This is a genomic window from Idiomarina sp. Sol25, from assembly GCF_033052775.1.
Classification (GTDB): Bacteria; Pseudomonadota; Gammaproteobacteria; order Enterobacterales; family Alteromonadaceae; genus Idiomarina.
The window spans coordinates 1-115,343 of the sequence record NZ_JAUPEW010000005.1; the positions used below are offsets into that span (position 1 = coordinate 1).

Below are 115,343 nucleotides of genomic sequence, written 5' to 3' on the forward strand. Positions count from 1 at the left end.
GTCAGCATATTCCCGTATCTGGTACCCCGCAGCATTACCCTGTGGGAAGCCGCAGCACCGGACAACAGCCTGAAGTTCTTACTCGTGGGCGCTGTGTTCCTGTTGCCTATGATCTTCGCTTACACCGGTTATACCTACTGGGTGTTCCGCGGCAAAGTTGACCCTGACAGCGGATACCACGACTGATGAAGCCTGTACTTAAAAAATGGCTGTGGTTTGTGGGGTTATGGTGCCTGGGCGTACTGGCGGTCACCTTAGTGGGGGGGCTCATTCGCTGGGCTTTACTGTAAGAGACGAGTCACTAGCGAAGGCACCCTCTGACGGGTGCCTTTTAATAAGAGGACTGGTGTTGCTTATTGTCCTAACTGATGAACCCACTCAGTTAACAAGCGTACACCAAATCCGGTTGGTCCTGCCGGATGAATACCGGTATCAGAACTGACCATAGCGTCGGCAGCCATATCAATATGGATCCACGGGGTGTCGCCAGCAAAGTGCTTCAGAAACGCTGCGCCCGCCTGTGTGCCCGGAGAACCAATGTTACGAATATCGGCCAGCGGACTGTCGATAATGCCGTCATAGCCTTCTAAAGGCAGCTCCCAGACTTTTTCACCAGTGAGATTCCCGGCTTCAATGATCGTGCTGCGTAAGTCGTCCTCAGACGCAAATAAAGCTGCGTAGCCCGTACCCAATGCACCAACTTTGGAGCCGGTTAAGGTCGCAATATTGGCAATGGCACGAGGTTTGAACTTGTCGTTGGCATACCAGTTGGCGTCACCAAGAATCAGTCGGCCTTCTGCGTCAGTGTTAGCAATTTCTACTAAGGTGCCGTCACCCGCTTTAATTACGTCTCCTGGTAATGTCGCTGAACCAGAAATGAGGTTATGCGACAGTGGTGCTACAGCAACCACATTGACCGGTGCTTCTTGTGCTGCCAGTGCCATAACGGCACCAATGACCGCTCCTGCGCCAGCTTTGTCGGTCTGCATGCGCAAAATAGAAGAGGAGCTGGTTTTTAAGTTATAGCCACCAGTGTCAAAGGTATTGCCTTTACCGACCAATGCGATTGGGTCAGCGTTACTGCCTTTATAGTGTGCGGCCAGCAGGTAAGAACCGTGTTGGCTGCCTTTACTTACGCCGTGAAGCAAGCCCATGCCCATTTCTTCAACTTGCTCAGGCGTGACGATAGTCAGTTCGATATTCATATCTTTCATGGCTTCCTGAGCTAACTTCACAATGGCTTCAGGGTAGCCGTCGCTGCCGGGCAGAGCGGTAATGTCGCGGGCAACAAACACGCCTTCAGCAATTGCGCGAGAGGCAAGGTATTTTTTCTCAGCCATGTCAGGGCTTTTCACTAACCAGTGATAGGCTGTTTGCGGGCGCTCTTTAGGCTCGGACTGATAACGGTCAAAGCGATAGTTACGTAAGTCGATGCCATGAGCAATGTGCGAACTCAGTTCAGCAGCAATACCCGGATTGCTAATGAGGCGAGTGTCGAAAACAACGTTTTCTAACTCAGGCTTTAAAGCAGCAGCAATAGAGGCGCCTAGCTTCTCAGCTTCAAAACGTGAAAGTTCAGCCGGGTTACCCACACCAGCCAGAAGCAGGTGATTGGCTTTGGTGCCCTCAGGTGCAATAACGGTGGTTAACTGCGATGCTTCGCCTTCAAATTCTTCAATATCGGCAGCGCGGCTAACGGCGTTTACATCAGAGCCTGACCATTCCGGTAGCTCAACTGCAGTACCTTCAGGTACAAAAATAACGCGCGTTTTAGTGTTTTTGTTTTCATCTGAGAAGCTCGTTGACGTATCTAAGTAGTCACTGGCCACTGTGGGCAGCGACAAAACTGAAGAGACGGTCAACGCACTCATAATTTGTTTTAACGACATAGTGTTTTCCTTGAATTAGGTTTTCTTGAGTTGTCTGCGTTTACTATAAAACCATAACCTACTGACAGGCAAAGCGATTAAGGCCAACTCCGCTAAAAGCACGATGAATTAGGAGGCGGCAATAAGAGCAAGCTTACGGAAAAGTGAAATTAAAAAGACTTGTGGTAGTCTTTACAAAAAATAAAAAGGAATTGCCATGAAAAACCTAGCCAAAGTTCTGTTTTTAAGTCTTGCCGCAAGTACCTTACTGGCTTGCTCAGAACAAGCGTCCGCAGATAAAAAAGATGGTATATCTCTAGAGAAGAAAATTCGTCAAACCGCTGAACAGTCGCTGGATGCTTTTAATATTCCGGGTTTGGCGGTTGTTGCGGTTAAAGACGGCGAAGTGATTTTAGCCGAGGGCTTCGGCGTTCGGGATATTGAGTCGCAGCAACCGGTTACGCCAACCACTTTGTTTGGTATAGCCTCGCATACTAAGGCTTTTACCGCTGCCGCTATGGCTACCTTGGTTGAGCAGGGAAAAGTGGAGTGGGACGATAAAGTCGTTGAGCATTTGCCGGGCTTTAAACTGGCTGACCCTTATATTACCCGAGAGCTAACTATTCGTGACTTGTTGAGTCATCGTTCTGGCCTGGGGTTGGGTGCCGGTGATTTGATGATTTGGCCGAACACCGACAAAACCACTGACGAAGTGATTGCCGGCTTAGCCAATGTGCCCATTGAGCATGGCTTTCGTGAACGCTTTGACTACAACAACCTGATGTTCGTCACCGCGGGCGAAGTGATTAGTCGAGTGACGAATATGCCTTACCAGCAGTATGTGGAACAAACATTCTTTGAGCATATGCAGATGGATGAGAGCACTATCGGCTTCTCGCGCATTGATGAGGGTTACGACAATGTGGCGGTAGGTACCATTGAAATGGATGGCGAACTGCATCGTTTTCCGCTCGACTTTCTTGAAGACTTTTCGGCGGCTGGCGCAACAGCGGCAAGCGCAGATGACATGAGCCGTTGGTTGCTGACCCTGCTGAATGAAGGCGAGACACCCACAGGAGAGCGTTTGTTTACCGAAGCGTCGTTGCATAACATGTGGCAACTGACCACGCCATTGCCGGTATCAGGCGATGCGGCAGAGCAGGGCACCTATTTCAGAGGTTATGGTTTAGGTTGGTTCGTGAAAGATTATTACGGCGTTAAGCATGTGTCTCATAGTGGCGGTATTTTGGGAATGTTGTCCTTTACAACGGTCATTCCTGAGGAAGAATTCGCCATTACAGTTATGAGTAACCAGCAGGCGTTCGGTGCCTTAACCGCTATAGTGCAAGAGTCTCTGGAAGAAATTCTGGGTGTGCCGGACGAGGACTGGGTGGCAAAGGAAAGCAAAAAATATCATGAGTTCATTCAGAAAAAGGCCGACTTTAAGGTAGAAGCAGTTGATGATCCGCAGCCTGCGTTGGCGCTATCGGAATATGTCGGAACCTATAAAGACGCCTGGTATGGTGAGGTCGTTATTTCTGAGAAGGGCGACGCTCTGAACATAGACTTCACCCATACCGATATGCTGAAAGGTTCGCTGGAGCACTATAACGGCAATACCTTTATTGTGCGCTGGGACGAGCCGCTATTAGAAGCGGATGCTTTTATCGAGTTTGATGTGAGTCAGAGCAATCGGGTCGAAAGTGCAACCATGCAAGCCGTGGCTGACTTTACCGACTTTAGTTTTGATTTTCATAATCTAAAACTGGAAAAGCAGTAGGCGGATAAATGTCGAATAACCGACAGGCAGCCAGAGCCTTCTGGCTGCTTATTTTCATTTGTCTTCTAAGTCTGAATCAACTCGTCATCGAACGCATAGCGTGGGTATCATGCAGCATTATTGTATGAACGTTGACGACGGCGACTAAAGCGAGCCGGTTTCGCATCAGACAGTGTGTAGTTCATCAACGACAACTCGCCTTCATGGCTTTCGAACAGCGCCGTGCAGTTCTCAACCCAGTCACCGGTATTGGCGTAAAGCAGCTTATCGGACTCGACCAGCTCGGGATGGTGAATGTGCCCGCAGACTATGCCGTCCAGACCGCGTTTACTGGTTTCACGAAGCGCCGCTGCACGATAATGGCCAATGACTTCCTCTGCTTTTCCAATTTGGCTTTTTACGTAAGCTGACAAAGACCAGTAGTTATGGCCAAACAGATTGCGCACGCGGTGTGTCTGGCGATTTAGCCATAGCAAAAAGTCGTAAAGGTGATCGCCAACAAAAGAGAGTAGCTTGCTGTGGCACGTTTCTGCGTCAAACACGTCGCCATGCAAAACCAGCAAGCGTTTTTTGTCGGCGGTGGTATGAATAGCCTGGCGCTGAATGCGAATACTGGCCACGTCGGGGTGGCGGTACTTGCGCATCACCTCATCATGATTGCCGGGAATATAAATAACCTCCACGCCATTGCGCGCCATAGAGAGTATTTGTTGAATGACTTGGTGATGCGGTGCGGGCCAGAAAATCTGCCGTTTCATTGCCCAGAAGTCGACGATATCACCAACCAGATACAGCTTTTTGACATCGACGCGTTTGAGTAAATGAAGTAGAAACTCGGCTTTGCAGTCTTTCGAACCAAGATGAATATCGGAAATAAACAACGTGCGGGCATCCAGACGAGCTTGGGGCATAGCGATCTCCCATGGTGGGTTTCGTCTATACTCCGCAACCAAGATGAACCGCCGTTGACAGTTCATTTAAGCTTTTGTGACACTTGCAGTGCTGGACATTCTAGCCGATATTCCCTAAAATCCACGCCTGCTCTGAGTACTCCTAACGACGCACCCGTAGCTCAGCTGGATAGAGCGCTGCCCTCCGGAGGCAGAGGTCATAGGTTCGACTCCTATCGGGTGCGCCATCGCTGTGCGACTTTCCTTGATAGTAATCACTTACTAAAAGTTTAATGTGTCCAAATTGTGTCCAGAATGTGGCCAACATTTTCGGACTAACTTTGCATTAGCCAAATTTTGACCTTTACCTACAATTTTTAAATCAGAGCCAGAAAAACCTGAGTTTAGGTGTTGAAAATATTCGACGTTATACTTTGGAATTCGTAGTGACCCCAGCAACTTATATTGAGAGTCGAATAGGCCATGGAGATTAGTCGGAAGCCCGTTAATTTTGTGTTTACTTCCGCTTTGTGCCAGGAGCGGACGTTAACGCCCGCAACACGAGCAAAACTGAAGTGCGCCGTAAACTTTGTTCTAGTGCCTGCGTTTGTTAAATTTATTTATGTGGGACCGCCATATGAACTTCCATATGGCGCATGTTAATCACGTTGAGTTTCTCGGTTTTGTACTTTTTCCGGAGATAACTCAATACTTCATCCGGCTTGCTACGATCCACTTCGCCATCGACTATAAATGCACAGCCGTCCCTTTCTTCATGTATTGGATCTCTAACACCAACTGGCATAGATTGGACTAGTGCCGATGCGTTTAATTTCTCATAACGAGGCGAATGATTGTTTATGCAGAGAGTCGCCTCGCCTTTGCGGCCCGTGACCATTACACCATCTATTGAATCCCGATACTTAAAGAACTGACTAAAGCCAAAGTAATAGCAGGTTCCAGCAAAAGCATCATCGGAGCTAAAGTCTACAACGGTTTCACTACCATAAAGCCCCACAATTATTTGCTCTAGTGTTACGTCATAAGCAAGGCCAGTACAATGAATCCAAACTATCCTAAAAGTTGATTCGTCAGTAACATGCGCTTTAATTTGTCTGCGGCCGTCTCGCACTACATTTTGAAGTACACTTTTCGTTGCAAGCGATTCAGATACTTCGAAAATTTCCCCTCTGGAAAATGCCCCTTCTCTTGCTTCACCAAATGCTGGATTTGCCTCTTTCTCTTTAACCTCTATCAAGTATTCGTTTGTGTCGTCGCGCACAAGGAAATCCGGCGTTCTTGCGTCCGACTCAGGTATTTTCTCGACATTGAGCTTAAAGTGCTCTTCCAGTGTTCGTTTTACTAATGTCTCAGTGTCCATCGGTACCTTATAAAATGTAACGCTTTTGTTCAACGGCGACCTTTTTGCAGCGAAGTGGAGAAAAGGGCGTCCGTTAGAGGGGTTCAGGCCCGGAACGAACTGGAGCTATTGATTATACCTGTCCCAGGAATGAACTAAGAGCGCATTTCATCGCCAATCCTTTTCTGTAGGTTCCGAGCACGGCGAATAAGTCTATCTGCTGGCTCGCGTTCCCAATATCGATTAGCCAGCGCGGAGTTGGCCTCTCTGAGAAATTCGTGAAGTTCAGCACCGTTTAATCCGTGCTTTTTACACTTTGAGGCAATGTTGTCGATTGTCGCCACATTCAAGACATGCTCTCGTATCAGTGTGCCGTAATCACAACGGCCTGCGATACGCGCAACCTCAATGGATGCAACTCTCCCCACTTGGCCTTCCACTGAAGCCAACTCCTCGACCTTTTGAGACCGACTGCTATGCAAACTGAGCCGGTAAGACAGCAAGCCGAGAATTATTGCTGCGGGTACGGATATAAAATTTAACACCAAAGACCAGTTCATAGGGTTTTATCCTTATAACGCTCCGCTTTGCGGAAATTTCGCCCACCAGCAGCGCCTAGCTAACTCATTCTGCCATGACTTTTCTCGGTTATACTGACAATAACTGCAATTTCCTTCATTGTACTGCTCATCTTAGACTTCTCAGGCTTTTCCTACAGCTATTATCATTTCTTTAGGAATTGTTGTTTCAGTGGACTGCGAACCCTAAAACACAAAAAAGCTCTAAATCCGAACCAGGCAGAGCAACAGTACTGCATAAATTATCAACCGGTGGTTAGTTTTTCTCGACCACTAAAACTCATTAATTTTATAAAAGTTGCTATTTAAAAGAGGAGATTACAGAAAAATGCTCATATACTATCGCTCTCGCTGAAGAATTGAACATTAACACTTCTCGGACCAACTTTAGTTACTAACATTTCTACTTCTTTGAAGATAAACCTTTCGTTTAGAGGAAGTTCATACAATTCTTTAGCTAACTGAGTATTGCTTGCTGAATCATATTTTGAGTACTCCACTGAGATTGAGTTATCCAAAACATTTTTTAGTAACAAAGTAGAAGTCACATCACTTTTAGTCTCATCGATGATAATGTCCACCCGCTTGCCCTTTACGGAGCTAGGGTTAACACTAAATGTATTTGGAAGAACTTCATTAAGATTTGCAATAAAGACGCGCTTCAACAATTTTCCATCTGAACCCACCAATAGTGTATTATCCTCTTTGGCAAATTCTGTTTTGTCTAACTTTGAAGCACTTCTTCGATCTATGCTAACAACGTCATAAATTTCATCATTTAATTGAATTCGTCTTAATACCTCATACTTTCTATCAGCCGGGACATAGTACGAGCAATTACTAACAATCGACAAACAAACATCACGCTTTACAGAAAAGTCTGAAGAAAAAACTATTGCAGCATCAGAGTAAGCTTTGGCTTTAAATTTATTTATGGAGAATACATGATCGCCAACAAAAAAATCTTTGCTTTGTGTATTTTCTATTGTCGATGTCACCCGATGAATATTTTCAACTTCTTGTTTTAAATAAATGTTATCTGCGGTGCTAGAGCAACCTGATAGTAATATTGTGAGAGAAGTTAGTGATAAAGCACTCTGTAAAGTTTTCTTAAAAAGCACTCTGTGTAAGACTTTCAACATATCTTTACCCCCCTAAATTTTTATATATTTTTAGCGATTAAATCTGCTTTCAGCAGTCCGCCCTTAGTGAACAGTTTGGCCGAGAATTTAGGGTTTCTGCGGGACTTATATGCCTCTAATATCTTTTTCAAACCTGCAGCCTCAAGCAGCGAAATGTTCACTTCGGTATCCATCTCTGCAGATTCAACAAAGTCGTTGGAGAAACTAGGGGCAATAATGAGTACTTGAGCAACCCGCTTACCTGTGGCTTCACAGCGCGTAACGTAAGCTTTTACCTGTCGAGATGTCGTGGAATATTTCGCAAAATCTCCCTTCTTAGAAGTCTTGGCTTCGCCGATAATGATATCGTCTTCACTTAACGAGAGCAGAATGTCAGCTTTGTCTTTGGCTGTATTGATGTCACGCCGTAAATCCTCGTCCACAGTAAGGCCCAGCTCTTCGAATATTGCTTTGGTGACCTCTTCAAATTTAACACCAATATCAGCTTCCGGTATCTCAATACCTTTTTGCTTTAACGCGGCCAAATCTCGTTTTGCCAGCGCTTCGTAATTTTCAACAAGCTTATCGGTCGCGTCGGCAAAACTCTCTAGAATGACCTGTCTTGCGTCACCTCGACGCGTGATACCCATATCTGATTTCAAGTTCTTTATTTGCTCATTAGATAGCATAAATAGGATGTCATAAGGCGTTATGGCAAGTGCACGTAACTTCTCTATATCGATGTCCTGGTTCGGCTCAAGCTCAAACTCGTCTTTCAGCATTTTCGGTAGCTCCGGCATATGCTGACTTAGTGTTGTAAACAGTGACTTGTACCCCGTCGCCGATAAGATATTGAACTCATAATCTGCAGACGAGTTAAGAGCGCCAATAATCAACCCGCAGCGCTCGTCCAGGGTTGTTCCAAGCTTGTCGACAGACAGTTGCAAGTCATCAATTAGTGATTTCAGGCGTTCCTTCTTCTCATTGACGCTCGATTGTTCACCGTGCATATCCTCACCAAGAATCTGACTTACCGATAAGCCCATTTTAAAGACGGTTTCGATTTTCTCATTACGGCTGACACCACGAATGCGCTTGTCATGGTTTTTCAAAATATTAGATAGCTCGGCATCAGAGAAGGTCCGCAGAATTCTTAAAAGGTGCTTATCTGCGAGCTCCTTAGCTTGAATACGATGCAGCAATGCGACAATTTCATCAGGAACATAGACGGTTTGATGCTTTTTAGAAACGAAGACAATGCCTATTTCCCGGAGTTGATTTAAACAGTCTGAAACGCCGGTTTTAGGGATCGGGTCAATTAAATGTTCAATGGCAACTCGGTTATCAGCGGTGACATCAAGCTTATGAGCAAGTACGTTCAGTATGCCCCGCTCTTCATCTGTAATTTTTGCTTCCCGATTTGAGCGCTCATCATTATGAAGTGCCTCATGCAGACAAGCGTAATAAATACCTAACCGTTTAGGCTCATTATAAATTTCCGTTTGCTCGGCTTCTCCGAAAAGCGATTTAAGGCTCTTAGCCTGAGCATCAATTTCTTTCCATTCCTCTGCGTACAGCTGCTCAATCCAGGACACGCGAGCAACACAGTTTCCATCACGACTCAGAATATTGACCAATAGAGCTGCCTGCGCTCCACTGAGTGCTAGTTGAGACTTTACTTCTTTTTGGAATAACGGCTCGGCAAGCTTGAATAATTGGGTAACTTCGCCACTGGAAGCATTTTTGATTTGACCATCGACATTCTTGAACTGTTTAGCCACTTGCTTATCGTGCGAGCTGGCTTCAGTGCATATGCGATCAAGGAAGTTAATGAATTTAGACTTCTCAAACTGGTTAACGGTAGATAGAACGTTGGATAGTTTCATTTGACGCCATTCCCTGGTTAGATTGTTTTTCCACCAATTAAATTACTCCTTTATAACAACTTTGCAACCTTGCACCGCGCCAAGAAGTGTTTGAGTAGGATTAAACTTATACTCATGAATTCAGCTTCAAGGCGGCAAGATCAGTTTTCATCATAAAGTTATAAAGATTAGTGAGTCACTTATGTCCGTTCTTCGCTCGTAGCAGACGTCACTATTAAAATTACAGTCATACTCCCATGGCTTTGGAATAATGATAAAGTGGATAGTATTTAATATATAGAACTCAAGGGAGAACTTAAGATGCGAGATGAAGAGTTAGAAGGCATCCTAAGCTTTCTTCGGGCAACCGAGGAGCTGAAAAATACGCTTCGTTCGTCAAGAACATCTAATGGTAGGCATGAAAGTACGGCTGAGCACACCTGGCGCTTGTGCCTGATAGTCTTACTGTTTGAAAAGGAATATCCCGAGCTAAACATTCTAAAACTTTTGAAAATATGCGTTATTCACGATTTAGGCGAGGCGATAAGCGGTGATATAGCAGCAGTCGATCAAGTTGAAGGAGTAGATAAGGGAGCTAACGAACGAAGAGATCTTCAAGTACTTATTCAGCCACTGCCGGAACGTCTTCGCTTAGAAGTCCTCGAACTGTGGGATGAGTATGAGAATGCCTCATCCGAGGAGGCTAAACTGGCTAAGGCCTTTGATAAGATCGAGACGATTTTGCAACATACACAGGGTAAAAATCCAGAAGACTTTAATTATAAATTCAACCTTACGTATGGCAAAAAGTACACCGATTACGATGCACTTACGTTAGCAATAAGGGCGTTAATTGATAAAGATACGAAAGCATTGGCAGACGGCAATATTACAATGTAATAGTAACTGCTTAGCGGCTGCTATGAGCGAACAGCGGAAGTTCGATTTATCCTCCGCTTAAAGAATTCAGTTGGGTTCTACCCAAGTTTTACGGACACATCCAAAAACTTCTCGATTTTTATCGACCGGGATAGCAGATACCGCTTAACTCCGCTTTACTATATATTGTCAGCGTTTCCAGCCACTGCTAAAGAGGTTGGTTTTGACCAGGACTCAATGAATGAGATCCTAGACGATATGGCTGAACGGACTGAGCATGTCATAGAGTATTTCTTTTATACGAACTTATGAAGCATCTTCAAGGGCCTGCTGATTCCACACGTGATCGTGAGACTTTCATGGGGGCACAGATGCTTTTCTTTCTATTAGGCACGACGAGGCAACCTAAGTTTGCTTCTTAGAAACTCTGATCCGTTTGAGATGACGCAGCGTAATTATGCTTGCTAATTAAACACTAGGTAGATCATGCGCCAAGCGACTGATCCAGCTGCCAAACAGCGATAATAACGATACTGCTTGACACAAAAAAACGTTTCCTAATGAATAATCATTAAGATGATAGCCGGTGCGGCCGATAGCTGAGATAAGATAAATTTAACCGATAACAGAAGAGTGGTTAAAGGTTTAAAATGTAACTTCAAATAACATCCCACAGAGGTTTAAATGTTTTTTAGAAAACAAAAACAACGCCGTCAACTAGCCGAAGCGATGGCAAGCAGTGTTTTTGCAGTCGTCAATATTGACGAGAGTAATTTGATTACATTCTTCAATGATTCAGCAGAAAGTTTGTGGGGCTACACTGCCGATGAAGTGCTCGGTAAAAATGTTGCTATTTTAATGCATGACGATGTCGCAGCAGGCCATGACGGTTATGTTAACCGACATCGGAATACGGATCAGGATCGCATCGTTAACTCAACACGCGAAGTTCCAATAAAAAAGAAAGACGGTAGCACGGTTTATGCGGAGCTTTCACTGAGCAAGGTTATTATAGACGGTAAAAAGCACTATACCGCGTTTGCTCGTGATGTTAGTAAGGATCGCCAAAACCGAGCAATCTTAAATCAGTCGTTTGAGCAAACGTTAGACGCTGTAGTTATTATTGATGAGCACAATAACGTTATTACCTTCAATAAGGCAGCTGAAAATTTATGGGGCTATTCCCGAGAAAAAGTGCTCGGCAATAATGTCAAAATGCTGGTTCCTCGCAGCGAGCAGGGTAATCACGACGACTATGTCAACCGAAACCGAAGAACCGGAGAAAACCGTTTAGTAGGGCGTCCCGTCGAGATCGAAGTACCCAGAGCTGATGGTTCTACCGTATGGACGTCAGTGACTATTTCTAAGGTTGATTTAGGTGAAGACAAATTATTTTACGTCGCGTTCTTCCGCGATATTGATGAAGAGGTTAAGCGCCGCAAAGAAGTCGAAATGCTGTCACTGGTAGCCAATGAGACCGATAATGCGGTTGTGATTACCGATAGCCGAGGAGCAATAGAGTACGTAAACAGAGGGTTTACGAAAATGACCGGCTATGAAATGGATGAAGTGAAAGGTAGAAAGCCGGGTGATTTTCTTCAAGGTAAAAATACCGATCCCGATACGGTTAGTCGCCTCGCTCAAGCGATCGCCGCAAACGAGGTGATCTATGAAGAAGTTCTTAACTACGATAAACACGGCAATGCTTATTGGATAAGCTTGTCAATCAGCCCTGTATTTGAGGGTGGAAAAATCAGCCGTTATATTTCGATACAAACTGATATTACAGAAAATAAGCTTGCTCGCGATGAGTACTACGCTAAAACCGATGCGATGGCGTCTGCGCTTGTCACTATAGAGTTCTCATCAGACGGACAACCCACAGAAATTAACGAACTGTTTAAACAGTCTTGTTCAAATGACCCGGAAAGAGCTGCCAAAAGTCTATGGTCCGGGCTTACTGATGATGTGGTAAAACTGAGTATCGAAAATGGTCTTGCTGAACAAAAAGTCCAATTCACTGAAGCCGGAGGGGTACAAAGATCAATTGATGGGCGCTTATGCCGCATCAACGACCGAGATGGCAACATTTCTAAGCTGGTATTTTTTGGTGTTGATATCACGGAACGGCAACGCGCTCAGGAAAAGACAAAAGAAACTTCAACGCAGTTAGTGGACTCAACCCAGCGTATTACGAAGTTTGTGACCACTATCAACGGCCTTTCAGACCAAACAAACCTATTAGCTCTGAATGCTGCTATAGAGGCTGCAAGAGCAGGCGAAGCAGGCAGAGGATTCAGCGTCGTTGCAGACGAGGTGAGGGCGCTCGCGAACAGCTCGTCACAAGCCGCATCTGAAATTAATAACGTCATTCAGGAAAGCGATAGGCTAATTGATGAGCTTGTCAGAGCTTTGTCGAGACTTGATTAGTCTTAAAGTGATGTAATCAAGTTTATTAAGTTACACAAAAAAGGTGAGCTCTTCTGCAGAGCTCACCTTTTATTTATCTACTCAGCGACTAGTCTAAAGGGTCTTTAACAACTCTTCGACAGCACGTTCTAACTGTGGATCCACGTTTTTGGCTTTATAAGCCGGTGGATTAAATACCTCAATGTCTGGCTGAGCTGGGGTAAAATCCATATTGGCATCGGATTCTTTAACCCACCAGCCTCTAAATGGCATTCTGATAATTGAGCCATCAACAAGGCGTTCAGCCCCTGTACTGATGACGGCCCCAAATGTGGGGCGACCCACCAACTTGCCAATACCTAACGATTTATAGGCATGCGAGAAGATTTCAGCATTTGAATAGCTGTTTTCGTTACTCATGGCAATAGATGGCTTAGTCCAGGCCGATAGCGGTAAACGCTCAGAGTAGGGGTACTTGTCTCTGAATTCTTTCTGGTCTTTGTCCAGGTTGTCTGTAGCACCGCGAGGAATCGTGTAAGCATGCTGTTCAACGTTTAACACTGCCATCAAATAGTCAGTTGTCCAGCCTCCACCGTTATAACGTACGTCAATGACAATACCGTCTTTGCCGTAACCCGCAGCCATCAGTTCCCGCTCAAAACGCTCAAAGCTGGTCCAGTTCATACCGCGAATATGCAAGTAACCCAAGCGTCCGTTTGAATACTTTTCGGTCATTGCTCTGCGCGTTTCGACCCAGTTGTCGTATTTTTCGTTACTTAAACGCGTTGTTGGCCACAACACCACTTCGGTGTTCTCATTGGCACGCTTTATGTCAAGCAATACCCGTTGATTTGCGTATCCATTCAGTAACTCATAGAAGTTGGCGTCTTCGACCGACTGTTGATTGACCTGTGTAATCACATCACCGACTCGTAGACGGCTGTCGTCGCGGGCGGCAGGGCTTTTGTTAAGAACTGAGGTAACCTTCAGCCCTTCATCGGTTGGTACAACCTCAATACCGACCAAGCCGGTTTGAGTCTTTTGGGTTTCTTTTTGGTTTTCACCGCGGTATAAGCCCATATGACTGGCATTGACCTGACCCAACATCAAGTTGAAGATATACTGAAAATCTTCTTTGGTTGACGCTTTTAATGCTAAAGGACGGTATTTGTCTTTTAGCTCCTGCCAGTCATTGTTATGAAATTCAGGATCGTAAAATCCGGCATTAAGTGCTTGCCAGGCTTCATCAAAGATCTGCTCACGCTCGGCCATATGCTCGATGTTTTGTTGCGATACGGTCGATAAGATTTCAGGCTCGTCTTTTTTTGTGTCTATTTTGACTAACTGCCCTTTACCGGTTAACGCAAACAAGTGCTTGCCGTCGCTGCTCAGTGATAAGCTACGTGGTCTTTTGTTACCCTCAATGACCTGCTTTTTGTCCTCACCGTTCCACTTAATTTTGAACAGGTCTTGGTCCATTTTAAAGTTCTGACGACCAGCACCACCAATGGTGTAATAAACATGCTCGCCTTCCTTATCGAATGCTAAGCCAGATTCATTACCGGCAAAGCGCGTGACTTGAACCAGGCGTTCATAGATGCGCTCTAAGTCAATTTGCATCGGCTCGACTGCTTTCACAGAAGCTTCCGAGTCGTCTTCATCTTTTTTGGCATCAGCCGTTTCTTCTACAAATTCATCGCGCTTCCACTCTTCTTTAGAGCGCTGCCAGTCGCCTTCTGTTAACCAGGCAAACCAAATGTCGTAGTCGCCGTTATTACGCATGGACGTAAAGCCGAGCTTGCTGCCATCGGGTGACCAAACCGGGCTGTAATCGCCTTTCGGGTGCATACTGACATTAACGGGCTTTTGCGAGTTATCTGCAGCATGAATAAAGATTTCACTATTAAAGGATAAATCAGATTTAGCATAAGCTAGCCAGTTACTGTCTGGCGACCAACTCACGCCACTGGGTGTTGCCCAGCCGTCTAACAAGGTAACAGTGTTGGTTAGTGAATTGCCTTCGGTAACGTCAGCAACAATTAACTTACCGCGCCCTTCACGATAGACCACTTTGTTGCCATCAGGAGAAACCAGGGGTTCGCGTTCTTGCGCGTCGGTGCGTGTGACGGGTGTTATGGAATGCTTGAGCGACTTAAACACGTTCGGCTCGTCAGAGTCCGCCGATGTCACCGCAAAGATATCGTTTTGGCCGTCTCGATCAGACACAAACAGCAGAGTGTTGTCATCAAGCCAGGTAACATCTCTGTCTCGTGCTGCGCCTGTTGTGAGCCTGACTGACCGTTTATCGTCTTTATCGTTGCGCTTGACAAATAAATCGCCACGTACGACATAAGAAATTAACTTACCGTTAGGGGACACACTGTATTCGTCAAGTGAGTCCGTGGTTGACTTTTTCGTGACAGGGTCAAAACGAAAATCCGTAGGAATCGATAGGTCGAGCGATTTGCTTTGGTCACCAGTAATAAGCTGAACTTTATCGGCAGCTTGATAAACAAGATGGTTTGCTCGCTTATCAATACTAAAGTGCTCAACACCAAACTCACGTTCATCGGTAACTTGTGTTGCTCGTTTCGATCCTAGCTGCTGCTTGAATACATTGTATTTACCTGCACGAGCAGAGATAAAATATAACTCGTTATTGCTCGACCATTGAGGCATAAAGTCATTACCATCAAAGTCGGTTAACTGTTCGTACTCGTCAGTTTCAGTATCATAAACCCAGATATTACGGTTGGCCGGGCCACGGTAATCTTCACGCGATACTCTGGCGGTACTGCGCACAAAGGCAATCTTTGTGCCGTCCGGAGAAACCACGGCATCAAAGCCCAGGGCATCCATATAGCGAGACTCTGTTGCGTTACCCGTTGGTGCCACACTGTACACTTCCCACTCTCGTTCAACTTCAGCGTACAAACGGCGAGTGTTAAAGAGTACTTGGTTGTCGTTATTAAAGCCTAACACTTGGTCCGAGGCGCTATGATAGGTCAAACGATCGGGGCGGCCGCCCTTGCTTGGCATAATAAACACGTCATCATTACCAAACCGGTCGCTGCTAAAAGCGATGGATTTACCGTCTTTTGACCATTTAGGTGAGCTTTCATAGCCTTCGTGGATGGTTAAACGGTTTGGATTGGTGCCCGATGTCGACATTGTCCAAATGTCACCTTGGTAACTAAAGGCGATTTGAGTCCCGTCAGGACTGATTTCGGGCTGCATGATTAAGGGTCGCTCTGACATAGCTTCAGATGCAGATACGCCAAATGCTGCAGAAACAAGTAGGCTTGTGACCAAACGCTTCATAGTAAGTTGCCTGTTTTAGTTAGTATTATTAGTTGTGTTCTGATGTTAGCAAATATATTGGGGTGAGGTGTTGAGGTTGAGTGTATTACTCGGCAAGTCGCGCATTTAGCGCGACAATTAGAATACTAAAGGGGGGAGATCCGGATTATAAGTTCAGAGCGTAAACAATGAATTCTGCTTAACCAAAAGAATCATTAAAACGGGGATTATTCTACTTGGATTTGTACAGGTTTGTGACAAAATAACCATGTAGTCAATAAGGATAAAGCATATGTTACTAACTCACAGAAAGGCTCAAGCCTACCTGGAAGCTTTCAGTCGTGGTGAACTCTCTGCAAATGACGCACCAGATTGGATGTCGCCACTATTTACATCGCAAAAACCATCGACGGACATTTATGGTATTGCGGATAGTAGCATCGACTCGATTCGTAATATTGTTCGCTTCGGGCGTGAGGGGTTAACATTTCAAGAGCAGATTAATCGCATTGAGGCGGATGCCGAACAATTAGCTACGGCAGTAGAAGAAATGTCGTCTTCAGCAACACAGGTTGCTTCCTATGCTGAGCAAGTTTTGTCTGCTGCACAGCAATCGGCCAGCGATGCAGATGACGGACTCAAAAAGCTGAAAACACTGGTGAAACACATGAGTGATGTGGAGACATCAATTGCACAGGTGACTGAGCACACTCGCACTTTTGTAAATCAGACCGAGCGGATCACGCATTTAACCCAGACGGTTAATGACATCGCCGATCAAACTAACCTCTTAGCGCTCAATGCCGCTATTGAGGCGGCCCGTGCAGGTGAGGCCGGTCGTGGTTTTTCTGTCGTCGCTGACGCAGTACGGGAGCTTGCCAACCGCAGTTCCGAGGCCGCCACTGAAATTGATACCATTGTCAATGACGTCGTAAATGGAGCCCGCGAGATTGAATCAGTGATTGAAAGGAGTAACGATGCTTTAACCGAGTCTCGTGAGGATCGCCTTCAAGTTTGCGATATTCTAGAGCGTGCGCGTGATTCAGCCGAACAGAACCTCTCTGCTACTACAGAGGTTTCCACAGCAACTCGGGAGCAATCGAGTGTTGCCACTGATATGTCACAGCGCCTGCAGCATGTGTCTGACTCAGTTAAAACTGCGAGCTCGTCTTTTAATGATATAGCTAAAGTGATGCGCCACTTGCGCGAAAACCAGCTGGAAGAACTTCAACTTCTCCCGAGCGACGAACCTCAAATGTTACTGCGACTCGCTAAATCAGACCATATTGTCTGGGTTGATAAAGTCGTTCGCTATGCGATGTTCGGTCAAACGTCACTCAGTGAAGGAGAGCTGAAAGATCACACTCAATGCCGCCTCGGTAAGTTTCTTGATTCGGATCGCGGACAGTCGTTGTTGGCGAATAAGCCGAGTTTTCCTGAGCTTTATAGCAATATACACCCTAAGGTGCATCAATTGGGGCGTGAAATCTTTGCTAAAGCTAAAAGTGGCGCTAGCCACGATGAATTAGAGCCGATGGTAGAAGAGCTTATTGCGACGTCCGATCGGGTCGTTGGTTTATTAGACGAATTTATTTCAGATTAACCAATCGGTGGTTTGAATGTTAATTTGATGAAATGCGATGGACAGGTTGGTGAGATAATTTTTCGAATAGAAAAACGCTTACTCTAGTAACGCATCAATCAACCAGGCCGATAGTTGGTTGCGACCACTCAAACCAGACTTAGCATAGACTGATGATGCCTGCTGGCGGACGGTCTTTTCCTTGGTGCTACGAACTTCGGCTATTTCGTTAAAGCTCAACCCTTTGATTAATAACACTGCAACCTCTTGCTCACTGGGAGACAGCTTCCATTGTTTGAACCAGGACTGTACGGCGGTATAAGAATCTGGCGATTTATCACGTTCTTTTTCCGACTCATGGTTCGCTGTGCTTTCCTTTTCACGCTGCTGGTGTCTCGATAGCGCAACTTTTACCTGCTTCAGTTCTTGATTGCGCAGCAATACCCGCTTCCACAGCACAATAAATGCCGTAATCGAAATGACCACAGTAATTCCCTCAATGGCCAAATGCCAAGTTGCCACTTGCATATGGTAATCGGCTACCACGTCAGAGACGTTAGCAAACGCAATTAATAAAAATATCACCATTAACAGTCGGTCAATTGTCATAAATTCCTCATAAATTAGTGCGCTTAGGGCATCCGCCCGATGCATCGACGCCTTAAAAACCTTAATGTTAATAATGATATTAACCGATGGAGGCTTTGATGTCTTTGCTCCGCGCTACCTCTGGTAAATTATTTTTCAGCCTATTGGCAAGTACATTTTTTTTGCTAAGCCCTTTGGCTAAGGGCGATAACCTATCGCAGCAAACATTGCTGGAATCCGTTGTTGAACGGCTCAAAACAGATGGTCTTCTTATCGATACCGATTTTAGCCAGCGCCAATGGTTGTCTGCGACGCCACGGTTATCCCTCATGCATTGGCAGACTAACGATGATGCTATTGGCTCAAACGAAACAGAGCTGGTATTAGAGCTGGAATTTTTATCCCCCGCGCAGCGCAAATTAATTAACAACTCTGAAAAACTCGTTGAACGCTACCAACAGCTTCAACAACGTCAGCTAGAATTAACCGCCAGCGGCGTCATACGAGAGCTTTTCTGGCAAGCTAAGCGCCTGCAGGCTGAACTCGCTTATGCTGAAAAAGTTACCACTCAATTACATCAGCTTCAGCGCCAGACTCAGTCGTTAGTGGAAGCCGGTGAACGTCCAGCTTATGCCGGTATTATAGTGAAGCAACAACACCAACGTGCGCTTAGCCAAGTTGCAGAAAAGCAAATAGCCTTGCAGCAGCTCGAGCGCGTATGGCAGCAACTGACCGGCGTTAATAACGTGCCACAGTCGCTACAGGAATCTGTTCGTCCACACGCCTCAAAGGCAGCGCATCCAGCATTACAAACCCTTCAGTTGCAATGGCAATTGGCGCTAAATGCTACGCAACAGACCGTTGCTGTGGAAAAAAGCTGGGGCATTAACGCGGGCTATAAATACATTGACGCGCCCAGCCAAAGTGAAAATCAATGGGGACTAGGCTTTAGTCTTCCGCTCGATTTTTCACAGTCACTGAATGCTAGTGAACTTGTTGCGTTGCAACAGCAACAAAGCGAGCTTAACCAGTCACTCCGGCAGACTCAAATCCGCCTTGAACTCAACATAGCTAACGCGCAAAGCCAGTTAGAGCAGTTGAAGCAAAAACATCAAACTGACCGCCAAAACGCCGAGTTAAGCGACAACGCCATCGAGCAGCTCGACAACCTATATCAACAAGGTCAAATTGACACTCGCTTGTATATCGAGAGATTACTCGAGCAGTTGTCCTATCAGCAAGCGGCGCAGCTAAGCCAGATAGAGCTACAACTGGCAAATGCCTTATTAAACCAAGCACAGGGAATGACTTTATGAAACGCTGTAACCTATCTCGTCTCGCCGCTACTCTTAGTCCCATAGTTAGTGTCATAGCACTTGCTCTGTCAGGGCTTGCGACAACAACGACTGTGTTAGCGGCGCAATCAATTTCTGTCGAGCAGGTAAGTAACTACGATTTACGCCCGCAAGCGGCAGTGAAAGCAGATAACGTAGCTTTTGCACCGGTCACGGGAAGTTACCAGACGACCCCAGGCAGTGTTTTAACTTTGCCCAACCCGTTTGAAAACGCGGCAGTAGACTATCAAGTTGTTGATGGGCAGGCGGTGGAATCCGGTACCCTTATTGCGCAACTACATGGTCCCTCGGTAGAACACTTTTTTCACCGTGTTGAAACACTACAAGAGCAGTACGATGTTGCCGCTAAGCAGTATCAGAGCAAAAAGAAGTTATACCAAAACAATGCCATTGCCGCCGATGAGTGGCAGCAGTTTCTAACGCAATACATTAGCCTGAATGACACCCTGCATGAAATTAACGTTGTCCTGCGGCGGGTAAAACAAACCGCTGCGCAGTCTGCACAATTGATCGCAACAGAGCCAGGAGTGTGGCGAACCAGCAGTAATGGGCAACAGCTGGGTACGCTAACCGCTCATGCGCGTTTAGCCATCGTTGCCGAGGTACCGATAGAACAGGCAAAACGTATCTCGAGTCTAAACATTAACGGTCAAAAGCTGCGGGTAAGCCAACGCGAACAAACGGTGCGTAATGGCTTTGTACGAATTTGGAGCGAGCCACCAGAAAATATCAACTGGACCATCGGTCAACGCGTTAACGTTGTACCCCAGGCAACAATTGAAAATGCCTATCTTTTGCCGGCCAGTGCTATTGCCACACTGCAGGATAAACCCGTTATCTTTAGCATAGAAAATGCGACAATTAACGCTGAGCCTATCGAACTATTAAGCTTAAGCGGCGAGCATTACTTTGTACGATCAACGACACCTCTGAACATCATCGCAACGCATTCTGTCGCAGCACTTAAGGTTATAGCAGAAGACGAGGGGGCGCAGTAATGGTTAGCCGCATACTGAGCTTTTCGCTAAAAAATCGTCTGTTTGTTTTTATTACTTTTCTGCTGTTAATAGCGACCGGTATCCAGTCGCTTCGCCAACTACCGGTGGATGCTTTTCCAGAGATTTCACCGACTCAGGTTAACGTCATCTTACGCGCCCCCGGTATGGCTGCCGAACGGGTAGAAAACCAGGTAACTCACCCGTTAGAAACCGAATTATTGGGTATACCAAATCAAACCATTCTGCGGTCAACCACCAAGTACGGTATTACCTCGATAACCCTCGACTTTGAAGAAGACACCGATATTTATTGGGCGCGCCAACAAGTTGCGGAAAAACTCGCTGCCGTCAGTAAAGACCTGCCGGGCGGTATTCAAGGCGGTATGGCACCGATGAGCACGCCATTAAGCGAAATGTTCATGTTCACGGTAGAAAACCCCGGCATGAACCTGGAGCAAAAGCGTCACCTGCTAGATTGGGTGATTCGACCGACATTACGCACGGTTGAAGGGGTAGCAGATGTCACTAATTTAGGCGGGAAAGTCAGAACCTTTCAGTTTACACCGTCGGCGTCAAAATTAAGTGATGCTGGCATTTCGCTACAAGCTATTAAGAATGCTTTGGCTGATGCCAACCAAGTCGGTAATTTAGGTCGCATCACCCAAGGTACCGAAACGTTTAGCGCACGGGTTACCGGACGTATTGTCGCGCTTGACGATCTGGCGGCCATTAGTGTGACGAACCAATACCAGCAAGTGTATCGACTAGACCAACTGGGTGATGTTGCGCTTAGTTATCTACCGCGCTTTGGCGCGATTACCAAGGATGGAGAAGAAGCTGTCGAAGGCCTGATAGTCGGCTTAAAAGGGGCTAATGCCGCGGCGGTGGTTGAAGCGGTTGAGCAAAAACTGGCACAAATAAAGCCTAGCCTGCCAAAAGACACTGACATAAACGTGTTCTATAACCGTAAAGGCCTTATTGAAACTGCCATAGCTGGAATCTCTGATGCTCTGATGCAGTCCATCGTGTTAGTTATAGCGGTACTGGTTTTCTTTTTACGTAATGTTCGTGCGTCTATTTTGGTCTCGTTATCGATCCCGGTGGCGGCTCTGATCACCTTTATTTGCCTGCAATTACTCGGCTTATCGGCGAACTTGATGAGTTTAGGTGGGTTAGTTATTGCTATCGGTATGATCGTCGACTCGTCGGTAGTGATCACCGAAAAAATCGAGACCGAGTTAAACTCACAAAAAAAATTGCCCTTGTTGCACAAAATTTACCGCGCCAGCCTCTCCGTGGCCCCGTCTGTGGTTAGCGGCACTGTGATCATTATTTTGGTGTTTTTACCTCTACTCACTCTGACTGGCCTGGAAGGTAAGTTATTTTCACCGGTCGCTTTGACCATTGTTATCGCAATCACTGCCGCCTTAGTGACTTCGCTGACGCTAATCCCTGCTCTAGGTTCGCTGCTAATGCGACCCAAAGCTCGCCGTAATAAATCGCTTGAGCTTATGCAGGCGCGCTATCAACGTATATTATCCGGCGCAATTAAACGCCGAAGTGCCACGCTAATGGGGTTTGCCGCAGTGCTCGCCTTAAGTGTAATCAGCTTTATCATGGTCGGAAAAATCTTTATGCCTACCATGGATGAAGGCGACATTATCGTGCAACTGGAAAAGTCACCGACCATTTCTTTACAGGAGTCGATAGAGCTGGATACACAGGTTGAGCGTGAACTACTTGCTAAGATCCCGGAGATAAAGCAAATCGTTGCCCGAACTGGCTCAGATGAACTCGGTTTAGACCCCATGGGTTTAAACGAAACCGATGTGTTCATGGAGCTTAACCCTAAAGACAGCTGGCGTTTTGATAGCAAACAAGAATTGATTGATGCCATTCGAGAAGTGGTTTCAGGCTATCCCGGCATGAACGTTAACGTTACCCAACCCATTCAAATGCGTATTTCTGAGATGCTAACCGGCAGTAGTGGCGACGTCTCTATTAAAGTGTTTGGTGATGACATGAACACCCTTGCCAAGGTCACCGGAAGGGTGGTTGAACAAGCCAGGCAAGTGCAAGGGGCGGTCGACGTTCAGGCAAGCGTTATTACTGGCGCACGCTTTTTAAGTATTGTCCCCAATATGCAGCAACTGCGCTTTTATGGCGTTACGAAACAAAACCTTAGTGAATTTATTCTTTCACAACTCAGCGGCTTTCCGGTCAGCGAAGCGGTGGATGGACGTATCCGCACACCAATTGTGATGGGCTCGCAAAAACCTGCGGGTAATTATCACTCGGTCAGCAACATCGAGTCCTTGCCAATTGTCACCGACAACGGCGAAACGGTTGCACTGCAGCAACTTGCTGACATCACTTTCGAGCATGGCCCAGCCATTATCGAGCGCGAAAACTCTAACCGTTACGCGTTAATCACCAGCAATGTTGAAAACCGCGATGTCGTTGGTTTTGTTAACGAGCTACAGCAACGTGTCAGCGCCAATGTAAACCTTGACCCCGGCTATTTCATTGAGTACGGCGGTGAGTTCGAAAATCAGGCGCGGGCTAGTGCCAATTTGCTAATGGTTATTCCTGTTGCTTTGCTGTTAATTGTTATCTTACTGTTTAGCTCGATGGGATCGGTTGGCCTGACAACGATTGTGCTGACGAATATTCCGTTTGCCCTGAGTGGCGGGGCAATTTCGCTCTGGCTAAGCGGTGAGTACATGTCTGTTCCGGCATCGGTCGGTTTTATTGCTTTGATGGGCGTTGCCATACTTAACGGTATCGTCATGGTAAGCCACTTCGAGCAGACTCGAGTTCATTTCTCCGACTTTAAAACCTTAGTCATTGAAGGAGCTAAAGACCGTCTGCGGCCGGTCTTAATTACAGCCATTACCGCTATTTTTGGCCTGATTCCGCTGTTAATGTCCAGTGGTCCCGGCTCAGAAGTGCAAAAGCCTCTGGCGGTTGTGGTTATAGGTGGGCTGATAACGGCAACGCTGGCCACCCTGCTGTTGCTGCCTATTTTATACTTACTCGTAAACAGGAAAGCTCGTGATGTCCAATAAGTTGTTAAAACTCTATTTTAGCCGCGAACAAAAAGCCGATTTGGTCGACTGCCTGATTCAACTCGACTATTTAAGCGGCTTTAGCCTTTATGACATTGACGGTTTTAGTCGCAATCACGAACGTTTTGATATCGGCGAGCAAATTCGTGGCGCACGCCGGATGATGATGGCTGAAGTAATTTGTGCTGCTGATGATGTAACCCGTATTCGTGAGGCTTTATCGCAGCTAAACTTCAAAGAGCCAGTCCGCTACGTGATGCAGTCAGTAGAGGATGTTGGACATAGTGATTATATCTAACCTATTTCGTTGGAACAGGGGGGGGATCTCTCCCCTGATGTTTCTGCGATGCTTTTCAAATTAAGGGTAAGTTATCGCGCGATTTATGTTGGGCTTGTTAAGCCGCTACTAAAACTCATGAGTATCTTATTTACCCCAAATGTCCTGTCTTAACCCAAATTATGGTTTCTCTATCAACAAAGGGATGGTGCACGCTCATGTGTGCTAAATGATGCACCTGGCTTATACTCAACGATGCTGGTCGCACGACCGCGCTCAGCCTCTTCACGCTCCAATAATTTACGACGCACACCAGAAGCCGGGCTGTCGACCCACTCCTGTTTCGCCGTTTCAATAATGACTCGTTTAGCAAAATCTAAATTTAACATTACCTAAGTCTTACATCCGTCAAAAACCGTATTACACTTACGTAAATTAACACCTTAATAGTTCACGCTGAACGAAAGACAAAAGGAAAACAGCAGAATGGCTGAAAAAATGATTGTTGCATGTCCTTCATGCCACAAGAAAAACCGAATTGTGGTCGATAAAAGAAACGAGAACGCTGTTTGCGGTCATTGTCGGTCATTACTTTTTAGCGGGAAAATTATTGTCATAAATAGTGATGAATTTCGAGCTCATCAGAGTGCTGATATGCCTCTCATTGTAGACTTTTGGGCGAGTTGGTGTGGGCCTTGCCAGCAGTATGGTCCTCATTTCGAACAGGCGGCTACAAATATGCGATATGACGCTCAATTTTTAAAGATAAGTACGGAAAAAGAGCCCCATTTAGCGCAACAATATGCTGTGCGAAGTATTCCGACAACTCTGTTTGTTAAAAATGGTCAGGAAGTGGCTCGACAAGCTGGTGTCATGTCGGCGTCACAGATTCAGCAGTGGGTAGCTCGGTATTAATACGCTCAATTATCCTCTGGTACGGGGTTTGCTCACCTGAGCACCTGGCTTCTCCGGAAACTTATGTTTAAAACAACTGCGTAATACCCAGCAAAATAGCGTAGCGGCCAGCTTTACTAATGAAAACCAGAATCAAAAATTGCCAGAAGGTTAATCGCAGCATACCGGCTATAAACGTAAGAGGATCGCCAATGAAGGGAGCCCAGGCCATCAGCAGCGACCACTTACCAAAGCGTTCAAACCAGCGATGACCACGGGCAAGAGATTTTGGTTTGAACGGGAACCAGCGGCGATCCTGATACCGTACCAAAAAACGACCCAGAACATAGTTGACCACTGACCCCAGCGTATTACCGATTGAGGCTAGCCACCAGATTATCCAGACATCGTAATCCATGCGCTGGGCTGCCACGACCACAAACTCAGACTGAGCTGGCAGTATTGTGGCGGCCAGAAACGCTGTCAGAAATATACTTAAGTACATAAAACCCTATTACGCGGCACAGCTTATAACGGATGTCATCAGCGTACTGGAAATAATGTGTTAATAATTGGATTTCACCTATTATTGGCTATAGAAATTTAAAATCTACCGTAAACTGATGTACTTAGTCGGTTCGTTTACTGAAGGTAATGATTATGGTTATTGATCTGCTATTACTGCTTTTAGGTGTGGTGCTGTTAACTTTCGGTGGTGAAGCGCTCATTCGTGGTTCGTTGGCTGCGGCCAAGCGCTTTGGCATTTCGCCGTTGCTCAGCGGTCTGGTCATTGTTGGCTTTGGTACCTCCTCTCCGGAATTGGTGGTTTCTATTGACGCAGCTATGACTGGTCAGCCTGATATCGCCATTGGTAACGTGGTCGGCAGCAATATCGGTAATATTCTCCTTATTTTGGGTGTTTGTGCGGTCATTATGCCAATGGCCGTTCAGCCTTTGGCGCTGCGCCGCGACGCCGTTACTGTGGTCGGTGCATCGGTACTATTTCTGGTACTAGTAGGCGGCAGTGCTCTCGGACGCACCGATGCCTTTGTCCTTCTGATTGCTTTGGTCGCATATTTGATCTGGGCTTACCGAACTGAGCGCCTGCATGCTGGACCATCTGCTGACATGCATAAAGCAGAAGCTGAGGAGTTAACCGCAGTTCCGAAAACCTCGCTGTGGATAGTTATGGCCGTAATGATTGGGCTGGTTTTTCTAATCGGTGGCTCGCGTGTGATGCTTTCAGGTGCTATTGGACTGGCGGAATCCTTTGGCGTTTCCGAAGCGGTTATTGGTTTAACGCTGGTTGCTGTTGGTACATCCTTGCCGGAGCTCGCTGTGTCGGTAGTGGCTGCGCTTCGTCGTCATGCTGACGTCGCTGTGGGTAATATTCTTGGCAGTAATATATTCAACCTGCTCGGTATTTTAGGCATCTCCGCGCTACTTCAGCCACTTCCGGTGCCCGAGCGTATTTTGCAGTTCGATCAATGGATGATGCTGGGTACAGCCCTTGTTCTATTACTGTTTCTGTACACCGGTCGTCGCCTCAGCCGAATTGAAGGCGGCGTATTGTTAGCCGGTTATGTGGCTTATGTGGGGTTAAGTTTTACTGCATTTGCGTGATTTTTGACTACACTAAATAATGAACACTCATCAATAAAGCAGAGAGGTACCTCAATGGCATTTGAAAAATGTCCAAAGTGTGAAGATCAGGTACTGGATAATAACTATAGCTGTCCTGCCTGTGGTTATGTGAAGAGTGAAAAATCGGAGCAAGAGAACCAACCGGGCGAAAACAGCGCGATTACGTCTGAGAACACATCGAAAAGTTTGCAGATACAAGGTGTGTTATCGCTCGTTATTCTTATCGTGGGTGTGCTTTGGTTCTTTTTAACCTCAGAAGAATCTCAACAAAGTAACGAAATCAATGTGATACCTCTGGTTATGTTTATCGGCGGTCTTATCTGGTACATCGTGACGCGCTTTCGAATCTGGCGTTCGCACTCTTCTTAAATGGACTTACGTAAAAGCACAAAAGCCCAACAACACCGTTGCTGGGCTTACGAGTAGTTTGTTCATCAGTCTTTTATACGCATCAACCGACGAATACCTCTTTACGCACTCAGTGCTTTAAAAATCATAGGTGGCAGAAAGGCGAATGTCACGACCGGCTTCATAAGGCCCCACCACGGTTGGGAACACTTCGCTGTAGTCGCCGACACTTGAATGGTTTATGTATTGCTCGTCCAGAAGGTTAGTTACCGCTAAATTCACCGAAAAGTTGTTAGTAATATCCCACGCGCTATAGAGATCAACAACGGTATAACTTGGCTTGTTCAAAGTATACAGCGAGTCGGTCCAGCCATTCTCCAGCGCCTGATGCAGGGTCTTAATATGAATGTTATCTACTCGAGTCACATTAAAGCCAAAGCTCAGGTCGTTTGTAACAAAGTAGTCTGCACCCAAAACAATAGTGTTACCACGGCTGTTACCCAAACCATTAAACTCATAGGCGTTCAAGTCGATTGAATTATAACTCTCAGTGTACAAGCCGTCGCGCGGAGAAAGTTCAGAGTCTGCGCTGGAGAAGCCGAAGTACATGTCCAGAGAGTTCCAACGATACGCAAGGTTAAATTCAACGCCTGTCGACTCAACGTCACCAATGTTGTTGTAGACAGAGTTCCCTGCAAAACCACTGAAAATGACGTCATATATGGTTGACTGATAAACACTGAATTTTGCGCTTAGGTTATTTGCACTGTATTCAATGGAGGTTTCAATGTTCTCAACCGTTTCCGGTACGACGTCACCGGCGACAACGGGAATATCGTTTCCGTCGTAAAGGTATTCGTCCAGAGTAAAACCATCGCCGATTTCTTTACCTCTGGCGGCCTCGGCGTAACTTAATCCAAACTTCCATGCCTGCGACAACTGATACGACAAACCGGCGTTAAAACTGAGTTCACTGTCATCGAGGCTCGCCGGCGTATCTGTTACAGGCTCGCCAGAATACTCATCGAGCAGAATTTGTTGCTGAAACTCATAGTCGTCATAGCGTACGCCGTAGCTAAACAAAAGATCGGCTGTAATATGACTATGTGCTTGCGCGTAAACGCCTAATACACTGCTTTCTTCTGAGTTTTCTTTCGGGCCGGCAGCAGGGCCACTTTCTACCTCATCACTGCGATAATCGACGCCATAAGTAAAGCTGTGGTTGAGAGTTTCGCTGGTATTGCGAATATCAAAACCCTGAGTGTCAATTTCAGCTAACCAATCAAAACGGCCACCCCGAAACGATGAGCTTGTTTGGTAAGCTGTGGCTTTAAGGTACACCGCATCACTGTGGTCAAACCGGTAATTGGCCACATAGGTGTCACGTTTAGCCGCGCTTGGATAAAGCGCCGAACCTTTGGGTACAACCCAGTTCGGGCGAGCAGAGAATTCACCTTCTTCATCGCGCTGCTCAAAACTGAATGACACATAATGATTGTTGGCAATGTCACCACTTGCTTTTAAAAAGGTGAGGTTCTGGTCTGCAGCTGTACCGTATATTTTATTATCGTCACCGTCTTCCATGGTGTTACGGTCAACGGTACTGAAATAGCCTAAAAGACCAAATGAGTCATTAAGCTTCCCGTATAACGTGCCGCTGTAACGCGTACCATCATTAGAGAAGTAGTTTGCTTTTAAACGACCGCCAAACTGCTCGTCATTGTGCAGTAAGTCCTGAGCATCTTTTGTCTTGAAGCGTATTGAGCCGCCAATAGCTCCTGGGCCACTGGTCGCCTCACCAGCGCCGGCCTGTACGTCTATTTGTTTGAGTAAATCCGGGTCCAGGGTTACGCGACCAATATGGTGAAACAGGGTGGAAGTTTGCTGCGCACCATCTACCGTCACATTAAGGTATGCATCTTCAAGGCCGCGAATATAAATCTTTTGGGCTACACCAACAGAACCACCTACGCTTACCGAGGGAGATTCCCGGAAAATGTCAGCAAGGTCATTCGCCTGAAACTGCTCTATGTCGTCTGCAGTTACACTAAAGTTTGTGGCGGCGCCAACGACAGAAATTCGCTCTATTTGTTTCTCTTCTTCACCGCCATTTTCAACATCCGCTGCCTGCGCGAACAGGGCCGGGTTAAATAGCGAAAACACCGCTCCAGTAAAGATAAACTTATTCAAAACAGTTCCCCCTTTAGGTTTTATCAAATCTAAATGAGAATGATTATATTGTTCATTTAAAATAAAACAAGGCCTTCGGGCTTGCTACAGAATAAGTTATTCAGAGGATTGCATGCGTGGGGCTGCTATCCGTCGAGATATCGTTAGATGCTTGCGAAGAGAAACGAAGAAATACGAAGTTATTTGCGGTAATGGACATACATACCTCTAAGAGCCGTCTACACTTTAAAATAGCGTCATAATTGAATGATGCTGACAAACTCTTTAAGGAGTTGACAATGGATACGCAAAAAAATAAAGGTTCACAAACGCCAAACAAACCAGGCGAACAGAAGCAGGCTACCCCCGGTCAGCAAAAAGACCAAAAGCAATCTGAGCATGCACCTGCTAAAAAAGCGTAGTTAATTACGCAATCCCGAGCCCAGTGTGATTTGCTGGGCTTTTTTGTAGGGGCTAATAAAGTTTTTCAGCTATTATACTTCTATTGGATTTTCGCACAGCAGCTCCCACGCCTGAAGCATCTCTTTCTTCGCAGAACCCCAGCGATACCCGCCTAAAGCCCCGCTTTTCTGAATAACACGGTGACACGGAATTAGCATGGCAACAGGGTTAGATCCAACAGCATTACCAACTGCACGAGATGCCCCTGGGCAATCGAGTACATTGGCAATTTGCGAATAACTCGCCAGCTTCCCTTGGGGTATCCTCAATAACGCTCGCCATACGGCCACTTGAAAATTAGTACCCATAACGTGCAATGACAAGGGGTTAGACTGCCCGTCTTTTAACCGACTAAACAGTACGTTAGCCACATAGTTCGTCGCGTTGTCATTGCTTACGAGCGAGGCTCTGGGCCAGTCTTTATGTACATTGGCAAGTATTTCGTCAACAGCTCTGGAGCCCAAGAACTCAATGCGGCATACGCCCCGTGGAGTAATTGCGACAAATATCTTACCAAAAGGAGTTTCATTTACGCCGTATTGAATAGTAACTCCCTGGCCTCCGTTCCTGTATTCACCCGGCGTTACGGCTTCTAGCTTCACAAAGTGGTCATACAGTCGCGATCCTCCACTTAACCCCTTGCTGGGGGAAACATCCATAAGAGAGCCCTCGTCTTTCAGCATGCGTTTGCTTCGCTCCAGCGTCGACTGGCTCGATACATGCTCTGACATATAGGTCATGGCTTTTTCAATGCGAGTGTAGTCAGACATAATCAATACCTTTAAACGTAACGAATTGATACACCACCATCCACTAATAAGGTGGAACTGCAGGTAAGACTAGAAGTATCACACGCTTACTATAATGCCGACCCGAAGCTTGCTATCTGGAGACAAGTGACCTCGAATTCAGACTGAATCGATTTTTTCATCAACGGGTGTCACTTGTTACACCCTATTGCTAATAAGCACTTCTATTTTAAGTTATATTGTAGCGCTTAAAACCATTTAGAAAATTAGGAACGTTCAGGCGACGTAATTAGAGGTTCTATTAATGCAACGAACAAAAAAAGCGGCAACCAAACGCCAGCATATTCTTGAGACGGGGTACCGGTTGGTACTTAAAAAAGGCTTTGCTGCGGTGGGGTTGCAGGAAATTCTTAAGAGTTGTGGTATCCCAAAAGGTTCCTTCTATCATTATTTTCCATCGAAGGAAGCCTTTGGTTGCGAGTTGTTGAAAGAGTACACCAATGATTACGGATGCAAGTTTTCGCAGCTGCTTACGGCATCGGGTAGTGGCCGAGACAATTTAATGCGTTACTGGGATGCCTGGATAGCTGACCCTGATGACCCGACACGTGGTTGGGCGGAAGAGTGTCTGGTGGTGAAGCTTGCGGCTGAGGTTGCAGACATGTCTGAGACTATGCGGCAGATCCTGGATGATGGCGTGCAGCAGCTCATAGTAAAGATTGCGACTTTGATTGAGAATGGTCGTAGTGATGGCTCGCTAGCTGATGGAGTTCCTCCCCTTCAATTGGCTCGGATGCTTTACCAGATGTGGATGGGTGCGGCATTGCTCGCTAAGCTAAGTCAGGACAAGGAACCTCTACATGAAGCGCGGAATTCAACTCTTCTAATGCTGGATTGCAGCGATACTAAGGCTTAAAAGGCAGTTATCCGCTATACCCGAGTTCACCGGCTCATCACTCTGAGTCGATTTGACAGAATTGCTCATTGTCCGCTACAGTTAAGAATAGACCGGTCGTCTATAGCGCGAGGCGTTAAAACACGTCGATCTAAAACCTGATTGGTTTAGAGAATTTACCAATGTTTACTTATAGACAATGAACGGGAGATAGAATGAGTAACCAAATTACTACGATCAATCCCTCTAACGGCGAACAGCTGAAAAGCTATACGAAAATGGATCTTGCCGAGGTCACTCAGATAATCGAGGAGAGCCACGCTGCATTTTTACAATGGCGTCTTGAGTCGCTGGAGCAGCGTGCTAAGAGCGTGAAAGCTATCGGTAAGGCGCTGCAAGAACACAAGGAAGAGTTTGCCGACCTCATGGTTAAAGAAATGGGGAAACTGCCCGAACAGGCACGTCAGGAAATTGACCTGTGCGTGGGTATATGCGACTACACCGCTGAGCATGGCCCGGAAGAGTTGGCTGATGAAGAACGCAAGCCAGGCAACGGTCAGCGAGGTATTGTCACTTACTCGCCAATAGGCATCGTCTATGGCATTCAGCCATGGAACTTTCCCGCTTATCAAGTCGTGCGCTATTCGATAGCTAACATCATGGCCGGCAACACTGTGCTGCTGAAACATGCAGAAAACGTTACCGGTAGTGGCTTGTTGCTGGAAAAAATTTATCGCGAAGCAGGACTGCCTGAAAACGTGTTCCGGACCTTGGTTATTTCCCACGAGACTTCGGATGAAGTCATTGCTCACTCACTGGTACGTGGTGTGACTCTCACCGGGAGCGACGGCGCAGGACGTAAAGTGGCGACTCAGGCTGCTAAGCATCTCAAAAAGACGGTGCTGGAACTTGGCTCTAACGATGCGTACCTGGTGCTCGACGATGCCGACCTCGAGGTTGCGGTGGATACCTGCGTTATGGGACGGGTATTCAACACCGGACAGACTTGTGTGGCTGCCAAGCGGTTCGTGGTGACCGAGGCTAACTACGAGGCATTCAAAGAGCGCTATGTTGAGAAGATGAAAGCTCTGAAAGTTGGTGACCCTACGCAAAGCGATACGGATGTAGGCCCTATGGCCCGTGTTGATCTGCGAGACCAATTGCATAAACAGGTTGAAGAAAGCGTGAGTAAAGGCGCCCGCATACTTTGTGGCGGGGAGAAACCTGAGGGCAACGGTGCCTTTTATCCGGTAACCGTGCTGGAAAATGTCGAACCGGGTCAGCCGGCTTACGATGACGAGCTGTTCGGCCCAGTTGCCGCATTGATTCGTGCTAAGGATGACGAAGACGCTATGCGCATAGCTAACGACAGCCGCTACGGCCTTGGTGGTGGTATTATCTCAAAAGATGTGCAGCGTGCCACGGAGTTGGCGAGCAAATACTTCGATACCGGTATGGTTTTCATCAACGGCTTCGGCGTTGCAACACCAGAGATGCCCTTTGGTGGTGTTAAGGACTCAGGCTACGGCCGCGAACATGGCGGTTTTGGCATGCATGAGTTTGTTAATGTTAAGGCAATTAACGTGGTTAAGGAGTAACTCCACGCAGGGTTCATTTTTAAGTTTTTCCGGCCACTCTTTGAAGAGTGGCCGGTTTTTATCAGTTCGAGACTGTGTGAACTGGCTTATTTGCCTTTCAGTAAATCGAGAAAGAAAGCGTATTCCAGTGCCGTGTTTTGCAGGCGCTTAAAACGCCCTGAAACACCGCCGTGACCAGCTTCCATTTCGGTTTTAAACAGCAGTAGATTATCATCGTTTTTATAATCTCTGAGCTTAGCCACCCACTTGGCTGGTTCAAAATACTGCACTTGCGAGTCAAAGAGTCCGGTGGTTACCAGCAGGTTAGGGTAGTCCTGTGCGCTGATTTGATCATAAGGTGAATACGACAGCATATAGTCGTAATAAACTTTCTCTTTCGGGTTACCCCATTCGTCAAACTCGTTGGTAGTGAGAGGAATACTCTCATCCAGCATGGTCGTCACAACATCGACAAAAGGCACATGCGCCGCTACGCCAAGGTAAAGTTCCGGAGCCTGATTGATCACTGCGCCCATTAACAGACCACCAGCACTACCACCCATGGCAAAGACTTTATCCTCTGCGCCATAGCCTTGCTCAACCAATGCCTTAGTCACATCGACAAAGTCATTAAAGGTATTTTTCTTGCTCAGTTTTTTGCCGTCTTCGTACCATGGACGGCCGAGCATTTGTGAGCCGCGAATATGGGCGATAGCAAAAACAAAGCCGCGATCCAGTAAGCTTAGACGGTTGCTGCTAAAGCTGGGTTCTGAAGTAGAACCGTAAGAGCCATAGCCGTATTGATAAAGTGGGTTGGTGCCGTCTTTTTTGAATTTATCCTTACGGTAAACCAGTGTTACCGGCACTTCAGCACCGTCCCGGGCGGTGACAAATAAGCGTTCGGAAGCATAGTTTTCAGGTTTAAAATCGCCCAGTACTGGCTGTTGCTTTAACAGGGTTTTATCCAGGCTGTTAAGATCCACATCATAGTGGCTGCCCGGCGTGGTCATACTGGTGTAGTAAAGGCGCAGCTCAGGGTTATCGGCTTCTTTGTTGCCATAAAAATACAGCGTGTAAGCTTTGTCGCGGAATGAAAGCTCTTGTTCATCACCGGTATTTAGATTTCGCACAAACACCTGGGTCTGGCCACGCTGGCGCTGTTTATAGACCAAATGCTGGTCAAACAGCTCAATGTCTTCCAGTCGGGTGTCTTCTTCATGCGGAATGACTTCCTGCCAGTGTTGTTTGTCGCCAAGCTTATCGGCGCTTACCCGCATCAGGCGAAAGTTCACAGCATCAAGATTGGTCAAGACATAATAATCATTGCCGTGTTTCGCTATGCTGTATTCTAGGCCGTCTTCCCTTGGGACAAAGGGTACAGGTTTGGCGTTGGGATCATTGGCATCGATAAGTGATACAGCTTTTGACTCGGTCGCGTCATGGACAATATAAATTTGAGAGTCGTCTTTACTCTTGCCGATGCCGGTGTAAAAGGTTGTGTCCTGCTCTTCATAGACCAGCTCATCTTGTTGCTGTTCGGTACCCACTTTATGACGATAGACTTGATAACCCAGCAGGGTTTCCGGGTCTTTCTTTATGTAGTAAAAATGCTGCCCGTCGTTGCCCCAGACAATACTGCCCGACGTATTTTCGATTTGATCCGGGAGTAACTCAGCGGTATTCATATCCTTGAGTTTAATGTCATACATACGGCGGCTAACGGTGTCTTCACTATAGGCGAGAATCGCATCATCCGGGCTGACTTCAAGGCTGCCTACGGAGTAATAATCCTTACCTTCAGCTAGCTCGTTAACATTTAACAAAATTTGCTTGTCGGTACCGGAAAAATCTTTACTGCGAACGTAAATCGGGTACTCGTTATCGCCGCGCATTTCTGTTGAGTAATAGTAGCCGCCGTCACGTATTGGCACGGAGTTATCATCTTTGGCAATGCGGCTTTTCATTTCTTCAAACAGCTTTTGCTGCAGATCTTCCGTGTGAGCCAGCATCTCATCCGTATAAGCGTTTTCAGCCTCAAGATAAGCCAGTACTTTAGGGTCTTTACGTTCATCGTCCCGCATCCAGTAATAATTATCGATGCGGGTATCGCCATGAATTGTCATTTCATGAGGGACTTTTTCTGCTATCGGAGCTTCAGTACTTTCTTTAGCGGTTGATGAACTGGTTTCGGTGTTTTGACTCGCCGGAGAGCAGGCCTGCAATAATGCAGCACTTAATAAAGCAATATAAAGGGGACGAAGCTTTTGCATGTGGGGATCTCGTTATGATGATTATTTTTAATTCAAATGATATTAACAAAGTTATAAATTGTTAGCTATATCGGGGGGAGTCTAGTATTGATAGGCATTTCTTAACTGCAGTAGCCTGGCTTTAAAAGCAAAAAGCCCAACAACATCGTTGCCGGGCTTTCAGAGTGGTTGCTAATTGTATAAATTAATTAGCTTTTGAGTTCACCCGATGCTGACTCGATATGAGCACGGACAAACCACTGATATTGCTCGAGCTCGGCAAGTTGGCCAGTGAGCATGTCCTCTGAAACAGGGTCAAGTTCAGAGAGCTTATTGAGTGCATCTCTGTGGTCTTTATTAACACCGTTGTACACTTTATCAAGTGCAACTAAATGTTCAGTGACCAAGCCTCTGCCTATCGAATAGTCTTTCCATGAACGGCGGTCCACAATTGACTGCGGGGTACCGGCGGGTACGCCGCCTAAGGTCGCTATGCGCTCTGCGATGGTATCGGTCATTTCACGAACGCTATCAACCTGTGGGTCCAGCATTTCATGTACGCCAATAAAGTTTGGACCAACCACGTTCCAGTGAACATGTTTAAGCGTCAGTTGGAGGTCAAGCAGTGCAACCAGACGGTCGTCGAGCAGCGCTATAGTGTCTTGGGCAGACTTATCTTTTATCCCAGGGGCGGTGAATTCAGCTGTTTTATCACTTGTATTCATTATTCCTCCTGTTATTTGTTCATCACCCCTTTTTACGGGGAGACTGGTTAAATGGATCTCGACCTTTACACTAGTTTGACGTGCTGACCCGTTTCAATGAGGTTTGCAATGTCATTTGCGGTTAGGGGTTTGGAAAAGTAGTATCCCTGAAATAAGTCACATTTCAGGTCTTTCAGAAACTCCCATTGTTTGCTTTTTTCAACCCCTTCAGCAACAACTTCAAGCCCCATTGCTTTTGCCAGTGACAGCACAGAAGTAGCAATAGCGACGTCATCAAGATCGGTTGGAAGATCTTTTACAAAGCTACGGTCAATTTTTAACTCACTGATTGGAAGTTGCTTTAAATAAGCCAGAGAGGAGTAACCGGTACCAAAATCGTCAAGAGAAAATGTGAGCCCAAGCGACTTCAAAGCCGTCATTTTTTCAATACTTTCATCAATGTCATGGGCCAGTGAACTTTCGGTAACTTCTAGTATGAGGCGCCTGGGATCAATTTTCGAATCGCTCAAAGCTTGCTCAATTTGCCTTTTGAAGTGATTGTAAGACAGCTGGAATTGACTAATGTTTATTGCAATGCGCCAGTTTAAACCGGGTTCTTTTTTTAACCATCTTTCCATATCTTTAATGGAAGTTCTTAGAACAAAGTTGCCTAAGGGAACTATAAGTTGATAGGTCTCGGCTATCGATATGAATGTTTCCGGGCTAATCCAGCCTTCAGTGGGGTGGTTCCAGCGAGCCAGAGCTTCTACTTTTACAATGCCTGAAGAAGCATCAACAATAGGTTGGTACTGAACTGAAAGTGACTCTTCATCTATTGCAGTACGAAGGTCAGACACTATTTTCAGTCGCCATAAAAGTCGGTATTCTAAATCGGAGTTGAAAAAGCAAACTCGGTTTTTTCCTTGCTCTTTCGCTTCGTACATCGCAATGTCGGCTTGTTTCATTAGAGCACCGAGTTCCACTTCCTCTCCGCAGAAAAAGCTTACACCAATGCTGGCCGATGTTTTTAATCTTTCGTTGTCGATCATTAAAGGTTTTTCTATTTGTTTAATAATCCGTTCTGCCACACGCTGAGCTCGTTCTTTTGCGGTACCCTGATGCGTTCCCAGCGAGGCCAACAAAACACAAAACTCGTCGCCTCCCAGTCGGGCGACGGTATCACTGCATGACAGAACACAGGATTTTATACGCTGACCAACTTCAATAAGAAGATCATCTCCAATGCTGTGGCCCAGAGAATCATTGATGTTCTTAAAATTATCTAAATCGATGAACAGCAACGAATGACAATTATCCGGATGGTTATCCGCATTTATGACATTTTTGATACGGGCTTTAAGTAAACGTCGGTTTGCGAGATGCGTCAGAGGGTCAAAGTAAGCAAGCTGTTCAATTTCTTCTTGTTGCTCTTTTAATGCAGAAATATCTCTAATCGACGCAACGTAAAGAGGTTCTCCGTCGTGCTGTGTTTCTTTTACCGCAATTTCTACGGGAAAAATACTGCCATCACGACGTTTGGCTGTTAACGCCCGCGTTTTTCCCATAATACTTTCGTTTGAATTGGACGCTTTATATTTTTGCATATAGCTATCGTGAACATGAGTGTAACTATCGGGCATTAATACTTTTATATTTTTTCCAATCAGCCAGGCTTCGGAATAACCAAAAAGGTTTTCCGTTGCCGGATTACACATTTGAATGATTCCGTTCTGGTCAGTCGTTACAAGACCATCGACCATTGTATTGAGAATGGTGTTTTGAAACTGAGCGGATTCTTTCAACGCAAGTTCATTACGTTTTTGCTCGTCGATATTACTTTGGATAGAAATAAAGCCTTGCAGGGCTCCGTTATCGTTGGTTAGCGGGTTGCAGTAAATTCGAACCCAATACGCTTGGTTGTCTTTTGTATAGTTGACAATATCAACCTCAAAACCTTCTCCTTTTTCCAGGGCTGCGTGCATTTCTGCTACTTGAGCTGCTTCAGTTTCTTTGCCCTGTAGCAGCTCTCCTGGTTTATGGCCCCGAATATCCTCCAGTAGGTAACCTGTTAATCGGGTAAAACCATCATTGACCCATTCAGTTTTACCAAATGCGTCGGTAATGATTACCGCATTGGTGGTTTGGCTTGCTACATTTGAAAGGTAGCTTAACTCTTGTTTAAGCTTGGCCTTATCCCGCTCCCTTTTTGCAGCTTCAAATATCTGCTCAACAACCGTTATTAAAGGTTTCAAAAACTGAAGTAATTCCTGGTCATAACCGTCTTTTCTATTGGCAAGACCTATGACAGAAACGACCTTATTGTCCCGGTGAAGGGGAATGCCAATAAAAGTCCGCAGAGCTGAACAGTTCGTTGGTAGACCATAGCTATCTGGACTATGGCGTGGGGTATTTTCAACCACTGCCTCGCCGTCAGTCAGTGCAGCGCAAACAGAAGTATTCAGGTGATGAAATTTTAACTGTTGCGAATTTTTTCCTGAATATGGGAAATTGGCTTTAACTTTTCCGGAAAAGTCAGTTATTGCATGAGGTTGTAAATAGGTGCTGCCATCGGATGTATGCAATAAATCGGAGATGAAGCCATATTCACTGTCAGTTATTGCAAGAATATCCTCAAGAAGCCTTTTAAATGCACTGGACCGGTGTTCTTGCCGAATAAAATTAGACTGAGCCCGAACAATAACCTCCGACAGCTCTTGCAGCGACTTGAATTTCCCATACGCTATATAGCGTTCAGCCTGATTGATTTCGGACGCGACCACGTCGGCTAAGTCCCGAAGGCTTGATCGTTGGGCCGGGCTCAGTTGCCGGGCTACTTTGTCAATAATACAAAGAGTTCCAATTGGATGACCGTCTGTGGTGTATAACGGAGCTCCCGCATAAAAGCGAATGTGTGGCTCTCCGGACACAAGCGGGTTGTCAGCAAAGCGTTGATCTTTACTGGCATCAGCAACTTCAAAAATGTCTGGCTGTAAAATGGCATGTCCGCAAAAAGAGATATCGCGATGTGTTTCTGTGGCGTTCAAGCCTTGGCTCGATTTGAACCACTGACGTTCAGCATCGACCAAAGATACCAGTGCAATAGGTACGTCGAAAAGTTGTCGCGCTAACCGCGTTATTCGGTCGAAACGATCTTCAGGAGCGCTATCAAGTAGCTTAGTTTTCAGTAGCTTACCTAATCGTTGCAGCTCATTTCTTGGTTTCTGCGGACTTTGCATATTATTTTTATACTATTAGTTAATGTGTATTGCTGAACCCCTGTGTGTCAGCATGGTGTTGAATGTGCTGGTGGCTCTGTAAATTCCCCGCTCGCTTTGAGACGTTATATGATCAAGTTTAAAGCTGGAAACAGTAATAAAGTATAGTACAAGTTAACACATGTAGGTTGCGGGTGTCGGTGTCTGGCTAATTACAATCTATGGCGAGGTGGAGCTATGGCTTTTACTTATTAGCTTATTAAAGTTTTTTTATGAAAAGTAAGTATGAGCACCTGTACCAGATGAAAGGTTATGGTGCTCAAAATGCAGAGAAACTTAACGCTTAGTAGCGTTCAAGCCAGTGCGCATAAGGCGCAGGTAATACCCACGAAGGCTTATCGACACGCAGTGCTTTGGCTGCATTGTACGGCCAGTGAGGGTTCTCCAGATGAGCGCGACCAACCATGACCAAATCCAGTTGTCCTTGTGCAACCGTGTGTTCTGCCAGCTGAGGTAAATCGATGCCCCAAGCGGAAGCTACTGGAATATCTGCTTCTTTACGAATGCGCTCCGCAATAGGTGCCATAAAGCCTGGGCCCCAAGGGATTTCGGCGTTTGGTGTTGAGAAACTGATACTGACATTTAAAAAGTCCAGTCCCTCTGCTTTTAGCAACTGAGTCAGTTTAACGGACTCCTGCATCTGCTGCTCGTCATTACCATCAAATTCAATCACACCAAAGCGCGCGGTTAGCGGGAAGTTATCTGGCCATACTTGTTTTACCGCACGAACTGTCTCTACCAGGAATCGGGAACGGTTCTCAAACGAGCCACCATATTCGTCAGTACGCTGGTTCGCATGAGGGGAAAAGAAGCTCTGCCCTAAGTAGCCGTGAGCAAAGTGCAGCTCAAGCCATTCAAATCCTAAGTCACGAGCTCGTTCCGCAGCGGCAACAAAGTCGTTTTGCACGCGTTTTATGTCGTCCAGCGACATTTCTTCAGGTTCGCGAGGCAGGTTTGCACCAAAAGCGATAGGAGAGGGCGATATTGTCTGCCAACCTTTAGCATTACCTTCCGCTATATGATCGTCACCGTCCCATGGACGGTTTGCGCTGGCTTTGCGTCCAGCATGACCAATTTGAATACCGGCAACGGCGCCTGCTTTTTTTATATTTTCCACAACCGGCGCAAAAGCATGTGCCTGTTCGTCGCTCCAGAGGCCTGTGCAGTTAGGGGTAATACGCCCTTCAGGTGAAACCGCGGTGGCTTCGACAATCACTAAGCCGGCACCGCCACGCGCCAGGCTGGTGTAATGGCTTAAATGCCAGTCGTTAACGACACCGTCTTCAGCCATATACTGGCACATTGGGGGAACGGCTATGCGGTTACGCAAACGGACGTCTTTTAACTCGAACGGTTGAAATAGTGCGGACACCTTAAGTACTCCTGTTAATTACTGCGCTTGCTGTCAAAGCAATTTTGGGGAGCCTATACTAGCTCGGAAACTCGTTTGAGATAATTAGAAATAATCTATTTCAACCATCGAAAAAGTGAATGTTTACAACTCATTTTTATTTTCACGATAATTGCACTTGCTGTTGCCGATTGATGAGAGTTATCGAGCAACTTGAAAGGCAGGTCCCTGAGGTTAAAAATGTAAGAAGTTGGAGACAAAAGCGCAAACTCCCTGTGATAAGAGTTTGCGCGCAAGTTTTATAATCCAGCTTTAGAAGCTGCCTTTGAGACCGAGAGAAAAGGTCGGGCCATATTCTTCGAATTGGAGTATGTAATCACGAGAACCCTGGTAAAGCTCTAACGGTTCATCGTTGATGTTAGTTGCTTCAAATACCAATTCAGCTTTCTTTGAAAGACGGTAAGAGGCTGTTAAGTCCAGCTGAGTGTGCGGCGAAGTGTAGATATCATAACGGCGATCATCACCAACTTCGTCCAGCGACTCATCGCGATGACTTAGGCTCAACCGGGTACTAAACCGACCGCTTTCGTAGCCAACAAAAGCGTTGCCGGATAAGTCGGCCGCTTCGGGAATTGAAAAGCTTTCTCCGTCGCGTTCCAGGAGTTCGAGCTCGGTATCAAGTAGAGTTATATTGGCACCAATTAACAGGCCTTCCAGGCTACTGCCAACAAAGCTGTGCTGCCAGCTAGCTTCAAGTCCTTTGACAGAAGCACTGATCGCGTTAGCTGGCTGCTCTACTTCAAAACCCGTGAAACCATCTACGTTGTTGCTGACAGTATCAACAATATAGTTGTCAATGTCTTTGTAAAAACCGCCGAGAGTGAATAGGCTGCTTTCTGCGTAGAACCAGTCGAACATCAAATCAAAATTCATCGATTCGTATGGGTCAAGCTCGGGGTTGCCAAGTTCGGCTTCCATGTCGTCACGGTTAATTTCGGCACGTGGCGAAATGTCATTAAAGCTTGGGCGTGCAATAGTGTTCGTCCAGGCTCCACGTAAACGCATGTCGCTGGAAAGGTCGTGTAAAACATGGATGCTTGGCAAAACGTTAGTGTAGTCGCTGTCGGCAAAGCGTGAACCGATGGTTAGGTCACCCTGTTCGTCGAACAGCAGCTCTGTGCCTTCAGCCTCGAATTGCGTTTGTTCAACGCGGACGCCCGGAATTATGCGGGTACGTTCTAAATCAAAGGTCCCCATCAAGTATCCTGCGTAGACATCTTCACTTGCTGTGAAGTCACCTCCGGCGCGTAGAGCCCGGTTTTCGGCAACGTCCTTGTCGCGTTCAGAGAACAGCTCGGTGTTTTGATAATAGTAATCCAGATAAGCTTCCTTGCTTATTCCATCGCCAAGGTTACCTAGCCCGTACTCCGGTGACCCGGTGGTCAGGTTATCGAGAGAGTAGTCAGGAACATCACGGAACTCATATTCATTAACGTCCGCATCTTTATCTTTCATGCGCACATCAATACCGGTTTTCAAGGTGAGAGAGGTGATTCCGAAGGCGTAAGGTATTTCCGCGTCGAGGCCGAAGCTGACTTCGTCATCATCAATTAATTTTGGCTCTAAAACGGCGCGGTCTAAAACAAAATTGCTGTTGTCTAAATGGCGTTGACTTAATGTGTCGCCTTCTAAGATACGGAAAGACGGTAACCCTTCACCAAAAGACACCTCAGAGCTCAAACCTTCCAGTGTTGACTCAAAGCGACCTTCGTTTTCGTCAAGTACGCGCTCTTCGGTTAGGGTATAGCCCGCACGGTAATTCAGAGTCCAGTCTTCAAACCGGTTTTCGCCGCCAATGTCCATTGCCATGGTCTTTTGTTCTTTGGTACGGAAGCGAATGCGGCGCTTCATGCTATCTGCGGGTAAGTCCACGCGGGCGCTGGTATCGTTGAATTCCGTTACGTCGCCATCTTCGAAGCTAAAAATGCTGCGTTGGCGCGTTTCTTTATCGGTGAACTCACTGTACATAGTGTTGAAGTAAACACGGGAGTTGTTGTCCGGGCGATACTCAAGGTTTAGGTTGCTACCGAGGCGCTCGCGGTTCACATAGTATTTACGCTGCTGTAGTTCGATTATGGAAAATACTTCGCCGTCACCGAAATCGACCTCATCGTACTCTGCCTCAACGTTGTCAGATTCTAGTTTGCGGTCAAGATAGTTTATGCCAAAAGCATAGCCAAACTTATCACTTAACTGATCGCTGATGTTGAATTCCACTTTCGGGCTCACTTCGCCGCTTAAGTCGTTATAGGAAGCTTCCGCACGATACCGTACCTGCTTATCCTGACGGTCAAATGGCGAGGGTGTTTCAATGTTGATAGAGCCGCCTATCGCATCGCCGGGCATATCTGCAGTTGGAGCTTTTACTAAGGACAAGCTTTCAACTGAACCAGTGGGAATGACATCAAGGGCTACTGCCCGCGAACCGTCTTCCGGTGTTCCGACTCTTACGCCATTTATAGTCACAGCATTTAAGCCAGGAGAGATACCCCGGACGCTAACGAAACGACCTTCCCCTTGGTCACGGGAAATGCTTGTGCCGGGCAAGCGTTGCAATGACTCAGCGACATTCTGGTCAACAAACTGACCCATATCATCAGAGGCGATAAAGTTAGTGATAGCATCGGCTGCACGGTAGTCGTTTAACGCCCGGTTACTTGAATCACGCTGGCTGGTAACTTGAATGCGTTCAATGTCTTCTTCGGTATCAAGCTGGATATCCAATTGCTGGGTGCCGTCTGAGTTCTGTACAACTTGTTGTTTTTTTGGGAGGCCAATATATTCGAATATTAATGTCTGCTCACCTTCGCTAATTTGCTGTAGTGTGTAGCGGCCCTGGTTGTTAGTGAAGACACTTTGCGCTGTTCCGGCGACAGTGACACGAACTCCTGCCAGAGGGGAACCGTCAGATGTCGTGACTTGACCTTCAACTGTTGTCGCAGCATAAACAACAGAACTTACTGGAGCCATTAGGGCAGCTAAAATACTGTAACTTAACAAGGTTTTTCTATTACTTCTGAAGAGTGGCATAAAATATCAGTCCCTGAGTTTAATTGTGGAATGCTTTCTTCAAATATTTCGCACCGGATTGTAAGGCGTTTTAATGACACCTTTATTTCAAAAAGGTGACGACTAGGTAACGGTGCAATGGCTTTGTCATAAACGTTCTTTATACTCGAACCCAAGGAAAGCAAAAGGGAGCTTAAAATGTTGAGGTTTTTTGTTGTTGTCTGGTTCTTATTCAGCAGTGCAAATGCAGAGGAAGTTAAGCTCAGAATTAGCCAGTTGCACCCAACTCAAGCCGTTATTTCTCACGACCAGGTCGCTAATAAAATCGCTAAATATAAGCGCGACGACAAAGCTTTTCAAAAAGACCTTAGTGAAGAGCCTTTTAAAACCGCTGTACTGGGTCCGGAAGGGCGTTACTACCTGACCGATGGCCATCATACTTTCAGTGCTATGGTCGAATTCAGCCCCCGTGGCGACGAACAGCAAGTGACGGTAGAGATCACTGCGGATAAATCCAGCCTCTCCGAAACCGACTTCTGGCAGTGGCTTAAAGATACCCATCAGACCTGGCTTCATGACAGCAACGGGCAGCCAATTTCCCATAAGGCAATTCCTGAAACTGTGGGGCGTAATAGGCTAGATGATGACCCAGTGCGTGGTGCAATGTACTTTTTGAGGGGGCATTACCTGGAAAAACCTGAGAACCCGATACCGTTTTTAGAGTTTTACTGGGCAAATTATCTTCGTCAGCATACTGCCTTGTCGACTCCTCCGGAAACAAGGACCGCACTAAATGATGCTAGGTGGTATGCCGCACTTGGTAATTTTATTGCAGAAATACCCAGTCAGACACCCATTGGCCCCAACGGCGAATCCGCTAAAGTTATGGGGCAACTTGAAATTCCGCAGTACAGCCAGCCTGTCATCGATATTTCAGGCTATTCGAAAAATGAAACGACATGGCCTGCAATTGTTGAAATTCCAGCCGGAAGCCGCCAAAAGTGGCAAATCAATAAACACCAAACTGACATGCTTGAGTGGGAAATGGAAGGTGACGTTCAACAACCTCGCTACATTGACTATCTGGGTTATCCGGCAAATTACGGAGCTATTCCCGGCACTTTGTCAGATAAAAAGTCCGGCGGAGATGGCGACCCACTTGATGTGCTGATACTAGGCGAGGCTTTGCCCAGAGGTATTGAGGTACCAGTTAGGATCATCGGACGTATGACCATGCTGGATAACAATGAGCGCGATAATAAATTTATTGCAGTCGTACCAGAGCAACCGCCTTTTGGTCATATTTCTTCAGTGACGCAGTTAAAGACGGAGTTTCCGGGCGTGACTGATATTTTCAGGACCTGGTTTACCAATTATAAGGGCAAAGGGAATAGAGCGACTCAACTAGGAGTTGATGATCAGGTGCCGTAGTATTGCGTCTGTTATGAATGTATCGCTCTTGGGTGATATCAAACCATAAGGACGTGAGCCGATACGCTAAGTCGGTCGACCCACATGCTTAATGATTTTATGGTTAACTGCGGTTACACAGTGACGTTCAGGCGCACGTCGACATTATTACGCGTCGCGTTTGAATACGGACAAACTTGGTGTGCTTTTTCAGCAAGAGATTCCGCTTCGTCCTGGCTCATGCCCGGTAAATGAATGTTCAGCGTGGCATCAATACCAAACCCGCCTTCAATCTGACCAATACCTATTTCGGCTTTAACTTCAGTGTCTTTGGGCAGTGTGACTTTTTCCTGCCCGGCAGCGAATTTCAGTGCGCCGATAAAACAGGCCGAATAACCGGCCGCAAACAATTGCTCAGGATTGGTACCGTCTCCGCCTGCGCCACCCAGTTCTTTAGGCGTTGTCAGTTTTACTTTCAGTTGGCCGTCGTCAGACTCTGACTGACCATCGCGTCCGCCGGTTGATGTTGCTACTGCTTTGTACAGAATATCCATAACGATTACCTTACTAGTTGGTGTGTTGGGAACTAACACGTATAATGTTAGTGCAATAACGGTTATCGCGATAACAGTATTTTCCGAACAGTATTATCGATATTTTCGATACATTTGATTTGGCTAGCGGTCGGGCTTGTCTTGTAGCTGCGCCCGCAGTGATTCAAGGGTGTGTTTTAAGGCAAGGGCCTCATCAGGCTCAAGCTGAGTGGCACAGAAAACCTGCTCCGGAACATCGCAGGCAGACTGTTCCAGTTGCCGACCTTGTTCGGTGAGGTATAAATGCAGTTGACGCTCATCGTCGATATTGCGCTTGCGGGTTATTAACCCGCGTTGCTCCAGCCGCTTAATAACCGGGCTTAACGCCCCTTTTTCCTGAAACAACTTGCGGCTTATTTCAGTAATGGTCACGCCATCGCGCTCCCATAAAAGCAATAAAATAAGGTATTGCGGATAGGTCAAATCAAGCTTGGAGAGCAGAGGTTTGTAGAGCTTGTTCATTGCTAGCGAGGTTGAGTACAACGCAAAGCAAAGCTGGTTATCCAGCCTGAGCGCTTTATTACTGCTATTGTCTGCCATGCGTTGCTCCTTTGTCGTCTGTTTCAATGATACGCAAAGTCAGCTTACAAACAAAACATTTGTGACATCACTTAAAAGGTGTAAGTCACGTTCGCTGTCAGGGTATTACCGCCACCCCAGTCACTACTTAGAGTGGTGTGATTATAGGAAACCATGAAGTTCCACTGCTGCCAGTTTCTGTCATAAGCTATCCAGGCGTGGTTATAATGGTCACGAGTATCCCATTGAAAATCTTCAGAATCCAAAGAGCGCGACTGACTAAAACCTAAATTGACACCATTTTCACCATCGCTGTAAACCTGATAAAAAACCGCTGCAACCAGATGTTTGGCATCGGTACCGGCGTAGTCCCAGGCGTACCAAAGTTGAAAACGGAAGTCGCTGACATCAATCGCGGCTGTTGTTTCTGTGTAGTTTATATCGCTGCCTTCACCGTAATAACTGTAATATAAAGCACCCAGTTCAACGCCAATCTCATCATTCATTTGCCAGTAGCGTCCACCAAACGCGTCCAGCTCCAGCCAGGTGTCGTCTCCAAAATCGACATTGGAAGCAAAACCTCCGGCATACCAGCCGTTGTCGAAGTTTTTATTGGCAATAAACTGTAGCGCCGGGTCGTCGCTTGTTTGTGTGACCCCATTAAATAAATAGTCGCTGGTTGCCGTTGCGGTTAAGTCCCAGGATGCCTGTGAGGTCCCGCTGACGAGTAAACCGAAAAACAGGGCTGTATTAATCGCTTTTAAGTGCATTGAGTTGCTCCTCCATTTCGCCTGAGGCGTTATCCAGCGCACTGCTAATCTGAGTAATCTGGCCCGACAGTTTTTCTAAATCGTGCGTAGCGTCACTGATAGCGCTGATGTTTCGACTGATTTCTTCACTTACTTGATTCTGCTCTTCGGCGGCTGAAGCTACCTGGAACGCATTGTCATTAATTGACTGTACTTGTTCGGTGGCTGAATTGAGCTGCTCAGAGGCTTGCTGTGCGCCTTCAAGTGTCTGTGTCACTTTTACGGCACTGCTTTCCATTTGCTGAACACTTGCCTGAACCTGTTTTTGCAGACCCTGAATCAAGCCGTTAATTTCTTCGGTTGACTGGCGGGTACGCTGTGCCAGAGTCCTCACCTCATCGGCGACCACGGCAAAGCCACGACCCTGGTCGCCCGCCCGCGCGGCTTCAATAGCGGCATTTAATGCCAGCAGGTTTGTTTGTTCGGCAATGCCATCAATGGTCTGCGTAATGCCGGTCACTTCGTCACTGCGGGCAGCAACTTCGGTAAACTGGTGACGCGCCTGGCCGAATTCTTCAGCCACTTGCTGGAAGGCTTTTAGGGTTTGGTTGACCAGACTATTGGCTCTTGTCAAGGACTTACTCGACTCTTCAGCGCCTTGTGCCGTGTCACTGGCTAATGATGCAACCTGATTCGCTGTTGCGGTCATTTCATTCATGGCGGTAGCCACTTGCTGTACCTGGTCGGCCTGTATTTCGGTAGCACTGGATGCCTGTTTCGAGCTGTCTAGCATATGACGGCTTTCCATCGCGACGTTTTCGGCAACTTGTTTTAAAGCGCGGACTAAATCGCGAAGTTTGGCAGTAAATAAGTTAAATCCGTCGGCCAAGTCGTTTAATTCACTGTGCGAGGTTCGTTCTAGCTGTCGGGTAAGGTCACCCTCTGCACCGGCTAACTCCTTCATTAGCATACTCAGGTTATTTAGTGGGCGAGTCGATGCGCTGACCCAGAAAAAGACCAGAGTAACAAACACGGCCAATAGTAATGCTGCAATTAGTAGTAAGCCCCAGACCGTTGAGGCTGTATCTTCTTCGAGACTTTCAGACAGTTCGTGAACGGTTGCAAAAGCTAATTCGCGGGGGACGGAGACAATGATCCACCAGGTGGTATCAGAGGCTTCGGTATAAACCGGTTGTTTAACCACTATGTTGTCGGCGACGTTAAATTCTGACTGGCCGGGACTGTCGAGAAGCTCAGCTAAGTCGGCATTAATAGATTCCAGCGACTTCCCGAGGCGGTCAGGGTGTTGGTTACTGGCGACAACGAAGCCGTTGCTGCTGACCAGAAACATATTAGCTTTGCCCTGATAAAACTCCTGGGATTGTTGCTGAATACGTTTTTGCAATACCGGTAAATTAATGTCTACACCCGCAACACCGCGAAATTCGTTATTAACAACAACAGGGTAAACCAGCGAAGTTAACAGCATTTCTTCGCCGGGGCTGATCTCATATAAATAAGGCTCTATGAGGCAGGGCTTTAAGCTATCACGGCTACAAAGGTACCATTCGGCTTCGCGGAACCCTTGTTCAGTTAAATTTGTAAGATATTTCTCTGACGTGTCTTCGGTCTCGATAAATCGAGCCTGATCTGCGCCTTCCGATACCCAGTAAATTTCCAGGGTACCCTGATTCGACGTATGTGGCTCACTGGAGCTGTATTCGTCATCAAGTGCGTCGTAACCATTGGGTTCGTATTGGTTATATATAGAGGACACTGATGGGTGGGCGAGCAACAAATTTCTGGTTAAAAACTGTACTTCATCCCTAGTGTAAGGCTCTCCCCCACTGCCTACGGCAGTATGGCGCATGATAGACGCAAGGCCTGCCGGAATATCGAAGCTACGGTTCAGCAAAGCCTCAGTATTGCCGGCAAAGCGCAATGCTGTGTCATTTAAAGATGCGGTTACTTGCTCTTCCAGAGGCTCACTAATTTGCTCAATAGCATTTTGTCCGGCCTGGTTCATTGAGTACCAGCTGTACAGTGTCAGGGAGCCCATGCTTAGTATAAGCAGGCAGGCGGCACCAAATATAAGTTTAAAACGCAGTGACGCTGTTTGCATAAAAGTATCCAGACATTCGATATAAAGGTTATATAGCTATATCGGACATAAAGTGCAAAAAATGCGCTAAAAAGTTATTTTTTGTTAATAGTGCTAAAGCGCCTTATTTGCTCTCGATCAAAAATGTCGCTTGATCCCCTAGATATTTTTGACCATGCTTATTTTGATTAAGTTACTAAGTAACGGTAAAAAACTTGGAGGTTTAAATGGAAAACAAAGACGCATTTGAGAAAAAGCACGAAGCAAAAATAGAGGAAATGAAAGCTGAGATTGACCGCTTAAAAGCCAAAGCAAAGCAGTCGGAGGCGGAATCTGAAATTAAGTACAAAGAAAAAATAAGTGAACTTGAATCGTTAAAAGATGATGCGGAAACCAAGCTGGAAGAGGTTAAGAAATCCAGCAAGGACGCATGGTCTGACGTTAGTAAGGGACTGGAGTCGGCGACAGAGTCTTTATCAACGGCGCTAAAATCGGCCAGTCAGCAATTTAAAAAATAAAGGACAAAGGGGTGGCAGCTAGCTGGCTGTTAGCCACCCCGCAAAAAATGCTGCGACAATTGCCGCGGCAATAATGCCAATAAACCAGACAGCACCGGCAGGGTTGCCTAAATTAACCTTCAACACAAAATCGGTAGCCTATACCGGCTTCGGTTCTTAAGTATTTGGGTTCGGTTGGGTCGTCGCCTAACTTTTGCCGTAGGTGGCTAATAACAATGCGAAGGTAGTGAGTGTCTTCCTTGTGGCTGGGTCCCCATATTTCGCTCAACAGCTGGCTTTGGGTAACCACACAATTGGGTTGTTTTACCAGGCGGGAGATCACCGCATACTCTTTCGGTGTAAGTTCAACGGGCTGTCCCGATTTCTTGACTATGCGGCGTGACAAATCAAAAGACAAGTCGTCTATTTCAAGAAGTGGTGAGGTGTCTGCTTGTAAGTGATCTCGCAAATTAGCTCTAACCCGGGCCAGTAGCTCTTCGACACTAAAAGGTTTCGTCACGTAGTCTTGAGCGCCATAGTCCAGGGCGATGATTTTTTCCTGATCCTGATTGCGCACAGATAAAACAATAACCGGCACTGGTGACCATTCCCGAATTTCTTTTAACACTTGTTTGCCGTCAATATCGGGCAGCCCTAAATCCAGAATGACAAGGTCGGGTTGCTGGCGGGCAACGCAACTTAGTCCGTCAGTACCGTTTTCAGCTTCGGTGACTTCATGGCCGGCACTCGACAAAGCGATTTTAAGCATGCGCCGAATTTGTTTTTCGTCATCAATCACAACAATCTTTGTTGCCACGTTACGACTCTTCCTGTTGGTTATTCCCGTAGTCTAACGGCAATGTAATTTCGAAACGAGTACCTACACCATCCCTGGCAGAGGTTGCGACAACGTTGCCGCCATGTGCGCCGATCATACCTTTACAGATGGCCAGTCCCATACCCGTATTTTGTTTTTTCTTGTCACCGTCAGCAACAATGTAAAACATATCAAAAATTTTATCGCGTTGGTCCGCTGGAATGCCGGGGCCCCTGTCCTCTATGGCGATTAAACATTGCGTGTGGCCTTTACGCAGTTCGACAAAAATAGGGGATTCATCGGGACTGTATTTAGCCGCATTTTCGAGGATATTAAAAATTGCCTGTTCAACTAATGCTGCATGAACGTAAAGCAGAGGCGGTTCACTCATTCGTTCAATTTGTACGTTGGTTGATGGCCAATAACGCTTCAATCGCCTAATAGCACTGCCAATAATGTCGTCTACAGAAACCCAGTCGCGCTCAATTTTTAGTGTGCCGTGACCAAGTCGGGTCATATCCAGTAAGTTCTGAATGTAACTATCGAGCCGCTGGCTTTCTGAAATGATGGTTTCAATGAGCTCAATTCTGTCCTTATCGGGAAGTTGGTCATGTAGCAGTTTTAAACTTTCTGCTGCCCCCATCATAGCCGATAGCGGCGATTTCAGGTCATGAGACACCGAAGACAACAGTGCCGAACGGAGTTGTTCGACCTCGGTTTTCACCCGCGCACTTTCTAAGTCGGAAGACAGATGAATACGCCGCCAGGCGTTGGAAGCCTGATTAAGCATAGCGAGGACTAAACTTGTGCTGGCGCTGTTAATGTCACTGCTTTGCTCCGTTATAGGAACCGCAGCGACGGCAACTACGGTGTCATCAACAATCACCGGATAGGTGGTCACTTTAGCTGCCGACAGTGTTTCGGTTGTAACCCCCGCACTGGCTTTGTTTTTGAAGCTCCAGCGAATAGCTGCCTCGGTTAATTTATGAGGAGGGGCGGGAGGCGATTCTACAAATCTGAAGCCTGAATCTTCGTCAGGTACTGCAATAAGGCAATCAACTTCCGTTGATTTCTTTAATAATTTACTCAGACGTTTCCATAAGCCTGTCTCGTCGCTGACAGTTGCCAGTTCCTGAGCTAAATCGCGTAAGGTTTCGGCATAATGATTGGCTTGTTTTAGCAGTAAAAACTGACTGCGTATGCGTGATGCTGCAGGACCACAGATAAGCCCTATTACTGTCAGAAAGATGAGCGTGGTTACATCGTCATGATTATAAACCATCAAGGTATTTTTAGGCTCGGTAAGCAGGAAATTGAAGCTTAAAAACGAGAGTATCGCGGTAAACATTGCTGGCCGCGAGCCAGAGGTAAGGCCAACAAAGATAACCGCCAGCGTGTAAACTAAAACCAGGTTACCGACATTCAGAAAGTTTTCGAGAATAACGGCTAATAACGAAGCTATTCCAACTCCAATGACGCCATGGACATAACCGCTCAACTTGCCGAAGAAGTTCTGAACTGCTGGTGGTGTTAGCTTTTTCTTTTTCTGAACCGGTGTTGATCTGGCCCGGAATACCGTGACCTCAATGGGGAGCCCTAAATTGATTAAATGGTGATACAGACGTTTTCGCCACCAGTTAAAACGGTTTCTGCGTCCGGCGCCTACCAGTACGGTGCAAACCGCATTATCTTTTATAAATTCGCTGACAGCGCTAATAGTACTTGTTCCCTTTAGTACTTTTGTTTGTGCGCCCAGCTCTTTTGCCAGCGCAAGGTTGAGCTCAATAGTCTGGGATTTTTCCGGGCTTCGGGTTTTGCCGGTATCCACCCAGGCGACAGCCCAGGGAATTTGTCTGCGTTCGGCAATTTGTCGGCCAACCCGAATTAAGTAACGATGGTCGCTGTTTGCGCTAACCAGCACCAGCAACTTGTCCATATAAATGCCAAGTCCTGACTCCTGATTAACGGCCAGCTCGCTTAACATCGTGGCGTCGACCCGTTCCAACGCTTTTTTCATCGCCAGCTCTCGCAATGCAGTTAAGTTCGCCGATGAAAAAAACGATGATAAAGCTGAACGTGCGTATTCTGGTAAATATACTTTACCTTGTTGCAGGCGTTCAATCAGTGTCGCCGGTGGCAAATCAATAAATCGAATTTCATAGGCACTATCGACAAAATGGTCGGGTACCGTTTCATTCACTCTAACGCCGGTCATTTGCAAAACCAGGTCGTTCACGCTGGCCATATGCTGAATATTTACGGTAGTGTAAACGTCTATACCGGCATTCAGTAATTCTTCAATGTCCTGATAACGACGCTTGTTGCGGCTGCCGGGAACATTGGTATGGGCCAGTTCGTCAACCAGTATCAGGTCGGGTTTGCGTTGCAAAGCGGCATCGACATTAAATTCTGACAACTGAGTTCCGTGATACTCAATTTTAGTCAGCGGCAGTTGCTCAAAACCATCAGCCATTTGCTGGGTGTCTGAGCGCCCATGAGTTTCAACCAGGCCAATAATGGTGTCCCGACCGCTTTGCTGTTTTTCTTTGGCTGCAGCTAGCATGGAATAGGTTTTGCCTACCCCGGGTGCCGCACCCAAAAATACTGTCAGGCGTCCACTATTTTCTTGTTCTACACGCTGTAGAATAGCATCTGCCTTTTGCTCGCGATTCAGGTCGTCCATTATTGGCCTCTTCTTAAAAATTTAAAACGACGATGACAGGCTAACGACCATACGACCGTCACAAATCTCGACGCAGGACTGTTTATCAATATCGGTGTCAATATAACCTAAATCCAGGCTGATGCTATCGGTCAGGCTGTAATTTAACGTCACTGACCAGTCCCAGTATGCATCGTCTGTTGTCGGCGCAGCACCCAAGAACTGCGTCAGTTCATTTTCGGAATCAAACTGATTCAGACCGGCATGCAAATTCACGGACCATTTCTCCGTAAACTGATAACCGTAGTCACCAGCAACGTAGTAAAAGCTGTCGACTCCGGTTCCAAAGTAGTCGTCTGAATAGACTATGTTTAAGTTAAAGTCCCGGAACGTGATGTTGGTGTAAATTTCGTTGTAGTTAAACTCAGCTCCTACACCGTTACCGCTAGGATAAAGGTAGCGAATAACACCAAAATCCAATGCCCATTCATCGTTAAGTGACTGACTCCAGCCGGCATAGATATCGGCTTCGGTACTGCCTTCACCAAAGCCGACATTAGATGCCCAGACACCAGCGTACCAACCATTTTCGAGTGCCAGGTCAAAGCCACCTTGAATAGCTGGATCTTCATTGGTCTGTGACACGCCGCGGAACACATAATCGCTGGTTAATGTCAGGTTCGAAGAAACGCTGTAATCATTTGCTAACGCTGAGCTTGTGCCCAGCGCGCAGGTAACCAGTGAAAAAAGTGCGGTTTTAATCATTTTCACGTTGCTAATCCTCTGTGTTTTCGTTTTTCATGGATGCGTTATCAAGCGCTATATTAAGCTTGAGAACGTTCACCCGGGGTTGACCGAATAAGCCCAATTGCTTGCCTTCGGTGTGTTCATCAATTAACGCCTTTACCTGATTAAGTTGCAGACCGCGAGTATTTGCTATGCGCGGAGCCTGAAACTCTGCTGCTTGTGGGCTAATGTGTGGATCAAGCCCAGCGCCTGAAGCAGCCAGGAGCTCTGGAGGTATCTTGTTAGCGTCCACACCTTCTAAAGTTTGTATGGACTGGCTGCGAGCTCTTACCTGATCGCGTAACTCAGGATTAGAAGGTGCAAGGTTACTTCCGCCGGTTCCGGTTGGATCGTATCCAGCGGCGCTGGGACGGGCATAGAAATAATTCGGAGCCTGAAAGTCCTGTGCGACGAATTCAGATCCAATAGCCTTGCCGTCTTTTTCAATGATGCTGCCGCTGGCCTGATGCGAAAATAACTGCTCGCCTACCAGCGTTGTGGCACCGGTGTAGATAACACCACATACAATAATGAGTGTGGCGCTAAAGCGAATGCCTGTAATGATGCTGCCTGCAGAGCTTGAATTTAATGTAGTCATGACTCGCTCCTTAAATGAACAGACTGACGACTAGGTCAATAAGTTTGATAGCGATGAATGGCAGAACAATACCGCCAAGACCGAATATCAGCATGTTATTGCGTAAGATTTTCTCAGCGCTGTTACTTTTCAGCTTAACGCCGCGCAGAGCCAGTGGAACCAGAGCAGGAATAATCAAAGCGTTAAAAATTAATGCTGAGATAACGGCTGACTGCGGACTGCCTAAATTCATAATGTCCAGTGTCGACATTAACGGCAGGGCACTGGCGAAAACCGCAGGAATGATAGCGAAATACTTCGCAACATCGTTTGCCAGCGAGAACGTGGTCATTGCGCCGCGAGTAATCAGTAGTTGTTTACCCACTTCAACTACTTGCAGCAGTTTGGTTGGGTCGGAGTCCAAATCGACCATGTTACCGGCTTCTTTCGCCGCCTGGGTTCCCGAATTCATAGCAAGGCCAACGTCCGCTTGTGCCAGTGCCGGGGCATCATTGGTGCCGTCACCGACCATGGCGACCAAGTGTCCCTTTGCCTGCTCTTCGCGAATAAGGCTTAACTTATCTTCCGGCTTTGCTTCGGCGATAAAGTCATCAACACCGGCTTCCGCGGCAATTGCACCGGCAGTTACATGGTTGTCACCAGTCACCATGACGGTTTTTACACCAAGTTTGCGCAGTCTTGCAAAACGTTCTGCAACACCGGGTTTTATGACATCGGACAATGCAATAACACCCAGAATTCTATCCTGATCGGCGACTATTAACGGAGTTGCCCCCTGTTTGGCGACTTTCCCGATTTCAGCATTAAGGTTGTTTGGCCAGGACACACCCTTTTCTTCCTCGAAGGTGTGGATAGCGTCACCGGAACCTTTGACAAAAAACTCATCGTTGCTGATTTTTAGACCCGAAAGCCGGGTGGTTGGCGAAAAAGGAATAAACTCAGCGCCTTCCGGATAGCTTTCATCTAACCCTTTGCTTTGTTTCGCAAGCTTAACAATGGATTTGCCTTCAGGAGTCGGGTCGTCAACCGACGCCAGATAAGCTGCCTGAATGAGTTCGTCTTTGCTCACACCTTGCGCCGGGATGAAATCAGTTGCCTGACGGTCACCGTAGGTAATGGTTCCGGTTTTATCCAGCAACAAGATATCTATATCACCCGCTACCTCAACAGCCTTACCGGATTTAGCGATAATATTTGAGGTCAAAGCACGGTTCATTCCGGCAATACCAATAGCCGGAAGCAAACCACCGATGGTGGTTGGTATTAAGCAAACCAACAAGGCGATGAGCATGATGTAGTTGAGCTCGACATCGACAAAGGAGGCCAGTGCGGGCAGCGTCATGACGACAATAAGAAAGACCGCAGTGAGTGCTGCAAGCAGAACCGTCAGCGCTATTTCGTTCGGCGTTTTCTTGCGTTCTGCGCCCTCGACTAAACCAATCATTTTGTCGAGGAAACTGTTGCCCGGATCGTCAGACACTTTAATGAGAACTTCTCCGGTCAAAAGCTTGGTACCACCAATAACGCCGGAATGGTCTGTGTTTGCTTCGCGCAATACCGCCGCCGATTCTCCGGTTACTGCCGATTCGTTGACCGTAGCAACACCTTCAATAATTTCGCCGTCGGCAGGAATGTATTCGTCCTGTTGAACCCGAACAACGTCATTTTTTCGGAGATCTGTGGCTTCGGTTTTAACGAACTCACTGCCTTCTTTTTTGAACGCAACCAAGGCTTGTTTCGTTGCGCGGAGACTTGCCGCCTGGCCTCGTCCGCGGGCTTCCGCAACCGACTCTGCGAAATTAGCAAACCACAGTGTTACGAACAAAATTAAAGAAGTGATGAGCTCAAACCCGAAGCTCAGACCACTGGCTATTTTTATGCCTGTGGTCGCGATACAAATGACGGTTCCGATAAGAACCACAAACATTACCGGATTTTTCGCCATATAGCGGGGCGCCATTTTTTTCAGTGCGTCGACCAGAGCGCCTTTTATTGCTGTGGACGACAATGTTTTAGCTTGAGTAGTCATGATTAGCCCTCCACCCCAAATGATGCCAGCTGCAGTGCTTCACCAATAGGACCGATAACCGCCGCAGGAAGAAATGAAAGAAAGTTAAGAATGAGAATGACCGCGACTAAAGTGACACCAAAAGTCACACTTTCGACGCTTAAGCTTGCTTTGCTGGTTGGTATGGTGCGTTTTTTCGCCATCATTCCGGCTATTGCTAACGGAATAATTAAGGGCAAATAGCGACCTAGAATCAGCACAATGACGCAAGTGATGTTCCACCATACGGTATCGTCGCCTAAACCTTCGAAGCCGGAACCGTTATTAGCAAAAGCAGAAGTGTACTCATAAAACACCTGCGAAATGGCGTGGAAACCCGGGTTGCTGTTGCCCGTGAGTGCAGGCAGAGCAACCGTTATTGCAGTAAAGCCAAGAAGAACGATAGTTGGCAAAACAATAAGGCTGCCAAGCAGGGTTATCTCGCGGGTTTCCACCTTTTTACCAAAGAGCTCTGGTGTGCGACCAATCATTAACCCGGATAAGAAGACGGCTATCCAGACGTAGATAACAAAGTTAACAAAGCCTGAGCCTATGCCGCCCCAAATGCCGTTAATAAGCATGCCCGAGCGAGTCATAAGCCCGCCAACGGGGTTAAACGAATCGTGCATGGCGTTAACCGAACCATTAGAGCTTTGTGTGGTTAAGGTACCCCAGAGTGCCGACAGTTCAGGGCCAAACCGGGTTTCCTTGCCCTCCCAGTTGGGACCTTCTGCTGCCAGTTCATTGAATGCGGCATTAGGTTGAAGTTCGCTGTAAACCGTCAGGCCGATGAAGCTGGCGCTGAATGCGGCCATCACCACAAATGACATGACTCCGAATTTTTTACGCCGCACCATGCCCCCAGCTAAAAACACAACACCCATGGGTATAAGTACAAGCGCGATGGTCTCGACTGCATTCGATACAGGTGTTGGATTTTCCAGTGGGTTGCTGCTGTTGGGTCCGTACCAGCCTCCACCGTTAGTGCCCAGTTGTTTAATTGCCACCATTGAAGCGACCGGGCCAACAGGAATTGTTTGTTCGGTTACTTCACTCTGAGAGTCCAGGGTCTCGACATTCTGAGCACCTTTAAAGGTACTGGGTACACCTTGTGATGCCAGAATGAGCGCAACAACGGCTGCCAGTGGAATAAGTACGCGCACCACGCCGCGAACGACGTCAACATAGTAGTTGCCTAAATCGCGCTCCTGACCGTCTTTGGCAAATTTTTCGTCGCGACCACCGACCATACCGCGGAGTATAGCCACGCAGACCGCCAGCCCCATAGCCGGAGTTACAAGCTGCAAGGTAACAATTAAGGTGCCCTGTGACAGATAAGACAGTTGTGCCTGACCTGAGTAGTGCTGTTGGTTGGTGTTAGTCAGGAAAGAAACCGCGGTGTGAAGCGCCAAATCCCAGCTTAGCGGGCCAATGTCGTCAGGGTTCATCGGTAACACGTGCTGGAACTTCAAAATTAAAAAAGCAATGATGCCCAGTACGAGATTACTTAACAGAAAAGCGACGCCGTAGCTTTTCCAGGTCATCGAAACGCCGGGGTTAATGCCAATACAGCGATAAATAACTTTTTCGATAGGGTTAAAAAGTCGATCGGAGAAGTGCGCCTGGCCAGAGAATACACCGGTCATGTAGCGACCTAAAGGATAAGCCAGTGCGACCGCAATCGCCATAATAAGAATAATTTCAAACATAAAGCCCCCTTAAAACTTTTCAGGGGCAAACATCGCTACGGCAAGATATGCCAATAGCGATACGCCAATGAGTAGCAATAACCAAGTCATGTCAATTTCCTCTGTTGATGACTGAGACAATGGCAATGTATTGCGGGTGGGTGTAAATTCTCTAGAACGGAACATTGAAGAGGCGTAAAGATTTCGTAATTTTGGCGAATAACAGGCGAAATAGCGGAATAAAAATCTAAAAACACAGAGTGAGTTGATATCTCTATCAACTCAAGGTAGCTTCAGTCCATTCTCACTAAACTGAAGCCATTATGTCCTCTTTATTAAACTGGATGAAAACCCTGGGCACGATACCTTTAGCCCTTTGCGTTCTTTTTGTTGTCTTTCTGCCGTCGATTTTATTCGCGGCATTTATTGTCTGGATTTTCGAATTGCTGTTTTTAGACCTGGCGTGGATGTCCTGGCCAACTTTTTGGTGGATACTAGGAACCTGGGTTGTAACTATGATTATTGCGTTAGCTGGTCAAGCCGACAAGATTCTGTTCGGTACCCCGAAGTAAGTTGCCGGCTTAAACCTTATTGCTTATGGGTTGTAGCGTTTGAAAAATAAAAGAACGGATCCATAAGCAATATTTACATAACCAAATAATTCCAGGCCTTCCTGCAAAATTGACTTAAACTTTTGGGTGTAGGCTTCCTCAAGAATTTCATTCCAGAGTAAATTTCCACTGCCTAACGTGCGGCTGAGAACAAGCAGAGTCACTAAACCGATGACTATAAATAAGTAAGGCTTTGTTCCAATAAATTCAGAAGCCGGTTTTATTACTGATTTTTGGCAATAAATGACGACATAAAAAACTGTGGATAGGCTCAATATGGTAGCAGGCCAAACCCAGAAACCGTGCCATATGGCGTCCAGGAAGGAATCGGATTCACGTATCAGTGCACAGGTGAAAAATCCGCCTGCGAGCGCGAAAAATCCACGACTATCAGGATGTTGCCAAGTACCGTACCAAAAAATGATGGCAGTGAGTAATAGCAGGGTTTCCTGAGAAATTTCGGTTACCGAAAATTCGTTGAGGTTATTGCCAATAACTATGGCGTCGAGGTAAACCGCAATAAAAGGAAGAAGTGCAAAAAAGGTTAATAAAAAAAATTCGCCCAAGGCATAAGCGATACGGGAACACGCTCTTTTCATGTATAAATCTCTTTGTCCAGCATATATGAAACGACAGCAAAACATTTCTGATGCCAACGACGGGTGACGAGAAAGTCACGACTGCGGGCCCAGGTGTGATTAGCGGGACGCGCATTTTACACGCCGAAGCTTAGTTAGCAAGTACGGGAGCTTTTAAATTTATTAAACTTTACGCTTTCACCGCTCAGGTGTTCTCACAAAGTAGGCTTAGATAGGGATAAAGTGGCGTGTTGTTGACGAAGTTCGTCGGGCACAATGCCCAGCCAGCGTTTGCAGGCGCGTCGAAAGTTGTTGGGGTTACTGTAGCCCAGCTTCTGCGCAAGTTCGACGTTGCTGTAGGGGTGTTTTTGCAGCAGGTTCAGCAGTTTGTGTAGCCGCACCAGGTCATATATTTGCTGAAAGCTGTAGCCGTGACCCGCCAGTAGGCGTTTGCATGAGGAAAGGCTAATTCCAATTTCAGCTGCCAGCTCGGTTAGCGAGACGTCATGGTCCGTTTTAAGCTGATAATCCAGCCACTTAAAAACGCTTAGCATGACAGAGGCTTGAGCCTGTGTCTGATGCTGCATTTGGCAAAAGCTAAGTGCTTGATGATATTGGACTAAGTTGCGCTCAGGCGAGTGTTCCTGAAGTTGCTCCGTCGGAATAAAGAGTCCACAAATAGGGCGTGAGATTACTTTTTTTACCCATTTTTTCCAGGTGGGTAAGGGCGAAATATTCTCAGGCAGAGCAACATGCCATTGGTTAACGGCTAAGCCTCGAGCTCTACCCAGCATCAAAAGTATTGCTACACCAATTTTACAGTTGGCAGAATAGCAGAGTTGATTCATTTTCCCTGAAAGACCTTCAACCGGAATAAAGTCCAGTTGTAAGTAATTTTCAAAGCGCTGGGTGGGGGTAAATAAAAAAGGTTGTATCAGGCTTTGAAAGCGCGACAAATGAATAAGCGCCTGCTTTAGGGTTTGAGCATGAACGGTCAGGTCAATCAGTGGGTTCAGTCTGTCACTGAACAGTGTTTCTACAACCAATTGCCATAAGTGCGGGTCGTTAATTTTTTCTTCGGCAGACGTCAGTAACAACAGCATTTCATGGTCGGTAAGCCGAAAGTTGTTTATTTGCAGTTTCTGTTCAGATAATGAGGTGCCCCTGAAAAGCTCCGAAGAGGAAATGCCGCGCCTCTCGGCAAGTGGCAGCAGAGCCCGAATAAAGGGCTTACCAAGCAAACGGCGCTGGTCGCTAGTTGGCCAGGGGCGCATAGTGAGTCATCTCCTCAACTTGCGTGTGTAATGCAGTAATTGCATCAACAGCTGAGAGTTCTTCAACGCGGTGAGTATGCACTTCCACACTCATGTAATTGGGTAACTCAAGTTCGGAGTTTAGATTCTGAGCTATAACCTTCATTAACCTGTCGGCCTGAGATAAGCGAGTTTGCGGAAGCAGTATTAAGAAATGGTCACTGTGTTCCCGGCACAGACAGTCCTGAGGCCTTAGCAGTAACACCATTAACTCGCTGGCCTGATGCAGGAGTTCGTCTCCGGCTTTTGTACCCATTTCATGATTATACTGCGCGAAGTTCTTGAAATTAACGCTAACCAGTACAGTCGACTCTGCATCAGTACTGTTTTGTAACGCTATTTCCCGCTCAACCAGCTTGATAAAATAAGGGGTGGTGTATAGCGAGGTTAAAGGGTCGACCCACTGGTGAGACCTCAGGTTTTTTTCGCGTACCATAAGTTGTCGCGACAGCATTTTGTTTTCACGCCGCCATTGTGCAGCGGCAAAACTGATGATGATCAGCCCCACCGGAAGCGGAAAGGACTCGAGCCAGCTTAGTAACCGCAGTGCATCCGGATAGCGAAAAAATTCGTCTAATACGTCCAGCGTCATGGAAAAAATAAGCAGTAGACCGCCGCTGTAAAAGAGGTTAGTTACATTTCCCCGTGGCCGGTCAGTAACCGTAAATATGACAATTAAAATGGTCAGGAACAGGGTTGAACCCTCGCCAAGAATGTCCAGCGGATCAACGATTTCATAGGGTTTAACTACACCCAGTTGACTGCTAAGCAGCAAACAAACCAGAACCACTACGGCAATGAGCAGAACTCGCCAGTTGCTCATATAGCGTAAATTAATCATTCGCATTGAAGTCTCTGCATATCTCGTCTTTAGAAAAAAGACACTCTAACCTCAGGTTGTGACAGTTTGGTGACGCTGGTCTCGCTTTCTGAGCTTAACTGACCCGCATCAAAAGAGCTCATAAGTGGGTGATATGCATCCTCATATTGTCACTTTTTGCTTTTAAGGTATGTCGCATCAATCAAAAAACGACAGGGTTTGAATGATTATGAAGAAGACATACTTAGCTTGGCTTATTGCCGTTTCATGTGGCGCCTCCTCTCCGCTTATGGCTCAGGAAACACAGGACGAGAGTACGGATAAAACAGCCGAAGAAAAGCGAATTGAAGAAGTACTGACTATTGGCTATAGCGACTCAATTAAACGTGCTGTGCAAGAGCAGCGAGAATCCGGCGGTATTATCAATGTTCTGAAAAAAGATGACATGGGTAACCTGAAAGACGACAGCGTTAGTGACGCATTACAACGAATTCCGGGTCTATCTGTAGAACGAGACCAGGGTGAAGGACGCTTTATTCGGATTCGTGGCTTAGCACCTGATTTGAACTCGGTTTCGTACAACGGTACCTCCCTGGCCGCTCCTGAAGCGGGCACCAGAGCGGTAGCGTTAGATGTTATTCCGGCGGATTTGTTGGAATCGGTTGTGGTTAACAAAACGCTGACCCCTGATATTTCTGCAGGTAGCCTTGGTGGGAATATTGAACTGAAAAGCATGACAGCCTTTGATCGCGAAGGCTCGTTCTACTCTTTTACTACCGATATTGGTTATAACGAGCAGGCCAGCGAAACGAACCCGAAAGTTTCTGGCGTTGTTAGTAACACCTTTGATGTCGGCGATAAAGCGGACAGTTTTGGTATCGCCTTTGCGGGTAGCTATCAGGATCGCTCATTTACTACCGACAACGTTGAAACGGGCGGTAACTGGGACTTGGATGAGCCGGGACTGGAAGAATTTGAGCAACGTGCCTATTCGGTTACCCGTGAGCGAACCGGGTTAGCCTTAAACCTCGATTATCGTCCTTCTGATGATTCCGAATTCTACCTGCGCTCGCTGTACAGTGAGTTTGCCGATACTGAAATTCGTCAGGGTATTGTGACTGAGTTTTCTGATCCAATTGATGCAGAAGCTAGTGCTGGCGGTGAAATTGTCCGTGAGCTTAAAGACCGTAAAGAAACCCAGGAAATTACAGCAATTGTGCTGGGTACTAAACAGAAATTTGATGACTGGCATGTCACTTTGGAGGCAGGTACCAGCAAAGCCAGCGAAGATCAGCCTTTTGCTATTGGTGGCGCTAAATTCAAACAGGAATTCGATGACGGACTGGGCTACTCAGGTCTGAAGCGCTTGCAACTGAACGCGCCAGATACTGCTTATCAGGCGTCAGAGTACGAACTCGATGAAGTCGAAGTGAGTGACGCCTACACCGAAGAAACAGAAAAGAACGTTAAGCTGGATGTGGCTTATGACTGGTTACAACCCAGCTATCAGGTCACCTTTAAAGGCGGTATTAAGTTAAGCCAGCGTGAAAAGTCAGCAGAAGAAAACATCTTTATTATGGAAGACTTTGCTGACCTTGGTGTTACCGGGCTAACGCTTGCTGACTACGAAACCTCGTCAAATGTTGAGTATGGCCTGGATCGGTTTGGCCCCGGCGCTTCCGCCGACAAACTCTGGGATATGGTTAATACCTTCGAGTTACAAAATTTCCGGGATGAAGTTGAATCGAGAATCGCCTCTTACGAAATTGATGAAGACATCAGTGCCGGTTACCTGATGGCCGACATGGGCTTTGGCAAGTGGCAGGTTATTGCTGGCGCGCGTTATGAACATGAGGAACGAGAGGGTCGTGGTAACCGTTATGACGACGAACTGGAAACCTTTACACCGATTTCGGACAAATTCAGCGATGCAAACTGGCTACCCAGTGTGGTGACTCGCTACGATTTAAGTAATGACACTATTATTCGTGCGGCCTACAGCACTGGTCTTGTCAGACCAAACTTTGAACAGGTCAGATCCAGCTACTATCTGGAAAATGACGACGGCGACCTGAAGGCTGAATTTGGTAACCCGGAACTTGAACCATTAACCACGCAGAACCTCGATTTCGGTATTGAGCATTACGACGACACTCTGGGCGTTATTTCCGCCATGGCCTTTTACAAAGACATTGAAAACTTTGTCTATGAGGCCGATGTTGCCGGGCGCCCGGGTTACGAAAACTTTGATGAAGCCGTAACTTACATCAACGGTGATGACGCCTATGTTTATGGTTTGGAAATTAACTTTGTGCACCAGGTGTCTGGTTTTGATAACTGGCTGGATAACTTCTTAATCAATACCAACCTGACTTTCACCGACTCGGAAGCAACCGTTGACTGGACTGACGACGGTCAGCTTGTGTCGCGGGACATCCAACTGCCGAGCCAGTCTGATACCACAGCAAACTTTGCGCTTGGCTACGAAGTTTATGATGTCAGCTTACGCTTGGCTGCTAACTACAAGTCGAAGTATCTGGCCGAGCTTGGTGACGTTGAAGACAGCCGTTACGACATTTACGAAGACGACAATTTGACTCTGGACTTCTCCGCAAAATGGCTAATTAACGACCATGTCAGCCTTAGCTTTGCGGCTAACAACATTACCGACGAACCTTACTATGTTTACACCGGCCAGAAGAGCTATAACGCGCAGTACGAAAGCTATGGCCGCAGCTTTACTCTGGGTGTGCAGCTAATTAACTGGTAATACGAAATAACGGTATTTAAAGGATAACTATGAGAAATAAAATGATTTTAAGCGCAGTAGCATCAAGTTTGATGCTACTTGTCGCTTGCGGTACGTCAGCGACAGAAACGAATCTTCGCCATAAAGTCGCACTGAATAATGACTACCTGAAAGTTACTGCTGATGGACTAAGCCTGGGTGATAAACGCGTTGCTGAAGGTGACTTTTTCCATCTACGGACTATGCCGTTAAGTAATGGTGAAACTTTAGTTGGAGCAATGGAAGGTAACACTCAGGAGCTGTTTCTCTGGCGTGCTAGCGGCAAAGATGTACAGCCGGTGTGGAAGGGCGAAATTACCAGCCGCGTGGTAGAGGATATCTGCTTTTACGAGAGTAACGAAAACCAGCAACTGTCTGTATTTCTGCTTGGCGGTCGTGGCGGTGCAGAACAGCGGTTGTTAAAGCAGGACGAAAAGTGGCTAAAAGAACCGCTGGTTGTCCGCAATATGAACGTACCTTTTGACAGTACGGCTTGTGTTGTATCGAACGCGGAACAAAAGCTGTACGTTGCCGAAGCGGATCAGGCTGTGTGGGCGTATAACGCAGAGCCGGAAGTGGATCAGGGGCGCGACTTAATTGCAGCAGCCAAGCCTTTTGGGGTTATTGAAGGCGAAGTGAAAGCGCTGGAGTTGCTAGATGATGGAAGTTTGCTGGTGCTTGAAGAAGAGCCGCCGCGGTTGTTGGTGTATCGCCAGAATGAGCAGGGTTTTAAATTTGATAAAGCCTTTGCAATTGACGACGCTGAAGCACTAACCGATGTGTCTGATTTAGGAAATGGCGAGCTATTACTGACAGAAGAAGACATGACGGCAATGAGCAAGCTGACCATTGATACTCTGGAGTCAAAACAGCGCCCGGTTAAAAAGCCAGTGTCTCAGGTTGAGGCAACCCTGCAAACTGAACCCTCACCGTTACGCGGTGACGCAATTGATGATCCCGCTGTTTGGGTACACCCGGAAGCACCTGAGAAAAGCCGCATTTTGGCTACAGATAAGCGTACAGGTCTCTATGTTTATGACATGTCTGGTAACATTGTTCAGGAACTCCCTGTAGGCCGCCTCAATAATGTCGATGTCCGTGGCTCCTGGGCAGTCGCTTCTTTGCGTGACAACAACAGCCTGCAACTGTTCGATATTAGCGCAGACGGAGGGCTTTCGGTTGGCACTAATACCCTCACTGACATTGAAGAAATTTACGGTCTTTGCATGGGTTATAACGAAGCGACAGAACAGGCCTCTGTTTATGTAAACGGCAAATCGGGTGTTATTCAGCAGTTTGTTATAAGCAACGACGGCAAGATGGAAAAAGTAAGAGAATTGAGCGTTCCTTCTCAGCCTGAAGGTTGTGTGGTGGATGACAAAACACAACGTTTATTCGTTGGTGAAGAGGATGCCGCGGTATGGTTATTTGATGCCGCTGCTGATGGTTCAACCTCCGGTGAACCGGTTATCTTTGTTGACCAACACGAAGAGCTGGTCGCGGATATTGAAGGCGTCACTTTTGCCAATGTTGATGGTCGGGACTTGTTGTTTCTTTCCAGTCAGGGCAACGACAGTTACATTGTGTTTGAAGGGCAGGCGCCCTGGTCGTTGCTGTCGCACTTTCGTATTCGCACCAATACCGAGTTAGCTATTGATGGCGCATCAGAAACCGATGGCATTGACGTAACAACTCAGTCTCTGGGTAAAGGGTTTGAGCAAGGCGCTTTTATTGTTCAGGACGGACGTAACCGCATGCCGGAAGCGGGTCAGAACCTTAAACTGGTGCCCTTAGAGAATATTCTGAAAACCATTAAGTAAGTAGTTACTTCTTACATACTTACTGACAAAGCCGTCCGGTAGTTAAAGCTGTCGGGCGGCTTTTTTCTTACTGCCTGAAGTTGCTGCTTTCTGGCTACATAAAAGCGAGTGCATTGTCTAGACTTAGTGCAAAGACTCTAAATAGAGGAAAGCTATGACAGGTACTGAGCGGCAAGATCTTGGACTGTTCACAGATTTGTATCAGCTCACAATGCTCGATGCGTATTTACAGGAAGGCATGCAAGAGGACGCGGTTTTTACGTTGTTTGTCCGGCGGCTTCCGAATGAGCGAAAGTTTCTTCTGGCCGCGGGGTTAGCTCCCTTGCTTGAAACCATTGAAAATCTGTCGTTCAGCGATGACGATTTGCGCTACCTAAAAGAGCAAAACTTCTCTCAACAGCTTATCGATTATCTTCGCTATTTTGAGTTTACCGGGCAGGTCAGAGCGCTTCCTGAGGGTACGGTATTCTTTGAAAACGAACCCATTGTTGAGGTTAAAGCACCGCTGCCACAGGCGCAGCTTATTGAAACACTGGTAATGAATCAGATACACCTGCAAACCCTATTGGCATCAAAGGGAGCACGAGTTGCCCACGCGGCAGAGCAGCGGCCGGTTCTGGACTTTGGTGCACGCAGGGTACATGGCATCGATGCCGGCAAAAAAGGCAGCCGGGCACTGTATTTAAGTGGTATTGCAGCCACCTCAAATATGCTGGCTGCGCGAACTTATGGTTTACCCGTAGCCGGTACCATGGCGCACAGCTATATTCAGGCTCATGACTCCGAATATCAGGCATTAAAAAACTTCACCAAAGTATTTCCAGAAACGATCTTACTGATAGATACCATCGATACCTTAAAAGGCGTAGAAAAAGTTATTCAGTTGGCCAATGAGCTGGGCGATGACTTTAAAGTAAAAGGCATTCGGCTGGACTCCGGTGATTTGGGTGAGCTTGCTGTTAAAGCCAGAAAGCTGCTGGACGAACATAATCTTAACCATTTAGAAATTATTGCCAGCGGCGGACTGGATGAACATAAAATTGCTCAGCTAATAGCTGACAAAGCACCAATTGATGGTTTTGGTGTCGGCACCGGTATGGGTGTCTCCGACGACGCAGCGGCACTTGATATGGCCTACAAACTGGTTGAATACGCGGGTAAGGGGCGTTTGAAGCTTTCCAGTGGCAAGCCTGTCCTGCCCGGCGAAAAGCAAGTTTTTCGCGAGGCTGGAGACAGCTTCCGCCGCGACATTATTGCTCGTGCAGAAGAGCAGTTACCCGGAGAACCATTGCTGAAAAAAGTGATGCATAGCGGCAAAAGGTTGCCTTCTCACCAGCGCGACATTGAAGAAATTCGACAGTACGCGCAGCAACAGTTAAGTAAGTTACCCGAGTACGTCTCCTCGATAAGCAGCAAGGAGAAATCTTATCCGGTCGAGATAAGCGATAAGCTAGCGAGCTACCAGAAAGAAATAACCGAACACCTTAAACAAGAGGGTTAGCCCAGGTTTTAAGCGGAGGATATTCATGAAAGCGATTTTTGAACAAAACGATGCACTGATCATTGTGGATGTACAAAACGATTTTTGTCCGGGCGGCAAGCTGGCGCTGGATGAAGGCGACGAGGTTGTGCCCGTTATTAATGCACTGAGCGCTCAGGCTCAGGAGGCGGGCATTCCGGTCTTTGTTTCAAGAGACTGGCATCCGCGCCATCATGTGAGTTTTGACGAGCGCGGCGGGCCATGGCCCGAGCATTGTGTACAGGATACCAAGGGCGCTGAGTTTCACCCTGATCTTATTGTGCCCAAGAACGCCCGTTTAGTCTCTAAAGGGACTCGCTTCGATATTGATCAATATTCTGCGTTCGATAAAACAGGGCTGGTTTCGGAGCTTGTGCATCTGAATATCAAACGCGTATGGGTTGTCGGCCTGGCTCTGGAAGTGTGTGTAAAAGCTACGGCGGTAGACGCTGCAAAAAATGACTATGAAACCATTTTAGTGGAAGAGGGCACCCGCTTTATCGATAGAGCCGACGCTGAGAAAGCCAGAGAAGGGCTCAGAGAGGCAGGTGTTATCTTTAAATAATCATCCAGGAATCAATTATTAAGCGCTTGTTGATAATAGGCGAAGTCACTGTCACTGAATAAAACAAAACGTATCAACTTGAGATGGCTGAGCTTTTCAACATGCGCTTTTACAGTTTTTATTGCTAAATCTGTTGCTTCTTCGAAAGGGTAACCAAAAGCGCCAGTTGATATGGCCGGAAAAGCAATAGACTCGATTTTGTGCTTTTCGGTTAACTCCAGAGCATTTCTATAGCAGTCTGCCAGCAACTTATCGCTGGGTTCATCCGAGCCGTATACCGGGCCTAAGCAATGGATAACGTACTTATTGGGCAGATCGAACGCCTCAGTTATTACGGCTTCCCCTGGTTTAATCGGCGCTAGCGAGCGTGTCGCTTTCTCAAGTTCCGGGCCAGCTGCTCTGTGAATAGCTCCGGCGACACCACCACCCGTTTGCAGTTTGGCGTTCGCAGCGTTAACAATGGCTTCTATTTCAGTTTGTTGGTTAATATCACCGTGTACACATTCGTATTTCATCATCGTCCTCCGTGCCGTCCTTTTTATAAGATAGTGCATTAGATTCAAAGAGCGACTTTGTTTTTCCTAAACAAAATGACACGATCATTGACTATTTCAAGTTCTAACCGGAAATGCCGGGCTATCCACTGTATGGTTTCTGGTGTGTAAAAGCTGATATGGGTGGGGTCTCCTTTGTAGCTCCACAGGTTAAAGTCGTCAGCCGTTTCTTTTGTGAACATGCAGGTCATTACTCCCAGCCAGCCGCCGGGTTTGATCAGGCCAATTAACTGCGCCCAGCTCTTATCGGGCTCCCGAAAGTGTTCTGCGACTTCGGTGCAGGTGACAAAGTCGTACTGACAACTCAGCTGACCGGTATCCGGCGCATAATAGATGTCATAAACAGACATCTTCATTCCCTGTTTTTCAAGCATCAGGTTCAATGTTGGACCGGGGCCGGAACCAAAATCAAGACCTTTCATACCCGGAGACAGTTTCTCCAGTAAGGGGGTTGTCAGGTGGTTTAAAAACGCACGGTAGCCAAGATCGTTTGGGCCATTTTCATGATAGTCGTAAATGAGCTTCTCTTCGGCTTGAGACAGCAGGGTGTCAGGGTCTGCGAAAATAAGGTCGCACTCCGTGCAGCGAAAATACTGACACTTTTTATCTGCACAAAAAGGCTGGGATATTGAGGAACATAGAGTACATTGCATGGGGGTATGCTACCTCAGAGATTTCGAGTAAGCTAGTTTTTGATGACGGTAACCGACCAGAGAAATATGACAGCGTGTTCTATAAATTCCAGTCAGCGCATTGAGTTACTCGACATTCTCAGAGGCTTCTCTTTGCTGGGTATCTTGTTGATGAACATGGCGTTTTTTCAAAGCCCTCTAACAACGATTTCATTAGGCGTTGAAGGTAACGAAAGTGGCATTGATTACGCGATAGCCTGGAGCCTTTTTGTTTTTGCCGAAGGAAAATTCTACACCATGTTTTCCTTATTATTCGGTATTGGTTTTGTCATTTTTTATGACAGAGCGAAGCAAAAAAGCAATTTACCGAAGTGGTTGTTCTTCCGGCGTATCATAGTGCTTGGTCTTATTGGTGTAGCCCATGCTGTTTTTGTCTGGGCGGGGGATATTTTATTCATCTATTCTATAGCCGGACTGTTTCTATTGTTTTTTGTCAGAACCTCTGCGAGCAGGCTGTGGAAGTGGGGATTATTTTTTATCGCTTTGCCCGTTGCGCTTTTATGGTTATCTGCAGTTTCAATTCACTCTTCGAGCCAATCGTCAGAAGAAATACAGCAATATCAGATAGATGTTAACGAAATGCAAAGCTCTTTATCTGAGGTGGCAAGTTTTGCCAGCGAGGCATATGCCACTGGCGTTTATGAAAAAGTAACTGAAGCACGTATTGAGGAATTTGCTTTAATTTTTAGCAGTGAGATTGTCTTTACAATTTCGACCTTTCTGGGGCTATTCCTTCTGGGCGCAGCTCTTAGTCGGAGTGGGGTTTTTACAAGCTCCGAGCCCCAAACTAAAGTTTATAACAAGCTCATCATTTGGGGAGGAATACCGGGAATTTCCGCTGCGCTATACGCAAGTGCCTTACCGGCTACTGAAATGATTTTGCCGACAGTTAATGCGGCTTTGCTTTATTCGTTAATGCAAATTTCGTCTTTAGGGTTGTGCGTAGCTTATATGGCTTTTATTGCTTTAATGTTTTGTCGTAATAAAAAGCAGAATTGTATTTTGAAGAATATGGCTCCGGCTGGCCGTATGGCTTTGACAAATTATTTACTGCAATCCTTGTGTTTCACCACGTTATTCTATGGCTACGGATTTGGCTTATATGGCGAGCTGGGGAGGTTTGAAATGATGTTACTGGCTCTCGCTTTTTGGCTCTGTCAGTTGACATTAAGTCAGTGGTGGCTGCAGTACTTTAACTATGGGCCTTTCGAGTGGCTATGGCGCTTGGCTACCTATGGTCGCTGGCAAACATTCAAAAAAGTGAGACGTTGAGTGTTAGCGGCATTCCGATCCACCCTCTTATTTGAGCTGTATCTATAAAACCTATCAAAGCAAACGAAATCTTGCCTTTGAGTATGTCACTGTGTGTTGCTATAACTTACATAACAAGTAATCGATTTGAGCACAGAAAATAAGGAAAGCTAAATGACTAAATCAAGTGGTGGCGGTAAATGCCCTATCATGCACGGCAGCATGACCTCTGAGAAGAAAACAAACACCCATTGGTGGCCAAACTCGTTGAAGCTGGAAATTCTGCGTCAGCACGACACCAAAGCCAACCCAATGGATGAAGATTTTAACTACGCGGAAGAGTTCAAAAAAATTGACTTAGAAGAGTTAAAGCAAGATCTGAAAAACTTTATGACCGACAGCCAGGAGTGGTGGCCAGCAGACTGGGGCCATTATGGTGGTTTAATGATTCGTATGGCCTGGCACTCGGCGGGTTCTTACCGATTAGCTGATGGCCGTGGCGGCGGCGGTACAGGTAACCAACGCTTCGCGCCGTTAAACAGTTGGCCGGACAACGTAAGCTTAGACAAAGCGCGTCGGCTATTGTGGCCAATTAAGAAAAAATACGGCAACAAATTGTCTTGGGCTGACTTGTTCATTTTGGCCGGTACTATGGCTTATGAGTCCATGGGTCTTAAAACCTTTGGTTTTGCCGGTGGTCGTGAGGACATCTGGCACCCTGAAGAAGACACTTACTGGGGTAGCGAGAAAGAATGGCTGGCGGAAACGAAAAACCGTTACAGTTCAGATGAAAAGCGTGATTCACTGGAGAACCCACTGGCCGCAGTGCAAATGGGCTTAATTTACGTGAACCCTGAAGGCGTTGACGGTCAGCCTGACCCGCTTCGTTCCGCAAAAGACGTACGCGAAACCTTTAAACGTATGGCAATGAACGACGAAGAAACCTGTGCGTTAACCGCAGGTGGCCATACTGTGGGTAAGTGTCACGGTAATGGTAAAGAAGAGAACTTAGGTCCTGAGCCGGAAGCGGCAGATGTGGAAGAGCAGGGCATGGGCTGGCGCAACAGCGGCGGCAAAGGCGTTGGTCGCGACACCATGAGCAGTGGTATTGAAGGCGCCTGGACGACCAACCCAACTCAGTGGGACAACGGTTACTTCTACCTGCTGTTTAACTACGAGTGGGAACTGAAGAAAAGCCCGGCCGGTGCGTGGCAGTGGGAGCCTATCGATATTAAAGAGGAAGACAAGCCAGTTGACGTCGAAGATCCGTCCATTCGCCATAACCCCATTATGACAGACGCTGATATGGCAATGAAAATGGATCCGGACTATCGCAAAATTGCAGAGAAGTTTTATAACGACCCTGAGTATTTTGCCGATGTATTCGCCCGCGCCTGGTTCAAACTGACGCACCGCGACTTGGGTCCAAAAGACCGTTATTTAGGCTCGGACGTGCCTGAAGAAGACCTGGTTTGGCAGGACCCGATTCCGAAAGTGGATTACACCCTAAGCGAGCAAGAAATTGCTGACTTGAAAGAGAAATTATTAAACACAGAGTTAACCTCTTACGAGCTGATTTCTACCGCATGGGATAGCGCACGTACCTTCCGGTGTTCGGATTTCCGTGGCGGCGCAAATGGCGCTCGCATTCGCTTAGCGCCGCAAAAAGACTGGCACGGTAACGAACCGGAAAAGCTGCACAAAGTCCTTCGTGTACTAGAAGAACTGCAGTCGACGCTGGATAAAAAAGTCAGCTTGGCCGACTTGATTGTACTTGGCGGTACGGCAGCCGTTGAGAAAGCTGCAAAAGATGCTGGTTATAACGTAACGGTTCCATTCGCGCCGGGCCGTGGTGATGCAACCGACGAACAGACCGATGTAGAAAGCTTTGAGCCTTTAGAGCCATTGCATGACGGTTACCGTAACTATCTGAAAAAAGATTACGCGGTACCGGCGGAAGAGCTGATGCTGGATCGCACCCATTTGATGGGCTTAACGGCACCAGAAATGACGGTTCTTGTCGGTGGTATGCGTGCTTTAGGTGCGAACTACGGTGAGTCTGAGCACGGTGTATTTACTGACCGTGTCGGTACCTTAACTAACGACTTTTTCGTTAATCTGACCGACATGAACAATGTCTGGAAGAAAGCGGATGACCATTACGAAGTTCGCGATCGCAAAACTGACGAGCTGAAGTGGACAGCAAGCCGCATTGACTTAGTCTTCGGTTCAAACTCTATTCTACGTTCATATTCAGAGTTGTACGCTCAAGACGACAACCAGGAGAAGTTTGTAAAAGACTTTGTGAAAGCCTGGACTAAAGTCATGAACGCAGACCGTTTTGATTTAGCTTAATACTGAATTAGCTGGTTAATGAAAAGGGGCGCTTAGTATTAAGCGCCCCTTTTTTGTTCTCCATGGTTTCGTTGGTGGGTCGTTGATCGCTAAGCGAAGCAGAAGAGTACAATAGAGGTAGAAATACGAACTTAAGGAGGAAGTATGTCCAAAGTATTATTGATAACAGGTGCCTCAAGCGGTATTGGTGAAGCTACTGCCCGAAAAGCGGCGAAAGAGGGGTTAAAACTGATATTAACGGCGCGTCGGAAAGAAAAACTGGATGCGCTGGTTAAGGAGTTTGGTGCGGATAATGCCATTGGCGTGGCTGCCGATGCCGGAAATTATGACGAGTTAGCCGAGGCTGTAAAGCAGGGCGTTGATAAATTTGGTCAGCTGGATGCGGTATTTGCTAACGCCGGAACCGGGGTTTCGAGCGCAGGAACCGAAGAGGGCGACCCGGATGAATGGAAGTCTATGGTGGATGTGAACATCAATGGTCTTCTGTACACGGCTAAACTGACCTTGCCGCACTTGCGTAAAACTACCGGCCACTTTTTGATGACAGGCTCTGCCGCCGGGCGAATTACACTAAAAGGTTCGGTTTATGGTGCGACTAAGTGGTTCGTTCATGGCTTTGCCCAGAACCTGGCCGAAGAAATGAAAGAGTGGAACGGCCGTTGTACAACCATAGCCCCGGGTATGGTTAATACGCCGTTTTTCGACGAACCTAAGCCGGACAAACTAGACCCTGAAGACGTTGCTGACGCGGTGTTGTACTCAATAAATGCCAATTCGCGTAATTGTGTGCGTGAAATGTTCTTAATGCCAGCGTATTGATTCAGCTCAGGTTAAGAGACATTATAGATAAACGACAATAGTTATCATTTAATCCCCCTCAAGGCTCCTGTATAATTTGAAGTCTGATTATGACATGAGCCTTGAGGAGTACTCGTGTTTTCCCGATTCTTTTTCCCTATTGCCTTAATAGGCACATTACTTTTCTCCGGTCAGGCTTTGGCCAGTTCTTCAGCGGATACTCAAAGTTCTGATATGCGTCAGTTATTGCAATTGGCGGAATACGTTGGCGTAGATTATTCCGAAGCGGTAGCCAACGGACAAGTCATTAACCCCGATGAATACAGTGAAATGAACGAGTTCGCCGGCCTCATTGGTGAAAAGACTGAACAGGCGCCGCAGGCGGTGCAAGCCGAAATGCGTCAGCTGGTGGATAAGCTCAAGCAGCTGATTAATGATAAAGCCGATCCGGAAGCGGTGGTTACGCTAACCAGTGAGCTAAGAGACACCCTGTTGTCGGCTCTGCCAAAATTAAGTCTGCCATCGAAATTGGCAAGTGAAGCGCAGGTGAAACAGCTATTTCAACAAAATTGTGCTGCCTGTCATGGTGCGAGTGGCCAGGGAGATGGTCCCGGTGCAGCCGGACTGGAGCCTGCGCCGACTAACTTTACCGATCGTGAGCGCGCTAATAATCGCTCATTACTGGGGTTATTTGACGCTGTTTCCGATGGCATCGACGGTACGGCAATGGCGTCTTTTAGCCATTTAAGCGAAGAAGAGCGGTGGGCGTTAACCTTTTACGTGGGCAGTCTGGCGTTTAATGACAGTGCTGACTCTGAGCAAAAAGTCGCGTTGAACGAACTCATTAATTACAGCCCAAATACCTTATTGCAGCGCGGTATTTCGTCTAACGCTATTGATTACTCGCGTACTCACGCCCGTAATTACTTTTCTGAAAGCTCAGTAAACAGTCCTATTGCAATTGCCCAGACAACCCTTGGTCAGGCTTTAAAGGCGTACCAACAAGACAATTACAGCGAAGCTAAGCGGTTGGCTATTTCGGCGTATCTCGATGGTTTCGAGTTAGCTGAAAACTCCCTTAATGCCAAAGCTCCGGAGCTAATGCGGACCATAGAGCGTGACATGATGGCGTTGCGTGGGGTTATCAGCAAACCCGGCAAGCTGCAGCAGGTAGAGCAAATGACAGCGCAGTTGCAACGGGAACTGGACGTCGCGGCGAATACACTGTCGGAAGATCAGCTTTCAGAGTCTGCATTGTTTGCGGCAAGCGTCGTTATTCTGTTACGCGAAGGGCTTGAAGCCTTACTCATTGTGCTGGCAATTGGCACAGTACTGGCGCGTTCCGGACGCAAAGACGGTCTGCGTTATGTGCACGCGGGATGGCTCACGGCGCTGATTGCGGGTGTTGGCACCTGGCTGGTGGCGGAATACTTTATCAGCATTAGTGGTGCCAGCCGTGAGATTATTGAAGGTGGCGCCGCGCTGCTGGCCGCCGTTATACTGTTCTATGTGGGTAACTGGATGCACAGCAAAACCCAGTCGCAGCAGTGGCAACGCTTTATTCAGGAAAAAGTTCAGACTCAGCTAAAGCAGGGCGCTTTATGGGGTCTTGCCGGTCTTGCCTTTTTAGCCGTGTATCGAGAAGTGTTTGAAACTGTATTGTTCTATCAGTCTTTATTGTTGCAGGCGCAGGACAATGGCAGCAGTGTCGGCTACGGTTTTGTCTTTGGCCTGGTGGTTCTGGCGCTGGTGGCCTGGGCTGTCATTAAATACTCAGTCAAACTGCCAATGAATACGTTTTTCAAGTTCACAACGTACATCATTCTGGCTCTGGTCTTTATTTTGCTGGGCAAAGGCATTAGTGCCCTGCAGGAAGCTGCCTGGTTTAGTCATACGGCGTTTCCAGTGGATGTCACCTTTGACTGGCTGGGTATTTACGCCAGCTGGGAGACTTTAAGTGCGCAACTGGTGTATTTGATTCTTGTGATGGTTTTATTTAAACGGCAGATTTCATCAAAATTGAATAAAGTCGTCTAAAAACTGTCATATTAAGTCTTTAACATGCACCACAACTTAACATTGTTTGGCAATACTCCCTGGTTAAGTTTTTATGCCCCCAGTATTTGGGGGCTTTTTTTTTGGCTGTTTTAGACTAAAAAGTGTATTTCACCTGCACCCCAAACGAACGTCCGGGCTGACTGTACTGCTCCGTCGAGGCTTCGCTCTGAAGGCCTGCCACACTCTGGTAAGGCACATAATACTTATCTGTTAAGTTACGCGCAGCAAGGTTAACTTGCCAGTTTGTCAGTGTGATACCTGCCAGTACATCAACGGTTGTGTAGCCCGGTGTGTGAATAGATTCATCGGCTGGAACGCGACTCATGCTGTCTACTGCAGTAACAACGCCGCGCACATACCAGTCGTTGCCGTGGTAACCCACTGAGGCATTGCCGGAAAGCGGTGACAAAGTGGTCAGATAGTCGTCTGTTGTTTCATCTTTGCCGGTTGTGTAGGCCACTGACGAAGCCAATTGAATGTTGTCATTCAGCCAGTGAGTCACTGAGGCTTCAACGCCTTTTATCGTCACTTCGTCCTTATTAATATATTGATACTCGACGCGATCTACGCCCGGAATATAGGTGGGACTGGTTCCGACAACCTGAGTATCGATAAAGTCGTCAAACTTGCTGTAAAAGGCGGACAGATTCCAGCGAGTGTTGTTATCCGCAAATTTCAGGCCGGTTTCCAGCGAGCGGCTGCTCTCAGGATCTAAGTCGGGATTAGGCAATATGGCATAAAAAGGTTCGATACCGTGGTTCTGGTAGGCCTGATCATGAGGTGGAATTTTAAAGCCTTCGGCGTATTGAAGGTATCCGCGAATATCATTTGAGAAAGTGTATATAGCCGCCAGTTTCGGTGACAGAGCCGTTTCACGTATATCACTTAATAGCGACATATCGTAGAGTGCATTGTCTTGAGGCGTCATGCGGTAATGGTCGATACGAACACCTGCAATGAATTTAAGAGGCATATTTTTCAGCTGGATGTTGTCCTGCAGGAAGAGCCCGGCTAACCAGGTTTCAGCACCAGGAAAAGCTTTTTGCGGTTCGTTGTCCTGCAGTAAGGTGCCGTCTGCTGCTGTGCGAGTTTTAAAGCGTGGTCGCTCAGTGTCGTAGTAGTCAACATCGAACCCAAATACCAGATCTTGTTCCACTTGGTTGCCGGGCAACAGGCTTTCACCCTGCCAGCGAGCGCCAATAATGCGTTGTTCAAAGCCGTAATCGTTGTTGTCGATATAAGGACCGCCCTGGTTCGCACCTTGCGCTATCTGGTCACTGTTTTGCTCGTAGTGACTCAAATACAACTGCCAGTGTTGGGTATCGGTCAGCCAGTTACTGTTATTATTGAGATAGTCGATGGAAAAGGCGGTTTGTTTGTCTTCATCCTCGGTTTTCTCAGGCGGCTCCTGCAATTGCTCATTGCTTTGCTGGTAGTGGTCCAGAGTAAACTTCAGCTCATTGTTATTCTCAAGCGCGATAGCCCACTTAGCCAGCACACCAACACTGTCGTAATCAAACTTCGGTAACGACTCTTCATAGTTCTGGGTTTCGTTTCCTTTGCGGGCGGTGAGCTGAATGGATGTCTGTGATCCGGAAAACTGTTTTGCCGCCTGCACACCTAAACTGCGTTCGTCTGCAATGCTATCAAAACCTGCCTGCAGGGAAAGTGCGTTTGATTCACCCTGTAGCATATCGTCAGGGTCAGGCGTCGTCAGAACAATAACCCCACCCAACCCGTCGGAGCCGTAGAGTGGCGATGCAGCGGCTTTAGCTACCTCAACTTGACTCAATTGTGAGACGTCCAGATAGCCCCGGCCAACCAGATATCCGCCACCGCCGGCATAGGCGTCGTTTAAGCGTCGGCCGTCTTTAATATAAACTACCCGGTTACCGCCAATGCCACGTATTGAGAGGGTTTGTGCCTGACCCTGGCTGCCGGTTGAACTGATGCTGGGGTCATACCGGAAAATATCCGACAGACTGTTGCTAACCTGAATATCAATTTCTTCGGCTGTCACCACACTGACCGCACCGGCAACTTCTTCCAGTTTTTCTTTACTGCGTGACCCAGTTACTACCAGTATTTCATCGGTTTCCAGCGTGGGTTTTGCCAAGTCAGCTGCGTAAACGGTGGTTTGTAAGGTAGCGAAAATTGCTGTCGCCAATAAGCTTTTTGCAAAGCTGCGAGTTGTCTTATGTCTTTTATTCACTTTTCATCTCCAATCCTGACTAACACGTCGTATGAAAAAATCAATAAGATCTAAACGAAAATGATTTGCATTTGCAAGTGAAAGTTACTATTTTTGATTTAGGACAAAAAAGAAAACCTAATTCAGGAGTTTTATTGTGATGACAGGACGACAGTTTCTGGTTCATACCGGCGCCGCTTTTCTATTGTTATTTTCGTGGTTCGGACAGGCTGAGGATACGCTGGATAAGGAGGTTAACCAGTTAATAACCGCAGGCGGAACCTTAACCGACATCGTGTTTGCGCTGAATAAAGACGACAGTCTGATTGGCGTAGATACTTCCAGTACCTCACCTGCGGCTGTCAACAGGTTACCGAAAGTTGGTTACTACCGTAATTTATCAGCTGAAGGCGTTTTGAGCTTTGAGCCTGAGCATTTGTGGGTTCTGGAAGGTGGTGGTAGCGATAAAGTGTTGCAGCAAATTGAGCGGGCCGGAGTTTCTGTGGTTGTATTTGATAAGCCGACGTCGCTTCAGGAGCTGTACGAACTAATCGAAAACATGGCGGATCGCTTTGGTGCGAAAGCCGAAGGAAAGCAGGTTATTGCCGGTATAAAGTCAGATTTGACGACTACTAGCTCGCGTAAAGAACCTTTGAAGGCGCTGTTTGTTCTGCAGGCGTCAGAGCGAGGCGTGGTGGCAGCCGGGAAAGATACTGTGCCAGATCTTCTGTTCGGCTTTTCCAATATTGCTAATGTATTTTCCCATTCCGGGTTTAAAACTGTATCGGCTGAATACCTTTTAGTTGAGCAACCCGATTTTTTAATGACCCCTGAGCATGTCGTACGAAGCCACGGCAGTAAAGAAGCGTTTTGTCAGGCGCAGGCACTTAAGCTACTGGAAGCTGGGAAGACTTGCCGGGTTTTGGTTATGGACTCTTTGCTGGCGCTTGGTATGACAACCCGAATTGCAGAAGCTCAACAAGTGGTTGCTGAGTTTGCCAATGAAATAGCGGCGGGCAGGAAGTAAGACCATGCCGCTTGAACGTCGCTATTGGTTACTTGCCGGTGTTATGGGTATTGCCGTTAGCAGCATTCTGTTGCTTTCCAGCGGGCCGGTGATGTCGGACTGGCGGTTGCCCTTTATCTGGTTACCGGGAGTATTATCTGAAGCTACCGATATTCAAAAGACGGTTTTAATTGATATTCGGTTACCCCGGTTGGTTTTAGGGCTAATGGTGGGCGCGGTGTTGGCGCAAAGTGGTACTGCAATGCAAACCTTGTGTCGTAACCCCCTGGCTGACCCCGGGCTCATTGGTATTTCCGGCGGCGCAGCAGTATTTGCACTGGCGGTGATTGCACTCGGACCCAACTATGGGTTGCAGGGACAGCTTTGGGTTTCCGCCGCGGCTTTTATCGGTGCGTTGCTGACCACTTTTGTGGTTTACCATTTGGCAGGCGGCCGTTCAGGAGTTCATGTCGCCACCTTACTGCTGGCAGGTGTTGCCATTAATGCGCTGGCCGGTTCCATTCTTGGGTTACTCAGCTACTACGCTAACGATGACGCTCTGAGGCTTATGAGTTTCTGGCAGATGGGGTCTCTGGCCGGAGCGGACTGGCAACAATTACCACTTGGCTTTTTGTTTATGGGCGTTAGCTGCGTTGCACTCTTTATTCAGCGCCGGGCAATTAACACACTGCTTTTAGGAGAACGACAAGCGCGTTACCTGGGCGTTAATGTCGGTGCTCTAAAGCGTCGGATAATTTTCTTCGTTGCGCTTGGCGTTGGCGGAGCTGTTGCCTTAACCGGCATGATTGGCTTTATCGGACTGATTATTCCCCACATAGCGCGAATGCTGGTTGGCGCTAATGTGCGCTGGTTAATGCCAGTATCCATGTTGTTTGGCGCGGCCATTTTAGTGCTTACCGACTGGTTGGCAAAAACACTGGTTGCTCCGGCGGAATTACCTATTGGCATTATTACGGCGGCTATCGGCGCGCCATTTTTTATTTATTTGCTTATAAAGCAACGACGGAGGTTTTATGCTTGATATCGATGTGTCGAATCTATCTATTGGCCGGCAGCAAGTGTTAACGTCACTGAACCTGAGTTTAGAAGCCCACCAATTTGTTGCGATTGTGGGTGAAAACGGCGCGGGTAAATCCACCTTTTTAAACATGTTGGCGGGGGAACTTACTTATAATGGTTCTATTTACTTAAATGGAAGAGAACTGAACTCCTGGGATGCTTTGAAACTGGCACCGATAAGAGCGGTTATGGAGCAACACCAGGCCGCGCCTGAAGGGTTATCGGTTAAGGAACTGGTGGCCATGGGGCGATATTGGTCACAGGAGTCTGATGCCGATGCGGAACAACGCGCAACCCGATGGTTAAGCCGCTTTGATTTAGCCCAAATGGGTGAGCGAGGCATTGAAACCTTGTCTGGTGGTGAACAACAGCGGGCACATTTAGCCCGGTGTTTATGTCAGCTAGATAAAGATTTGCCGGGTGAACAATTGTTGCTGCTGGATGAGCCGACCTCAGCACTGGATGTGTATCATCAACATGCGGTGTTGCATGAAATTAAGTCGTTCAGCCAAAAAGGCAACCTGGTTCTGTCGGTTATGCACGATTTAAACCTGGCCTCTTTGTATGCCGACCAGGTCATAGTTTTAGGCAATAACTGTATTCAGCATGTCGACAGCCCCGAGAGTGTTTTTCGGGAAGACATTCTGGAAAGAACCTATCGCACACCGGTGCATGTCAGCTCGCATCCGAGCTTTTTAAAACCAATGATTTTCACCGAGCCAAGACTTTGAGGAGCATTTTACAATGAATGAACGAATAAAAGCGGCGCGGGAAGCGCGAGTACTAGCGCAAAATAACGATACCGCCGTGCTGTCCACTATCTCGAAAAAGTTACAGGGGTATCCGTTCGGGTCGGTATCACCTTTTATGCTTTCTGCAGAAGGTCAGGTCGTATTTTATGTGTCTGATATTGCCCAGCATGCCCGTAATTTATCAGTAGATAACCGTTTAAGCATTACCGTGTTTGATGCGGCGGAAAGCGGTGACCAGAATACTCACGGACGACTGACGCTAACAGGTAATGCCCGACCTCTAGGCGATAAATCGTTAGGGGAGTTGTACTTCCGGCGCTTTCCCAGTGCATTAAGTTATCGCAACGCGCACGACTTTAAATTCTGGCAAATGGACGCTGAGCACGTTCGGTATATTGGTGGATTTGGTAAGATTTTCTGGATTAATCCGGCTGAATGGCTGTTACCTGAGCCCCAATGGCATTCCGCAGACGCTTTGCAGATGATCCAGCATATGAATGATGACCATGCCGATGCTTGCGGCCTGATTTTGCGCCACCAAAAAGCGGAGTTCAGAAACTATGCAGGCACTGTCGAAATGAGCAGTATTTACCCGGACGGGTTCCATCTAGTTGCTGATGAACGCAGTATTTTCATTCCTTTTGAGACGGACTGCGCGACAGCCGGTGAGATCAGAAAGCAACTAGTGAAAATGACTCATGACGCACGGCAGTCGGCGGCTGCGTAATGTAAGGTTTTTGACATCCCTTCCCAGCAACTCCATAATCCTTAATCTTTAGGCTTTGTGGGGAGTAAACGGCAGCAAGATGGCAGCTTCAGCGGAAGAAGAAAAACAATACAGAGCCTCATGGAAACGCTTAGCGCTGTTTAGTGTGTTATTTGTTTTACTCACGGCTGCCGGGTTTTACGCCATTTATGACCACTTTTCCGGTCGCAGCCTAACCTTCGATTTTCGTTTGTTTGCCCCTGAAGTTTTAAGTGCCGCAGTCTTGCTGTTGCTGGTGTATTTTGCCGCCGACGGCCTTCGGCTTTACTACACTTTGCGTGCTCTGGGTTACCGTATTCCCAAAAAAGCCATGGCTAAACTGGTCTTCATTAATATCTTCTTCTCTAATATTACGCCTATGGCCACGGGTGGCGGTTTCGCGCAGGTTTGGTTTTTACACGAGCACGGAGTGCCTATTGGGCGGGCGACCGCTGCCACTACTATTCGTACGGTCTTGGCTATTTTCTTTATTTTTTCGCTGACACCGGTGTTCTTGCTGACGCTGGAACCACTGCAGGACAAGGCCATTATTGGTGAAATTGGTACGGCTCTTGCCGTTTTCATAGTGCTTTATCTGCTTTTTTTCGCGGTGGTTTTATTGCGGGCGCATTGGTTAATTGTGCCGCTAAGCTATTTATGTAAAGCGGTGCACAAGCTGCAACTGATCAGTGCGGAGCGTCATCTGCGCTGGCAATACAAAACTCGCCGAGAAATGCTGCGCTTTTCCCGTAGCTTTTCGGTGTATTGTCGCGGCTCTAAAGCGGCTATTGCACTGTCAGTATTGTTCACCTTTATTTTCCTGCTTAGCTTATTCAGTTTTCCAGCGTTGTTAATGTGGGGCTTAGGATACGACGTTGACTATCTTGTCAGTCTGGGGTTACTGGTGGTTACTACTTTTATCATGTATTTCGCGCCAACGCCTGGTGCCTCGGGAATCTCCGAAGGCGTATTTGGCAGCTTTTTTAGTGACATTCTAGCCAATAACCATTTACTGTTAGTCACCTTTAGCTGGCGCTTTTTAACCATTTATCTTGGTATGTTACTGGGACTCTTTATTTTACAGCGCTACTTAGTTCAGTCGGCTAAAGTGCAGGGCGTACAATGAATAAAACCAAATTACTGAAAGTCTTGTTTTACCTCAATATTGCGGTTGTGGTTGGGCTTATTGGCTATAAAGTTTATTTGAATCTGGTCATCTCTGAGTTTGAAGCAGAACATACTGAACAGCTCTCAGACATTAGCGCCCGGCTGGAAGGGCAGGACAGTTATAGCTTTGCCGTAGTGGGTAATATCAATAACTCGGTCGGTATTTTCGAGCGTCGCATTATTCCTATGCTGAACGACACCGACGTTGATTTTTTAGTGTCGGCAGGGAATGCGGTGAGCAGCGGCGGTGAGGACAAATACAGAGCGATTCAAGGTACCTTGTCGCGGCTGGATATGCCGTATTTACTGACCTTCGGTAACAATGAGTATGAAGAGTTCGGCAGCTTCCGTTTTTATGACCATTACGGCCCGCATTTTTTCAGTTTTACCGCCGATGACAGTCGCTTTATTTTCTTAGACAGCACGGGGAAAACACCATGGCAATGGCAGCTGCGCTGGTTAACGGACATTCTTAAAGCCGACGATTCAAAGCATCGCTTTGTTTTTATTGGTCACCCACCTCTGGAGCCGGAAGAGGAGTTCTTTTTAGCCCAGGAGGACGATTTTTTGCAACCCCTGGAGTTTCGTCATGCGTTACTGCAGACAATAAGCAACTTCGGGGTCGATCGTGTCTTTTCATCCAATATTTCTATTTACTCCGAGCGTGAGCACAACGGCACGCCCTATATCACTACTGGTGGCGCGGGTGGTCTGGTACTGAATCAGGACGAAAGCTTTTACCATTATGTGAAAGTAACGGTAAATGCCGACGGCTCAGTTGAGCACTCCGTTGAAGAGTTGGAAATTGGTCAGCACCCCATTCTAAAACAATTGGAAAGCCTATGGTTCTTTATTCACTCGTTGTTTTACGTGGGCTACCTGAATTTTATTCTGCTGGTGAGCCTGTTTTTGGTTATTAGTACCAAATTGTACAACGCGGTATTCGTCGGTAAAGATTACTACCCGGACTACGATATTGACCCGCAGCCCTGGTTCAAAAAGCCGTTGCGCGTGGCCATGTTCACTAATAATTATCTGCCTTTTATCGGTGGTGTGCCAATTTCTATCGAGCGCCTGCGCCTGGGGTTAGTTAAGCTCAAAGATAAGGTATTGGTTGTTGCGCCGCGCTATCAGCAAAGTAGTGAAAAAGAAGAGCATGTGGTGCGTATGCCGTCGCTGTTTTCTTTTGGTGAAAAGAGTGAGTTTCAGTTTGCCAATATTTTCTCCGGTGCCGTGCGTAAAAAGGTTAAAGCCTTTAAACCGGATATTATTCACGTTCACCATCCGTTCTGGATAGGTTCGCTTGGGGTCTTTATTGCGCGTCGCCTGAAAGTGCCAGTGGTTTATACTTATCACACGCGGCTGGAACATTATGCGCACTTTGTGTTTTTACCCGGTTCGTTGTTCCGCAATATTATTGCGCACTTTTTGGTGCGTCGCTTTGCCAATAAATGCGACGGCGTAATTGTGCCGACACAGTCGACGGAAGAATACCTTCGTATGATAGGGGTTAAGAAGCCGACGTTTGTGCAGCCAACGGGTATTGAGTTTGAGCGTTTCCAGCAAGTTGACGACAAGAAAATAGAAGAGCTACGCCAGCAACAAAAACTAGGCGATGAAACGGTGTTTGTCAGCGTGTCCCGGTTGTCTAATGAGAAGAATATCGACTTTATGATAGAGGCGGTGGCGCAGCTGAAAGAGCAAACCGATAAACCGTTCCGTTTGCTCATTGTTGGGGACGGTCATCAACGCCATAGGTTACAGCAACGCATTGATAACATGAAACTCCAGCAGTACATTACTCTGGTAGGCTCAGTTCCGCCGGAAGACATGGCCGCCTGGTATCAGTTAGGTGACGCCTTCTTGTTTGCTTCGCAGTCGGAAACTCAGGGTATGGTGATTCTGGAAGCCATGGCAGCGGGTTTACCCGTGGTTGCTGTACGCTCCAGCGGTATAGACGATGTTGTTGAAGACGGACACAACGGCTACAAGACCCCGGCTAAGCAGGCCTTGTGGTGTGAGCGGGTAAAACAGTTGCTGGATGATGAAGCGTTGCGCCAGAGCCTGGCGGAAAATGCTCTGGCGTTTGCCCGCGACTATTCGGTGGAAAAATTCAGTGATGACGTACGCCACATTTATGCGGAAACTCTGGCGCGGTATCACGAAAAAACATAGTGCTACAAACAGCTCTACAAAATGTGGTTACCAAAGACCAGTAATTGGCAGACGATGACAATGGTCGTTAATAATACCCGTATACGGTAGTAGCCCATATAAGCCGTCATAGCCGAACTGCGCGCCAGCTTTTGTTCAAAGTACAGAACTAAGGCAAAGCCCACCATCTGCAGACCTAATGACCAGGCTGGCGCGTTAATTAAAATGGTGAACCAGGCCGCTAAAGCGAAAACATTGCTTAATAACAGTAAGCCCGTAGTTTTTTCGCTTTCTGCACGGTGCAGTGCCCGTCCCCATAAAGTGCCACCCAGAAAACTGAGAATAATAGCGCCGTAAGTCATTAACAACTCTAAAGGTGAAATGCCCCACCAGGTTCCTGTATGCATTAAAGCCGCAAGCGACGATGCCAGAAAGGGAATAAGCCCTAAAAAGCCCAGGGTATAAATTAGCCAGTTTTTACCTTTGTTCATAAAAAATGAGTCCACCAGAAGTCAGTTATTTATATTTTACGGTCATTGTTCTCTTTACGTTTAGTCCAATTCTAAATGACTTACGTAATGAATGCTAAACAACAACTCGTATTCATTATGGCAGATTATCGGTTAGGTCTATTTGTATTTCGGAATGATCTCAGGGTTGAAGACAACCTGGCGCTTTATGAAGCTGCGCAGCGCAGTGAAACACTCATCTGCTGCTTTTGTTTTAATCCGGCAAATAATAAGTATGGCCACTATGGCACTCAGACCATGGGTAAACATCGCTTTAGTTTTTTGCAGCAGAGCTTAAAGCAACTGCGAACCGAGCTGGAAAAACGTGGACAAAAACTCATTGTTTTGACCGGAACATTTGACCGAATCTTAACTGAGCTCATTTCCGAACGTCGGGCGGATGCCGTTTTCCTCAGCCAGCATCAGGGTTACTACGAACAGCTTGAATTGGGTTTGTTGCAGCAACGGTTTCCGTTTCTGCCTTTTCATGAGGTGCCAAACAACACCTTGTTTTCGGAGTCGGAGCTGCCGTTTGATTTGGCCGGTTTACCGGAAACCTTTTCTCAATTCAGGAAAAAAGTCGAGCCGTTGAGCCGTGACTTTTCGGTTCAGCCGATAAACGCATTACCTCCATTACCAGAGAACATCCGTTATCCGGGGTTCAAGGCTGAAACTCTGAATGAATTGGCGTCAGATGACTTTGAAGGTGGAGAAAAGGCCGGTTTAGCGCATTTAACACGCTACTTTTCTGGTCAGTCTGCCGGTACTTATAAACAAACACGAAATGCTTTAGATGACTTTTCGAGCTCGACCAAGTTTTCGCCCTGGCTTGCGCAGGGCTGCCTTTCTGTCCGGCAAATTATGACGGCGTTAAGAGAGTACGAAGCGCAGTTTGGCGAGAGTGAATCCAGCTACTGGATAAGTTTTGAGCTGTTGTGGCGCGAGTATTTTTTCTGGTACGCACTGAAGCATGGAAAACGTCTGTTCGCTTTTTCCGGACTCTCCGGCAAGTCACCCAAAACCAGCTTTTATTCTGAAAGGTTTCAGAAGTGGTGCTCTGGCAATACGCCTTATCCTATTGTTAACGCTTGTATGAAGCAGTTGAATGCCACCGGTTATATGTCGAACAGGGGGCGGCAGTTGGTTGCCAGTTGTTTTGTACACGAGCTGAGCCTGGACTGGCGCTACGGTGCGGCCTATTTTGAACAGCAGCTGATTGATTACGACGTTTCCTCCAACTGGGGCAACTGGCAGTATCTGGCGGGTGTAGGAGCCGATCCCAGAGGGCATCGTCAGTTTAATCTGGAAAAGCAAACCGAGCGCTACGACCCGGACAATGAGTTTATTGAGCGCTGGGCCGGCGACTTATCTGGGCAACCCATAGACAGCGTTGATGCCGCAGACTGGCCGGTGCAGTGAACATGAGTCGCACTGCAGTAGTTTGGTTAAAACGCGATTTGCGACTCTCCGACCATGATGCGTTAGCTGCGGCGCTGAAGCATCATGACTCGGTTTTGCTGTGGTACAACTTTGAACCGATGTTGCTAGATGACCCGCATTACGACATGCGGCACTGGCGCTTTGTCTGGCAAAGCCTTTGTGACATGAACGAGCAGCTAAAACCCTATGGTGTAAATCTGCATATTTCCTGCGGTGATACTTTAGAGCAGTTGCAGCGCATACAGAATAAACTTGGCAGCATTGAGCTGTATAGCTACCAGGAAATTGGCTTAATTAATACCTACCAGCGTGACAAGCAGGTTTCCAGGTTTTGCCGCGAGCAAAAGATAAACTGGCACGAGTCTTCCTATGGTGCGGTCATCAGGGCGGCTCGTTCGCGTACGGGTTGGCGTAAAAACTGGAACCGAGTGATGCGGCTTGAGTCTGAAACGCTCGATTTAACAAGAATTATTGCCAGTCCTTTTGAGCTTTACCGTGCGCCCGCAGAGTGGCAGGCGTATGACCCGTTGTTTCAAAAGGGCGGAGAACAGGAAGCACGACGGACGTTGTTATCGTTTTTTGAAGGCCGGGGAAAACTGTACGGTGTGAATATTTCCAAGCCGGGATTAAGCCGCGAGAGTTGCAGCCGACTTTCTGCGCACCTTGCCTGGGGAAATTTAAGTCTACGGCAGGTGTACCAGTATTGTTTAACCTACTGGCAGACACCCGGCTGGAGAAAACCGCTGCGTGCGCTGATTTCTCGATTGCACTGGCATTGTCACTTTATTCAAAAGTTTGAAAGTAAGATAAGTCAGCAGCTTAAGCCTATTAACCGCGGTTATGAGACCTTGCCGTTTCGGAAGGATGAATCAGTTGCTCAGCATTTAGAGGCCTGGAAACAGGGTAGAACGGGCTACCCGCTGGTGGATGCCTGTATGCGCTGCCTGATTAAAACGGGTTACATTAACTTCAGAATGCGCGCTATGTTGGTGAGCTTTTTGTGTCATTATCTGGCAATAGACTGGCGTCTGGGGGCTGATTATCTAGCGTCACTTTTCCTCGACTTTGAGCCGGGCATTCATTATCCCCAGTTTCAAATGCAGGCGGGCGTGACCGGCATTAATACCGTGCGCATATACAACCCGACAAAACAGGCTCTTGAACAGGATGCCGAGGGTACTTTTATACGAACCTGGCTGCCTGAGCTTGCCGAACTGCCGAATGAGTTGCTAATAGAACCCTGGCAGTTGACGCCCTTGGAATCGGCCATGTTCGATATTGAGCTGGGCACCGATTACCCGTATCCGATCGTCGACAAAGACGAATATCGTGGGACCATGAGTAAAAACCTTTGGGACTGGCGCAAGAGCTCTCTTGTTCAATTAGAAAATAAAAGAATACTGAGCCGACACGTTGATCGTTCAGGTTAGAGAGCCAGTAATTTAAAGGTCAAACAACGATAATAGAGCTGTGATGAAGAAAAACGTATGTTTTGGTGCAGGCACCTTAAGAATTGAAGATATTGTCCGGCTTTCTCGATGTGAGTCAAAAGCAGAACTAAATTCAGACCCTTTATTCCGGGAGAGGATTCAGGCCGGTGCGGATTTTCTCGAAAAACTCCTGTTGGAAGATGGTGTCATTTACGGAGTAACCACTGGCTATGGAGACAGCTGCACAGTAGGCGTTCCCGCTGACTTAGTTGATGAACTGCCGCTGCATCTTACGCGCTTTCATGGGTGCGGCCTGGGCGAGCATTTTGATAAATCCACAGTGCGAGCCATTCTCGCGGTTCGTTTATGTTCTCTGGCGCAAGGGTACTCGGGAGTAAGCTGGGAGTTACTTGAGCGACTGACTCTTATGATAAATGAGGATATATTGCCTCTTATTCCGCAAGAAGGGAGCGTTGGCGCCAGCGGTGACTTAACGCCTTTATCCTATATTGCCAGTGCGCTTGTTGGTGAAAATAAAGTGCATTTTCGCGGGCAGGTCATTTCAAGTCAGGAGGCTTTTAGCACCTTCGGGTTATCCCCCTATAAACTTAGGCCCAAAGAAGCTCTGGCACTGATGAACGGCACGGCAGTTATGACGGCAGTTGCTTGTCTGAACTTTGACAAAGCGGATTACTTCAGTCGTCTGTCGAGTCGTATTACGTCTTTGGTGTGTTACGCGCTTGGCGGAAACGCTCAGCACTTTGACGAACATTTATTTCAGGTTAAGCCGCATGTGGGTCAACAGCAGGTGGCTAAGTGGATACGCCATGATTTAGGGGAAATACCCACACAAAGAAATTCTGCGCGTTTGCAGGATCGGTACTCCATTCGCTGTGCGCCACATATTGTAGGCGCATTAAAAGATGCTTTACCCTGGCTCCGACAAACAATAGAAAATGAACTGAACAGCGCTAATGACAACCCCATTATTGACGCCGAGCGAGAACAGGTTCTGCACGGTGGTCATTTCTATGGTGGCCATATTGCTATGGCGATGGACACCCTAAAAACGCAGGTGGCTAATCTGGCCGATTTACATGACAGGCAAATGGCGCTGTTGATGGACCAGAAAGTGAATAACGGTTTACCGGCAAACTTATCCGCAGCCGATTCCTCTAGAACTGCCATTAACCACGGGTTTAAAGCGGTGCAAATTGGTTGTTCTGCCTGGACTGCAGAAGCACTAAAGCTGACCATGCCCGCCAGCGTCTTTTCCCGTTCTACTGAGTGTCACAATCAGGATAAGGTGAGCATGGGAACCATTGCGGCCAGGGACTGTGTGAGAGTTCTGGACTTAACTGCACAAGTTGCTATCGCGACTCTTTTGGCTTCTTGCCAGGGTGTTCGGCTGAGGCAAAGAATAAACGGTGCTCCGGAATCGTTATCTGCAGAGGTGGAAGACATGCTAAGCGACATTGAAAAAGAATTTGCTCCGGTAAAAGAAGACCGTGCGCTTGAGGATGAACTTCGTTTTTGGCTGGAGCAATTAGCTGAAAAACGCTGGACTTTGTACACACCTTGATACGTATTTATGCTACTTTCTAACTGAAGACTTTGCTAAATTAAAGTGCGGGTTAAAAGAATTTCCTATAGAGAGTCGATAAGGATAATAACAATGAAATATCTACTGGGAGCAGTTGCAGTCAGTTTGCTGACAGCCTGTTCACAAAATGCTGAAACAGAACAAGAGGCGAATACGCAATCTATGTCGTATCCGGAAACGCGTAAAGGCGATGTGGTTGATACCTACTTTGGTACCGAAGTTGCGGACCCATATCGCTGGTTAGAAGATGACCGTAGCGAAGAGACTGAAAACTGGGTTAAAGCGCAGAACGAAGTCACTTTTGCACATCTTGAGTCCATTCCCTATCGTGAGAAAATTGAAACGCGTCTGACCGAGCTGTGGAATTACGAGAAAATCAGCGCGCCGTTTAAAGAGGGCGATTACACCTATTTCTACAAAAACGACGGTCTGCAAAACCAATACGTGGTGTACCGCCAGAAAGGTGACGAAGAACCGGAAGTGTTTCTGGATCCGAACACCTTTAGTGAAGACGGAACAACCTCGCTGGCACAGTTAACCTTTTCTGACGACGGTTCGCTAGCGGCTTACTCAATTTCTGAGGGCGGCAGTGACTGGCGTAAAATTCGGGTTATTGACGCCGAAACCAAAGTACAGCTGGAAGAGCCGTTAGTGGATGTGAAGTTTAGCGGCGTTTCCTGGGTTGGTAACGAAGGTTTCTATTACTCAAGTTATGACAAGCCAGAAGGCAGTGAGCTCTCTGCAAAAACCGATCAGCATAAACTGTATTACCATGAGCTGGGTACGGACCAGTCTGACGACAAGTTGGTGTTTGGTGGAACGGATGCTGAGAAACACCGCTATGTTGGTGGCTCAGTAACCGATGATGATCGTTATTTACTCATTTCAGCGGCTAATTCAACCTCGGGTAATAAACTGTTTTTAAAAGACCTGACCGATGAAGGCAGCGAACTGGTGACAATTCTTGATCATACAGACTCTGATACTCGCGTATTAGATAACGATGGTTCAAAGCTTTACCTTGTGACTAACTTAGATGCGCCGAACCAGCGCGTTGTGACTGTTGATGCTAGTAATCCAGCGCCAGAAAACTGGGAAGACTTTATCCCAGAAACGGAAAACGTGCTAAGCGTCTCAACCGGTGCCGGCTATATCTTTGCCGAGTACATGGTGGATGCTGTGGCTCAGGTGAAGCAATACGCTTATAACGGCGATATGGTGCGTGAAGTTCAGCTTCCGGGCGTAGGCAGTATTGGTGGCTTCTCAGGTAAGAAAGAAGCGGATGAGTTGTACTACACCTTTACCAACTACAGCACACCGTCAACGATTTATAAATTTGACCCGGATCAGGGCGGTTCAGAAGTTTATGCTGAGTCGGGTGCCGATTTTGACCCGGCAAACTATGAGTCAAAGCAGGTGTTTTATACGTCTAAAGACGGCACCGAAGTGCCTATGATCATTACCTACAAGAAGGGCACTAAGCTGGATGGCTCAAACCCGACAATCCTGTATGGTTATGGTGGCTTTAATATCAGCCTGACGCCTTCGTTCAGCATTGCTAACGCAGCCTGGTTAGAAATGGGTGGAGTTTACGCCGTTGCTAACTTACGCGGTGGCGGTGAATACGGTAAAGACTGGCATAAAGCGGGTACCAAGCTGCAGAAGCAGAATGTGTTTGACGATTTTATCGCTGCGGCCGAGTATTTAATTGAGAAAGACTATACTTCACCGGAGCGTTTAGCCATTCGTGGTGGTTCTAATGGTGGCCTGCTAGTCGGTGCGGTCATGACTCAGCGTCCTGAACTGTTTGCGGTCGCATTACCGGCAGTTGGTGTTCTGGATATGCTGCGTTATCACACCTTCACCGCTGGCGCAGGTTGGGCATATGATTATGGTACAGCCAATGACAGTAAAGAAATGTTCGAGTACTTGTTGGGCTATTCTCCTGTTCATAACGTGGAAGAAGGCGTGGCTTATCCGGCAACGCTGATCACTACGGGTGACCATGATGATCGCGTGGTTCCTGCGCACTCATTTAAGTTTGCGGCGGAGCTTCAGGACAAAGCGGGCGGTGAAAACCCTCAGCTTATTCGTATTGAAACCAACGCTGGACACGGTGCTGGCACACCGGTTTCAAAAACCATTGAGCAGTATTCCGATATCTTTGGTTTTACTTTGTATCACATGGGGTTTGAAGAGCTTCCTGAGTAACTTCTGATCAGCAAAGGCTTCGCTATAAACGGCGACGCCTTTGCGTTGTTCTTTCGATATTTTCCTCGTTTCCCGTTAATCTGTTTTCACTCCCACTCTCGTATTGTAAGGATTCAATTATGAACAATGATTTTAATATTATGTGGGTAGTTGCCGCTGTAGTTGTTTTACTCTTACTGATAGCGTCGGTGCGCATTGTGCCGCAGCAAAGCGTGTATCTGGTTGAGTTGTTCGGGCGTTATCGGCGCATGCTGACGCCGGGGCTTAACTTTATTATCCCGCTTATTGAGCAGGTTGCTCACAAACAGTCAATGAGAACGCGGCAGCTGGATGTCGATGTTGAGACCAAAACAAACGATAACGTGTTTGTTATTGTCCGGGTGTCAGTGCAGTATCGCGTGAGCAATGAAACCTCAGTTTATAATGCGTTTTATCAGCTGGAAAACCCCGAGTGGCAAATGCAGTCTTATGTGTTTGATACGGTGCGCGCGCAAATTCCTAAGCAGAATCTGGACGCCGTATTCGACAATAAAGATTCAATTTCTAAAGACGTAAAAGAGCAGTTGCGCGATACCATGGAAGAGTATGGTTTTGAGATTATTGCGTCGCTGGTGACAGACATTGACCCGGACCAGTCCGTTAAAGATTCAATGAACCAAATTAACGCGGCTGAAAGAGAGCGCCGTGCAGCAGAGCATAAAGCGGAAGCTGAAAAAATTATGCTGGTGAAGCAGGCTGAAGCCGACAAAGAATCGAAAATTTTGCAGGGTCAGGGTATTGCGGGTCAGCGTTTAGCAATAGCTGAAGGACTGCGGGACTCTATTGCCATGGTTACCGATCAGGCAAACGATATATCTTCTAAAGATGTCATCGATTTGCTGAAATTCACTAACTATGTCGATGTATTAGGTTCTTTCGATACCGCCGGCAGTAAAGTGATTATGTTGCCACAGCCAACAGGTCAACTGGACTCCTTATCACCGGATATTTTAAGCGCAATGGAAGCGGCAAAAGAAGAGAAAAATTAATGTCTGATAGCTCTCCTCTACTGGCCTCACAGCCAATATACGATAGCAAAAATAAATTTTATGCGGTTGAGTTACTGTATCGTAACGCTCTTAATTTAACGGCTGAAACCGTTGGTGATACCGCGGCAACCAGCGAAGTTATATTCAACTTTTGTGCTGGCATAACCAGTCAAACTGAGCATTACAACGCTACCGCATTTATTAACGTTTCTAATGACTTCCTTATTTCCCAAAGCTTTTTACCTGTAGGGCCGGATAAAGTAGTGATTGAGCTGGTTGAGCGGCTGAAGCCAACAAAAGCTATTGTTACGGCTGTAGCCAGGTGGCACGAAAAAGGTTTCCGCTTTGCGTTGGATGATTTTGAATTTGACCCTGCGTGGGAGCCACTTGTTCGTTATGCCTCCTATATAAAAGTAGATGTTTCTTCTCTCACTGTGGAACAGGCAAAAGCTTTCAAAGAAAAGCTAACCGGGTTTAAGGGACGCTGGCTAGCTGAGCGAGTAGAGGACGAGGAAACAAAAATTGCCTACGAGAAAATGGGTTTTGATTTGTTTCAAGGCTACTATTTTGCCAAGCCAACGGTTGTCTACGGCACAAGGCTCGAGCCGTCATCGTTGCAGTTAGCTAAGATATTGTCGTTATGTTTTGAAAAAGAACCTGATTTAACTGAATTATCACAACGGGTTTCAGAAGACCCTAAGTTATCTATCAGCTTGCTAAAAATCGTAAATAGTCCGCTTTATCCAACCGCTAGTCCTATCACGCGGGTAAAAGATGTCATCATGCGGTTGGGCATTGAAAAACTTCGCCGCTGGATTGCGTTGATTGGCTCGGTCAGTGTGAGCGGCCCAGAAGCGTCACGTATGATTTTGATAAGAGCCCAAATGTGTTACGAACTTTGTAAAAGACAGAAGTCTGAAAGTTTGGATCCAGATCAGTGTTATTTTGTGGGACTGCTGTCTGGCATTGACATTATGCTGGGCGTTGAAAAAGAGGCATTTTTCAAAGAACTACCGTTAACAGATGCTACTAAATTGGCAGTCAATCAACATGCTGGTCCGAAAGGCCAGTGTTTGCGAGTGGTATTGAAGCTAGAGAGATTGGTACAGATGAAAGAACGGCTTGATAAAGTCGATCCTAATCTACTCGCACTTTACCGAACCGTATCGTTTAATGTTCAGGAACTGTTTAACACCATTTAAGCCTGGCTGCTTTTTGCCAACTGCTGAATTCTTCCGACAATGGCGCGTAAGCCATTTCCGCGAGTCGGTGTAATGTGGTTTTCTAAGTCCAGCTTGGCAAAGTAGCTGTCGATATCAACGGCAAGAATTTGCTCTGGAGTTTTGTCGTGGTAAGCGGCCATAACTAAGGTCAGCAACCCTTGCACAATAACTGCGTCACTATCGACATGCAGTAACAGTTTGCCGTCTTTTTCTTCACTGATAAGCCAGACGTTACTTTGGCAGCCACGCACCAAATACTCTTCCTTATGCTGGCTTTCCGGTAAACCGGGTAAGGCCTTACCTAAATCAATAATGTACTGGTAACGTTGCTCCCAGTCATCTAAAAACTCTAAGTCATCAATGATTTCATCTGTACTGGGTAAATTCATGCTGACCAATAACCTTCATTTATAAGTTAAAAGAGTAGCTAACGTTAAAAGAAAACACCGGCTTCAAGCTGAGCTTCTTCACTCATCATGTCGCGTGACCAGGGTGGGTCAAAAACGAGGCCAACGTTCACATTTTTAACGTGCGGTACCAGAGAAACCCGATATTCAACATCACCCACTAAAACCGGACCCATACCGCAGCCGGGCGCGGTTAAGGTCATATCAATAGTAACGGTGCCTGAATCTTTATCAACCTCGACTTTGTAGATAAGCCCCAGCGACACTAAGTTAATAGGAATTTCCGGATCATAAATGGTTTCTAACGCTTCCCAGACCTGATCTTCTGAAACGCTTCCGTCTGCTGGTGGTTCAAAGTCGAGCTTTTCTGGTTTACGACCAATAGCATCCGCGTCAGTACCATCTATACGCAGCATATTGCCCTGAAAGGTGACGGTGTAATTGCCGCCTAAATCCTGAGTAATAGTAACGAACTCACCCTTAGGAATAACTTTCGGCTCACCCGTTGGTACGCGACGCGCTTTAACTTCGCGGGTGGTGGACACCATTTTCTGCTGCATAATTTAAACTTCCGTTACTGCACGTTGAAGCTTTCGCCACAACCACATTCATTGACTACATTCGGGTTGTTGAATTTAACCACGCCGTTAATGCCTTCTTTTACGTAATCAATTTCGGTGTTACGAACCAGCTCAAGAGCATTAGAAGCAATCGCGACTTTCAGGTTCGCATTAATGTCGACAACTTCATCACCGTCTTCCAGTGCATCGGCTGAACTGAGCACATAGGCATAACCTGTGCAGCCACTCTGTTTAGTGGACAGCCGAATGAATTTTCCGGGTTCGTCTTTTAAGCGTGACTCGAAATAACGTACGGCGTTTTCTGTCATCGAAATTAACGAAGACGATGGTACAAATGTTTCTACAGACATGAGTCTCCTCCTGCCGTTAGGCTAGCATTAAACGAGCTTTGTTGATGCCTTCGAACAGCTTATCAACCTCGTCTAACGTATTATAAATGGTAAATGACGCTCGCGCAGTACCTGGTACATTCAGGCGTTTCATAAGCGGTTGAGCGCAGTGGTCACCAGTACGAATGGCAATACCTTGTTTGTCCAGCAAAAAGCCGATATCAGCCGGGTGTGCACCCTCTAAAATAAAGCTTAACACGCCAATTTTATTGTCAGCGTGACCAATAATGGTTAAGCCATCGGTTTGCTCAGCCAGCTCGGTTGCGCGTGCCAGTAAGGCGGTTTCGTGAGCCAAAATGTCGGCTTTATTAAATTGCTGTAACCAGTTTATAGCTGCCGCCAGACCAATGGCACCAGCGATATTTGGCGTACCGGCTTCCAGTCGGTTGGGTAATTCACCCCAGGTGGCGTCCTGGTAACTGACTGTGGCTATCATTTCGCCGCCGACTAACCATATAGGCCAGTTTTTTAAAACCTCATAACAACCCCAGAGTACGCCAATGCCGGTTGGACCGAACAGCTTATGGCCGGAAAACGCGTAAAAGTCACAACCAATGTCCTGCACATCGATAGCACCGTGCGCCACGCCTTGTGCGCCGTCAATCATAACCAGAGCATTTTTGGCCTTGGCGGCAGCGGTGAGCTCTTTAATTGGGTTAATGGTGCCAAGTGCATTTGAAATGTGCGGCATTGAAACGAAAGCCGTGTTCTCGCTCAACAGAGCATGAAACTGCTCGGTATTCAGCGAGCCGTCTTCGTTAATGGGTACGACTTTCAATATTGCGCCCGAGCGTTTACAGGCTTGTTGCCAGGTCACCAAATTTGCATGGTGTTCCATCTCGGTAACTAGCACTTCATCACCGGTTTTTAGTCGCTGGGCAACGCCATTAGCGACTAAGTTAATGCCTTCGGTGGTACCGCTGGTCCAGATAACCTCTTCCTGGCGGCTGGCATTTATATACTCAGCAACGGTTTTGCGCGCCGCTTCGTAACGCCGGGTCGCTTCATCGGACAGGTAGTGAGCACCACGATGAACATTGGCGTTGCACTGAGTATAGTAATCCGTCAGCGCGTCAATGACGGCTTGTGGTTTTTGCGTGGTGGCAGCGTTATCCAGATAAACCAGTGGTTTACCGTTTACCTGCCGCTGCAGTATCGGAAACTGCTCACGAATTTGTGCAACGTTCAGGCTCATTGCTTCTCCATCATACTTTCAAAGCGGGTTTTCAAAATAGGCTGCAACCAGTCGGCCAGGGCTTTATTTGGCATCTGGAACACCATTTCCTGTACGAAACCAAAGTTGAGCATAACCAGGGCTTGTTGCCTGTCGATGCCACGGGTCAGCATGTAATACAACGCTTCTTCATCAATTTCAGCAACCGTTGCACCGTGCGCGCACTGTACATCGTCTGCGTAGATTTCGAGCTCTGGTTTCGTATTAATTTGTGCACCACGGGTCAGCAGCAAGTTGCGGTTATTCAGTTCGGCCAGCGTTTTCTGTGCATCACGATGAATATGAATGCGGCCGTTAAATACTGCTTTTGCCCGGTCGCCAACAATGCCCCGGGCGTTCTCTTCGGTCGTGCCGTTAGGTGAGGCATGTTCAATGGTGCTGTGCAAATCAAAGTGCTGACGTGGAGCCAGTAAATACACGTTATTAAACTTAGCAAAGGCATGTTCGCCAGCGTGTTCAATATCCACGTCCAGACGCGTTAACTGACTGCCGTAGCCAATTAAGGTGCTGTTCATTTTGGCATGATCGTGCAGCTTAAAGTGACTGCCGCCAATGTGAATCGCTTCGCCTTCGTGCAGGGCAAAACGGTAGTGCTCTAAACTCGCTTTCTCGGCAATGTCGTACTCGGCAAAAGCCGTGTTTAAGCTATTACCTGAACCGCTACCGTGCTCAATAATGGTTGCCTGCGCATTTGCACCAACACGCACCAGCGTGCGTTGATGAGACTCGATACCGGCTGACGCAAAGTTAACGATGCGGATGGGCTGTTCAATTTTAGCGCCAGCGGCAATGTCGATAACAACGCCTTGCTGCGCCAATACATCGTTCACCAGACCAAACAAATGACGGCTGGGTTTTACTTGCGCGAAAATAGCTTCAGCGGGCTCACTTGGTGCCGACAATTCACTAATTGTCACGCCTTCTGGCAGCTTAAGTTTGCTGATGTCGGTACTAAGCTGGCCGTCGACAAACACCAAGTCCAGGCTGTTTAAACCTTCAATGACTGGTGCTTCGGCTGTCGTATTACCGGTACCGGATTTTAGATCTAAGTCAGCAACCGGATGCAACGACGTATAACGCCATGCTTCGGTGCGGCGTGTCGGCCATTGCTGTTGCTTTAACGTGTCCAAGGCTTGTGCCCGGACCGGAGATAGCCAATCGTCAACGGTCGAGGCACGCTCTAGAACGTGGTTTAACCATTGACTCATGCATCTGCTCCTTCTGCTTCAGCTAACCAGGCATAACCTGAGGCTTCAACTTCTTTAGCCAGTTCAGGACCGCCACTTTTCACAATCTTGCCTTTAGACAGAATGTGAACATAATCTGGCTGAATGTAGTCCAGCAGGCGCTGATAATGCGTAACAACAATAAAGCTGCGCTCACCATCACGTTGACTGTTAACGCCATTGGCGACAACTTGCAACGCATCGACGTCCAGACCTGAGTCAGACTCGTCAAGAATGGCCAGTTTAGGCTCCAGCATGATCAACTGCATAATTTCGTTACGCTTTTTCTCACCACCGGAAAAGCCTTCATTGACACCGCGTTTTAAGAAATCTAGCGGTAATTCAACCTGTTTGCAGGCTTCTTTAGCTTTTTTCAGGAATTCAGCAGAGCTTAAAGCGTCTTCGCCACGAGCTTCACGCATGGCATTCACGGATTCTTTCATGAATTCCATATTGCTAACGCCCGGTATTTCAACAGGATACTGGAATGCCAGAAAGATACCGGCCTGTGCGCGCTCTTCTACTTCCATGTCAAGCAAGTCTTTGCCGTCCATTTCAACGCTGCCACTTTCAACTTCGTAGCCGTCGCGGCCAGATAAAACGTAACCTAAGGTACTTTTACCGGCACCGTTAGGACCCATAATGGCATGTACTTCGCCGGGTTTTATTTCCAGATTCAGGCCTTTCAAAATGGTTGTTTCTTCTACACGTGCGTGCAGATCTTTAATCGATAGCATGTTTTACCCCACTGAACCTTCAAGACTGATTTCAAGCAACTTACCGGCTTCCACCGCAAACTCCATTGGCAGTTCGCGGAATACCTCTTTACAGAAGCCATTTACAATCATTGAGACTGCTTTTTCAGGGTCCAGGCCTCGTTGCCGACATAAGAATAATTGATCGTCACTCACCTTAGAGGTGGTGGCTTCGTGCTCAACAATCGCGGTTGGATTGCTGCTTTCAATATACGGGAATGTGTGTGCGCCGCACTGGTCACCAATGAGCAATGAATCACACTCGGTAAAGTTACGCGCGCCTTCAGCACCCGGACCCATGCGAACCAGACCACGGTATGCGTTATTACTGCGACCGGCAGAAATACCTTTAGAAATGATGGTCGACTTGGTGTTTTTACCTAAGTGGATCATTTTGGTGCCGGTATCGGCTTGTTGTTTTCCGCGGGTTAATGCGACCGAGTAGAATTCACCAACGCTGTTGTCACCTTTAAGAATACAGCTTGGATACTTCCAGGTAACCGCTGAGCCTGTCTCTACCTGAGTCCAGGAAATTTTAGCGTTCTTCTCACACAGGCCGCGCTTGGTGACAAAGTTATAGATACCGCCTTTGCCGTTTTCATCGCCCGGATACCAGTTCTGAACGGTAGAGTATTTTATCTCTGCATCATCCAGTGCGACCAGCTCAACTACGGCTGCGTGTAATTGGTTTTCATCGCGCTGCGGTGCAGTACAACCTTCCAGATAACTGACATGACTGCCTTCTTCGGCAACAATCAAGGTGCGCTCGAACTGACCGGTGTTCTGTTCGTTTATGCGGAAGTAAGTTGATAGTTCCATAGGGCAGCGAACGCCTTTTGGAATATAAACAAATGAACCATCGGTGAATACGGCGCTGTTCAGCGCGGCAAAAAAGTTATCGCCACGGGGAACTACGGTTCCCAAGTATTTCTTAACCAGATCCGGGTATTTATGAATGGCTTCAGAGATAGGGCAGAATATCACGCCGGCTTCTTCCAGTTTCTCGCGGAAGGTGGTGACGACAGATACGGAATCGAAGACCGCATCGACGGCTACGCCAGCCAGCATTTCTTGCTCATGCAGGGGGATACCCAGCTTTTCATAAGTGCGCAGCAGTTCAGGGTCAACCTCATCTAACGATTTAGGTTTATCCTTCATGCTTTTCGGCGCTGAATAATATGAAATAGACTGGTAATCCACTTTGGGATAATCGACGTGTGCCCAGTCCGGCTCTTCCATTTTTAACCAGGTTCGATAAGCCTTCAGACGCCATTCCAGCATCCATTCGGGCTCTTCTTTAATCGCGGATAGACGAGCAATAACGTCTTCGTCTAAACCGATTGGGAAAGTTTCTGACTCTATTTCTGAAACGAAGCCTGCGTCGTATTTACGTGCAAGCGCCTGATCAATCTGTTCACTCATGATTTACCCACTCTAAAAGCTGCGGATGGGAGTTTCGCCCGTTACTGGACGACAGTATAAAATACTTGACTAAAACACTCAACTTTATCTGCTGACTAAGGCTTATGATACGGGATCAAAGGCCTTTTGTCGCTTATTTCGCCGGGGTGAAGCGGTTAAACATAACCATATTTTTATAGCAAAACCGTAACTAACAGGAGCTGCAGTTTTCTTCTGGCGTGTAAAAACGCATAGACACATCGGGATGCGAACGCTTCCTGCCTTTCATCACGTTTTCGCCAACATTATGTAGTAATGGGTTATTCGGATCGCTGGTTGGCCCCTTAGCGTGTTTTGCTAAATGAGAAGGGAGTTTTAATACAGGCACCGAAGCATTCAGCTGGGCTGCCATGAAAAATGCCGATGAATAACGGGTAACTCCAGTTTTAGGACTGGTAACACGGTGGTTAGTCGCTTTTAAATAACCATTAGAAGCCAGCTCCAGTAATTCACCGATATTTACCACAAAGGCGCCGGGGCGCGGAGCCACCTTGTACCATTGTTGTTTGTATTCCACTTCCAGCCCGCTGTTTTCGTCTTGCAGAACCAGGGTGAGGTAGCCGGGGTCTTTATGCGCGCCAACACCCTGACCAGAGGCTTCTGGGCTACCGGGGTATTTAATAAGCTTAGTATGACGGTAAGGACCGTTACTGATGGTTTCAGCCAATGCGTCAGCCGGTTGCTCGAGACTTTCGCACAACGCCTCTAGAAGCTGCAGAGACACTTCGGTTAGCTTGTCCTGCCAGGACAACAACTGGGTTTTCATGGCAGGCAATTGCTCTGGCCACTGGTTGGGTCCAATGAGTTTTTGCCATTCATGGCGTATAGCGGACGTAGCCTGAGCAGGCAGTTCGTCCATGATATCAAACTGCTCACGACGATCGCGCCGGCCTGCCGTCAACTCGGAGTAGTTTGCTGAGTAGCCGCGAAAATGCGGTGAATGAATCATCTGCACCTGTTTCTTTTCTACATCACTGAGTGCAAAAAAGGTTTTAGCGGTGTCCAGTACCTTAACTTTTTCTGCCAATGAAATACCGTGGTCTTCAAGGTAGAAGAAGCCAATATCACGCGCAGCTCTACCAAGGTCAGCAATGAATTGCTGGCGATCAGAAGCACTGAGATACAGTTTTCGCATGGATAATACAGGTATTGGGCTTTGCATAATTGACTCAACAGTTTGTTTCTGTCGCCGAGTTTACGTTGCCATGTAGCACAAACTGAAGAATCAAAATCTTCTATGGTAGACAGCTTGGCTATATCAATAATCTGCAATTAAGCCGGTACTTATTGCTGCTAGTACTCGACCAGTAACAGCTGCCTGTGTAAAATCTTTGGGTCTTTAATTAAACAGTGAGAAATTCAGAATGGGTCGCGCCTATCAAAACCGAAAAGAGTCTATGGCTAAAACGGCTAATGCAAAGAGCAAAGTTTATAGCCGTTATGGCCGTGAAATTTATGTTTGCGCCAAGCAGGGTGGTACCGACCCGGACGGTAACCTGGCGTTACGCGGCATGATAGATCGGGCCAAAAAAGACCAGGTTCCTGCTCACGTTATAGAAAAAGCGATAGACAAGGCTCAAGGCGGGGCAGGAGAAGATTTTTCTCCGGCGCGTTACGAAGGCTACGGGCCCAGTAACTGTATGGTTATTGTCGAATGCTTAACCGATAATCCTAACCGCACCTTCGGCGATGTCCGCAATTGTTTTACCAAAAGTAAATCAAAAATTGGCGCTCAGGGCAGCGTTGCGCATTCATTTGACCACTGTGCGATTTTTGCCTTCAAGCACGACAGTGAAGACGAAGTGCTGGAAGCCATGATGGAAGCTGATGTTGATGTTACCGACGTCGAATTCGAAGATGGTCTGGTTACCGTATTTGCGCCAAATACAGAGTACGCAGCAGCTCGTCAGGCCTTAACTTATGCGTTTCCTGATATTGATTTTGAAGCTGACGAAATCCAGTTTTTACCTCAGGTAACGACCAGCATAGCCGAAGATGATTTGCCAATGTTTGAGCGTTTGATGGATATGCTGAACGATTTGGATGACGTTCAAAACATTTACCACAATGCCGAACACTAGGTTGATTCAGATCAATTCGATTATTCGATAAACCTTATAAACTTTAGGGGTCTTCATTAACAAGGAGTTCCCCATGAAGCTTAAAGTATTATCGTGCGGTGTATTGTTAGGCTTGCTAAGCACTTCTGCATTAGCAAACGATTTCTCTATCAATGTTGGTGCTATCTCTGTCATGCCTGATGATAGCAGTGGGCACTTGAATGTTGTTGAGTCAGTAGCTGGTTTACAAGAGAACAGTACTGGCGCTGGTGTTAATACCAATACTCAGTTAGGTTTAACTTTTGATTATAAGCTAACTGAAAACTGGACGCTTGAGCTGGTTGCAGCAACACCATTCAGTCATGATATTACCGCAACAGGTTCGCTGGCCGGACTGAAAATTGGTAAAACCAAGCACTTACCACCAACTTTGCTGGCTCAGTATCACTTCGATATCGATAGCGATATGTTTAAACCTTTCGTTGGTGTTGGTGTGAACTACACCGCGTTCTTTGATGAGCAAGTTGACCCTCAGTTGCGCTCAACTTTAGGCAACTTAGGTGTTGTTGCCGATAATGACGATGTCTCCTTAGCTCTGAAAAACAGCTGGGGCTATGCTCTGCAAGCGGGTGTAAATGTCGATTTGAGTGAAAACTGGGGTCTTCATTTCATGGTTAGCCGCATGGATATCGATACCACAGGTGATGTTCGCGTAAACGGAAGCACCATTGAAAGTGTTGATGTTGATATCGACCCTTATGTCGCTATGGCCGGTGTTCGCTATAACTTCTAAATTTTTTGCGCCGCCTATTAAGGCGGCGCATTTTTAATGTGGTGAGCGTTTCGACAATTTGCGCTGTAACGTACGCCGATGCATCCCCAGCTCTCGCGCTGTCTTAGAAACATTTCCCTGGTTATCCGCAAGCACTCTTTGAATATGCTCCCACTCAATTTGAGTTGGTGTTAAACGGTTTATCGATGTGTCTTCCAACTCCAGCTTTTCATTAGTAAAACGGCGTAGTAATTCATTGGTCCCCACGGGTTTTGTTAGGTAGTCCGTTGCGCCCCGTTTCATTGCTTCTACAGTTGTCGCAATACTGGCGTAACCGGTCAGTACCACCAAATGGCCAGGAGAGTAGCGTTCGTTAAGTGGCTGAATAAGTCCCAACCCATTGTCGTCGCCCAGCATCATATCAAGCAGAATACCGTCAAAATGATCTTTTAGCGTCAAGGCCTGCTCAGCGGAGTGTGCCATTTGCACCAAAACACTATGGTGCTCCAGACGCCGCTGTAGAATGCGACAGAAGCCTTCATCGTCATCAATAATAAGTAAGCGAAATTTATTCATAAGCTGTTATCGGTAATAGAACTAATGTGAGCGTGCCTTCGGCAGTGGATTGCCAGCTCACTTGACCGCCAAGCCGTTCAAGGGTGGCATGGCTGATAACCGCGCCAATACCCATACCATTTTCACTTAAGGTCATTGATTTACCTATTTTCCGTTGTTGCGCCTGGCTTAGCCCATCACCATTATCGAGAATGTGAATGGTGAGCTGAGGGTTCGCACCAACTAACGTCAGGTTGAGTTGCACGGACACGGTCAGCTGGTGACTGCGTTCGCCAGCGCTGACAGCATTAATAACCAGATTAGCGATAGCCGGGAACAGGGTGCGATCGGCGCTTATAATCGCGGCTTTTAATCGCTCGGGACATTGCCAGTTGACCTGAGCATCGGGTCGGGCAATTCGCAGAAGCTGGCGTAACTGAGTAACAATTTCCCCGACAGTGTAATTGTGCTGGCGCCTGCTGCGCACATCCTCAGCGGCGTCCCGCCATTGTTCAAGGCTGGCTTCAACTTTGCCCAGGTGTTCACGAAACTCTTGTTTCAGTGACAGCTCAATATCGCATTCCTGAAGTTCTTCGTTGAGTAACCGTAACGACTGCACAGGAGTGGCAACGTCATGAGTTAACTGAGCTGCGGCTGCACCTATCGTCAGCAGCTGCTCGTCACGCAGCTGGCGCTCACGTGCATTCTGCAACGCTTTTTCAGACTGAAACCATTGCCGCTTCAGGTAGTACATTGATAAAGCAATAATAACCGCAGCAATCACAAAGCCGCTGACCATACCCATCGCGTGTTTCAACATCTCGTCGCTTAAGGCATGGGCAGTGTGACTTTGTTGTCCGGGCAAAAGCGAAGGCAAGCCTATTTGGGCAACTTGCCCCAGAATGCTTATAAGCACCACAATCAAAGCAAAAGTTGAAGGTAACAATAAAAACGCTATGACAATAAAAATCAGTAATAACGAGGTGAAGGGGTTACTGATCCCCCCATTAAAGGCAACCCAGAGGTTGCCCAGTGCTATGTCCAGACATAAAGCTAAGCACAATGGCCAGGCTTTATGAGTAATGAATTTATAGGTCAGTAATGTCAGCATTAGGCTTAAAAATGATAGTTGGTCTGCAGCCAGACGGTGCGGCCCGGCTCATTAACTTTGTCAATTTGCTGGTATCCGGAAATGCTGGCAGCGGAACGACTCAAGTGCTCTGCATAGGTTTTATCCAGTATATTATCGACGCCTAAACTTAGCTGCCACTTTGGATCAATTTTCCAGTCGATATTTGCCGATAAAATACCATACCCCGGGCTATTGCCGATATCGTAGCCAATGACATTACCCTGATCCACAGCTGTGCGTTCTTGTTTATCCACCAGGCGCCAGAGCAAAGAGTAAGTCAGTGCGTTGTGGCGGTAATCAGTGGCAATACGAAGTTCATCAGCAGGTTGCTGCGGCAGATAGTTATCATCGGTTTTATTACTTCCGCGGGTTATGGCCAGTGCTGATGACACAGACCAGGCTTCGGTCAGTTGGTAACTTAAGGTTGTTTCCCCGCCCCAGGTTCGGGCGTCAATATTACGGACGGTATCCGGCTGCATCATCATGCCTTTTTGCAAAAGAATGAAGTCATCGACCTGACTGTAGAAAATTGACGCATCCAGTTGCCATTTGTCGGCGTTAATATCCAGACCGATATCCCATTGCTGGTTGGTCTCCGCGTTAGTGTAAAAGGCCGATGCCGACGTTGGTGACTGGCGGTTGTTACCAATGGCTTCCCAGTAATCCGGGAACCGCTCTGCCTGACCCCAGCCCGCATACCAGTAACCATTTTTAAGCTGTTTTTCTATACGAAGAAACCCGCTATGAAGGTTCTCACTGCGTGTTTCATTCGCTGTGGGGTTGGATTGAGCCGGAGCTGACATTGGCGTAATGGTGGTGCGCTTGTCTGTCATTTTCCAGTGATCAAGCCGATAACCGCTGACTAACTGCCACTCCTGGTCGATAGCATGGCGGTATTCGGCATAAATGCCATCTTGCTCAATAAAGGCATCATCAACCCGGCTAAGGCTTTCAAATGGTTGGTTAAACTGATCTTTGCTGGAACGGTTACGGTGAGCCGACTCATTATGTTCAAGCCCAGTTTTGAGTTGCCCGGAAGGGGTTAACTGCCATTCGGAGGCAATTTTAAAACCACGGGAATATCTATCCGGGTTACTGGCGGTCGGGTTGGGCATCATCATGGACGGGGTAAACTCGCGCAACGAATAGTTGTCCATGACATGGTCAATGGTATTGAAATAGGCATTAACAGAAAGCTCTTCGAGCGAACGGCTGTCAGGTTGCCATTGGTAATTCAGCGCGACGCTTTCACGGTCAAAGAGCACCCCATCCATACTGCGATCGGCGTAGGCTGCTTCGCCATCGCTGACGCCAAGTTTGAGTATCAGACGATGCTGCCGTGACGGTGTCCATGCCAGATCAACATCGCCACTCCAGCGTTCATACTGGCTGTTAATGCTATTACCCGAGCCATCTTCGTAGTGATCGGCGGTTGCGGCAGATGCGTTTACCCGCACGTACCCGGGTTTTGCTCCCCAGGTTAAATCAGCTGTGGTATTCAGCCGGCCGTACTGCGCTGTGGTGGCATTTAAATAACCGGTAAACTCGGGCACTTCAAAGAATGTTGCTTCGCGCTCAAAATGAATAGATGCTGCTGAACCGGCGAACAATACGGTTTGTGGGCCCTTAACAATCGTCACGCTGTCATAGCTCTGTGGGGTTATGTACGCCGTTGGCGGGTCCATGCGGCTGCTGCAGCCACCCTGGAGCATTTGTCCGTCGTTGACTATGGTCAGTCTGCCAGCTCCCATTCCACGAAATAATGGGTCAGCAGAGGCGCCGCCTTTGCGGGTTGCACTGAATCCCGCAAGGCTTTTTAAGAAATCACCGGCATCGTGAGCAGGCAATGGTTGTCTTGGTTGTTTCGAGTCGACTACCCATTCACTAGGCGCCTCCATCGATTCGCCAATAATGATAATTCTTTCCTGAATATCGGTGGTTTCGTTAGCGTAACTGATAAATGGCAAGAGTAAGCAAGTTGCCAGAGGATAAATAGACTTCATACGACAGTGTCCTTTAATAAGGTAATGTCGCTATTATTCTCCATTTTTTAGGTGGTTAGGATGCGACAAAAGGTAGCATCCCTTAAAGGGTACCACTTAAAGCGAAGGGCAGAATTTATCTTTCAGTAACTTCATAAAAGCTTCGGTATCCGGATCTTTTATGGAGTAGTACACAGTTTGCGATTGTTTACGAATGCTGACCAATTGCTGTTGACGCAATACCGCAAGATGTTGTGAAAAAGCTGACGGGCTTAAGTCAAAAAACTGGTGAAGTTGACCCACACTTTGTTCACCTAAAGCCAATCGGCATAAAATTTGTAAACGGTGGGGGTTACCTAAAGAGCGCAGAAAGCTCGCCGCATTCTGCGCTTCTTCCTGAAGCATCTCTTGTGATTCAGCTGCACTCATGGTGTCTTTATCTTCCTGATTTTTCTAACTCACGTTCTGTTTTTAGTCCTAACGCTTTTTTCATAAAAATGCTTGCTGGACAAAAACCCGTGAAAGATTGTTGAAATAGATTGGCACCTACAAATACGGTAAGCCATACCCAGTTGGGATGAACCCAATAAGTCAAAGCTACCGACAACAATATCATAAAGCCGGCAAATGCGGTTATAGCTCTTTCGACACTCATTATAAAACTCCTTCATTTTAGTATTAAAACGCATACCGCATACGCAGATATGCGTTGTTGTTTTCGGTGAACTGACCAAAAAAGGTTTCTGGACGTTCGCGAAAAAACAGGTTGAACCCGCCGCTAAATGACCAATTATCGTCAATGCGGTAGTCAAAAGTCGGACGTAAATAGCCGTCGTTTTGATTGGGTGATACAAAAGCAAACAGCGACAGACTGAGGTCATCACGCTCGTCGCGCCAGGTTAAGCGGGTGGTGAACACAGTGCGTGTTTGTGTGTCGCCTTTTTCTACATAAGCTTGAAAGCCCCCGGTAAATCGGGTCCACAACTCTTGCTCGTAGCCAACCAGTGCGCGCCAGTGATCAGCTGCATTATGACGGTTATAATTTGCGGCTTCGGTATTCACCAGTCCTGGACCCAGGGGCATTCGAACGGACGCACCAACCACGGTTAAGCGGCCGAAGGTGGGCTGAAAGTTCTCAGTAACGGCCTCGGGGCTTTTAGTAAAGCCGTCGTAACCATAGACAGCGTATTCCACACCATCGTGATTACGAAACAAGCGTAAAGCGTACTCATCGCGGGTGGGCTCAACAAACTGAACAGACGGGTCGTCACCGGTTAACTGCCCGGAGAGCGGATTAAAATAGGAAATACGCTCTCCGCGAACGTAATTATCGTGATCAAACTCGGGCGACCAGACAAAATCGATATTAAACCAGTCGAAATAGCTGGTGACGCGCAGCGAGTCAGATGGTGCCTTTAAGTATTCCTGGTCACGCCCGACAAAGAAGGACTGCCAGTCTTTAGGGAACAGATCGTTGAGGAATAAGTAGTCGCCAGTGCCCCAGGTGAGTATCTGACGGCCAATTTTTATATCGGTGTTATCGAAAACCGTGAACTGAGCATTAAGTTCGCGAATTTGGCCGTGCCAGGTTTCATCAAAGCCGTCGTACCAGCCGTCGGCTTTTGCTGTCCAGGTAGTGTTCTGCCAGCGCTCATCAAACCCTAGCTGTAGTCGAGGCTCAGCAATAGACAGACGCTTGTGATAGGGGGAGGGTTCAAATCGTCCGCCTATTGCCGCCTCAACATAGCCGTAGACATCAATACCCTGGTCTTGTTCCGCTCCCCAGTCACTTTCCCATTCGTCATCATCCCAGGAGTCCTGTGCCGATGCGGCTTGAGCCAAAGTGAAAAGAACGGTAAACGTGAAAATTTTCCGATATGGCATAATTAGTCTCTCAGTTGTAACCATTCTGCAGGTGGATTACGCAAGCTACGCTCACTGAAAATGCTGTCCGGCAAACCAATGTTGTATTTCATAAAGCGGAACTGCATTTCGGTTTTACCGCCATTTTCAAGATCCGATATGCGCGAGTGAGTCACTGTTGGGTAGCCTTGAACTGTTTCGATTTTCAGTACTTCCATTTTGCGATAGGCTTCGCCGCTGTCGTTATAGAAAGTGCTTTCTACCGGCAGCATATGCTCTTTATCGATGACCACTTCGTAGTAGCTGAACTCGACGTTGTCAGGGTCTTTAGGCGTGCCTTTTAACACGTACTCTGCATCATCCTCCGACAGAATCTCATAACTGTCTAAAGAGGTATCGCGACCGGAAACATCTTCATAGAAGAAGTGTGAACCGACAAAAGAGGTACGCTTGTCGCCGGCCGATATGCGTTTAACCAAATCCAGATCGGGTAAATAAAGCCAGCGGTCATCGTCGTCGTTTACCTGTTTTACTACGCGAAAGACGGTGTCGCGCACGTCGGCAGGGCGAGAGAAGAACACCATCATGTCCTGAACTCCACCGTCTTCCTGGTCTTTGCGGAGAATGGTGAATTGGCGCATTTGTTCACGGCCCTGATTATCGGTGATGATCATCCGCGCGGCGCTGCGGCCGTCATCACCGGAGTAGTAGGCGTTTAACTCAGCCTGTTCGACAATCTCACGAGCGCTTTTCTCAGCACCAACAGTCTGGCAGCTAACGAATAAAACGGCGGCGGATAAAGCGGTTAAAAATAGGTTTTTCATGATTGACCTCCACGGAATATAAGGCGGCTAAATAGGGTCATCACCGCCGGGAGCATAATAAGTGTCACAATGGCGGATATCGCCATAATACTGGCTAAGAACACGCCAACCGTAATGTAGGGCACTAAAGGTGCGAACAGCAGTGGCGTAAAGCCAATAGCAATGACAATGGCATTGCGGGAAATGGCTCGAGCGGGCTCATCAAACATAACCACCAGAGTGTCTTTCCAGTTACCGGTTTGTTTGAAGGTAGCGCGTGTGCGTTCAATAAAGTGAATAGCAAAGTCCACCGATAGCCCAAGTGTAAGCGACGACAGCACGGCGATAGGCATGTCGTAGTCTTTACCGACCCAGCCAATAAGACCATAAATGAAGGCAATGGTCAGACTCAGAGGCAGCATAGCCAGTACCCCGAAGACCACCGAGCGGAACAGCAATACCATCATAATAAACACCACCACAAAGGCGCTGATTAAGCTGTCGAGCATGCCTTCCACCATGGCCTCCTGCCACACCACGTTCAGGTAAGCTTTACCGGCCCAGTCCATTTCAATGTTAGCAGGCAGCGGGTTGTCTTCAATGTAGCTGTCAACAGTGTCCACGACCTGGGTCACGTGCTGGTTGTCACCGCTGGTTAACTGCAACCACATTAAGCTGCGTTTGTAGTCCGGCGTAACAAAGTGCCAGAGGTCCTGCGGACGGTGCGATGACTGGTATTGCAACAGGGTTTGCGCAACACCGGCGGCATTGTCCGGCAGTTCGTAGTCTTTTTCTTCGCCCGAGCGTAATTCGCGGTTCACCGTCTTTACCACGTCGGGCAGACTGTTTGACTTGCCCACTAAACCGGTGGTTTGCAAATAGGCTTGCATCTCGCTCATGTAGGCCAGCAATTCCGGGCTTTGGAACGCTTTGCTGGCGCTATTCAGCTGTTCGAGCTCAGTCATTAAGCGCTCTAACGGCTCTAATTGGTCAGAACCGACGGTGAAGAGCAGATCATCAATTGCGATAATCCACTGGTTAAAGTTCACTTGCTGTTGCTCAAGCAGAGCGCTTAAAGCATCACGCGATTCTTCAGACAGCGCGTCGTTATTCAGGGCCTCACGAACCGCTGAGCGAGCTTTTTCGGTAGCGTCTAAGGTATTTTCAAATACTACATACGCGTTGTACGTCCCGGCAAAGTGGTCGTTTAATACTTCGTCAGCAATACGAACCTCGTGGCCAGGTTTAAACCAACGCACCGGGTTGTCGTTAATGTTAATTTGCTGAATACCGAACCACGCAAAAGCCAAAACTGCCAGAAAAAAGGCTATCCACAGCTTCGCATGACGAGCTGCAACAGCGCCGAGTTTTTGTAACCAGCCATCTTTGTGCTCCTCGTGAGTTACTTGAGCAAAACTGTCCAGAGTCGATGGTTTGAGTGCACACAAATAGGCCGGTACGAAAATAACGGTAATTAAGAAGGCCAAAAGAATTCCGGAGCCAACGAAAGCGCCGAACACCTGAACTGGAGGAATTGGCGTTAGCATAAGCGAGTAAAAGCCAATAGACGATGTTATTGACGTAAATAGCATGGGCGTAAACAAGTGCCCCAATACATTTTTTATGGTGTCCTTCGCATTACCTTTTTCTCGGTATCGGTCCGAAAATTCGGACATAATGTGAACCGAGTCGACCACGGCAATAGGCATTAGGAAAATGGCTATCATCGACGACATAATGTGTACGGTGAAACCCAGGGCAATTAATGCACCCATGATAATAAGCACAGTAGACATCGCCACTATCATTGCTGCACTTATGAAGCGCACATTGCGGAAGAAGAACCAAAGCAGAGCGAAAATAACCGCAGCTGCTAATGGAGCGGAAATGCCCATTTGCACAAACATTTCATTACCGAACTGGTCCTCAGCAACCGGCAGACCAGTAATATGCCAGTCATCGCCGCTGTCCAGCCTACTGATTTTGTCACGCAGCTGTTCCGCCAGAGCATAGCTCTCGTCTTTACTTTCAATGGGCACATAAACAGCGGCGGCCTTCCCATCGCCAGAAACAATGGTGTTATAAAGCAGTGGCAGGTCTTCCACTTGCTGCTGAATGTAGCGAGCTTCAGCGTAATTTTCTGGCGGCTGTTTCATCATCCATTCAAAACGAATGGTTCCGGGTTTTTCCTGAGTAATGTTATCGACATTCGCCAATGACATCAGGTCGTCACTGATAACGCCATCCAGAGACTCCGCATAATTCGATACGGTATGCAGATCGGTTAACGTTTTTTGGTTGTAGACGGTGTTCTCATTGACTACGCCAACGACAATCATGTCATGCATAGCGAAGGTTTCTTTCACTTCGTTATGAAAAACACGCTGCGGGTTATCGTCCGGAAGCATGTTCTCCGGATCGGTATCAATGGTAATAGACGGGATGAAGGCAGCAACAGCAATAGTGATCAGCGTCAACGTCCAAAAGACGCTTCTGCGATAACCTGTCGCTAGCTTCATAATAACATTAATCATATTATTTCTTAATAATCTAATTTAGAATAATTCGAAATATAGTCGATAATTTCTGATTTGTCATCTATCTTGATGAAAAAACAACAAGGTGATTTCTATGACCACACCACACATTTCGGCTAAAGCAGGCGATTTTGCTGAACTTTGCTTGTTTCCCGGCGACCCATTAAGGGCAAAACATATTGCTGAAACACACCTGGACAGTGCTGAACTCATAAGCGATACCCGAAATATGCTGGCATTTACCGGGCAGTTTCGCGGTACGCCCGTGTCGGTGATGGGCTCAGGTATGGGGATGCCTTCTTGTGCACTCTACGCACAAGAGTTGTTTCAGCATTTCGGTGTTGAGCGCTTAGTGCGGGTAGGGAGTTGCGGAGCCGTATCAGCAAACCTTAAGTTACGTGATCTGGTCGTTGCTCAGGGAGCTTGCACGGACTCGTCAATGAACCAAAAGCAGTTTGGTGGTTACGACTTTGCAGCAATTGCAGATTACAAACTCTTAAGTGAGTTCGTTGGCTATTGTCAGAAGAAAAACCAGCGCGTAGCCGTTGGTAATGTATTTTCTACTGACAGTTTCTACCATCCGGACAAAAACCTTGAATCGCGGCTGGAAGCTATGAATGTTCTGGCGTTAGATATGGAAGCAGCTGCTCTTTATGCGCTAGCGGCTATTCATAAGAAACAGGCTTTGGCTGTTATGACGGTGTCTGATGAAATAAAAACGGGCAATGGCTTGTCAGCTAATGAAAGACAAACCGCTTTTACTGAAATGACTGAAATGGCATTAGAAAGTTTGCTGTTTTATTGATCACGGTCAAGCAAAAGACACTTGTTAACCGCCAACCCTGTATTATGTGTGACTAATGCCGATGAATGAGCAGAATAAACCGTTTGTGGTTGTCGATTCTGCCTGTAGTGGAGTGGTTATGAAGTGGCTCGATTGGTTAACTCGCCCTGTCCAAAAGTTATTTAATTTACTGAGTTTTAGACGAAAATTTAGCTTGATTGGTTTCTTGTTGTTTATTCCGGTTATTGTGCTGAGTTCGTTGATGGTTAATGACTCACTGGAAAAAAGCCATCAGGTTGAACAAAAGCATGAAGCCGCTCAATACTGGCCTGAATTAAGAGGGCTTTTAGAGCATATCGCTATGCACCGGGGGATGACTGGGAGCGAGGCTCAAAAACGTGAGTTTTCCAGTGAAATAAACCGTTCAGTGCAAGCCATTAACCGCCATTTTAGTGCTCTGGATGATCTTCAAAGTAAACTAGGCGAAAGTTATTTGCTGCCCGAGTCATTATTGCTGGAGCTGCGCCGTAACTGGCAGGGTTTAAGCGGCTCAACGGACACATTTCATCAGCACACTGAGCTTTTGGAAAAGGTTCAAAATGCGTTGAAGCTGCTTGGCAAAAATTCCCAACAACTGCTGGAAAATGATTTACCAAGCCTGTTTTTAGCGCGTCTTTCGGTTGAGGAACTGCCGCAGTTAGTTGAGCAGGGAGGTCGCTTGAGGGGGTTGGGAGCTCAATGGTTAAACGGGAATGAAAGTTCCGGATTACAGCAGGATGTCACCATTTTAAGCTACGTGCTGGAAAATCAGGTTTCCGACTTTGTGGATGTTGTCGCGAGTTTATCTGAAGACGTTAACGACCAGGCGTTGTTGATGCAGGCTAAGGCAGCCGAGCAACAATTAAAATTATTCAGCGAAACCGCTTCGAGCAAATTAATGGAGCGAAATATGTCGGCCAGCGATTTTTTCCGTGAAGGAACCGCCGCGACAGGATCGTTATTCGCCTTCTACGATAGTGTCATTCCGGCTTATCATTCAAGGCTTGAGCAGCGCGTAAAGAAGTTAGACGCAATAATATGGACCAACGTTGCCTTGATTGTCGGGGTATTGTTACTACAGCTGTTGTTATTCACTAGCTTATATTTAGGAATTTACCGGGCGGTGTCTGCCAATATCAAAATGGCCAAACAGCTGGCAAATGGCGACCTAAATAGTTTGAGCTCGACAGAGGGTCATGACGAGCTGTCGAAAATAACTCACTATCTGAACTCGGTCGCTATTGAGACCAGTTACTCGGTCGATGCTATACGTAAGTCGAGCGACGGCATGGACAGGCTGGGTAACGGTAATTATCAGGCAATTAAAGAGCTGGCCGAACGGGCAAGAGCTCAGGCTTCGCAAATGCAAAGCGCAGCTGCGGCAGTCGAGCAAATGACGTCAGCGATTAGTGAAGTGTCAGAGTCAACTCAGAAGGCCGCGACAGAAGCTGATAATACCCTAGTTTCGGCCAAAAATGGGCAGGAAGTTGTTCATACCATGGTGGCAGCCATTCAGAGACTCGAGCAAGAAGTGTCTGAATCCCAGCGTGTTATAAAAACTTTATCTGAAGACAGTCAGTCTATCTCGAAAATATTACTGACCATTAATGACATTGCCGACCAGACCAATTTGCTGGCGCTGAATGCTGCTATTGAAGCCGCCAGAGCCGGTGAGTCGGGTCGGGGGTTTGCAGTTGTTGCTGATGAGGTGCGGCAACTGGCTAAACGTGTACAGGCCTCCACTGGTGAAATACAAGGTGTCATCGGCCGGCTGGAAACCAACACGAACAATGCAGTACAAACCATGGAGCGTAATAAAACTCTGGCGGGTGAAAATGTTGAGCAAGCGAACCGGGCGGCCAGTTCATTATCTGACATTGTTGAAAACGTTGGTGTCATTAACGATTTGAATATTCAGATAGCTTCGACAACGGAAGAGCAGTCTGCGGTAACCATAAACATTCAGGAAAACATTCATTCACTTTCTGAAAGTGCACGAATTGTCGATGAACGTTCGCAAGAGGCGTTAGAAAGCTCTGCCCAACTAACGACTTTAGGCGGCGAAATTAAGTCTCTGGGCGACCGCTATTACATTGAAAAAGACGTTATAGAGCGGCGTCTTTCAGAGCAAGACGTGCTTATTGAATGGTCACCGAAGCTGGATGTCGGCATTGAAGAAATTAACCGTCAGCATCAGCGCCTAATTTACATTGCTAATGAGCTGTATCGCCTGAAGCTGCGTGATGGTGATCAGCATGCGCTGCAGCGTCTGGTGGACTCGTTAATTAATTACACGGCAACGCACTTTAACTACGAAGAGTTGTTAATGGAGCGCAACGGCTATCCGGACTTAGAAAACCATAAGCTTAAACACCGAGAGTTGGTGCAGGATGTCATGCGTTTCAAACATCGGGTAGATAATCACGAAGACGTGATTGATGAGCTGCTGGAGTTCGTGAAAGCCTGGCTTATGAATCATATTATGAAAAGCGATATGGCTTATAAAGGACATCTGAACAGCAAAGGTATTCACTAAGGAATTTCAAGCCCCGGGCAATACCGGGGCTGATTTGCTTTTCCGGCGAGAGTGCTAAGCCTCGCTACTAAAACGCAGGAATGTCGGTCTGTGAACGACCCAGAATTAACGCATGAATATCGTGTGTACCTTCGTAGGTATTCACCGCTTCTAAATTCATCACATGGCGAATCACGTGGTATTCATCGGCAATAC

Annotated in this window: 93 protein-coding genes, 1 tRNA gene and 1 pseudogene (1 of these 95 running past the window's edge); 43 read left to right on the forward strand and 52 right to left on the reverse strand. The window is 47.1% G+C overall.

What is annotated here, in order from left to right; all coding sequences use genetic code 11:
* Positions 1 to 186: cytochrome d ubiquinol oxidase subunit II (locus Q5L94_RS08565; RefSeq protein ID WP_317498026.1), on the forward strand; the 186-nt coding region annotated here is incomplete at its 5' end.
* Between the two features lie 167 nt (positions 187 to 353).
* Here the strand turns inward: Q5L94_RS08565 and Q5L94_RS08570 are convergent.
* On the reverse strand, positions 354 to 1,889 hold the full coding sequence (locus Q5L94_RS08570; RefSeq protein WP_317498027.1) for a leucyl aminopeptidase family protein: 1,536 nt from the start codon (positions 1,887 to 1,889) through the stop codon (positions 354 to 356).
* Between the two features lie 196 nt (positions 1,890 to 2,085).
* Here Q5L94_RS08570 and Q5L94_RS08575 point away from each other — a divergent pair, with 196 nt between their 5' ends.
* Positions 2,086 to 3,648: a serine hydrolase gene (locus Q5L94_RS08575; RefSeq protein WP_317498028.1), complete on the forward strand. Its 1,563-nt coding sequence runs from the start codon at positions 2,086 to 2,088 to the stop codon at positions 3,646 to 3,648.
* Between the two features lie 107 nt (positions 3,649 to 3,755).
* Here the strand turns inward: Q5L94_RS08575 and Q5L94_RS08580 are convergent, their stop codons facing one another.
* A complete protein-coding gene (locus tag Q5L94_RS08580) occupies positions 3,756 to 4,559 on the reverse strand; it encodes a UDP-2,3-diacylglucosamine diphosphatase (protein WP_317498029.1) in 804 nt (267 codons plus the stop codon).
* Between the two features lie 150 nt (positions 4,560 to 4,709).
* Here Q5L94_RS08580 and Q5L94_RS08585 point away from each other — a divergent pair.
* Positions 4,710 to 4,786: transfer RNA gene (locus Q5L94_RS08585), tRNA-Arg, on the forward strand.
* A 368-nt stretch (positions 4,787 to 5,154) separates the two neighbouring features.
* On the opposite strand, the gene Q5L94_RS08590 is transcribed toward Q5L94_RS08585, so the two are convergent.
* The 4 genes from Q5L94_RS08590 to Q5L94_RS08605 form a co-directional block, all read right to left on the reverse strand.
* Entirely contained in the window at positions 5,155 to 5,919 is a 765-nt protein-coding gene (locus Q5L94_RS08590) for a hypothetical protein (RefSeq protein ID WP_317498030.1), read from the reverse strand.
* A gap of 134 nt (positions 5,920 to 6,053) precedes the next feature.
* Positions 6,054 to 6,458, reverse strand: coding sequence for a hypothetical protein (locus tag Q5L94_RS08595; protein ID WP_317498031.1), 405 nt, complete (start codon positions 6,456 to 6,458; stop codon positions 6,054 to 6,056).
* 350 nt (positions 6,459 to 6,808) lie between these two features.
* Positions 6,809 to 7,618: a hypothetical protein gene (locus Q5L94_RS08600; RefSeq protein WP_317498032.1), complete on the reverse strand. Its 810-nt coding sequence runs from the start codon at positions 7,616 to 7,618 to the stop codon at positions 6,809 to 6,811.
* A 20-nt stretch (positions 7,619 to 7,638) separates the two neighbouring features.
* A complete protein-coding gene (locus Q5L94_RS08605; protein WP_317498033.1) occupies positions 7,639 to 9,483 on the reverse strand; it encodes a hypothetical protein in 1,845 nt (614 codons plus the stop codon).
* Between the two features lie 300 nt (positions 9,484 to 9,783).
* Between Q5L94_RS08605 and Q5L94_RS08610 the strand changes: the two genes are divergently transcribed.
* The gene (locus Q5L94_RS08610) at positions 9,784 to 10,362 is read left to right on the forward strand and encodes an HD domain-containing protein (protein ID WP_317498034.1); all 579 of its coding nucleotides are present in this window, start codon (positions 9,784 to 9,786) and stop codon (positions 10,360 to 10,362) included.
* Between the two features lie 663 nt (positions 10,363 to 11,025).
* The gene (locus Q5L94_RS08615) at positions 11,026 to 12,771 is read left to right on the forward strand and encodes a PAS domain S-box protein (protein ID WP_317498035.1); all 1,746 of its coding nucleotides are present in this window, start codon (positions 11,026 to 11,028) and stop codon (positions 12,769 to 12,771) included.
* A 93-nt stretch (positions 12,772 to 12,864) separates the two neighbouring features.
* Here the strand turns inward: Q5L94_RS08615 and Q5L94_RS08620 are convergent, their stop codons facing one another.
* Positions 12,865 to 16,071, reverse strand: a complete 3,207-nt coding sequence (locus tag Q5L94_RS08620) for a S41 family peptidase (protein ID WP_317498036.1) — start codon at positions 16,069 to 16,071, stop codon at positions 12,865 to 12,867.
* Positions 16,072 to 16,342: 271 nt separating this feature from the next.
* Between Q5L94_RS08620 and Q5L94_RS08625 the strand changes: the two genes are divergently transcribed.
* On the forward strand, positions 16,343 to 17,653 hold the full coding sequence (locus Q5L94_RS08625) for a methyl-accepting chemotaxis protein (protein ID WP_317498037.1): 1,311 nt from the start codon (positions 16,343 to 16,345) through the stop codon (positions 17,651 to 17,653).
* 78 nt (positions 17,654 to 17,731) lie between these two features.
* Here the strand turns inward: Q5L94_RS08625 and Q5L94_RS08630 are convergent, their stop codons facing one another.
* Positions 17,732 to 18,241 (reverse strand): helix-turn-helix transcriptional regulator, encoded by a 510-nt coding sequence (locus Q5L94_RS08630; protein ID WP_317498038.1) that lies wholly within the window; start codon positions 18,239 to 18,241, stop codon positions 17,732 to 17,734.
* Positions 18,242 to 18,339: 98 nt separating this feature from the next.
* Between Q5L94_RS08630 and Q5L94_RS08635 the strand changes: the two genes are divergently transcribed.
* The 4 genes from Q5L94_RS08635 to Q5L94_RS08650 are packed head-to-tail and all read left to right on the forward strand — an operon-like array spanning position 18,340 to position 23,939.
* Entirely contained in the window at positions 18,340 to 19,536 is a 1,197-nt protein-coding gene (locus Q5L94_RS08635; RefSeq protein WP_317498039.1) for a TolC family protein, read from the forward strand.
* Positions 19,533 to 20,573, forward strand: a complete 1,041-nt coding sequence (locus Q5L94_RS08640; protein WP_317498040.1) for a membrane fusion-like protein — start codon at positions 19,533 to 19,535, stop codon at positions 20,571 to 20,573. Before Q5L94_RS08635 ends, Q5L94_RS08640 begins: the two co-directional genes overlap by 4 nt.
* The gene (locus Q5L94_RS08645) at positions 20,573 to 23,641 is read left to right on the forward strand and encodes a CusA/CzcA family heavy metal efflux RND transporter (protein ID WP_317498041.1); all 3,069 of its coding nucleotides are present in this window, start codon (positions 20,573 to 20,575) and stop codon (positions 23,639 to 23,641) included. Before Q5L94_RS08640 ends, Q5L94_RS08645 begins: the two co-directional genes overlap by 1 nt.
* Positions 23,631 to 23,939 carry a DUF3240 family protein gene (locus Q5L94_RS08650; RefSeq protein ID WP_011233327.1) on the forward strand — a complete coding sequence of 103 codons (309 nt, stop codon included), beginning with the start codon at positions 23,631 to 23,633 and terminating at the stop codon, positions 23,937 to 23,939. The genes Q5L94_RS08645 and Q5L94_RS08650 overlap by 11 nt, the downstream gene beginning before the upstream one ends.
* Before the next feature lie 173 nt (positions 23,940 to 24,112).
* On the opposite strand, the gene Q5L94_RS08655 is transcribed toward Q5L94_RS08650, so the two are convergent.
* Entirely contained in the window at positions 24,113 to 24,307 is a 195-nt protein-coding gene (locus Q5L94_RS08655) for a cupin domain-containing protein (RefSeq protein ID WP_317498042.1), read from the reverse strand.
* 97 nt (positions 24,308 to 24,404) lie between these two features.
* On the opposite strand from Q5L94_RS08655, the gene trxC reads away from it, so the two are divergent.
* Positions 24,405 to 24,833: a thioredoxin TrxC gene (trxC, locus tag Q5L94_RS08660; RefSeq protein WP_011233329.1), complete on the forward strand. Its 429-nt coding sequence runs from the start codon at positions 24,405 to 24,407 to the stop codon at positions 24,831 to 24,833.
* Between the two features lie 67 nt (positions 24,834 to 24,900).
* Here the strand turns inward: trxC and Q5L94_RS08665 are convergent, their stop codons facing one another.
* Positions 24,901 to 25,317, reverse strand: a complete 417-nt coding sequence (locus tag Q5L94_RS08665) for a YqaA family protein (protein ID WP_011233330.1) — start codon at positions 25,315 to 25,317, stop codon at positions 24,901 to 24,903.
* A 155-nt stretch (positions 25,318 to 25,472) separates the two neighbouring features.
* On the opposite strand from Q5L94_RS08665, the gene Q5L94_RS08670 reads away from it, so the two are divergent.
* A complete protein-coding gene (locus Q5L94_RS08670) occupies positions 25,473 to 26,435 on the forward strand; it encodes a calcium/sodium antiporter (RefSeq protein WP_317498043.1) in 963 nt (320 codons plus the stop codon).
* Positions 26,436 to 26,489: 54 nt separating this feature from the next.
* Positions 26,490 to 26,825, forward strand: a complete 336-nt coding sequence (locus Q5L94_RS08675) for a zinc ribbon domain-containing protein (protein ID WP_317498044.1) — start codon at positions 26,490 to 26,492, stop codon at positions 26,823 to 26,825.
* Between the two features lie 117 nt (positions 26,826 to 26,942).
* Here Q5L94_RS08675 and Q5L94_RS08680 read toward each other — a convergent pair whose 3' ends face one another.
* On the reverse strand, positions 26,943 to 28,943 hold the full coding sequence (locus Q5L94_RS08680) for a TonB-dependent receptor (protein ID WP_411161937.1): 2,001 nt from the start codon (positions 28,941 to 28,943) through the stop codon (positions 26,943 to 26,945).
* Between the two features lie 329 nt (positions 28,944 to 29,272).
* Between Q5L94_RS08680 and Q5L94_RS08685 the strand changes: the two genes are divergently transcribed.
* The gene (locus Q5L94_RS08685) at positions 29,273 to 29,395 is read left to right on the forward strand and encodes a hypothetical protein (RefSeq protein WP_317498046.1); all 123 of its coding nucleotides are present in this window, start codon (positions 29,273 to 29,275) and stop codon (positions 29,393 to 29,395) included.
* 72 nt (positions 29,396 to 29,467) lie between these two features.
* Here Q5L94_RS08685 and Q5L94_RS08690 read toward each other — a convergent pair whose 3' ends face one another.
* On the reverse strand, positions 29,468 to 30,205 hold the full coding sequence (locus Q5L94_RS08690) for a methylated-DNA--[protein]-cysteine S-methyltransferase (protein ID WP_317498047.1): 738 nt from the start codon (positions 30,203 to 30,205) through the stop codon (positions 29,468 to 29,470).
* A 283-nt stretch (positions 30,206 to 30,488) separates the two neighbouring features.
* Here Q5L94_RS08690 and Q5L94_RS08695 point away from each other — a divergent pair, with 283 nt between their 5' ends.
* Both Q5L94_RS08695 and Q5L94_RS08700 read left to right on the forward strand, forming a co-directional pair.
* Positions 30,489 to 31,100: a TetR/AcrR family transcriptional regulator gene (locus Q5L94_RS08695; RefSeq protein WP_317498048.1), complete on the forward strand. Its 612-nt coding sequence runs from the start codon at positions 30,489 to 30,491 to the stop codon at positions 31,098 to 31,100.
* A gap of 194 nt (positions 31,101 to 31,294) precedes the next feature.
* A complete protein-coding gene (locus tag Q5L94_RS08700; protein WP_317498049.1) occupies positions 31,295 to 32,677 on the forward strand; it encodes an NAD-dependent succinate-semialdehyde dehydrogenase in 1,383 nt (460 codons plus the stop codon).
* An 86-nt stretch (positions 32,678 to 32,763) separates the two neighbouring features.
* On the opposite strand, the gene Q5L94_RS08705 is transcribed toward Q5L94_RS08700, so the two are convergent.
* The 5 genes and pseudogenes from Q5L94_RS08705 to Q5L94_RS08725 form a co-directional block, all read right to left on the reverse strand.
* Positions 32,764 to 34,926 carry a S9 family peptidase gene (locus Q5L94_RS08705; protein ID WP_317498050.1) on the reverse strand — a complete coding sequence of 721 codons (2,163 nt, stop codon included), beginning with the start codon at positions 34,924 to 34,926 and terminating at the stop codon, positions 32,764 to 32,766.
* A gap of 188 nt (positions 34,927 to 35,114) precedes the next feature.
* Complete coding sequence (gene dps / locus Q5L94_RS08710; RefSeq protein WP_317498051.1) at positions 35,115 to 35,630, reverse strand: DNA starvation/stationary phase protection protein Dps; 516 nt, start codon at positions 35,628 to 35,630, stop codon at positions 35,115 to 35,117.
* A gap of 65 nt (positions 35,631 to 35,695) precedes the next feature.
* Positions 35,696 to 38,845 (reverse strand): EAL domain-containing protein, encoded by a 3,150-nt coding sequence (locus tag Q5L94_RS08715; RefSeq protein WP_317498052.1) that lies wholly within the window; start codon positions 38,843 to 38,845, stop codon positions 35,696 to 35,698.
* A 397-nt stretch (positions 38,846 to 39,242) separates the two neighbouring features.
* Positions 39,243 to 40,256 (reverse strand): annotated as a pseudogene (locus tag Q5L94_RS08720) (NADH:flavin oxidoreductase/NADH oxidase); the annotation flags it as partial.
* Positions 40,257 to 40,547: 291 nt separating this feature from the next.
* Positions 40,548 to 43,265, reverse strand: coding sequence for a TonB-dependent receptor (locus Q5L94_RS08725; protein WP_317498054.1), 2,718 nt, complete (start codon positions 43,263 to 43,265; stop codon positions 40,548 to 40,550).
* Between the two features lie 237 nt (positions 43,266 to 43,502).
* Between Q5L94_RS08725 and Q5L94_RS08730 the strand changes: the two genes are divergently transcribed.
* Positions 43,503 to 44,735 (forward strand): ParB-like protein, encoded by a 1,233-nt coding sequence (locus tag Q5L94_RS08730; protein ID WP_317498055.1) that lies wholly within the window; start codon positions 43,503 to 43,505, stop codon positions 44,733 to 44,735.
* Positions 44,736 to 44,848: 113 nt separating this feature from the next.
* Here Q5L94_RS08730 and Q5L94_RS08735 read toward each other — a convergent pair whose 3' ends face one another.
* The 4 genes from Q5L94_RS08735 to Q5L94_RS08750 form a co-directional block, all read right to left on the reverse strand.
* Entirely contained in the window at positions 44,849 to 45,268 is a 420-nt protein-coding gene (locus Q5L94_RS08735; RefSeq protein ID WP_317498056.1) for an organic hydroperoxide resistance protein, read from the reverse strand.
* A gap of 123 nt (positions 45,269 to 45,391) precedes the next feature.
* Positions 45,392 to 45,847 (reverse strand): MarR family winged helix-turn-helix transcriptional regulator, encoded by a 456-nt coding sequence (locus tag Q5L94_RS08740; protein WP_317498057.1) that lies wholly within the window; start codon positions 45,845 to 45,847, stop codon positions 45,392 to 45,394.
* Between the two features lie 71 nt (positions 45,848 to 45,918).
* Complete coding sequence (locus tag Q5L94_RS08745; RefSeq protein ID WP_317498058.1) at positions 45,919 to 46,596, reverse strand: TorF family putative porin; 678 nt, start codon at positions 46,594 to 46,596, stop codon at positions 45,919 to 45,921.
* Positions 46,577 to 48,697 carry a methyl-accepting chemotaxis protein gene (locus tag Q5L94_RS08750; RefSeq protein WP_317498059.1) on the reverse strand — a complete coding sequence of 707 codons (2,121 nt, stop codon included), beginning with the start codon at positions 48,695 to 48,697 and terminating at the stop codon, positions 46,577 to 46,579. The genes Q5L94_RS08745 and Q5L94_RS08750 overlap by 20 nt, the downstream gene beginning before the upstream one ends.
* Positions 48,698 to 48,903: 206 nt before the next feature.
* Here Q5L94_RS08750 and Q5L94_RS08755 point away from each other — a divergent pair, with 206 nt between their 5' ends.
* A complete protein-coding gene (locus Q5L94_RS08755; protein ID WP_317498060.1) occupies positions 48,904 to 49,194 on the forward strand; it encodes a coiled coil domain-containing protein in 291 nt (96 codons plus the stop codon).
* Positions 49,195 to 49,306: 112 nt separating this feature from the next.
* Here the strand turns inward: Q5L94_RS08755 and Q5L94_RS08760 are convergent, their stop codons facing one another.
* The 7 genes from Q5L94_RS08760 to Q5L94_RS14270 are packed head-to-tail and all read right to left on the reverse strand — an operon-like array spanning position 49,307 to position 57,957.
* On the reverse strand, positions 49,307 to 49,990 hold the full coding sequence (locus Q5L94_RS08760; RefSeq protein ID WP_317498061.1) for a response regulator: 684 nt from the start codon (positions 49,988 to 49,990) through the stop codon (positions 49,307 to 49,309).
* A gap of 1 nt (position 49,991) precedes the next feature.
* The gene (locus Q5L94_RS08765) at positions 49,992 to 52,673 is read right to left on the reverse strand and encodes a sensor histidine kinase KdpD (protein ID WP_317498062.1); all 2,682 of its coding nucleotides are present in this window, start codon (positions 52,671 to 52,673) and stop codon (positions 49,992 to 49,994) included.
* 21 nt (positions 52,674 to 52,694) lie between these two features.
* On the reverse strand, positions 52,695 to 53,417 hold the full coding sequence (locus Q5L94_RS08770; RefSeq protein ID WP_317498213.1) for a TorF family putative porin: 723 nt from the start codon (positions 53,415 to 53,417) through the stop codon (positions 52,695 to 52,697).
* A 10-nt stretch (positions 53,418 to 53,427) separates the two neighbouring features.
* Positions 53,428 to 54,036 carry a potassium-transporting ATPase subunit KdpC gene (gene kdpC, locus Q5L94_RS08775; protein WP_317498063.1) on the reverse strand — a complete coding sequence of 203 codons (609 nt, stop codon included), beginning with the start codon at positions 54,034 to 54,036 and terminating at the stop codon, positions 53,428 to 53,430.
* 10 nt (positions 54,037 to 54,046) lie between these two features.
* Positions 54,047 to 56,065: a potassium-transporting ATPase subunit KdpB gene (gene kdpB / locus Q5L94_RS08780; protein ID WP_317498064.1), complete on the reverse strand. Its 2,019-nt coding sequence runs from the start codon at positions 56,063 to 56,065 to the stop codon at positions 54,047 to 54,049.
* Positions 56,066 to 56,067: 2 nt separating this feature from the next.
* The gene (gene kdpA / locus Q5L94_RS08785) at positions 56,068 to 57,792 is read right to left on the reverse strand and encodes a potassium-transporting ATPase subunit KdpA (RefSeq protein ID WP_317498065.1); all 1,725 of its coding nucleotides are present in this window, start codon (positions 57,790 to 57,792) and stop codon (positions 56,068 to 56,070) included.
* Between the two features lie 9 nt (positions 57,793 to 57,801).
* Positions 57,802 to 57,957 carry a potassium-transporting ATPase subunit F gene (locus tag Q5L94_RS14270; protein ID WP_411161935.1) on the reverse strand — a complete coding sequence of 52 codons (156 nt, stop codon included), beginning with the start codon at positions 57,955 to 57,957 and terminating at the stop codon, positions 57,802 to 57,804.
* A 137-nt stretch (positions 57,958 to 58,094) separates the two neighbouring features.
* Between Q5L94_RS14270 and Q5L94_RS08790 the strand changes: the two genes are divergently transcribed.
* Positions 58,095 to 58,343 carry a hypothetical protein gene (locus Q5L94_RS08790; RefSeq protein WP_317498066.1) on the forward strand — a complete coding sequence of 83 codons (249 nt, stop codon included), beginning with the start codon at positions 58,095 to 58,097 and terminating at the stop codon, positions 58,341 to 58,343.
* A gap of 23 nt (positions 58,344 to 58,366) precedes the next feature.
* Here the strand turns inward: Q5L94_RS08790 and Q5L94_RS08795 are convergent, their stop codons facing one another.
* The 3 genes from Q5L94_RS08795 to Q5L94_RS08805 form a co-directional block, all read right to left on the reverse strand.
* Positions 58,367 to 58,981: a hypothetical protein gene (locus Q5L94_RS08795; RefSeq protein WP_317498067.1), complete on the reverse strand. Its 615-nt coding sequence runs from the start codon at positions 58,979 to 58,981 to the stop codon at positions 58,367 to 58,369.
* A 194-nt stretch (positions 58,982 to 59,175) separates the two neighbouring features.
* Positions 59,176 to 60,234 carry a helix-turn-helix transcriptional regulator gene (locus Q5L94_RS08800; RefSeq protein WP_317498068.1) on the reverse strand — a complete coding sequence of 353 codons (1,059 nt, stop codon included), beginning with the start codon at positions 60,232 to 60,234 and terminating at the stop codon, positions 59,176 to 59,178.
* A complete protein-coding gene (locus Q5L94_RS08805; protein WP_317498069.1) occupies positions 60,215 to 61,120 on the reverse strand; it encodes a GGDEF domain-containing protein in 906 nt (301 codons plus the stop codon). The genes Q5L94_RS08800 and Q5L94_RS08805 overlap by 20 nt, the downstream gene beginning before the upstream one ends.
* A 202-nt stretch (positions 61,121 to 61,322) precedes the next feature.
* Here Q5L94_RS08805 and Q5L94_RS08810 point away from each other — a divergent pair, with 202 nt between their 5' ends.
* The 4 genes from Q5L94_RS08810 (at position 61,323) to Q5L94_RS08825 (ending at position 67,785) form a co-directional block, all read left to right on the forward strand.
* Positions 61,323 to 63,863 (forward strand): TonB-dependent receptor, encoded by a 2,541-nt coding sequence (locus Q5L94_RS08810; RefSeq protein ID WP_317498070.1) that lies wholly within the window; start codon positions 61,323 to 61,325, stop codon positions 63,861 to 63,863.
* A gap of 29 nt (positions 63,864 to 63,892) precedes the next feature.
* Positions 63,893 to 65,701 (forward strand): phytase, encoded by a 1,809-nt coding sequence (locus Q5L94_RS08815; protein WP_317498071.1) that lies wholly within the window; start codon positions 63,893 to 63,895, stop codon positions 65,699 to 65,701.
* A gap of 154 nt (positions 65,702 to 65,855) precedes the next feature.
* Positions 65,856 to 67,202 carry a nicotinate phosphoribosyltransferase gene (locus Q5L94_RS08820; RefSeq protein ID WP_317498072.1) on the forward strand — a complete coding sequence of 449 codons (1,347 nt, stop codon included), beginning with the start codon at positions 65,856 to 65,858 and terminating at the stop codon, positions 67,200 to 67,202.
* 25 nt (positions 67,203 to 67,227) lie between these two features.
* Positions 67,228 to 67,785 carry a nicotinamidase gene (locus Q5L94_RS08825; RefSeq protein WP_317498073.1) on the forward strand — a complete coding sequence of 186 codons (558 nt, stop codon included), beginning with the start codon at positions 67,228 to 67,230 and terminating at the stop codon, positions 67,783 to 67,785.
* 11 nt (positions 67,786 to 67,796) lie between these two features.
* On the opposite strand, the gene Q5L94_RS08830 is transcribed toward Q5L94_RS08825, so the two are convergent.
* On the reverse strand, positions 67,797 to 68,303 hold the full coding sequence (locus Q5L94_RS08830; protein ID WP_317498074.1) for a macro domain-containing protein: 507 nt from the start codon (positions 68,301 to 68,303) through the stop codon (positions 67,797 to 67,799).
* Positions 68,304 to 68,344: 41 nt separating this feature from the next.
* Positions 68,345 to 68,992, reverse strand: a complete 648-nt coding sequence (locus Q5L94_RS08835) for a class I SAM-dependent methyltransferase (RefSeq protein WP_317498075.1) — start codon at positions 68,990 to 68,992, stop codon at positions 68,345 to 68,347.
* A gap of 276 nt (positions 68,993 to 69,268) precedes the next feature.
* On the opposite strand from Q5L94_RS08835, the gene Q5L94_RS08840 reads away from it, so the two are divergent.
* From Q5L94_RS08840 to Q5L94_RS08855, 4 genes are all read left to right on the forward strand, one after another.
* The gene (locus tag Q5L94_RS08840) at positions 69,269 to 70,303 is read left to right on the forward strand and encodes a DUF418 domain-containing protein (protein ID WP_317498076.1); all 1,035 of its coding nucleotides are present in this window, start codon (positions 69,269 to 69,271) and stop codon (positions 70,301 to 70,303) included.
* Between the two features lie 153 nt (positions 70,304 to 70,456).
* Positions 70,457 to 72,637, forward strand: a complete 2,181-nt coding sequence (gene katG, locus Q5L94_RS08845; protein ID WP_317498077.1) for a catalase/peroxidase HPI — start codon at positions 70,457 to 70,459, stop codon at positions 72,635 to 72,637.
* 144 nt (positions 72,638 to 72,781) lie between these two features.
* The gene (locus tag Q5L94_RS08850) at positions 72,782 to 73,456 is read left to right on the forward strand and encodes an SDR family oxidoreductase (protein WP_317498078.1); all 675 of its coding nucleotides are present in this window, start codon (positions 72,782 to 72,784) and stop codon (positions 73,454 to 73,456) included.
* Between the two features lie 114 nt (positions 73,457 to 73,570).
* Entirely contained in the window at positions 73,571 to 75,472 is a 1,902-nt protein-coding gene (locus Q5L94_RS08855; RefSeq protein WP_317498079.1) for a cytochrome c/FTR1 family iron permease, read from the forward strand.
* 115 nt (positions 75,473 to 75,587) lie between these two features.
* On the opposite strand, the gene Q5L94_RS08860 is transcribed toward Q5L94_RS08855, so the two are convergent.
* Positions 75,588 to 77,705 carry a TonB-dependent hemoglobin/transferrin/lactoferrin family receptor gene (locus Q5L94_RS08860; RefSeq protein ID WP_317498080.1) on the reverse strand — a complete coding sequence of 706 codons (2,118 nt, stop codon included), beginning with the start codon at positions 77,703 to 77,705 and terminating at the stop codon, positions 75,588 to 75,590.
* Positions 77,706 to 77,844: 139 nt separating this feature from the next.
* On the opposite strand from Q5L94_RS08860, the gene Q5L94_RS08865 reads away from it, so the two are divergent.
* The 6 genes from Q5L94_RS08865 (at position 77,845) to Q5L94_RS08890 (ending at position 84,609) form a co-directional block, all read left to right on the forward strand.
* Positions 77,845 to 78,711 carry a hemin ABC transporter substrate-binding protein gene (locus Q5L94_RS08865; RefSeq protein ID WP_317498214.1) on the forward strand — a complete coding sequence of 289 codons (867 nt, stop codon included), beginning with the start codon at positions 77,845 to 77,847 and terminating at the stop codon, positions 78,709 to 78,711.
* Positions 78,712 to 78,715: 4 nt separating this feature from the next.
* Positions 78,716 to 79,732 (forward strand): iron ABC transporter permease, encoded by a 1,017-nt coding sequence (locus tag Q5L94_RS08870; protein ID WP_317498081.1) that lies wholly within the window; start codon positions 78,716 to 78,718, stop codon positions 79,730 to 79,732.
* Complete coding sequence (locus Q5L94_RS08875) at positions 79,725 to 80,501, forward strand: ATP-binding cassette domain-containing protein (protein ID WP_317498082.1); 777 nt, start codon at positions 79,725 to 79,727, stop codon at positions 80,499 to 80,501. The genes Q5L94_RS08870 and Q5L94_RS08875 overlap by 8 nt, the downstream gene beginning before the upstream one ends.
* A gap of 13 nt (positions 80,502 to 80,514) precedes the next feature.
* Positions 80,515 to 81,249 (forward strand): HugZ family protein, encoded by a 735-nt coding sequence (locus tag Q5L94_RS08880; RefSeq protein WP_317498083.1) that lies wholly within the window; start codon positions 80,515 to 80,517, stop codon positions 81,247 to 81,249.
* A gap of 79 nt (positions 81,250 to 81,328) precedes the next feature.
* Positions 81,329 to 82,393 carry a lysylphosphatidylglycerol synthase transmembrane domain-containing protein gene (locus tag Q5L94_RS08885; RefSeq protein WP_317498084.1) on the forward strand — a complete coding sequence of 355 codons (1,065 nt, stop codon included), beginning with the start codon at positions 81,329 to 81,331 and terminating at the stop codon, positions 82,391 to 82,393.
* Positions 82,390 to 84,609, forward strand: a complete 2,220-nt coding sequence (locus Q5L94_RS08890; RefSeq protein ID WP_317498085.1) for a glycosyltransferase — start codon at positions 82,390 to 82,392, stop codon at positions 84,607 to 84,609. The genes Q5L94_RS08885 and Q5L94_RS08890 overlap by 4 nt, the downstream gene beginning before the upstream one ends.
* A gap of 14 nt (positions 84,610 to 84,623) precedes the next feature.
* Here Q5L94_RS08890 and Q5L94_RS08895 read toward each other — a convergent pair whose 3' ends face one another.
* Positions 84,624 to 85,079, reverse strand: a complete 456-nt coding sequence (locus Q5L94_RS08895; RefSeq protein WP_317498086.1) for a DUF3429 domain-containing protein — start codon at positions 85,077 to 85,079, stop codon at positions 84,624 to 84,626.
* 87 nt (positions 85,080 to 85,166) lie between these two features.
* On the opposite strand from Q5L94_RS08895, the gene Q5L94_RS08900 reads away from it, so the two are divergent.
* From Q5L94_RS08900 to Q5L94_RS08925, 6 genes are all read left to right on the forward strand, one after another.
* A complete protein-coding gene (locus Q5L94_RS08900) occupies positions 85,167 to 86,516 on the forward strand; it encodes a DASH family cryptochrome (RefSeq protein WP_317498087.1) in 1,350 nt (449 codons plus the stop codon).
* A gap of 2 nt (positions 86,517 to 86,518) precedes the next feature.
* Complete coding sequence (locus Q5L94_RS08905) at positions 86,519 to 87,967, forward strand: deoxyribodipyrimidine photo-lyase (RefSeq protein WP_317498088.1); 1,449 nt, start codon at positions 86,519 to 86,521, stop codon at positions 87,965 to 87,967.
* Between the two features lie 43 nt (positions 87,968 to 88,010).
* Complete coding sequence (locus Q5L94_RS08910) at positions 88,011 to 89,549, forward strand: aromatic amino acid ammonia-lyase (protein WP_317498089.1); 1,539 nt, start codon at positions 88,011 to 88,013, stop codon at positions 89,547 to 89,549.
* A gap of 93 nt (positions 89,550 to 89,642) precedes the next feature.
* On the forward strand, positions 89,643 to 91,781 hold the full coding sequence (locus Q5L94_RS08915) for a prolyl oligopeptidase family serine peptidase (RefSeq protein ID WP_317498090.1): 2,139 nt from the start codon (positions 89,643 to 89,645) through the stop codon (positions 91,779 to 91,781).
* A gap of 119 nt (positions 91,782 to 91,900) precedes the next feature.
* Positions 91,901 to 92,809: an SPFH domain-containing protein gene (locus tag Q5L94_RS08920; protein WP_317498091.1), complete on the forward strand. Its 909-nt coding sequence runs from the start codon at positions 91,901 to 91,903 to the stop codon at positions 92,807 to 92,809.
* A gap of 263 nt (positions 92,810 to 93,072) precedes the next feature.
* On the forward strand, positions 93,073 to 94,011 hold the full coding sequence (locus Q5L94_RS08925; protein WP_411161936.1) for an EAL and HDOD domain-containing protein: 939 nt from the start codon (positions 93,073 to 93,075) through the stop codon (positions 94,009 to 94,011).
* Here Q5L94_RS08925 and Q5L94_RS08930 read toward each other — a convergent pair.
* From Q5L94_RS08930 to Q5L94_RS08965, 8 genes are all read right to left on the reverse strand, one after another.
* A complete protein-coding gene (locus Q5L94_RS08930) occupies positions 94,008 to 94,421 on the reverse strand; it encodes a SufE family protein (RefSeq protein ID WP_317498093.1) in 414 nt (137 codons plus the stop codon). The genes Q5L94_RS08925 and Q5L94_RS08930 overlap by 4 nt on opposite strands.
* A 44-nt stretch (positions 94,422 to 94,465) precedes the next feature.
* On the reverse strand, positions 94,466 to 94,999 hold the full coding sequence (sufT, locus tag Q5L94_RS08935) for a putative Fe-S cluster assembly protein SufT (RefSeq protein WP_317498094.1): 534 nt from the start codon (positions 94,997 to 94,999) through the stop codon (positions 94,466 to 94,468).
* 14 nt (positions 95,000 to 95,013) lie between these two features.
* Positions 95,014 to 95,370, reverse strand: coding sequence for an iron-sulfur cluster assembly accessory protein (locus tag Q5L94_RS08940; protein ID WP_317498095.1), 357 nt, complete (start codon positions 95,368 to 95,370; stop codon positions 95,014 to 95,016).
* 16 nt (positions 95,371 to 95,386) lie between these two features.
* Positions 95,387 to 96,604: a SufS family cysteine desulfurase gene (locus Q5L94_RS08945; RefSeq protein ID WP_317498096.1), complete on the reverse strand. Its 1,218-nt coding sequence runs from the start codon at positions 96,602 to 96,604 to the stop codon at positions 95,387 to 95,389.
* On the reverse strand, positions 96,601 to 97,851 hold the full coding sequence (sufD, locus tag Q5L94_RS08950; RefSeq protein ID WP_317498097.1) for a Fe-S cluster assembly protein SufD: 1,251 nt from the start codon (positions 97,849 to 97,851) through the stop codon (positions 96,601 to 96,603). Before sufD ends, Q5L94_RS08945 begins: the two co-directional genes overlap by 4 nt.
* Positions 97,848 to 98,606: a Fe-S cluster assembly ATPase SufC gene (gene sufC / locus Q5L94_RS08955; protein ID WP_317498098.1), complete on the reverse strand. Its 759-nt coding sequence runs from the start codon at positions 98,604 to 98,606 to the stop codon at positions 97,848 to 97,850. The genes sufD and sufC overlap by 4 nt, the downstream gene beginning before the upstream one ends.
* 3 nt (positions 98,607 to 98,609) lie before the next feature.
* The gene (gene sufB / locus Q5L94_RS08960; RefSeq protein ID WP_317498099.1) at positions 98,610 to 100,046 is read right to left on the reverse strand and encodes a Fe-S cluster assembly protein SufB; all 1,437 of its coding nucleotides are present in this window, start codon (positions 100,044 to 100,046) and stop codon (positions 98,610 to 98,612) included.
* A 190-nt stretch (positions 100,047 to 100,236) separates the two neighbouring features.
* Complete coding sequence (locus Q5L94_RS08965) at positions 100,237 to 101,247, reverse strand: isopenicillin N synthase family dioxygenase (protein WP_317498100.1); 1,011 nt, start codon at positions 101,245 to 101,247, stop codon at positions 100,237 to 100,239.
* Positions 101,248 to 101,449: 202 nt separating this feature from the next.
* Between Q5L94_RS08965 and Q5L94_RS08970 the strand changes: the two genes are divergently transcribed.
* Both Q5L94_RS08970 and Q5L94_RS08975 read left to right on the forward strand, forming a co-directional pair.
* Entirely contained in the window at positions 101,450 to 102,166 is a 717-nt protein-coding gene (locus Q5L94_RS08970) for a YebC/PmpR family DNA-binding transcriptional regulator (protein WP_317498101.1), read from the forward strand.
* Between the two features lie 73 nt (positions 102,167 to 102,239).
* The gene (locus Q5L94_RS08975) at positions 102,240 to 102,938 is read left to right on the forward strand and encodes an OmpW/AlkL family protein (protein ID WP_317498102.1); all 699 of its coding nucleotides are present in this window, start codon (positions 102,240 to 102,242) and stop codon (positions 102,936 to 102,938) included.
* Positions 102,939 to 102,971: 33 nt separating this feature from the next.
* On the opposite strand, the gene Q5L94_RS08980 is transcribed toward Q5L94_RS08975, so the two are convergent.
* From Q5L94_RS08980 to Q5L94_RS09015, 8 genes are all read right to left on the reverse strand, one after another.
* Complete coding sequence (locus Q5L94_RS08980; protein WP_317498103.1) at positions 102,972 to 103,493, reverse strand: response regulator transcription factor; 522 nt, start codon at positions 103,491 to 103,493, stop codon at positions 102,972 to 102,974.
* Positions 103,486 to 104,583 carry a sensor histidine kinase gene (locus Q5L94_RS08985; RefSeq protein WP_317498104.1) on the reverse strand — a complete coding sequence of 366 codons (1,098 nt, stop codon included), beginning with the start codon at positions 104,581 to 104,583 and terminating at the stop codon, positions 103,486 to 103,488. The genes Q5L94_RS08980 and Q5L94_RS08985 overlap by 8 nt, the downstream gene beginning before the upstream one ends.
* Positions 104,584 to 104,588: 5 nt before the next feature.
* Positions 104,589 to 106,607 carry a TonB-dependent copper receptor gene (locus tag Q5L94_RS08990; protein ID WP_317498105.1) on the reverse strand — a complete coding sequence of 673 codons (2,019 nt, stop codon included), beginning with the start codon at positions 106,605 to 106,607 and terminating at the stop codon, positions 104,589 to 104,591.
* 96 nt (positions 106,608 to 106,703) lie between these two features.
* Positions 106,704 to 107,015, reverse strand: a complete 312-nt coding sequence (locus Q5L94_RS08995) for a metalloregulator ArsR/SmtB family transcription factor (protein ID WP_317498106.1) — start codon at positions 107,013 to 107,015, stop codon at positions 106,704 to 106,706.
* A 7-nt stretch (positions 107,016 to 107,022) separates the two neighbouring features.
* On the reverse strand, positions 107,023 to 107,241 hold the full coding sequence (locus Q5L94_RS09000; RefSeq protein ID WP_317498107.1) for a DUF2892 domain-containing protein: 219 nt from the start codon (positions 107,239 to 107,241) through the stop codon (positions 107,023 to 107,025).
* A gap of 23 nt (positions 107,242 to 107,264) precedes the next feature.
* Positions 107,265 to 108,470 carry a hypothetical protein gene (locus tag Q5L94_RS09005; protein WP_317498108.1) on the reverse strand — a complete coding sequence of 402 codons (1,206 nt, stop codon included), beginning with the start codon at positions 108,468 to 108,470 and terminating at the stop codon, positions 107,265 to 107,267.
* A 2-nt stretch (positions 108,471 to 108,472) separates the two neighbouring features.
* A complete protein-coding gene (locus Q5L94_RS09010) occupies positions 108,473 to 109,273 on the reverse strand; it encodes an outer membrane lipoprotein-sorting protein (RefSeq protein WP_317498109.1) in 801 nt (266 codons plus the stop codon).
* Positions 109,270 to 111,786: an efflux RND transporter permease subunit gene (locus Q5L94_RS09015; RefSeq protein WP_317498110.1), complete on the reverse strand. Its 2,517-nt coding sequence runs from the start codon at positions 111,784 to 111,786 to the stop codon at positions 109,270 to 109,272. Before Q5L94_RS09015 ends, Q5L94_RS09010 begins: the two co-directional genes overlap by 4 nt.
* A 97-nt stretch (positions 111,787 to 111,883) precedes the next feature.
* Here Q5L94_RS09015 and deoD point away from each other — a divergent pair, with 97 nt between their 5' ends.
* Together deoD and Q5L94_RS09025 are read left to right on the forward strand one after the other, a co-directional pair.
* The gene (gene deoD, locus Q5L94_RS09020) at positions 111,884 to 112,594 is read left to right on the forward strand and encodes a purine-nucleoside phosphorylase (RefSeq protein WP_317498111.1); all 711 of its coding nucleotides are present in this window, start codon (positions 111,884 to 111,886) and stop codon (positions 112,592 to 112,594) included.
* 118 nt (positions 112,595 to 112,712) lie between these two features.
* Entirely contained in the window at positions 112,713 to 115,148 is a 2,436-nt protein-coding gene (locus Q5L94_RS09025; protein ID WP_317498112.1) for a bacteriohemerythrin, read from the forward strand.
* A 67-nt stretch (positions 115,149 to 115,215) separates the two neighbouring features.
* Here Q5L94_RS09025 and Q5L94_RS09030 read toward each other — a convergent pair whose 3' ends face one another.
* Positions 115,216 to 115,343: the 3' portion of an acyl-CoA dehydrogenase gene (locus Q5L94_RS09030; protein ID WP_317498113.1), read on the reverse strand. 1,045 nt of this gene lie beyond the right edge of the window; only the last 128 of its 1,173 coding nucleotides appear in the window; its start codon lies beyond the right edge, outside the window; its stop codon occupies positions 115,216 to 115,218.

Coding starts and splice junctions, on each gene's coding strand:
- Q5L94_RS08570 (WP_317498027.1), bottom strand. CDS start 1,889: ATGTCGTTAAAACAAATTATGAGTGCGTTGACCGTCTCTTCAGTTTTG.
- Q5L94_RS08575 (WP_317498028.1), top strand. CDS start 2,086: ATGAAAAACCTAGCCAAAGTTCTGTTTTTAAGTCTTGCCGCAAGTACC.
- Q5L94_RS08580 (WP_317498029.1), bottom strand. CDS start 4,559: ATGCCCCAAGCTCGTCTGGATGCCCGCACGTTGTTTATTTCCGATATT.
- Q5L94_RS08590 (WP_317498030.1), bottom strand. CDS start 5,919: ATGGACACTGAGACATTAGTAAAACGAACACTGGAAGAGCACTTTAAG.
- Q5L94_RS08595 (WP_317498031.1), bottom strand. CDS start 6,458: ATGAACTGGTCTTTGGTGTTAAATTTTATATCCGTACCCGCAGCAATA.
- Q5L94_RS08600 (WP_317498032.1), bottom strand. CDS start 7,618: ATGTTGAAAGTCTTACACAGAGTGCTTTTTAAGAAAACTTTACAGAGT.
- Q5L94_RS08605 (WP_317498033.1), bottom strand. CDS start 9,483: ATGAAACTATCCAACGTTCTATCTACCGTTAACCAGTTTGAGAAGTCT.
- Q5L94_RS08610 (WP_317498034.1), top strand. CDS start 9,784: ATGCGAGATGAAGAGTTAGAAGGCATCCTAAGCTTTCTTCGGGCAACC.
- Q5L94_RS08615 (WP_317498035.1), top strand. CDS start 11,026: ATGTTTTTTAGAAAACAAAAACAACGCCGTCAACTAGCCGAAGCGATG.
- Q5L94_RS08620 (WP_317498036.1), bottom strand. CDS start 16,071: ATGAAGCGTTTGGTCACAAGCCTACTTGTTTCTGCAGCATTTGGCGTA.
- Q5L94_RS08625 (WP_317498037.1), top strand. CDS start 16,343: ATGTTACTAACTCACAGAAAGGCTCAAGCCTACCTGGAAGCTTTCAGT.
- Q5L94_RS08630 (WP_317498038.1), bottom strand. CDS start 18,241: ATGACAATTGACCGACTGTTAATGGTGATATTTTTATTAATTGCGTTT.
- Q5L94_RS08635 (WP_317498039.1), top strand. CDS start 18,340: ATGTCTTTGCTCCGCGCTACCTCTGGTAAATTATTTTTCAGCCTATTG.
- Q5L94_RS08640 (WP_317498040.1), top strand. CDS start 19,533: ATGAAACGCTGTAACCTATCTCGTCTCGCCGCTACTCTTAGTCCCATA.
- Q5L94_RS08645 (WP_317498041.1), top strand. CDS start 20,573: ATGGTTAGCCGCATACTGAGCTTTTCGCTAAAAAATCGTCTGTTTGTT.
- Q5L94_RS08650 (WP_011233327.1), top strand. CDS start 23,631: ATGTCCAATAAGTTGTTAAAACTCTATTTTAGCCGCGAACAAAAAGCC.
- Q5L94_RS08655 (WP_317498042.1), bottom strand. CDS start 24,307: ATGTTAAATTTAGATTTTGCTAAACGAGTCATTATTGAAACGGCGAAA.
- trxC (WP_011233329.1), top strand. CDS start 24,405: ATGGCTGAAAAAATGATTGTTGCATGTCCTTCATGCCACAAGAAAAAC.
- Q5L94_RS08665 (WP_011233330.1), bottom strand. CDS start 25,317: ATGTACTTAAGTATATTTCTGACAGCGTTTCTGGCCGCCACAATACTG.
- Q5L94_RS08670 (WP_317498043.1), top strand. CDS start 25,473: ATGGTTATTGATCTGCTATTACTGCTTTTAGGTGTGGTGCTGTTAACT.
- Q5L94_RS08675 (WP_317498044.1), top strand. CDS start 26,490: ATGGCATTTGAAAAATGTCCAAAGTGTGAAGATCAGGTACTGGATAAT.
- Q5L94_RS08685 (WP_317498046.1), top strand. CDS start 29,273: ATGGATACGCAAAAAAATAAAGGTTCACAAACGCCAAACAAACCAGGC.
- Q5L94_RS08690 (WP_317498047.1), bottom strand. CDS start 30,205: ATGTCTGACTACACTCGCATTGAAAAAGCCATGACCTATATGTCAGAG.
- Q5L94_RS08695 (WP_317498048.1), top strand. CDS start 30,489: ATGCAACGAACAAAAAAAGCGGCAACCAAACGCCAGCATATTCTTGAG.
- Q5L94_RS08700 (WP_317498049.1), top strand. CDS start 31,295: ATGAGTAACCAAATTACTACGATCAATCCCTCTAACGGCGAACAGCTG.
- Q5L94_RS08705 (WP_317498050.1), bottom strand. CDS start 34,926: ATGCAAAAGCTTCGTCCCCTTTATATTGCTTTATTAAGTGCTGCATTA.
- dps (WP_317498051.1), bottom strand. CDS start 35,630: ATGAATACAAGTGATAAAACAGCTGAATTCACCGCCCCTGGGATAAAA.
- Q5L94_RS08715 (WP_317498052.1), bottom strand. CDS start 38,845: ATGCAAAGTCCGCAGAAACCAAGAAATGAGCTGCAACGATTAGGTAAG.
- Q5L94_RS08725 (WP_317498054.1), bottom strand. CDS start 43,265: ATGGCTCCAGTAAGTTCTGTTGTTTATGCTGCGACAACAGTTGAAGGT.
- Q5L94_RS08730 (WP_317498055.1), top strand. CDS start 43,503: ATGTTGAGGTTTTTTGTTGTTGTCTGGTTCTTATTCAGCAGTGCAAAT.
- Q5L94_RS08735 (WP_317498056.1), bottom strand. CDS start 45,268: ATGGATATTCTGTACAAAGCAGTAGCAACATCAACCGGCGGACGCGAT.
- Q5L94_RS08740 (WP_317498057.1), bottom strand. CDS start 45,847: ATGGCAGACAATAGCAGTAATAAAGCGCTCAGGCTGGATAACCAGCTT.
- Q5L94_RS08745 (WP_317498058.1), bottom strand. CDS start 46,596: ATGCACTTAAAAGCGATTAATACAGCCCTGTTTTTCGGTTTACTCGTC.
- Q5L94_RS08750 (WP_317498059.1), bottom strand. CDS start 48,697: ATGCAAACAGCGTCACTGCGTTTTAAACTTATATTTGGTGCCGCCTGC.
- Q5L94_RS08755 (WP_317498060.1), top strand. CDS start 48,904: ATGGAAAACAAAGACGCATTTGAGAAAAAGCACGAAGCAAAAATAGAG.
- Q5L94_RS08765 (WP_317498062.1), bottom strand. CDS start 52,673: ATGGACGACCTGAATCGCGAGCAAAAGGCAGATGCTATTCTACAGCGT.
- Q5L94_RS08770 (WP_317498213.1), bottom strand. CDS start 53,417: ATGATTAAAACCGCACTTTTTTCACTGGTTACCTGCGCGCTGGGCACA.
- kdpC (WP_317498063.1), bottom strand. CDS start 54,036: ATGACTACATTAAATTCAAGCTCTGCAGGCAGCATCATTACAGGCATT.
- kdpB (WP_317498064.1), bottom strand. CDS start 56,065: ATGACTACTCAAGCTAAAACATTGTCGTCCACAGCAATAAAAGGCGCT.
- kdpA (WP_317498065.1), bottom strand. CDS start 57,792: ATGTTTGAAATTATTCTTATTATGGCGATTGCGGTCGCACTGGCTTAT.
- Q5L94_RS14270 (WP_411161935.1), bottom strand. CDS start 57,957: ATGTTCCGTTCTAGAGAATTTACACCCACCCGCAATACATTGCCATTG.
- Q5L94_RS08790 (WP_317498066.1), top strand. CDS start 58,095: ATGTCCTCTTTATTAAACTGGATGAAAACCCTGGGCACGATACCTTTA.
- Q5L94_RS08795 (WP_317498067.1), bottom strand. CDS start 58,981: ATGAAAAGAGCGTGTTCCCGTATCGCTTATGCCTTGGGCGAATTTTTT.
- Q5L94_RS08800 (WP_317498068.1), bottom strand. CDS start 60,234: ATGCGCCCCTGGCCAACTAGCGACCAGCGCCGTTTGCTTGGTAAGCCC.
- Q5L94_RS08805 (WP_317498069.1), bottom strand. CDS start 61,120: ATGCGAATGATTAATTTACGCTATATGAGCAACTGGCGAGTTCTGCTC.
- Q5L94_RS08810 (WP_317498070.1), top strand. CDS start 61,323: ATGAAGAAGACATACTTAGCTTGGCTTATTGCCGTTTCATGTGGCGCC.
- Q5L94_RS08815 (WP_317498071.1), top strand. CDS start 63,893: ATGAGAAATAAAATGATTTTAAGCGCAGTAGCATCAAGTTTGATGCTA.
- Q5L94_RS08820 (WP_317498072.1), top strand. CDS start 65,856: ATGACAGGTACTGAGCGGCAAGATCTTGGACTGTTCACAGATTTGTAT.
- Q5L94_RS08825 (WP_317498073.1), top strand. CDS start 67,228: ATGAAAGCGATTTTTGAACAAAACGATGCACTGATCATTGTGGATGTA.
- Q5L94_RS08830 (WP_317498074.1), bottom strand. CDS start 68,303: ATGATGAAATACGAATGTGTACACGGTGATATTAACCAACAAACTGAA.
- Q5L94_RS08835 (WP_317498075.1), bottom strand. CDS start 68,992: ATGCAATGTACTCTATGTTCCTCAATATCCCAGCCTTTTTGTGCAGAT.
- Q5L94_RS08840 (WP_317498076.1), top strand. CDS start 69,269: ATGTTTTCCTTATTATTCGGTATTGGTTTTGTCATTTTTTATGACAGA.
- katG (WP_317498077.1), top strand. CDS start 70,457: ATGACTAAATCAAGTGGTGGCGGTAAATGCCCTATCATGCACGGCAGC.
- Q5L94_RS08850 (WP_317498078.1), top strand. CDS start 72,782: ATGTCCAAAGTATTATTGATAACAGGTGCCTCAAGCGGTATTGGTGAA.
- Q5L94_RS08865 (WP_317498214.1), top strand. CDS start 77,845: ATGACAGGACGACAGTTTCTGGTTCATACCGGCGCCGCTTTTCTATTG.
- Q5L94_RS08870 (WP_317498081.1), top strand. CDS start 78,716: ATGCCGCTTGAACGTCGCTATTGGTTACTTGCCGGTGTTATGGGTATT.
- Q5L94_RS08875 (WP_317498082.1), top strand. CDS start 79,725: ATGCTTGATATCGATGTGTCGAATCTATCTATTGGCCGGCAGCAAGTG.
- Q5L94_RS08880 (WP_317498083.1), top strand. CDS start 80,515: ATGAATGAACGAATAAAAGCGGCGCGGGAAGCGCGAGTACTAGCGCAA.
- Q5L94_RS08885 (WP_317498084.1), top strand. CDS start 81,329: ATGGCAGCTTCAGCGGAAGAAGAAAAACAATACAGAGCCTCATGGAAA.
- Q5L94_RS08890 (WP_317498085.1), top strand. CDS start 82,390: ATGAATAAAACCAAATTACTGAAAGTCTTGTTTTACCTCAATATTGCG.
- Q5L94_RS08895 (WP_317498086.1), bottom strand. CDS start 85,079: ATGAACAAAGGTAAAAACTGGCTAATTTATACCCTGGGCTTTTTAGGG.
- Q5L94_RS08900 (WP_317498087.1), top strand. CDS start 85,167: ATGAATGCTAAACAACAACTCGTATTCATTATGGCAGATTATCGGTTA.
- Q5L94_RS08905 (WP_317498088.1), top strand. CDS start 86,519: ATGAGTCGCACTGCAGTAGTTTGGTTAAAACGCGATTTGCGACTCTCC.
- Q5L94_RS08910 (WP_317498089.1), top strand. CDS start 88,011: ATGAAGAAAAACGTATGTTTTGGTGCAGGCACCTTAAGAATTGAAGAT.
- Q5L94_RS08915 (WP_317498090.1), top strand. CDS start 89,643: ATGAAATATCTACTGGGAGCAGTTGCAGTCAGTTTGCTGACAGCCTGT.
- Q5L94_RS08920 (WP_317498091.1), top strand. CDS start 91,901: ATGAACAATGATTTTAATATTATGTGGGTAGTTGCCGCTGTAGTTGTT.
- Q5L94_RS08930 (WP_317498093.1), bottom strand. CDS start 94,421: ATGAATTTACCCAGTACAGATGAAATCATTGATGACTTAGAGTTTTTA.
- sufT (WP_317498094.1), bottom strand. CDS start 94,999: ATGCAGCAGAAAATGGTGTCCACCACCCGCGAAGTTAAAGCGCGTCGC.
- Q5L94_RS08940 (WP_317498095.1), bottom strand. CDS start 95,370: ATGTCTGTAGAAACATTTGTACCATCGTCTTCGTTAATTTCGATGACA.
- Q5L94_RS08945 (WP_317498096.1), bottom strand. CDS start 96,604: ATGAGCCTGAACGTTGCACAAATTCGTGAGCAGTTTCCGATACTGCAG.
- sufD (WP_317498097.1), bottom strand. CDS start 97,851: ATGAGTCAATGGTTAAACCACGTTCTAGAGCGTGCCTCGACCGTTGAC.
- sufC (WP_317498098.1), bottom strand. CDS start 98,606: ATGCTATCGATTAAAGATCTGCACGCACGTGTAGAAGAAACAACCATT.
- sufB (WP_317498099.1), bottom strand. CDS start 100,046: ATGAGTGAACAGATTGATCAGGCGCTTGCACGTAAATACGACGCAGGC.
- Q5L94_RS08965 (WP_317498100.1), bottom strand. CDS start 101,247: ATGCAAAGCCCAATACCTGTATTATCCATGCGAAAACTGTATCTCAGT.
- Q5L94_RS08970 (WP_317498101.1), top strand. CDS start 101,450: ATGGGTCGCGCCTATCAAAACCGAAAAGAGTCTATGGCTAAAACGGCT.
- Q5L94_RS08975 (WP_317498102.1), top strand. CDS start 102,240: ATGAAGCTTAAAGTATTATCGTGCGGTGTATTGTTAGGCTTGCTAAGC.
- Q5L94_RS08980 (WP_317498103.1), bottom strand. CDS start 103,493: ATGAATAAATTTCGCTTACTTATTATTGATGACGATGAAGGCTTCTGT.
- Q5L94_RS08985 (WP_317498104.1), bottom strand. CDS start 104,583: ATGCTGACATTACTGACCTATAAATTCATTACTCATAAAGCCTGGCCA.
- Q5L94_RS08990 (WP_317498105.1), bottom strand. CDS start 106,607: ATGAAGTCTATTTATCCTCTGGCAACTTGCTTACTCTTGCCATTTATC.
- Q5L94_RS08995 (WP_317498106.1), bottom strand. CDS start 107,015: ATGAGTGCAGCTGAATCACAAGAGATGCTTCAGGAAGAAGCGCAGAAT.
- Q5L94_RS09000 (WP_317498107.1), bottom strand. CDS start 107,241: ATGAGTGTCGAAAGAGCTATAACCGCATTTGCCGGCTTTATGATATTG.
- Q5L94_RS09005 (WP_317498108.1), bottom strand. CDS start 108,470: ATGCCATATCGGAAAATTTTCACGTTTACCGTTCTTTTCACTTTGGCT.
- Q5L94_RS09010 (WP_317498109.1), bottom strand. CDS start 109,273: ATGAAAAACCTATTTTTAACCGCTTTATCCGCCGCCGTTTTATTCGTT.
- Q5L94_RS09015 (WP_317498110.1), bottom strand. CDS start 111,786: ATGATTAATGTTATTATGAAGCTAGCGACAGGTTATCGCAGAAGCGTC.
- deoD (WP_317498111.1), top strand. CDS start 111,884: ATGACCACACCACACATTTCGGCTAAAGCAGGCGATTTTGCTGAACTT.
- Q5L94_RS09025 (WP_317498112.1), top strand. CDS start 112,713: ATGAAGTGGCTCGATTGGTTAACTCGCCCTGTCCAAAAGTTATTTAAT.